This window comes from Bacillus sp. FSL W8-1141 (assembly GCF_038593205.1).
In the GTDB taxonomy this organism is placed as follows: domain Bacteria; phylum Bacillota; class Bacilli; order Bacillales; family Bacillaceae; genus Bacillus; species Bacillus altitudinis.
In genome coordinates, this window is record NZ_CP151973.1 from 907,501 (window position 1) to 1,022,843 (window position 115,343).

Here is a 115,343-nt window from a genome sequence, read left to right on the forward strand (position 1 = left end):
CCGGTGTGGCGGAATTGGCAGACGCGCACGACTCAAAATCGTGTTCCTCACGGAGTGCCGGTTCGACCCCGGCCACCGGTATCTAGTTTTAGATATTCTTTATTATCGTCAATTACAGAAGAATTAAAGAATATTAACGTTTAAAACGTCTTTCTACAGATTGTAGAGAGGCGTTTTTTATTTGTTTTTAGCTAGTTTTTCACATGACAAAATTACTTCAAATGGTGAAAAAACGGTTTTTGCTGAGGGCCATTCTAAGGAGATTAACTTTTACTTTAATGATGGTTACCTTATGATTAAACTAAAGGGGCAGGACAATTGAAGATGGATTGGATCAATCGTACATAGGAGGTGTTGTAATGATTACGGTTAAAAATGCTGAAAGTTATCTTAAAGATAGCATCGGTGAAGAGACCGATGAGATAAAAAAGGTTTGGGAAACATTTAAGGCTTTTTCAAAGGAGACCGTTGAGGGCGAAGAAGATAAAGAAATTTTATTTCAGTGTGGTGTCTATGATTTTACGGGAGAGGAACTATTTCATCTTGATTTTGTACGTCAGTTTACAATTTATGAAGAAGATGATTATTCTCACATGGAACAACTGCACTGTGAATTTTTATTTAAACCAACAAGCGAGTTAAAAAAGTTAAAGGTGGTAGAAGAATGGTCAATGGATTATGACGATATAGATCATTTTTTTAATCATATTGAAAGTATTCATGAGTTTAAAATTCCTTTGACTTTAAAGCCGATAAAATCAGCAATATATCAAGAAGAACTTTAATTCTTATTTCATTAACGGCTGCTTTACTTTCAGAGGGTATACCTTGCCTTTTTGGAATCATTTATCATGGACTGTCGGTTCGACTCCGGCCACCGGTATCTATTAAAAGTTTGGTTTTTACCGTGAACCCAACGTTTCACCCTCGTGGTGAAACGTTTTTTTGTGGTTTAAATGAGTTATTTAGATGAAAATAGAATCCTATTAGAATAGAATGAGCATGTACTACTTTTAACAGAATAAACTTTTGATGATTTGCAACATTTGGTAAGATACATTTAACCATATAAGGAATCAAAATGGAGTAGCGCATTCACATAAAACAGTGAACTACCTTTGTGTAACTAAATGAATATTTGTGGGTACATACACATCTTTAGCTGGCATCATCATTGTGACCTATTTTGGGGGGAGAATTTATGAAAAAACAAAATGATCATGAAGAGTTATTGACAGGTGGAAATGTCTCGAACGTATATCGTTCGGGAGATACGGTTCGCAGAGAGGTAAAGTCAGACAATATGAATATACAAAAGCTGCTAAAGCATTTAGAAAAGAAGAATTTCTCCTATGCTCCAAAGTTTTTAGGGGTTGATGAAAAAGGTAGAGAGATCTTGTCCTTCATTGAAGGTGTAGCCGGTCATGATCCCTTAAAAAAATACATGTGCTCTCACAATGCTTTAAAAGAAATAGCGAGAATGCTTAGACTGTATCATGATGCTGTTAGTGATTTTCCCAATTCAGACGATTGGGAACGAATGGACAATACCCCTAACAACATAGAGGTTGTGTGCCATAATGATTTTGCGATGTACAACATCATTTTCAAAAATAAAAAGCCAGTGGGAATCATTGATTTTGATGTAGCCGCCCCTGGTCCAAGGCTTTGGGATATTGCATATACTCTCTATACTTGTGTCCCTCTCAGTAGGTTTTTTCGTACTGAAACAGGGGAGGTCGTAAATTATCATTCGTTAGAGCATGCAGCCCATATAAAGTATAGAGTCAAACTGTTTTTTGAAGCTTATGGTGAGGAAATACCAGAAGATTATGTGGACATGGTGTTGCTGCGTTTAGAAGGTTTATGTCAATACATGAAGCGAAAAGCGAATGAAGGGGATAGAGCCTTTCAAAAAATGATTCATGACGGGCACCTTGAACATTATCAAAAAGACATACAATTCATTCATGAACACAGAAAAGAATGGATTTGAGGATGCCAAGGGTTTTATAAAAGAAAAAGGACAACTCATCTTTTTACTAGTTTCATGTGGATGTTACAATTGGTTATAATAGTTCAATAGAATGAATGTAAAGAGGCGGAGTTGTTATCTTGCAAATGAAGACGATATTACAGACTATGATTGAAGATGAGCGATCACATGATTATCCGCTTTTTAGACAGTACTGTGTAAGGAAAGAACAGGGTCTGCGTAAAGATGCGTTAAAGGTTCTTCAGTCTTTTGTTGAAGAGATGAATAAGAACGAATTTACAGCACGGCGTTCATTTGTTGCTTGGCTGTTTGATTACATTGAACGTTTTGAGGATGGTCATCATTTGCTTGTGTATCCATTGGTACATGGGGTGATCCATCCTGTTCTTCGAGAGTGGGAAAATATTGATCCAATGGATGTGAGACCGTATCGCTGGCAAGGCTTGTTTGTGCATCAGGGGGAAGAGCTGCCCTATTTATTGAAGGCACTAGAGATGGGAGGCAGCAAAGAGCAGCGAGTGATTGTTCAAATTTGCGAAACCTATTTCTCGGCTTTGTGGTATTCGTTTCATCATATACATGAAGATCTTTATTTAAGCACCTATGAGAAAGATCATGAGCGAATTCAAGGGATTCAAGATGTCATGAAACTGATCGAAGATAAAAATGTTCAAAGCAATGTTGAAAAACTAGCAGTCTACTATAACCAGCTTTTATCGGACTGGAAGGAATTTCAGCAGACGCAGACAAGAGGTTTTGTGAAATGGTGTGCGGATCGTAAGAAGCCCTATGAGTGGGTACAGACATTTTACTATCACCAATAGTTGTTTTTCATAAGAAAAAGGCAGGGATCAACCCTGCCTTTTTTATTTATGCCATATTCTTTCTATTTCTACATGGTCTGGTTTAAAATATTTCAGGATGTAGACATCTGGATTGCTTAGTTGTTCCCACTCCTTGAATCCAATTGCAGGATCGGCGTGTTTTAGAAGCAGGCTCATAATATTGCCATGAGTGGCGAATAAAGTATGATCTCTTCCTAATTTTATTTGTTCATAGAGTGCCTCTACAATACGATTCATCGCTTCTTGGCTCGATTCTCCGCCTTCACAGGTCATATGCAAGTCCGAAAAACTGAGCTTTAGTTTTTCATACCAATCCTTCATTGGTTGACTGCTTAACCTACGTTCAGAGAGACGCTTATCCATTTGTACCTTGATCTGTTTGGCATGAGCAAGGGGCTCAACGGTTTGAATCGCTCGTTTATAAGGACTTGAGATGATGTGGTTGAGCTGAATGCCGGAAAAAAACTGTGCGAGTTCATGCGATTGTGTGATGCCTTGAGGCGTTAAAGACGCATCCTCGGATTGTCCATCTGCTTGACAGTGTCTGACGAAATAATATGTCTTCATAGGGGGACACCTTCCTCTAAGTATAAAAAAATCATCCAATATTGGATGAGGGTTCACGAAAGTTTAGGTTCTATTTGTTCGTGTCTGCTTCTTTGTATGGATCTATCAGTTTTGAGGTTAGGTCTAAGTTGAACAAAAAATCATCTATGGTGTCTGTGCCAAAGGGAAGGGTGGAAAAATTAATTGGGATGCTGTCTTCTTGCGTATCTGAAGTAATCGGCTGTTTGTGCTGCTTTTTTCTCCAGTTCTTAAACAAGTGCATGTGAGGCCCCCTTTTCTAAAAAAAGATGGATTTATACATAATATACGGGGAGAGTTGTCCGAGCGTCAATTGTTTTCTTCAAAAGGATTTATTACATTTGTACGGAAAGAGCCACAGCTAAGTGCGGCTCTTTCCATGTTTTGACATGGCACGGTGTATGGCTTGTTGTACCTTTCGTTCGCATCTGATGTTGTATGGTTTCTTATGGAGTTTACTCGTCTTAAATTGACCAATTACACGGCGGACTTCTTGATCATAAATGATCAGCTCTCTGCTCGTTTGATCACTTAATAACGCTTGAAACCAGCTGTATTTTTTTAGCTGTGCTGCATTCCGTGATATATCATCTTCATCTACCTGTAAAAAAGGGATATACAGAGCAAGATTGAAGATGTCTAAAATGAATCCCATATCACTGGCCCCCTTCATATCGTTTATTACGTTTAGAAAGGGGAATGGTTCCATACAGTTGGTTTTAAAAACAATCCCAGTGCATGAACCATTCTTTATTGTGTTTGTCGTAATAGAAATACATCGTGCCGTTATCACCAATCATGAACCGAGGTTTTTCTTCTGAGGCGATTTGTAGCATGAATTCTCCTGACATCTGGTGGGGAGGAGATTGGATGTAAGCTCCGTATCCACCGATTTTTGTGAACGAGTAGTTTGAGTAATGTTCGAAGAAATGATCTGTCGCTTCTTCACTTTCATTAACCTCTGATAAGTCAACGTATGACCAAGCTTCCTCCCAGCATGGATAATCCGGTTGTTCCCCTTCGAGCCACTCTATCTGAAAAGGTTTAATTCCTTTCACGTCTTCAGGGGTCTCAGCGATTTCTAATCCTTCCATTGATGAATATTCAATGAGTTTCCAGCCATCACCGTTTTTGGCGATATCGATCGGAAGGGTTTTCTTGTTGATGAAAATTTGAATCATCTTACATTCATCAAAGCCGTTCATTCCCCCTGGTACTTCGGGTAAATACATTTGTAAAATGGGAATCATAGCTCCATCTTGATCTGTCGGCCACCCTTTATCACGTTGGATGAAAAAATGACCAGCAAACCAGCTGTACTTAGAAGGATCAGGGCGAAACCCGCCTATTTTGGCTACAATAGGTGTTTTTCCTAGTTGATTTAATTCGTCAAAAGCTTTGATCTTCATTTATCCATCCCCCATTCTTTAGCCAGCAATGTGTGCATCTTGAAATGTTCCATTCATATTGCCAGAGACAATGATGACATGTCCCCAAAATAAATCTCCGTCATGATAGTAGGCTTCGAATTCTCCATTTGGATAAGCATGGAGGCTTTCAAGAGAGATGCGGCTGATAAATTGATCCGGTGTGATCTCTTCTGAATGTTCAGCGGAGTCGTCTTGTTCCTGCCAATCTTTTGCTAGTTCAATCAGCTGATTTGCTGCATATGACTTCATGGAGGCATCCCATGATGTCTGCTCTTCTACGAGTTGTCTAGCCGTTTTCAGAGAGTCATTCATTTCTTCCTCTTCTTCAAGATTGAAGTAAAGAAGGCACTCCTCATTGCCCCACTGGATGGTTGTTTCAAATAAGTCTAGTCCTTTCACTAATTCAAAGGTACCCTGCTTGTCATCGTGGTAAAAGATAGGTTGTTGAGCTTCTTCTAATATTTCTTGAAGTTCCTTATCTTCAGTATCTGTATCAACAAGTGAAACGAGCATGAATTCATCTTCACCTTTACGTACTTGAAGTGTGACGATAGATTCTTTATGTAATTGCGCTTGTTTTTCTCGTAGTCCCTTTTCATCTGTTAACCAGCACAGTCTCACTTTTTCGGTTATGATGCGGTCTTTTTCCTTCCATGCAATGAGCGGGATTGAAGCAGTCCAAAGAGTCTCTTTTCCTGCTTTTCCTGCGCCGACTCCAGAAGGTCCTGTAACAGCCATGATGTCTATCACTTCTTCTGAGAATCTTTGTTCAAATATGTGGATTTGTTTGTTTGATTTCATAGGATGTCCCCCAGCTTGATTTATTTGATGGAGCTATACCTTTATCACACCGTACATTGGCAGGGGAAATCAAGCTTTTTTTACTTAAAACTGTTTTTTAGGTTTGTGGCAGCAGAGAGGATACATGGATTGCTGGAGGTTGAGTCACAATAAAAAAGCAAATCGGTTCGGATTTTGTATAAATTTGGCTAAGTGAGTCGAAAAGCCTAGGTGATTCTTCCTTTTCTTTATAATTACTTTGACACGATTAGATGAAAAAAGTAAAGTAGTACTGAGTGATTTACAAAACCTTCATCATTCTCTGAAACATGAAGCGGCAGTAAATTTAATGTAAATGGATATTTTTCCTTTTATTTACTCGTATTTTTTTTGAAACTTATGATGCTTCTTATTCGTTATATTAAAGGAGCACATGTAACCTGCGGAGAAAAGAGCATCGGAATGCTTGGTGCAGAAGATTTACATTTGCAAAATCAATGTAAATTTTTTATGATTTCATTTATATCAGATCGAAAATAAGAAAGAAGAGGTTTTATGAAAAAAATATTTGCGAACAAATATAGCTTTTTTGTTTTGGCTGTTCTTCTATTTTGGGCAAAATCTTACACAGCCTACAAAATGGACTTTAATTTAGGAGTGAAGGGATCTTTTCAAGAGGGTCTTCTCTTATTAAATCCATTCAGTTCAGCCATCGTGTTTTTAGGACTTGCTCTCTTTTTGAAGGGGCGTAAATCGGCCATTGTTTTAATTGTCATTGATTTTATTATGACCGCACTTTTATATGCGAATGTAGCGTACTATCGTTTCTTTGATGATTTTTTAACATTCCCGACAATGAAACAAGCCGGTAATCTTGGGGGAGGTATGACCGGCGGTGTGTTAGCAAGTATTAAGCCGCATGACCTTTTGTACTTCCTTGATATCATCATTTTAATTGCCATTGTCATTTGGAGACCAGAAGTGAAGAAGTTCCAAATGAAAAAAACTTTCGCACTGCTGATTGTGGCTGCAGGTGTTGGACTGTTCTTCGTTAACCTACACTTAGCTGAAAAAGATCGTCCAGAATTATTGACGAGAACATTTGATCATAAGTATATTGTGAAATATTTAGGTGTTTATAACTATGCGATTTATGACGGCGTGCAAACCGCACAAAATGCAACGCAGGTAGCAAATGCGAGTAGTGATGATTTAACGGATGTCGTGAACTATACGACCTCTCACTATGCGAAACCAAATGCAGAATACTTTGGTCAAGCAAAAGGAAAAAACATCATCAAAATCCATTTAGAAAGCTTCCAGTCATTTTTAATTGACTACAAGTTAAATGGAGAAGAAGTGACGCCGTTTTTAAACAAACTAGCTCATGGAAAAGAAGATTTTACGTATTTTGATAACTTCTTCCACCAGACTGGTCAAGGGAAGACTTCTGATGCTGAGCTCATGATGGATAATAGTATGTTTGGCTTGCCAGAGGGTGCAGCGTTTGTGACAAAAGGTGAAAATACCTTCCAATCACTTCCTGCCATCTTAGATCAAAAAGCAGGCTATACGAGTGCAGTGCTTCACGGGGATTATAAATCTTTCTGGAACCGTGACACGATTTATAAACATATGGGAATTGATCAATTCTTCGATGCATCTTATTACAACATGGATGAAGAAAACCTTGTAAACATGGGTCTGAAGGATAAACCATTCTTTAAAGAATCAATCCCAATGTTAGAATCAATGAAAAAGCCATTTTATGCACACTTAATGACATTGACCAACCATTATCCATTTAATTTAGATGAGAAAGATGCGACAATCGCTAAGGCAACAACTGGCGATAAAACAGTGGATAATTATTTCCAAACAGCGAGATACTTGGATGAGTCATTAGAACAATTCTTTAAGGACTTGAAAAAATCGGGTCTGTATAAAGACTCAGTGATTCTATTATATGGTGACCATAACGGTATTTCTGAGAACCATAACCGTGCAATGAGTGAGATTCAAGGGAAAGAAATTACGCCATATCAAAATGCACAAAATCAGCGTGTACCGCTCATGATTCGTATCCCTGGGAAACAAGGCGGCGTGAATCATACGTATGGCGGTGAAGTAGACGTGATGCCAACGCTTCTTCACTTACAAGGTATTGATTCAAATGAGTACGTGAATTTTGGAACAGATTTATTCTCTAAGAAGCATGATCAAACTGTTGCATTCCGTAACGGAAACTATGTGACACCAAAATATACCCTTGTAGATAATACGGTCTACGATACAAAAACGGGTAAAGTGGTGAAACAAAACAAAAAGACAGAAGCGATTAAAGCCCGTGTTGATAATCAGTTAAGCCTGTCAGATAAAGTACTGTACAGGGATCTTCTTCGATTCCATAAGCTATCTGATTTTAAACCAGTGAATCCATCTGATTATTTCTATGGTAAAACAAACAAAGAGACAGAAGCGGATTCTTCTGCTAACTAACTGAGTTTTGGGCAAGCACAGAAAGGTGCTTGCCTTTTTCTCTCTTACAGCTTGATTTGTTGGCAAAATATGTTTATATTTAGGGAGAAACAAGCGTGGCGTCAGCGGTCAGCTGGCGATAACTCATTTTGTCCTAGGGGATTTCAGGAGGAGCTTATGACAACAAATACAAAAACACAAAAAAAGAAATCAGAATTATGGGGCTGGATCAAAGCCATCTTAATCGCATTTATTGCTGTTTTTATCATTCGTAACTTTTTATTCGCACCGTATATTGTGAAGGGGACTTCTATGGAACCGACACTGCATGATACAGAGCGGGTGTTTGTGAATAAAACAGTCGATTACTTCGGCGATTATAAACGCGGACAGATCATTGTTCTTGATGGGGAAGACCGCAGTACTCACTATGTGAAACGATTGATTGGTTTACCTGGTGATAAAATCGAAATGAAAAATGACCAGCTATATGTGAACGGTCAAAAAGTGGCGGAGCCTTATTTAGCATCAAACAAAAAGAAAGCTGCCGCAGATGGCACCTTGCTGACACCTGATTTTGGTCCTCTTACAGTCCCTAAAGGAAAGTACTTTGTCATGGGTGACAATCGCCAAAACTCAATGGACAGTCGCAATGGTTTAGGTCTTTTTACAAAGAGTGACATTCAAGGGACAACATCATTCGTGTTTTATCCCTTCCAAGATATTCGATTAATCAATCACTAATCAATAAGAAAAAGCACACAGGCGTGTGCTTTTTTTGTTTGGTTAAGACTGACTTTTTGAAATCGCCTGTTCTAGATCTGCCAGAATATCTTCAATCGCTTCTGTTCCAACAGATAAACGAATAAGTTCTGGTGTCACCCCTGTGGCTTTTTGCTCTGCTTCACTTAATTGCTGATGCGTTGTGCTGGCAGGGTGGATGATGAGTGACTTAGAGTCGCCTACGTTTGCAAGATGTGAGAAAAGCTGAACCGAATCAATGAGTTTTTTTCCTGCGTCTTTGCCACCTTTAATGCCGAATGTGAGGATGGCACCTTGTCCTTTTGGTAAATAAGTTTGAGCCAGCTCAAAGGATTCATGGCCTTCAAGACCTGGATAGCTGACCCATTCTACAAGAGGATGATCTTGTAAAAATTGTGCTGTCTTCAATGCATTTTCACTGTGGCGTTCAAGACGTAGATGCAAGGTTTCTAAGCCTTGCAAGAGTAAAAATGAGTTGAATGGTGATAAAGCCGCCCCTAGATCACGTAAGAGCTGTACACGTGCTTTTGTGATATAAGCCGCTTCGCCAATTGCTTCCGTATACGTCAGGCCATGATAGCTTGGGTCTGGTTCAGTCAGGCCTTTGAACTTATCGCTATCACCCCAAGGAAACTTACCGCTGTCGACGATGACTCCGCCAATGGATGTGCCGTGGCCGCCGATGAATTTCGTCGCTGAATGGACGACAATGTCTGCGCCAAATTCAATCGGTCTTAACAAATAAGGGCTGGCAAGTGTATTATCCACAATTAGAGGGATGTGGTGCTTGTGTGCAATGGCTGATACGGCTTCAATATGTAAAATGTCGCCTTTTGGATTTCCGATGCTCTCTGCATACACTGCTTTTGTTTTATCTGTAATGGCTGCTTCAAGTTCTTCAAGGTTTGAGGAATCCACAAACTTTACTGTTATTCCAAGTTTTTTCAAGGTATGAGCAAATAAATTATATGTGCCGCCATACAGACTGCTGGAGGATACGATTTCGTCTCCAGCTCCCGCAATGTTTAAAATGGAGTAAGTGGTCGCTGCTTGTCCTGAGGAGACAGCAAGTGCACCAATTCCACCTTCAAGCTCAGCGATCCGTTTTTCAAACACATCATTTGTCGGGTTCATAATACGTGAATAAATATTACCGGGTTCCTGAAGTCCGAATAAATTCGCCGCATGCTCACTATCTCTAAAACCGAAAGAGCTTGTTTGGTAAATAGGTACAGCTCTTGAATAGGTGGCTGAATCCAGTTCTTGACCTGCGTGTATTGCTTTTGTTTCTAAACGAAATTGAAGTTCTTCTGACATGTGTGTATCCTCCTTTTGTTAGATAAAACCAACTACTTTAATAAGAAATATTTAATAAGACTATAAATCTTGTTTACTGCCCGGTCAATCATTTTTTAGATAAATCTGAAAAAACAATAAATATAGTTGACATGTCGGAATAGTATGTATTAACATAAGCATACTGAAAATACCAACAAGAATCGCTGATCGGTCAACCGAAGGCTCGTTCACTCAGGCATGAGTGAAGGGCCTTTTTTTATTTTAATCAGGAGGGAAGCTGAAGATGGAGAAAAAGAAAAAACGAAAAAAATACAGAAAACATTTGGATATCACGTTAGACATTTTGATTGAGCGGAACAAATATGAGATTTACAGCAATCAAGAACGAATAGAAGAAATTTACGATCGTATTGATGAAAAGCATACAAGGTCGAAATAACCATTTTATAAAATATAGTTGATTTATAGGAATAATATGATTTAGGATGGTGCTAACAACTCAATATGAATAGCTGATCGGACAACACGAAGGCTCTTATCTCTCTTTTGGGATAAGGGCTTTTCTGTGTATTTATCTGATGACAAGAGGAGTGAACTTGCAATGACTATTTCCATTGATATTGTGGATAAGTCTTTTTGGAAAGACAAACAAACCATTCAAGTGCTTGAAGACGTAAGACTCACCATCGTTCCTGGTGAATTCGTGACGGTGATTGGTCCGAGCGGATGCGGGAAAAGTACATTGCTGAAGATGATTGGAGGCCTTGATACAGATTATGATGGGCAGATCGTGATAGGAGAAAGGCGTGTGGTAGAACCAGGAATGAAACAGGGCTTTATCTTTCAAGAGCATCGCTTGTTTCCATGGCTGACGGTCGAAGAAAATATCGCTGCCAATTTCAATTTAAAACAGGCGTCTGTTCGCCGCAAAGTGGATGAATTAATTGAAATTGTTCGGTTAAAAGGTTTTGAACACGCCTATCCACATGAGCTTTCAGGCGGGATGTCACAACGTGTTGCTATTGCAAGAGCACTCCTGCGTGATCCGGAGATTTTATTGCTTGATGAACCTTTTGGTGCGCTAGATGCATTTACACGGAAACACTTACAGGATGTACTGCTGGATATTTGGCAGGAGAAAAGAACAACGATGGTGCTTGTCACTCATGATATTGACGAATCCATTTATTTAGCCAATGAAATTGTGCTGTTACAAGCAAGACCCGGTCGAATTCATAAAATCCTTCCCGTGAACTTACCATTCCCGCGGAATAGAACGTCAACAGCTTTTCAGAGCTTAAGACAAAAGGTGCTTTCAGAATTTGAGAAAACAGATGAGCTGTTACTGACGAATGGCTCAGGAATTTAAGGAGGTCAAATTGAATGAAAAGGCAAAAAAGGATCGTTCTCTTTCTGGGTATCCTCCTTGTATTAGCTGGGTGTGGTCAAGCAGCGAATGGATCAGAAGACAAGCCGAAAGAGATTCGGATTGGGATTCAGCAAAGTCTAAGCCCACTTCTTTTAGCAAAGGAAAAAGGGTGGTTTGAGCAATCATTTGAAAAAGAAGGTGTGAAAGTCAAGTGGGTGGAGTTCCAAAGTGGTCCTCCCCAATTCGAAGGACTCGCCGCCAATCAATTAGATTTTTCACAGGTTGGTAATTCACCTGTTATAGCTGGTCAGGCAGCAGGTATTGATTTTAAGGAAATTGGTTTATCTCAGGATGGGTTAAAGGCGAATGGGATTTTAGTGAATAAGAACAGTGAGATTCAAAAAGTAGAAGATTTAAAAGGAAAAAAAATCGCCGTTGCCAAAGGAAGCAGTGGTTTTGACTTTTTATACAAAGTATTAGATCAGGCTGGTTTATCTGCAAAGGATGTTCAGATCATTCAGCTTCAGCCGGATGAGGCAATATCTGCGTTTGAAAATGGATCAGTTGATGCTTGGTCGATCTGGGAGCCGTTCTTATCACTTGAAACGATAGAAAAGGGAGCAAAGCTACTGGTTAATGGAGAAGCGACCGATTTATATTCACCTGGATTCACACTTGTCAGATCCAAGTTTGCCGATGAGTACCCTGAACTAGTGGTGCAATTTTTAAAAGTATATGACAAAGCGGTGAAATGGCAGAAAGACCATCAACAGGAAGCCATTACACTTTATGCTCGTTTGAAACAATTAGATCAGAAGGTGGTGACACAAGTATTAAACAATACAGAGCCGCTCAATGAGCCCATTTCTAAGAAGATCATAAACGCTCAGCAGCATACAGCTGATTTTCAATATCAAACAAAGGCGATTCAGCGGAAGATTGATGTCAATCAGGTGGTAGATAATTCGTTTATTGAAAAAATGCTGAAAGAGGAGAAGAGTTGATGAAAGCTGCATCTAACCCAGCCCTTGTGACTAAAACTGAGCGAATGAAGAAAAAAAGGAGAAAAGCTTCATCCTTCATCATGTTAAAAGGACTTGTATTACCTGCTTTACTCATTGCGATTTGGCAGGGAGCTGCTGCTTCCCAAATCGTTTCTTCTACTGTACTACCTGCACCCACTGTCATTGCGGAATCTTTTCGTGAGTTGATTCGTTCCGGTGAGCTGTTTGGCCATCTTTACATCAGTCTCTACAGAGCAATATGCGGGTTTTTACTTGGGGGAGGTTTAGGACTTGCGATGGGTCTGTGTGTCGGTTTTTCTAGGAAAACCGAGCAGTATGTAGATCCGACCTTGCAAATGCTGAGAACAGTTCCTCATTTAGCGGTGACTCCTTTATTTATTCTTTGGTTTGGTTTTGATGAATCAGCGAAAATTTTATTGATTGCACTTGGGGCTTTTTTTCCGATCTATATCAATACTTTTCTAGGAATTCGCAGTGTAGATAACAAGCTTTTCGATGTGGCTCGCGCTTTAGAGTTTAATCTGTATCAAAATATCACAAAGCTCATTTTACCTGCTGCCCTTCCTCATATTCTTCTGGGCGTGAGGCTTTCATTAGGCATTGCCTGGCTTGGTTTAGTGGTGGCTGAATTGATGGGGTCGAGTAGTGGAGTTGGCTACATGATTATGGATGCAAGACAATTCTCGCAAACGGATAAAGTGTTTGTAGGGATTATCATCTTTGCGGTAGTTGGTAAGATGACTGATTCATTTGTACGGCTGTTAGAAAAGCGACTGCTCAAATGGCGCACAAGTTATCAAGGTGAAAAATAATAGGAGGCGATATGATGAATATTCTATGGTTTATTCCAACGCATGGGGATGGGCGTTATTTAGGATCTTCGAAAGGGGCAAGACAGGCAGACTATCCGTATTTTAAACAAATTGCTCAAGCTGCCGATCAGCTTGGGTACACAGGGGTCTTGCTGCCTACTGGTAGATCTTGTGAAGATCCATGGCTGACAGCGGCCGCTTTAGCTGCAGAAACAACCCATTTAAAGTTTCTTGTGGCTCTTCGGCCAGGGTTGATGCAGCCATCTGTTGCTGCTAGAATGACCTCCACATTTGATCGGCTTTCAGGCGGGAGACTGCTGATCAATGTTGTAGCGGGAGGAAGTAAAGAAGAACTTGAAGGAGACGGGCTATTCATTTCTCATGATGAACGCTATGAGGCAGCAGAAGAATTTTTGACCATCTGGAAGAGGTTATTGAAAGGAGAGAATGTTCAGTTTCAAGGGAAGCATCTGCAAACACAAAATGGACGGCTGTTATTTCCACCAGCTCAAACACCACATCCACCCGTTTTTTTTGGAGGATCATCAGAAGCAGGCATTCAAGCCGCTGCAAAACATACAGATGTTTATTTAACTTGGGGCGAGCCGCCTGCACAAGTAAAAGAGAAAATCGCACAAGTGAAAAAGCAGGCTGAAAAGGAGGGAAGAACGGTGAGGTTTGGTATTCGACTTCATGTGATCGTGAGGGAAACGGAAGATGAAGCTTGGCAGGCAGCGGAACATCTGATTCGTCATTTAGATCAAGAGACTATTGATGATGCGCAAAAGACTTTACAAGGGATGGACTCAGTAGGGCAAAAACGAATGGTTGAATTACATCAAGGGAATAAAGAGAAGCTTGAAATTAGCCCTAATCTTTGGGCGGGCATTGGCTTAGTTAGAGGCGGGGCAGGAACAGCGCTCGTCGGGGACCCGCATACAGTAGCAGAACGTATAATAGAATATCAGTCTCTAGGTATTGATACATTTATCTTTTCTGGTTATCCGCACTTAGAAGAATCTTATTATTTAGCAGAACTTGTTTTCCCGCTTCTCCCATTTAAAAGAAATGGTGATGCAGGACCACACGTTCCTGCTGGTGAAATTATTGGGAACAATTACTTTCCTGATACAGCCTCTGCTGCAAGTTCCTCATAAATGAAAGCAAAGCAGTCATACTTGTCGGGCTGCTTTGCTTTTTTTATAGAAAGAGAAGCAAGTAAAATGATATGTGCTGTGGAAGAAGGCAAGGGCTTTTTTCCCAACAGTTTTTCTTGTATATACATATTTTAAGAGACAAGAGAAGAAGGAAAATATGCTCACTCTTTTGTCGGAATTATCAGTTAATATGTCGTATTTGATGTGTTAACGACATATAATTAGGACTTTTATATCTGATATATCGGGGGAATTCTTTCTATCTCAAAAAAATGAAAGATTAAATAGAAGAGATGATGAAAATGAACTATTTGAAAAAAGGCAGAAAAAAGATGGATTTATTGACAATATATGGGTTTTGTGGTTCTTATGTTGTGGTGAAAAATAGTAAAAAAGGGAGTATTTATACAGTTGAACATGAATAATTGAATAAAAAGTCACATTTTACACGAAAATATGTTCGGTCAAAAATGGGATCTTCTGTTGATGTTTGGAGTGTGACGCCTATGATACGATCATCATAAGCTGGGAGGTGAAAAGTATGACTTATGCAGCGCCGCAAGTTGACTATTCCACTATGGAACCTGCTATTATGGACCAAGCTTGGTTCTTAGTATTTGTTGCTGTCCTTCTTGGATTGGGAGCAACAGTTGTTCTAGGAGCAGCAGTTTGGTGTTTAGCAAACGGCAAGGGTAGCTTTACAGGAGCCGTTCAGTGGGAAAGTGGCTTAAAAGTCCAAATTGAATGTAAGTAGCTATACTTAGGATTCATCTTTTTACTTCTTAGATAAGACACCAGGGCTAAACCGTCTGTGGCGGGCGGTTTAGCCTGATCTGTTTTTAAAGAATATGCAGACACTTGGAGGTTATATGTTTACGATCGAGAATTTAACCAAGACGTATAAAAATAACGTGACTGCTGTCAATGATTTTCATTTGAAAATTGCCCCTCATCAAATCGTTGCTGTGGCTGGACCAAATGGATCCGGTAAAACAACGATGATTAACTGTGTACTCGGCATCATTAAGCATACAGAAGGAACCATTCATATCAAGGATGTCACAAATGATGATCCATCCTTTAAAAAACAAGTCGCCTATGTTCCAGATGATCTGCTGCTCCCTGAAGCATTGACTGGTGCTGAATATTTAGATTTTGTTTCTTCTATGTATGAATGTAAAACAATTCAAAGAAGAAATCAACTAATTGAATTGTTTGATATGGAAACAGCTTTATCAAGACCGATTGAAACCTATTCCCATGGAATGAAAAAAAAGACACAGCTGATTGCTGCCTTTATGCTTGAGAGTCAATTAGTGATCATGGATGAGCCCTTTAGAGGACTTGATATTGAAGCGGTTATAAACACAAAGAAACTGATGAAACGTTATGCCGAGCACCATGGTGCAATCTTGCTTTCAACGCATGATATGCTTTCAGCGGAAGAGCTGTGCCACAAGATCGCCATTATTTCTAAAGGAAATAAAATGGATGAAGGGACGGTTTCAGCCTTAAAAGAAAAGTATCAATCAAGCACATTGGAACAGGTGTTTCTGAAAGCTTCAATGTTAAGTGATAGGGGTGCACATTTTGATGAAATCATTAATCATTTCTAAAATGATGCTTAAAATGTGGCAGCAGGAGATGTATAAGCTCTTTGATACTCAAACGAAGCGAATCATTGTGGTCTTATTCTTTTTGTTTGCAGTCACAATGGGAGCCATCATCGGATACAGTTTTACGGGTGTCTTTATGAAGGCTTTCTTAAATGGAGATGAACGTTCACTTGGGTTGTTGGTTGTGTCGATGGCAATCAATGCATCCATTTTTACAAGCTTGTTATTTGTGCTGATCAAAGTCAGAACACCTGAACAAGATCGTTTTTCTATGCAGCTCAGCTGGTTTCCGCTGTCTACCTTTCAAAAAAGTCTTGGTTACTTCATTCCGATGGTGACAGTCGTGACAGGGCTTGTTTTATTTTTCATCGGGATCTTGCTTTTACCTAATTTTATTGCACAAGGGATCGGTATTTTCTTTATTCTTACATTCTTTTTGATGGTGCTGCTGCAATCGCTCTTTGTCTTAACGCTGCTTCAGCTCATTTACAACGTGACTTATTTACTCGTACTAAAATTAAAATTACCGTTGCAAAAATTTGCAGCGATATTTGTTTTATTAGCGCTAGTTGTAGCGTATGGAATGACACATTTCGACATCAATCAAATACAGCAATCATATGTACAGTTTGATTATCATTTGATGTATTTTACAGCGCCGTTTTTCTTAGCGGCACAAGGGATGTCTCCTGACGGGGTGAATTATGCGATTTTGATCCTCTTCATCTTATTATCTGCGGGAGGCGCATTTATTTCTCTTGCTTTAATGCCAATTATGGCTGAGAAAAAAGCGTTAACCTTTCTGCACAAACTACCATTTTCATCTTCGAAAAAGTGGTCACTCATTGTAAAGGAAATAAAGTCACAAGTGAGAAATGAAGAAAATATTTTAAACTTTCTCATCCTCCTTATTGTCATTTTATTTGTCCGTTATCAGTTTGCCTTCCGCTTTGAAGGAGAAGCTTTTTTTGTCTTATGTGCGCTAGCTGGGTTAACAGCTTTTAATTCATTTGGCAATGACAAACGTATGCTTGGGATGTATAAAACGTTTGGTCTAAGGCCGTGGGAAGTGGCTCTTTATAAGTTTCTCGGACTTTTGCTCGTTGGTGTGATCCAAATTGTTTTATTTATGATCACAACACTGACGCTCCCGGATCAGATATGGATCGTGTTGATTGGCGCTGCTGTCTTGTGTAATGCAACGGCTCTCTTTTATGTGGTAGGTATTTTATTACCCCTTGATCGAAATAATCCTTACACAGGTATTTTCTCGTTTGGAGCGCTTATTTTAATCATGATTCCGATTGTATTTATTGGAAATTATGTGATGGGGGAATCGAGTCAAATGCTTCAGTGGCTGCTTGTGGCAGGATTTGAATGTCTGCTCATCTTTGCCATATATAAAGGTTTTTCATGGAGGTATTCACATGATTCAACTTCTTAACAATAAGCTAAAGATTGAGCGGGTGCCGGCACTTGGGCCATATGTGACTTTACAAAAAAGGCATTTGACTGATACGCAGTACGGAAGCTCACTTCCAATTAACGAAAGTGCATATCATATGTTAACGAAAGTGGATGGTCAAAGGACAGAGGCGAGTATTACGGCAGAACTCGCCGATTTGTTTCAGGTCGATGAGTCTGTGATTGCCCGCGATTTTTATCAATTGATGATGGGGCTGAATCAGCATCACTTGCTGTCGATTCATTATCAATCGCCATATCGGACTGTCACAGCCTTCTGTCAATTTTTTAAGCAGTATCAAGTAAAGATGAAAGAGCGATTTGACTGCACGGGTCATTCATTTCTTCACATATTGGGTACGGCTCTGCTGATGGTGACGCGCAAAATCATCTTTTTCTGGGTGCTCTTTATGATCATGGCGGGAATCGCCTTTTTATTTATGCCTGATCCATCGATTGCAGCCATTGCGATTTATTTTACGATTATTTATTTTGGATTAATTACTGGAACTGCCTTGCATGAGGCGGCACATGGGTATGCACATCGGAAGTTCGCCGGCCGGGATGGTCCTCAAGGCTTTTTTGCGAGCGATATGATGTCTGTGAAATTTGTGAGGCCTGTTTTAGATCCGTTTCAGAAAAAACAGGTGTGGATTACACTGCTTGGTCCGCTTTTGCCGGGGCTCATTGGCGCAGCCGGAATCATTGTGACTGTTTTATTTCTAAAAGAAAATCCAATTTCGACAGGGTTTTTCATTTTTTCAATCACGTATTTTATTCAATTACTCTACCTTCTTCCGTTTATGGGGGATGGTAAGTCTATTATGAAGCAGTTATTGCTTGGTGGAATGGGAGGACAACGATCATGAACGTTCAGGCAATGAAACAAGGTGCAATTGTTGGTAGTTTCCTAGGTTTCTTAGGCTTTCCGATGCTGACCATTGGTGTTCTGTTCTATCACTTATTTCAATCAAAAACAAATAATGAATTATTATTTAACAGTCTTGCTTTTGAGATGGAAGGTTCGTCTGCATTTACGTTCCAAATCAAACCAAACTTTTTTATTTATATGGTTGTCATTTTTGCTGTCAGTTTTCTCATTGTGGCATTCCTATCAGCCATGAAACAGAAAAAAGCGAAAGATTAGGAGAATACTCCTAATCTTTTTTTGTATAATCAACCAAATTTTAGTATAATAAAGAATAAAAATACTAAAGGGGATATCAATGATTAAGAAATGGAGCATTCTTTTATTTACTGTTTTTCTATTAGCAGGATGCGGCGAGAAGGCTGCAGAAACAACAACGACAGAGAAAACGGTCTCAGAAAAACCTGCAACAGAGAAAAATAAGGAAACAGCAACTCACGATGAAGTAACTGTCGAACCTATGAAACTAACAAAAAATGAAAAAAGTCTTTTGGAAGCATTATCAGATAAGCCGTTTGAAGCGATGACAGTGAAAGGACTAAAAGGCAGTAATAAAAGTGTATCCTTGATCGGTATGCATTACAAAGATGGACAATTATTAAAAGACGATACAAAAAAAATCACCATTGAGCTTCATCAAAATGGCGTCGATAACAGTGTGAATTTTATCTACCAACTAGAAGATGAAAAAGATGATCTGTTAAAAGTAACGTATAGCTTATGGAAAGATAAAGAGCAAAGCGAACTAACGAAACTCTCGACTAGCATGGATTTCAAACAGGACGTGGGAGGAAACACAACGATATCAGCTTCAGATCTTTTTCACATGTCTCCTGGAGAGAAAAAATTAATTTCTACTACCATCACAACTGGATTGAACCATGAGTTTTCTGGTTTAACAGGTTCTGAAAAGAATCTGAAAGAGGAATTAAAAGATGTGAAGCAGGCTTATTTGGTGTATTTGCAGCTAGACAAATAACTATCGTAATATATATGGAGAATATGAAATTTTTTGACGAAAAATCTTCATATTCTCTTGACGAATTGTTAAGAAAGTTGTAACATAATAAAAGTCAACGCAATGATGTTGTCTTTAAAAGATTGATGCGGGTGTAGTTTAGTGGTAAAACCTCAGCCTTCCAAGCTGATGTCGTGAGTTCGATTCTCATCACCCGCTCCAATACATAATTTTGTTTATAACGCAGTATTTCGTTTCATAGATAAACGAAGTGTTGCGTTTTTTATTATGTCAGTATAATGTAAAAAGCACTGTGACCTACAGTGCTTTTTCAATGAGTTCATATTTACTTTCTCCACCATGTATTTGTATAAACATCTTCGTCAAGGATTGTATAAGTGCCTCACTCTTTTCCCGGGAAATAGATGGTGGGAAGAGAATGATTTGAAGAATGCTTTTTGTGTCTTGAGAAATTTGAGCTTTACTTGCTTGAGAAAATAACCCTTTAAGCTCTGCGCCATCCTGCCATTCAATATGACCAGTTTCATTTTTGGATAATGAAAGAGGCCCTTTCAATTGATCGGCATCTAATGTAAGGATAGGCAAGAAATATTTTAATGAAAAAAATATCGACAAATCCTGTACGGAATTGGTCGAGTCAATAAATTGTTCTTTTTGAATATCAGCAAGAAGCGGAAGAAAGGGGACACCTTCTAGAAGATTCGTCCATTCTTTGATCGCTGGTACTTCTTCCAAAGTTTGATCTTCATATTCAAAAAACAAAGATTCTTGAAACAGTCGCAGTCGGCCTTTTAACATTTGAGGGGATTTTCCTATCTCAATATGTGAATATTCAATCTGTCCAACATGGATAGACGGGCTTTGAGGTTGGGAGATTTTCATTTGTATCTTCACAGTGACTCACTCCAATCGGTCATGATACACTCGTATTATACTGAAAACAACTGAAGAAACAAAGAAAGGAGGTTTGCAAGGTGATTCATGTTGGACAATTAAAAGAAGAGTTAATTCAATATGCGAATGAAATTGGTGTCGATAAAATTCGATTTGCAAGTGCTGATACATTTGATTCATTAAAGGACCGCCTCATCTTACATGAATCGTTAGGGTATTTGTCCGGTTTTGAAGAGCCTGATATCGAAAAACGAACAAATCCTGCTTTGCTGCTTCCAAAAGCAAAATCAATTGTCGCCATTGCGCTCGCATACCCTTCCAAAATGAAAGATGCTCCCCGAAGTACAAAGGATGCAAGAAGAGGGATTTTTTGCAGGGCTTCATGGGGAACTGATTATCATGTTGTGCTGAAAAAAAAGCTCGACATGCTTGAAGAATTTTTGCGCAGTAAACACGAAGATATTCGGACAAAATCAATGGTGGACACAGGTGAATTGTCTGACCGTGCTGTAGCCGAACGTGCTGGCATTGGCTTTAGTGCAAAGAACTGTATGATTATCACACCAGAGTTCGGATCTTATGTCTATTTGGCTGAGATGATTACAAATGTTCCATTTGAACCGGATGAGAAAATAGAAGACCAGTGCGGAACTTGTAATAAATGTGTGGATTCATGCCCAACGGGTGCTCTTGTGAATCCAGGCCAGCTCAATTCTCAAAGGTGTATTTCGTTTTTAACACAGACAAAAGGGTTTTTACCTGACGAATTTCGCTCGAAAATAGGGAATCGGTTGTATGGATGTGATACGTGCCAAACGGTCTGCCCAATTAATAAAGGGAAAGACTTTCATCTACATCCTGAAATGGAGCCGGACCCTGAAATTGCAAAGCCGCTCTTAAAGCCACTGCTGACAATCAGCAATCGTGAGTTTAAAGAGAAGTATGGTCATGTTTCTGGATCATGGCGAGGGAAAAAGCCTATTCAGCGGAATGCCATTTTGGCACTTGCTCACTTTAAAGATGCATCTGCTTTGCCAGATTTGGTTGACCTGATGCATAAAGATCCAAGACCGGTCATTCGAGGCACGGCTGCTTGGGCAATCGGTAAAATTGGCGATGGTCAGCAGCTTTCAGAACTGGAAAAAGCCCTTGAGCGGGAAAGTGATGAAGAAGCAAAACAAGAGATCATCAAAGGGATTGAATTGTTACAAACACCTTTAAATACTAAATAACCTCCCATTGAACATAGAATGAACCAAACAGAGATGTTAAAAAAAGTTTGGTGGTGTCTGTGTGAAACAATTATTAGAACAAACGTTAGAAGACAGACTGGCATATTTATTAAATGGCAGTACGATCAAACAACCCCAGCTGATGTCTGATGTGGACGCTGTGGAGCGAAAGAAAGAGCTGTTTGCAAGAAGACAAGTTGAGATTGTCAAGGCGAAAGCAAAAGCAAAACTTCTCGATTCAGCTATTCAAGATGATGGAGCTCAGCAAGTACAATATCTCGCGCACCTCACTTATGTCTGTAAGGATATAGACGATTCTTTTTATTTAGAGGAACAGGTTGAGAAAAGAGAAGCGTTTCTTTATAACGACATGCTTGTGAAAGATCGGATGATGTTAGAAGAACGACAAAAGGAAGGTCAGGTGGATGAGCGCTTCCAAAATGAAGACCAATTTGGAAGAGCTTTTCACTATGACCGGCGTGCAGCTGTTCAATATGCTGAGACGTATTGGAATAAACGGAATCCAGCCTATAAAAATTTTGAAGATAACTGTACGAATTTTATTTCACAATGTCTAAAAGCAGGGAATGCACCAACGAGAGGATATCCGAACCGTGGATCTGGCTGGTGGGTTCGTCCACATACATGGAGCTACAGCTGGACGGTGGCACATTCGATGAAAAATTATTTAACGAATTCCAAAGCGGGGTTGAGAGCGAAGAAGCTCAAGGAGCCGCAGGAGCTTCAAATAGGTGATGTTATTTGCTACGATTTTGAGGGTGACGGTAGGTATAATCATACAACCATTGTCGTTGATCATGATAAAGGCGGAATGCCTCTTGTGAATGCACAAACGTATGACAGTCGTATGCGTTACTGGTCGTATGAAGATTCAACGGCTTATACACCTAGTATTCGTTATACGTTTTTTCACATTTTGGACGATGCTCCGAAGGATAGTTAATGGTATAATGTTGAGCGGAAAAGAAAATTAGAGGTGAACTTTTTTGGGACTTCATGTCGTTTTATATCAACCAGAAATTCCAGCTAATACTGGAAATATTGCGCGAACATGTGCAGCAACAAATACAACACTTCATCTGATTCGTCCGCTTGGTTTTTCGACAGATGATAAAATGCTGAAGCGTGCAGGACTCGATTATTGGAAATATGCCAATGTCGTCTATCATGATTCATTAGATGAATTGTTTGAGGCTCATCCGAAGGGGCAATTTTTCTATATCACAAAGTTTGGGCAAAAGCCGCATACAACGTTCGATTACTCGCAGCTAGATGAAGACTACTTCTTCGTATTTGGCAGAGAAACGAGTGGATTGCCAAAAGATTTGATTGAACGGAATATGGATCGCTGTCTACGTTTACCAATGACAGAGCATGTTCGTTCACTGAATCTATCGAATACGGCAGCGATTCTTGTGTATGAGGCGCTTCGCCAGCAGCAATACCGAGATTTGATATAAGAACATGATAAAAAGCCGAGATCCCATCTCGCTTTCAGTGAATATGTAAGTGCTGAAAATATGAACGAAATGAAAAAGGATGTTCCGCTGATGGAACATCCTTTTTTTCATTTACCAGGCTTGCCTTCGTAGCCAGCTGTGAAAATGGATACTAAAAACGTAATGATGACGCCCATCATAATGACCGTTCTCATATAAGCTCCCCCTTATCCCTTTGTTCCTTCGTTGCCGGTTTCATATGTTGTGAAGTTCGCCTTGAAAAGCAGGAGATGAAGATCATTTTTCTCCTGTTTTTCCTTTATTATGAAGGGTCTTGCGGATGGTTGTCAATTCAGTTTGCCAATTCGTCATTTTGAAGAACGAAAGCATGTAATAGGACGCCTCCGCATAGATTGTAAAACAGTATCTGATTTCTAGCTTCAATCTTGAAAGAGGAGGTTCATATGGATATTTTAAAGAAAATTGAACAGCACAGAGAAGAAGAGCAGCGACTGAAATGGGAAGGCACCTTCAGCGAATATTTAGATATTATTAAAGAAAATCCACTTGTCGCTCAATCTGCTCATTCTCGCGTTTATCATATGATTAAGGACAGCGGGATTGAAGAGGAGAATGGGGTCAGAACCTACAAATTTTTTGATCAGGAGCTTTTTGGTTTAGAGGAATCATTGGAAAGGCTAGTGGAAGAGTATTTTCACCCTGCGGCTAAACGTTTAGATGTCAGAAAGCGTATTTTATTATTAATGGGCCCAGTCAGCGGCGGGAAATCGACGCTTGTCACAAGGCTGAAAAGAGGGCTTGAAGAGTATTCACTAACAGATCATGGCGCAGTCTATGCGATTAAAGGCTGCCCAATGCATGAAGATCCGCTTCATCTCATTCCGCAAAATCTGCGGGAGGATTTCTATAGAGAATATGGCATACGTGTGCAGGGGAATTTATCACCTTTGAACTTGATGAGGCTGGAAGAGGAATATGGCGGCCGCATTGAGGATGTGAGAGTGGAACGAATCTTTTTCTCAGAGGACAAACGGACCGGCATTGGTACTTTCAGTCCGTCGGATCCGAAATCTCAGGACATTGCTGACTTAACAGGAAGTATTGATTTTTCAACGATTGCTGAATTTGGTTCAGAGTCAGACCCGCGTGCGTACCGGTTTGATGGAGAGCTCAATAAAGCGAACCGTGGAATGATGGAATTTCAGGAGATGTTAAAGTGTGATGAGAAATTTCTATGGCATCTTCTTTCATTAACGCAGGAGGGAAATTTTAAGGCGGGGCGTTTTGCGTTGATAAGTGCGGATGAATTGATTGTTGCACATACGAATGAAACGGAGTACCGGTCATTTATTTCAAATAAAAAGAACGAGGCTTTACACTCAAGAATTATTGTGATGCCGATCCCTTATAATTTAAAGGTGACAGAGGAAGAACGCATTTATCATAAGATGATTTCAGAAAGTGATGTCTCAGATGTTCATATTGCACCGCACACGCTAAAGGTAGCTGCGATGTTCTCTATTTTGACAAGGCTGAAAGAGCCGAAGCGGTCTGATATCGATTTGGTGAAAAAAATGCGACTGTATGATGGCGAAAGTGTCGAAGGTTTCCAATCTGTTGATATTGATGAGATGAAAAAGGAATTTCATGACGAAGGAATGAGCGGAATTGACCCGAGATATGTCATTAACCGCATTTCATCCACTATTATTCGAAAGAACATGGAATCCATCAATGCACTGGATGTCCTCCGTTCCTTAAAAGAAGGACTCGATCAGCATCCATCGATCTCAAGTGAAGATCGGGAACGTTATTTGAATTTTATTTCTGTCGCACGAAAAGAGTATGACGATATGGCGAAGAAGGAAGTTCAAAAGGCATTTGTGTATTCCTATGAGGAGTCTGCGAAAACTCTCATGGATAATTACTTAGATAATGTCGAGGCGTACTGCAATAAAAACAAACTGCGTGATCCGTTAACAGGTGAAGAAATGAATCCTGATGAAAAGCTCATGCGTTCAATTGAGGAACAGATCGGCATTTCTGAAAACGCCAAGAAGGCATTCAGAGAAGAAATCCTTATTCGGATTTCTGCTTATGCGAGAAAGGGCAAACGCTTTGATTATAATTCTCATGAGAGATTACGAGAAGCTATTCAGAAGAAGCTCTTTGCCGATTTGAAAGATGTCGTGAAAATTACGACATCGACAAAAACGCCGGATGAGCAACAGTTGAAAAAGGTCAATGAAGTAGTGGCGCGATTGATTGATGAGCATGGCTATAATTCTACAAGTGCAAATGAACTCTTAAAATATGTAGGCAGTCTTCTGAATCGTTAATAAATGAAGGAGGCATTATTGGCGCAAACTAGCACCGGTAATGTCTTTTTTAGAAATCGTCGTCATTTCGCTGACGAGCAGCATACGATAATGGAATCGATGGGTACAAGAATTGTCCAAAAAGGTGAGGAGGGGGATGGATGTCCCGGCAAGAAAAAAGTCAGTTTATTGTGTCTCAGGAAGACTGGTCCCTCCATCGAAAAGGCTTTGATGACCAGCAGCGTCATCAGAAAAAAGTCAAAGAGGCGATTAAAAACAATTTGCCGGATCTTGTCACAGAGGAAAGCATCATCATGTCTAATGGCAAAGATGTGGTCAAAATTCCGATCCGTTCTTTAGATGAATATAAAATTCGGTACAACTATGATAAGAATAAGCATGTAGGTCAGGGGGATGGAGACAGCCAGGTTGGCGATGTGGTCGCTCGGGATGGATCTGACAGTAAGCAAGGGCAGGGAAAGGGGCAAGGTGCTGGAGATCAAGCCGGTGATGATTATTACGAAGCAGAAGTCTCATTAATGGATTTAGAGGAAGCGCTGTTTCGTGAGCTGGAGTTACCAAATCTTAAACAAAAGGAACTTGATGATATCGTTGTCGAGGAAATTGAGTTTAATGATATTCGCAAAACGGGGTTAACCGGTAATATCCATAAAAAACGAACAATGCTGTCAGCATTTAAACGAAATGCCATGACAGGAAGCCCTTCCTTTTATCCCATTTATCCAGAGGATATTAAGTATAAGACGTGGAATGAAGTCACCAAACCAGAATCAAAAGCGGTTGTCCTAGCGATGATGGATACGAGCGGAAGTATGGGGCTTTGGGAAAAATATATGGCGAGAAGCTTTTTCTTTTGGTTGACACGTTTCTTGCGGACAAAGTATGAGACAGTCGAGATCGAATTCATTGCCCACCATACAGAGGCGAAGGTCGTAGACGAGGAGCACTTCTTTTCTCGGGGAGAGAGCGGGGGAACCATTTGTTCTTCTGTCTATCGAAAGGCACTAGAGCTCATAGACGAACGATATCCTCCGTCACGATATAATATTTATCCTTTCCATTTTTCTGATGGTGACAATTTGACCTCAGATAATGCACGGTGCGTGAAGCTCGTTTCTGAAATTATGAAAAAAGCCAATTTATTTTGTTATGGTGAAGTGAATCAATATAATCGGCATTCTACGTTAATGTCAGCATATAAACATATTCAGGATGAGAAATTTAAGCATTATATTTTGAAGCAAAAATCAGACGTTTTTCTCGCATTAAAAAAATTTTTTCAGCAGGAAGAAGTTCTTTCTTAAAGAGAACATTCAAAAAAACCTTTCAGCATAAGGGCTGAAAGGTTTTTTGTGTGGAGAAGGAAGGGATCACCAGAAAAAAAGTAAAACTTTCTCTTTGACATTTCAATTTTCATTTATTAATATTTAATCTTGTTAAATATAAGTTTTTCAAAAAAGATGCCGATTGTCTTTTCTTCTTTTTCTGCTTTTTGCTCATAAGTGAACAATAAGTATAAATGGGCTGCACACCATTTTCAGCGGAGTAGAAAAAGGGGAAACAGGCAGCTCTATGAGCTTGTTTCATAATCTGTCAGATGATGGGCATTCTAAGTTTGCTAAAGCAGATGACACTATATTTTTATACATGAAAGGAGAAACAAAACATGAACAGAGGGCGTTTATTGCTAACGAATATTATTGGCCTTATTGTGATTCTTGCCATTATTGCCGGAGGTGCTTATTACTACTACGAAAGCACAAACTTCGTAAAAACAGATGAAGCAAAAGTGACAGGTGACATGTACCAAATTACAGCGCCAGCAGCTGGACAAATCAAAGGCTGGGACATCAATGAAGGTGACGAAGTGCAAAAAGACAGCACAGTTGCAAAAGTTGAAGGAGAAGCAAAAACAAACATTAAAGCAGTGGCTGATGGCACATTAGTCAAAAAAGAAGTACAAAACAACCAACAAGTGCAGCCTGGGACAGTTCTTGGTGAAACGATTGACCTAAGCAAGCTTTACATTACAGCGAATATTAAAGAAACAGACATTAAGAACATTGAAAAAGGTGACAAAGTGGACATCGTTGTAGACGGCGATCCTGATACAACATTTGAAGGAACAGTTGAACAAATTGGTTATGCAACAAACTCAACATTCAATATGCTGCCAGCAACAAACTCAAGTGGTAACTACACGAAAGTGACACAAAAAGTAGCAGTGAAAATTTCAATTAAAAATCCATCTGACAAAGTACTTCCAGGTATGAATGCTTCTGTCAAAATTTCTTCTTAATGATGACTGATATCAAAAAATGAAAGGAGGTTGTCTGAGATGGCAAATCAACCTGCAGCGACAAAACAGGGAGCAGGCTCCTTGTCTTTACTGATCATTTTAATGGCCGGTTTGTTCGTAGCGATTTTAAACCAAACGCTTTTGAACGTAGCCATGCCCCATTTAATGACTGAATTTAATGTGAGTGCGACGACAATTCAGTGGCTTACAACAGGTTACATGCTTGTCAACGGTGTGCTCATTCCGTTATCTGCGTTTTTAATCACACGTTTTGGCCAGCGCAGCTTATTCCTCGTGGCGATGATTTCATTTACACTAGGGACTTTTATTTGCGGTATTGCGCCAAACTTTTCTACGATGCTGATTGGTCGTTTGATTCAGGCAGTCGGTGGCGGTATCTTACAGCCGCTCGTCATGACAACAATCCTTTTTATTTTCCCTCCAGAAAACAGAGGGAAAGGAATGGGGATTTTTGGTCTTGCGATGATGTTTGCGCCAGCTGTCGGACCAACGTTATCTGGTTATATTATTGAACATTATTCATGGCGTATTATGTTTTATGGACTTGTACCAATCGGTGCGATTGTCATTATCGCGGCTTTCTTTATGTTTAAAAATATTGTAGAGCCTAAAAAAATCAAGCTGGACACTCTTGGCGCGATTCTGTCGATCGTTGGTTTTGCTTCGCTTCTATACGGAGTGAGTGAAGCGGGAAGTGATGGTTGGACAGATCCAATCGTTTTATCTACGATTATCATTGGTGCGATTGCGATCATTCTCTTTATTTTCCAACAGCTAAAAGCGGATAATCCGATGCTTGATTTCCGCGTGTTTAAATACAGCATTTTCTCATTATCAAGTGTTATCAACATTATTATTACCGTTGCCTTATACACTGGGATGTTCTTACTACCGATCTACTTGCAGAACCTCGTTGGGTTTACGGCATTGCAATCTGGGCTATTAATGCTTCCAGGGGCACTTGCGATGCTCATTATGTCCCCGATTTCAGGGATCTTGTTTGATAAATTTGGACCTCGTCCGCTTGCCATTGTGGGGATGCTGATTACAGTTGTCACCACATACGAGTTTACACAGCTGACGATTGATACATCTTATAGTCACATTGTGCTCATGTATGCAGTACGTGCCTTTGGTATGTCACTCTTGATGATGCCAGTCATGACTGCTGGGATGAACCAATTACCGCAGCATTTAAACAGTCATGGTACAGCGATGTCAAACACACTGAGACAAATCAGTGGTTCGATCGGTACGAGTTTGATCACGACGATTTATACAAATCGCACGACATTCCATTATTCCAATATGGCAGATCAAACGAATACAGCTGACCCGTTCTTTATGAATTCATTCCAGGCGGCTGTCTCTAATGTGATGCACCATATGGGCATGACAGCAGAAGCTGCTCAAAAATATGTGTCGACCCAGCTCTTTACGAAAGCACAAGTTGATTCCAATGTGATGGGCATCAATGATGCTTACATGTGGGTGACATTATTCTGTGCAGCGGGTGTGATTCTCAGCTTGTTCCTGCGAGATGTACGTAAGGATAAAAAGCGAAAAGAAAAGCAGGATAAGAAACAAGAAATGACATTGCTTCCAGCACCTAAGGAAGCAAACCAAGATGCAAGATAAGTGTGGAGGGACCGTACATGAAAATTTATGTCGTATACGATAGTGAAGGTGACCATACAAAAGCACTTGCAGAAGCGATTGCAGCTGGCGCAGGTGAAACAGAGCACGCTGAAGTGTTCATTGATCATGTGAAAGATGCGGATATCCGCAAGCTTGATCAAATGGATGCAATTATTTGGGGCTGCCCTGGTCACTTTGGTACCATAAGTTCTGGATTAAAGACATGGATTGACCGTCTTGGGTATTTATGGGCAGAAGGAAAACTCATCGATAAAGTCGGTGCCGTTTTCTGTACCACTGCAACAACACACGGCGGATTAGAAATGACGATGCATAATTTGATTACGCCAATGTTCCATCAAGGGATGCTTGTGGTCGGCCTTCCTGGAAATGTTCCAGAAAATGCGTTATACGGCTCTTATTATGGAGCAGGTGTGACGTGCCCGATTGATTCTGATGAAGTGATTTCTGCAGAAGGCATTGAGCTGGGGAAAGCATTAGGAAGACGTGTAGCATCAGTCACTGCGTCATTTAAGCGATAAGGAGAGGGTTCTTTTGGCGACGATTATTGTAGCGTTAGTAGCTGCTGTTCTAGTCATTATCGGATTAGTAGCGTTCAATGTCAGACACGCTTCGGCCGAGAAGGAAGAGATCAAAGAAGATGTATCGAATCATCCTGACGTGCCGCATAGCGAGCCAGAAGTTGCGGCGAGACCTGTAGAGCCTGAAGTGGAAGAAAAAGCGTCAGAGCCTTCTCAGACAGATGATGCTCCGTCAGGTGATGATTTCTATAGACAGGCGCTTCAAAAGTTTAAGCAGCCAGAACCACCTGTCAAAGAAGAAGAACCAGAGACGAAAATGAATGATGATATGTATCGTTCTGCTTTACAGAAACTAAAGCAGAAGGACAAATAAAAAGAGAACCTTTCGTCAGGTTCTCTTTTTATTGCACAAAAAAACCGCCGGCATAAAAGCCGAGCGGTTTTCCTTCACTCTATAAAGTGCTAAAAGAGCAGATGCTCTTAAATTACGCTTTGTTAACGTTAGCAGCTTGTGGTCCACGGTTACCTTCAACGATTTCGAAAGAAACTGATTGACCTTCTTCTAAAGTTTTGAAGCCTTCGCCTTGGATAGCAGAGAAGTGAACGAATACATCGTCTTGACCTTCTACTTCGATGAATCCGAAACCTTTTTCAGAGTTGAACCATTTTACTTTACCTTCTAACATGAAATTTCCTCCTAAAGCGATCTTAACGCTTAAATTCACTATTCTTGCTCTTACACAAACTTCAAAGACGAAAACTCTTTCAAAACTTTCTTCTTAAAGATGATACGAACAAAAATAATTACCTTTACTTTACCAGTGTTTGCGGGAAAAAACAACTGTTATACGAAAACTTTTTTAAAAATAATTAGCGCTAACAAATTGAGGAAAAAGCCTATATTAAGTGTTCTCTTTTTCGTCCAGAAAAGCTCACTTGGTTTCTGCCTGACTGCTTCGCTTTATAGAGCTCCTGGTCTGCAATAATCGGTAATTGTTTCATGTTTTCACTTGTTCCTGCATCATAAGCACATCCAATTGACACCGTAATGTGAATCGATGTTCCGTTTTGTAAATAAATTGGCTGATCCGCCATTTTTTTTCGTAAACGTTCCGCAATTTGCCATGTTTTTTCAACGGAACAATTCGGTAAAAGCACAGCAAATTCTTCACCGCCGATTCGCCCAATATAATCAGAGCTTCTTGTGTTTTTAATTAGCCTTGTTCCGATTTCTTTTAAAACGATATCTCCCTCATGATGTCCATACTGATCATTGATGGTTTTGAAATAATCGATGTCTAGATAAATCAAGGACATTTGATGGATAGGTTGCTTTAAGTTCAGAGAAAAAGCATCACTTAATATCTCATCGAATTTCCGTTTATTTAAAACACCAGTTAAAAAGTCATAATGAGCTTGGAATTTATACAAATTTAACATCTGATACGCTTTTGTTTGATGCTCAATGACATAAAAGTTAAATAAACCGGCAATATACGAGAACATCCAATAGGCAGCATGCAGTTCAAATGATCTTTCATTGACGATGATGATAAATAAAATCGTCGCTATGACGTTGCTCATGGTAATAGATAACAGCATTTTTACGACGTGATTGATATGACGCTCAGCAATTAAAAAAGAAGCTGTGGCGATAAATATCATGGAAAAAATATTAATGAAAGAAGCGACATTGGCTTCGATTAATAATCGGCCAATAATGATCACACAGGCTGCAATGAACGTTTGTGCAATGCCTCCATAAAATGCCGTTAAAATAAGGGGGATATGTCTTAAATCGATGATGGCTGGTCCTGCTTTAATAGAGAAAAACATTAAGAGGACACCGAGTAACCCAGAAATCATTCCTTTATATATTTGTCTGAGCAGGGTGTCTTCCTTTTTTAAAAAATTCTCTTTAAACACAAGCATCAATAAATAATGGAAAGTGACAAGAATTGTTAAATTAATAAAGAGGTCTCTTAGCAAAATAAAATCACCTTTTTAAAATTACTAAAATTTGTTGCAAAAGAAAAGGGGAAACAAGATAATTAATAAAAATTTCACTTATGAGGGGTTTAAAATGAGGAGAAAACAATTTCCAGATCGAACGGACTGGCTTTCTTTTTTTGAGACGTGGCCTGATGAAGGATTTGAACGAGATATGCCCATTGAATATCAAGATCTAACGTTTCGGTTTGAGAATGAGGTAGAGCGATTTGTGGTGACGATGTCTCTTGGAGTACAAGAATTTTCTTTGAAGGCTGTTCGAAAAAAGGACGCATCCGTTTTAGGAGTATATGCCTTTAAAACTGTGCGACATGTAGAAATAAAAAAGGATCGGCAGCATGAAAAAGAGCTGTTGATACTATTAGATGGTGTGGAACGGTTTGTTATCACGATCGAAATCACCTTCTTGCCTTCCTTCTGCATCATGGTGAAAGAGCATTTTTCAGGAGAATAAACAGGAGCCTTTCTGAAAAAAAGGCTCCTGTTTTAGTTATTTGTGCTCGATGTCATTGAGCACTTGCTGAATAGATTCATCATCCATTACATTCATGACACTTTCATCAATGTGAAGAGACTGGGCGTAAGACTCTCTCGGGGGCTGATGAGTTTGGTATGTTTTTGATGATGTTTGATGCTGGCTTGTTTCATTAGGCTGGACAGCGGTGAATGCTTGCTTGATCATTTGTCCTACTTCAGTTGTGCCTTTTGAGTCTTTACGTGAATGCGAATGGGACTCATGACGAGATGACTCATGATGGTGTTGATCTTTGCCTTTCATCGTTGAGGACAAATTCATTTGAGTCATGCTGCTTAGTCTTCTCCGTAATAGTGGTGAAAATAATGCAATGATGGCTGTTGATGCTGCGATCATTGAACCAGTACTCATACCTTTTCTCTTTTTAAACAAACGAATCCCTCCATTTGATCGTGATGATACTTCTTCATCATGTTTAGGATGACCAATCAAGGCTGATTTATGAATTCATTGCTGAAATAGAGGATGTGTGCATAAAAAGTCTGCTGGATGAAAAACCTATGAGCAAAAGGAGGGAATAAATTGATGAATAAGAAATGGATGCTATCTTTATTACTCGTTCCAACATTGATCACTGCTGGGTGTGGAATGAACAACCAAGGCGATGAACGAAGAGGAACAATGAAACGACAGTACGAAAATGTCACATATAAGAACGACAACATGAGACAGGATCAACCAAATGTGCAAACACCTCAGAAGGTGAAAGTGGCAGATAAGGCATCAGAGCTTGTTGCCAACATGTCTGAAGTGAAAACAGCGAACGTACTTGTCACAGGGAAAAATGCATTTGTTGCTGTCGTGCTTGAAGGCAATAAAAGCGGAGATGTAACAGACGATTTGAAAAAGAAAATTTCTGACAAAGTCAAATCGACGGATCAACAAATTGATAATGTGTATGTATCTGCTAATCCAGACTTTGTCGATCGTATGGCAGGGTACGGAAAACGTATTAGAAGTGGAGAGCCAATTTCAGGATTCTTCGACGAGTTTACTGAAACGGTTCGACGTGTCTTCCCTGAATCAAAATAGCTACGACAAAAGCCGTATGTCATATGCGGCTTTTTTGTTTGGAACCGCACCTTGCGCACCTGACTGCATAAAGTAAAAAATATATCACCTCTTGTTGATCTTTGTTTTTTCATAGAAAGAGAAAGAGGTTGCAGGATGAATTCAGGTGGGGAGTAAATGAAAGCAAAACCGTCATTAATTCATAAAAAACTTGTAAGCGGAATGATTGCAGCAGGTTTGATTTTTTATGCGTTCACTGCGTACTTGATTTATGTAGGATTCCAGCTGGCAGAGCAATATCTAGAGCAGCATTCTTCGCCTAAAACGGTCTTAACGGAAGGACTCAATAAGCAAGTCTATGAACATATTCGAATCTACTATGCAAAGGATGAGGGCACCTTTGTCGATTTGACCATAGAAGCGCTGGAACAGGCAAAGAAGAGAACGATGTCAGTGTTTCAGTATGAAGCTGACAAACCGTTAGATATCATTTATTTTGATGATAAAGAGACGATTGAGCAATTTGCCGGTATCAAGCATATTACAGGTTTTTATTCTGATGTTGATCATATGATTGGATTATACCCAGATAAACGGGAAGAATTGTTGAAGAAAGAGACACTGCCTTTATACTTTTTCAACACGTTATTCATTCATGAGTATGCCCATTTTGTTTTCTATGAAAAGGTGCATGCATACAATGTATCTCCAGTCGTCTTTCCCCTTTGGTTCCATGAAGGAACAGCAGAATGGACGGCCTATGATGTGCTGAACGCCACGTCTGAACGGTTTGACGTCATTCCTTTTAAATCTCTTTATTCTGATCAAGACTGGCAAGAATCTCGCACGACGTATGAGACAGATGTTTATTTACAAAGCTACTATATGATCTATGAGCTTGTGCAGCTTTATGGACGAGATGTCATACATGAGATCATGGAGGAAACGGCGAAAACTAGTCGTTTTGATAGAGGGTTTGAACAAGCGACAGGACAACGTCTCACAGATTTTGAAGAGCAATTTAAACTGAATTATCAAAGAAACAACGGCTGACCTGTAAATAGGTTGGCCGTTGTTTTTGGTTAATGAAGCGGTTTTTGCTGATTGGCTTTGCTTGGCGGCATCTGCACTTGTCCCTGCATAGGGGCAAATGTAGACGTCATCGCCTGCATATCTTGAGCTGTAAGCTGCGGAACTTGATAATAGCTATGTTTGTTTTGATATAAGAAAATTTCATACGCCATTTCAATAAAGTTCGGGATTTGCGCTGCAAGCACACGTCGCACCACAGGGTTTGTGACCTCTAATGCAGTCATTGAGAGTAATCCAGCATGAGATTTCATGAGACCAAGCATATGCCCTGTAATTCCCGCATCTTTTACATCCTGTAATGATTGATTTGGCTTCTTAGGCTGGGATGGTTTTATTCCGTATGTCACCTGTGTCTGTTCTTTCATCATATAAGTAGATGTTTCTTCACTAGGCTTTTGACCAGTAGAAAAGCAATCTACCGTGACGTTGTACTGGGACAATACAAATTGATATTGTCGATCTAACATGTCGGATAATGCGGGATCTTGGATAAATTGCCGAAAGATCATGTATTGATCCAAAATATTAATGGTTCCTGCTAATACCTCATGTAAATCAAATAACTCATGCCCGCCATGATTGAATTGGGGCTGTTGGACATGTCCTTGAACGTTTGGTTGCTGATCGTTTTGCATAAAGAATCCTCCTTCTGTTTATACAGTCTGTTTTAATGTGAGGAAGTTTTCCTCCTTTCATGCAAAAAACATTATTTACAATTAGAGGGTTTTCTTCCTTTTTGTCGAAAAAATGTATCAGACGAATGAACATGGGGGTACCAGATGCAGGACAAAATCATTAATCGTTTGATAGAAGACGAACATGTGCAGGCACCAGTGATTGGCATCGGTGTTTCGCCGTTTGAACAGCATCATCTTGAGGCTTTTTTTCAATCATTTCCGCATGAATTAAATGCCTCTTTTATTGTTGTGCAAAATCATGTGACAGGCGATTGTGTAACTGATTTGGAAGCACTTGTTTTACCGATTGGCTACCGGGCAAAGCCGATTAAGCATGGTGAGAAAGTCATGAAAAATACGATTTATGTTTGTCCGCAGCATGCAGCTGTGACATTGACAGAAGACAAACGGCTACACATAACAGAGCAGCATCCTACGAACAAGGCGTGTGCTGTAAATTCATTGTTTCAGTCACTTGCCAATGTGCAAAAGGAAGAGGCCTATGCGATCTTTTTTCAAAAAGGCTATTGTGTAGGAAGTGGTTTACTTCAAATCGTTGAGCAAGGCGGTACAGCCATATCGTGCAGTGAGATAAATAGTGGGTTTGATCGTATGTATCATCAAACATTTCAAGACCCTTCTGCACTTGCGTCATATATAGCCAACATCATCAACGTTCCGCATACAGATGTTGCAGACCCTGTTTTGATCAGAATCATTGAACGTCTTGAAATGCATAAAGGAATTGCATTTTCAACCTATGAGAAGCGCAGACTGCTCTCTGTCATTCAAAAAAGAATGAGGAGTGCGAACCAATCGATCTCCTTATTGTCCGAGTACGATCGTTTATTAGAGAGAGAACCAGATGAGCTTGATCGTCTGCATGTACAGCTTTTAAGCGGCACGACTTCCTTTTTTAGAGATATGGAAGCCTTTCGAGTATGTGAACATCACATCATTCCGTCGATCATTGATAATACAATGAAAAATGGGAAATCTCGATGCCGCATTTGGATTGCAGGATGTTCTACAGGTGAAGAAGCCTATTCTTTTGCGATGTTATTTTTAGAAGAAATGAAACGAAGACAAGTGTCCATTGAACTTCAAGTGTTTGCAACAGACATCAACCGGAAAGCCATCCAAAGTGCAAGCAAAGGTCTTTATTCGCTTGAGTCTATGGCACGGATGCCAGAAAAATGGAGGGCACGATATTTCGAAAAAAAAGGTGACGCTTTTATTGTGAAGCAGTCGCTTAGAAAACATATAGTCTTTGCTCCTCACAATTTATTGATCGATTCACCTTTTATCCACCTCGATTTTATCAGTTGCCGAAATGTTCTGATGTACTTCCAGCCAGAAGAACAAAAACGAGTCTTATCTCGATTCCAATATGCACTAAAGGATCAAGGGATGTTGATATTAGGACCGAATGAAAAGGTACCCAATATCCCTCGTTTATTTCATTTGTTAAATGAAAAGTGGAACATTTACACCCACTCAAACGTTCCTAAATACAATGCAGGTCATACGGAGTTAAAAGAACGAGCTGTTCAATATATGAAAGAAGTAGAGCAGGAGTATGATGCATGTTTCATCATAGACGATTGCGAGAAAATCCTCGCGATATCAAACGGTGCCTATTCTTTCTTAGCGCATGCAGAAGTCTCAGATGAATTATGTGAATATGTAACCCCTGATTATATGAAAGAGATACTAAGTCAAAGCTTTCAAAAGGTGTGGACTGAAGAGACTGAGGTTGTCTTTCAACATGTCCTCATTTCGGAAAATGGAAGAAAGCAGTATGCAGATTTTACAGTGAAACATTTTGATCGCCGTTTTAAAGGAGTATACGTCATTCTCATTCGGAAGAGTGAGAGAGGAAAAAATCAAAAGAACGGCAGGGACAAAGGGATGTTAGAGCAGAATTCGGTTTATCAACAGCGAATTGTCGATTTAGAAAACGAGCTCAATGAGGTCAAACAAAAGGAGCAAGAAGCAAGGGCTCAATTAAAAGAAAAAAACAAGCAAATAGAAGGGCGCGAGAAAACAAACGAGCATTTTATTAATATTATAAACAATTTAAAGGTGACAAGAGAAGAACTGTACCGGCCGTCTGTGAAGCCAGAACTTGCCACGTTGTTTGTGGACCGGGAAATGAATATTCGCTATCACACTCCTACAGCTACCTCTTTATTCACTTCAGCTCAAACCCGGCACCAGCAAACGTTTCAGTCGATGGTGAAGAAGTTATCGAAGGAAATGCTCTATCATGATATTCAATCTGTCATTTCAGATAGGCGCGTGATCGAACGTGAAATTGAAACGAACGAAGGAGAACAATTCACGGTTCATATGACGCCTTTCTATGATCAAGATCGCGAGGGAGCAGTGATGACCTGGATCAAAATGACCGAAATGACGAAATTGAAGCAGGCTCTTCATCTTGCGGTGACAGCACTTGATAACAGCCATATTCATATTGTGGTTGCAACAGGAGAAGGTGTCATTCAGTGTGTCAACCAGCGCTTTTGTCAGTTTGTACAACAGCATGAATATGACTTGATCGGAAAAGATATTTTTTCTGTCTATTATGCGTTGTGTCAATGTGATGATCTAGCGAAACAATGGGACATGTGTTTAAGAGAGGGCAGCTGGACAGGTGAGCTGTATTTTCAGGACTTATCAGGGCGTGAGCGATGGGAAAGAGTCTCTTTACACCGAATCGATGACCCTGACAAAATGCAGTCTACTGTCATGCGGATTTCAGAGGATATTACAAGTCAAAAACAGTCTGAGAAAATGCTGATGAAGTCTGAAATGCTGTCAGCAGTTGGACAGCTTGCAGCTGGTATTGCCCATGAGATACGTAACCCACTTACGTCGTTAAAAGGCTTTTTACAGCTAATGATTCAAAGTAAAAAGTATCAGAAGGATTATGCCGATGTGATGATGTCAGAGTTTAATCGGCTTGAGTCTATTATTAACGAATTCCTTGTGCTCTCTAGAAGTAAATCTGTTAAATTTGAACCGGTGAATGTGAATCTTCTGCTCGAAGAAGTCATTATGGTCGTTGAATCTCAGGCGGTCTTAAAAGGAGTGTCGATTCAAAAGAATCTGGCGCCCTCACTGCCACATATTCAAGGCATTCCAAATGAATTGAAACAAGTGTTCCTTAACATTCTTAAAAATGGAATTGAAGCGATGGATGGAGTAACAGGTGTGATCCAAGTGACTTCATTATTGAAAAACGACCAAATGATGCTGATATTTGAAGACCAAGGAAAGGGCATACCAGAAGAGGAGATTGGGAAATTAGGTGAACCTTTTTACACAACTAAAGAAAAAGGCACGGGTCTTGGATTAATGATGACCATTAAGATTATTGAAAGCCATGGCGGTACCATTCGTTTTGAGAGCAAAAGCTTTGAAGGGACACGTGTGATTATTACGTTTCCAAGTAATTGAGATCAGTTTTACATGAAATCCATCCAGTCTTAATAATTGCTTTGTACACTAGAAGAGATGAAGTTCAAAGGGGAGAAATCTAATGAAACGTATACAATCGATTCGAATGGTCTGTTGTTTGATTTTGGTGATATTTAGTCTGCAATCTTTACTGCCTAGTATCATGACAGCTGAGGCGTTTTCTTCTTCTGAGAAAAAGGAGACTTTATGGAAACAAACAAAGCCGATGAACATAAAAAAAGCCCGAAAACTGATAGGAGAAACGGTAACGGTGAGCGGAATCGTAACAGCAGATCAATCCGCTATAGGGAATGGGAAACTATCAACATATATTCAAGACAAAACAGCTGGTCTCAATATTTATTCTGCGCAGCCTAAGAATTTTCCAGAACTGAAAGCAGGCATGAAGGTCACGGTGACTGGCAAGGTGACGACTTATAAAGGGCTCGTTGAAATTGTGCCAGATCAAGATCGTCTGAAGATAGATGCTGTGAATCAGCCATTGCCTTCGCCAAAGAAAGTTTCCATTAAACAATTGGAATCGGATCAGGCAAGCAAATATGAAGGAAGATTAGTGAAGGTAAAAGGCTATGTAGAACAGACGCCAGATCAGCCAGCTGGCGGTGGATACAATGTGGTCATCATCGATAAAAAATATCATAGCACAGTCCTTAGAGTCATGGTTGATACGGGTGCCATTGATCAAGTGAAGACCGGAAAATGGTATGAGTTTACTGGCGTTTTAAGCAGATATGATACGCTGCAAGTACTTCCAAGACACAAAACCGATGTCAAATTGCTGAAGTACCAGCCAAAGCCGCCAAAAATCAAAAAAGAATATGAGGCAACGGTAGATCGTGTTGTGGATGGAGATACCATTCATTTGAAGAAGCCTGTGCTCGGCACAACAAAGGTACGCTTCGTGAATATGGACACACCAGAAACCTACCACAAGCCAAAAAATGAATTAGATCAAAACCAGCTGCGCTTTGGACAAAAAGCGACGGATTATTTAAAAACGCTTCTTTCAAGTGGTGATCGAGTCACATTAAAGATTGGCCCGGAAGCAAAGGATGGATATGGACGTCTTTTAGCTCAAGTCAAAACCAAAAAAGGGCTGAATACGAACCTAGAGCTTGTGAAAAAAGGATATGCCCCTACTTATTTCATCTGGCCTGTTGGAGATGAAAAAGAGTATCAGATGTTCCAGCAAGCAGTGAAAGATGCCAAGGAAAAAGGGCTTGGTATTTGGAATGAAGAAGATCCTCTGTTAGAACAGCCGTTTGAATTTAGAGCACGCGAGCAGAAAAAAGGGCTCACACGTTATGTGGGGGATTCATCTGCAAAAACCTACGTATCACCTGACAGCTGGAATGAGATCGATGTAGATAAACGTGTCTTTTTTGCTTCTAAAGAAGAAGCAGAGCAGGCTGGATATCAGGCGTCAGCATCATCCAGTGAAGTCCCATTAACCATTTTAAGCATGAATGATTTGCATGGGAAAATTGATCAGCAATATGAGCTGGATGTAAAAGGTGATGGCAGTAAAGGAACATATGGACGGATGGATTATGTGGCGGCTTATATAAAACAAAAGCAAGCTGCGCAAAAAAATACACTGACAGTTCATGCAGGAGATATGATAGGCGGAAGCTCGCCAATATCGTCTCTTTTACAAGATGAACCAACGGTTGAACTAATGGAGAACATCGGCTTTGATGTTGGGACAGTTGGCAACCATGAGTTTGATGAAGGTGTAGATGAATTATTGCGCATCTTAAAAGGTGGAGATCACCCGAAAGGCACAAAAGGGTACGATGGGCAGAACTTCCCGCTTGTTTGTGCAAACTGTGAATACAAGGATACTGGCAAACCACTTTTACCGGCCTATGAAATTATGGATGTCGAAGGAATTCCTGTGGCTTTTATCGGGGTTGTGACAACATCAGCGGCAGGTATGGTCATGCCAGAAGGAATTAAAGACATTCAATTTACTGATGAAGTCCAAGCTGTCAATGAAGCAGCGAAGGAATTAAAGCAAAAAGGGATTAAAGCGATCGCAGTTCTGGCTCATATGACCGCCTCTCAAAATGGTGATACCATTACTGGAGAAAGTGCAAGGCTTGCCAAAGAAGGCGATGACGAAATTGATGTCATTTTCGCTGGCCATAATCACGAAGTGGTCAATGGAGAGGTGAATGGAAAATTAATTGTCCAAGCCTTTGAATACGGAAAAGCGATTGGAGAAGTCAATGTCACACTTGACCGGAAAACAAAGGATATTGTCAAAAAGAGTGCAAAGATCCAGTATGTAGACCAGGCTGGTATTGAAAAGGATCAGGAAGCAGCGGACATTTTAGCTCATTACGGAAAAGAAGTGGAGCCGATTATTAGTGAGGTGGTTGGAGAAGCAGGGGTCAAGATGGAGGGCGGCTATTCAAATGATGGTGATACACCACTTGGCAATCTCATTGCGGATGGCATGAGATATTCAATGAAAAGTGACTTTGCCATGATGAATGGTGGCGGCATCAGACAAAATCTCGAAAAAGGACCCATTACTTGGGGAGACCTCTTTAATATTCAGCCATTTGGAAATGTATTAGTGAAGCTGGACATCAAGGGGAAAGATTTAGTTGATATCATTGAAGCTCAAATATCTCCTCAATTTGGACCGGATTATAGCATTTCAGGCTTTTCTTATTCGTACAATCCGTTAACATATAAAGTAGTCGACTTAAAACTGCCTGATGGTTCTTCCGTTGATTTCGATAAAACGTATACACTCACAGTGAACAACTTCATGGCGACTGCCACTGGAAGTAAGTATGCACCGATTGGGCGGCTAGGGAAAAATCCGGAAACAGGCCCAGAAGATTTAGAAGCAACGGTCGCTTTTGTAAAAAGCTTCGAGGGAGCTTCTATTGTGTATCAAAAAGAGGGCCGAATTCAACAAGCGAAACAAGAAGAAAAGGCAGCAGCAAGCTAAAGAATCATCAGCAAAGACAAAGGAGTTAACGCATGAAAAAATGGCTTGCAGTGATTGTCATGTCAGCGGGGATTGTGGTGCTTGGCTGGGGAATCTGGCAAATGGCTTCTACTCACTTACAAACAGCACATTCTTTAGAGGAAGCAAAGAAGGTCGTAGAAACTGATCAAGGGATGACAAAGGAAAAATTTTCACCTGAAATGGGGAAAGCCTCTGGCATCCTGACCATTCCGAAATTAAAAGCTGATTTGCCGATTGTTGAAGGGACAGATGCGGACGACCTTGCCAAAGGCGTCGGTCATTACAAAGGCAGTTATTACCCTGATCAAAATGGACAAATCGTTTTGTCGGGACACAGGGATACGGTCTTCCGCCGGACTGGTGAACTGGATATTGGGGATCAGCTGAAAATCACTGTACCGTATGGTGAGTTTGTTTATGAAATTACGCATACGAAAATTGTGGATCAGTATGATACATCCATTATTACCTTACAAAATAAAAAAGAAGAGCTTGTGTTAACCACATGCTATCCATTTCATTTTGTCGGCAACGCACCAGAGCGGTACATTATTTATGCGAAAAGAGCATCTGTCTAACGTCAAAAGAGCCTGTATGATCAGGCTCTTTTTTCTACATATTGTCCATTAATTCAGCCATATCAGGTGGAAGCGGTGCTTCTATCGTCAGCTTTTCACCTGTGAATGGATGGTTCATGTCTACTTGTTTGGCATGAAGGGCGCATCTGTTTATCAGGTCACGCTTCCCGCCATATAATGTATCGCCAGCTAAAGGATGCCCGAGACTGCTAAGATGGACCCGAATTTGATGCGTTCTGCCTGTTTCTAATTGCAGCTTAACGGCCGTCATCTGTAAACGTTTATTGAGATGAAAGACCTCATAATGAGTCTTGGCGCTTTGACCAGTAGGAGAAACCCTCCTTCTGACGGCATGGTGTTTATCACGTCCAATGGCTGCTTGGATCGTTCCTTTCTTTTTCTTAAACAGTCCTTGTGCGATGGCAAGATACGTTCTGTTAATCGCTTTTTTTGAAAGCATTTGATCGAGTACAGCATGTGCCAACCTGTGTTTGGCAAAAATGACGGTGCCACTTGTGTCTTGATCCAGCCTATGTATATGTCTGACCCGCTTTTCTTCTCCATTTGCTTGAAAATGGAAAGCGACTAGGTTCGCCAGCGTACCTGTTTGTCCTTTTTCATTTGGATGCGTCGGCCTTCCAGCAGGCTTTTGGACAACTAATAAATGCTCGTCTTCAAAGAGTACCTCTAATTCACCGTATTCTGGCGTCACATCACTTTCTTCCGTCTCAAATAAATCAATGAGAATCTGATCACCTGTACTCACTTTTGCAGCATGGTGGGCAGGTTTTTGATTGAGACGGACTTTTTGGTGCTCCATCCAAAAATGGATAATCGGTTTAGAGGCAGACACTTCGTCTTTTAAAAATTGACTTAAGGAATTGCCATTTTGCTGCTCACCTACTTTTAGGGAGAGCGTGTGTCCTTTTATGATCATGATATTCGTCCTCTCTTTGGGTATATATAGGAAACACTTACCTTAGCGAATGACTTTTTTTCTGTGCTATTCTGAATGGAGTAATAACGACAGAGAGGTAGATGCCACGTGAGATTAATGAAAGCTGCGACAGACCTTCAAGAGCAGGCAATTGAAGAAGTATCAAAGGAAATTGAAGATCTCTTATCCCATTCTGTCAATGGAGAAGCGCAGGAAAAACAACCCCCGCTTACATTCATTGATGGTGTGTATAACGGGACAATGGATGATGCTTTTCGTATCTTATCAGGTCTTCAGCTATTACATACCATTATTTTAAAGCCGAAGCGACATATCACAAAACGAGATCGTGAGTTATTTGAACTCAACCGTGAACAAGTTAATGCGTGCGGCTTTTCTTTCCCGTTTGATTTAGATGATTTTGCAGGCCGTCACCTTCAAAATGCGTAAAAGTTGGTGTGAACTTCCTTGTTAACTTACAAGGTCGTCGCACATACTATTTTTAAGGGAACGGAGAAACCTTCAAGATCTGTAATACCAATTCCGCTCTTTTTCAACAATGTCTATTCTCCACGAATCGGAGCGCTTGGATCTCTTGCAGAAAGAATCGAACATGACAGGAGCCTGACAAAACGATGCAGGCTCCTTTTATACATAATCATTTTAGCAGACATTCATCTTTGAAAGTCAATTTTATTCACGATATGATAGCAGTATGGAAGATATTTCAGACTTTCGGAAAAAAGGAGTGGCCTCTTTGGTAAAGGCGATTATATTTGATTTTGATGGATTAATTTTAGATACAGAAACACATGAATATGAGGTTCTGCAGGAAATGTTTGCGGAGCATGAATCGGAGTTGCCTCTGTCTGTATGGGGAAATGTGATTGGAACGCAGGCAGGTTTTAAGCCTTTTGAATATTTGGAAGAGCAGTTAGGGAAGACATTAGATCATGAGGCACTCACAGAAGACCGGCGTTCACGTTTTCAAAAGAGAATGAAGGACGAAGCAGCAAGACCTGGTGTAGAAGCTTATTTAGAAGCGGCAAAGGAGCTTGGAATTAAGATTGGACTTGCTTCCAGCTCAGATTATAAATGGGTGTCTGATCACCTGAAACAAATTGGACTTTTCGATTACTTTGAATGTATCCGCACGTCAGACGATGTGGAAGAAGTGAAACCTCACCCAGAACTTTATTTGCAAACCGCACAATGCTTAGGCGTTGAGCCAAAAGATTGCGTGGCATTTGAGGACTCTGTGAATGGGTCAATCGCTGCCAAACGAGCGGGCATGAAATGTGTCATCGTGCCAAATAAAGTGACGAGCACACTGCAGTTTGAAGAATATGATGTTAGATTAGAATCCATGGCTGAAATCGAATTGCTCCAGCTATTCCATCAGCTTGAAAAAGAGGATCAGTAAGGGGGCAATACATCATGGCAGAAAAACTAGATTTAACACGATTTGAAAAAAGAATGGTGATTCGAAATATTAGAGAAGAAGATATCGACCGAATCATCGCATTGCAAGAGGTATGCTTTCCAGGCATGGACCCTTGGAAAAAAGAGCACCTTGAAAGTCACCTTGAACATTTCCCAGAAGGCCAGTTCTGTGCGGAATTCGAGGGAGAAATCATTGGCTCATGTTCAAGTTTATTAATTAACTTTGATGAATACGATGATCGTCACACATGGCAGGACATCACAGATGATGGATATATCACAAACCATAATCCAGATGGGATGAATATGTACGGAATTGAAGTAATGGTCAGTCCTGAGTACCGCCGGATGAAAATCGGTCATCGTTTATACGAAGCAAGAAAAGACTTAGCGAGAAGATTAAATTTAAAAAGCATCATCATTGGCGGACGTATCCCGAATTATCATAAATATCAAGAGGAAATGACGCCTCGCCAATATGTAGAGCAAGTCATGCTGCACCAAATTTATGATCCTGTGCTATCTTTTCAGCTGTTAAATGAATTTAGCCTGATGCGGATCAATCCGAATTACTTGCCGGATGATAAAGCTTCCAGTACGTACGCAACGCTAATGGAATGGAACAATGTCGATTATCGTCCGCAATCGAAAAGATATTATAAATCGGCGTTCCCAGTACGAATTTGTGTCATTCAATATGCAATGAAGCAAATTCATTCCTTTGAGGAGTTTATGAATCAAGTGGAGTATTACGTGGATGTGGCATCAGATGCGTCAGCTGACTTTGCCGTTTTCCCGGAAATTTTTACAACGCAGCTTATGTCATATTTAGAAGAGAGATCACCAAGTCTAGCAGTGCAGCGGATCACAGAATATACCGAGGACTACATCAATTTGTTTACAGATCTCTCGGTCAAGTACAACATTAATATCATCGGTGGTTCTCATTTCGTTGAAGAGGAAGGGAAAATCTATAATATCGCCTATTTATTTAGACGTGATGGAACGATTGAAAAGCAATATAAGCTGCATATCACGCCGAATGAAAGAAAATGGTGGGGGATTTCAGCTGGTGACCAAGTCCGGGTATTTGATACGGACTGCGGGAAAATTGCGATCCAAATTTGCTACGATATTGAATTCCCTGAGCTTGCTCGAATTGCAGCTGACAAAGGAGCGAAAATTATTTTCACTCCATTCTGTACAGAAGACCGTCAAGGCTATTTACGAGTACGTTACTGTGCGCAGGCGAGAGCGGTTGAAAATCAGATATATACGGTCATTTCTGGAACGGTCGGAAACCTTCCGCAAACAGAAAATATGGATGTCCAATATGCACAATCAGCAATCTTTGCACCATCTGATTTTGAATTCGCAAGAGATGGCATTGTAGGGGAATGCAACCCGAATATTGAAATGGTGGTTGTCGGTGATGTCGACTTAGAAATATTAAGAAGGCAGCGTCAAGATGGGACGGTTCGTCAGCTGAAAGACCGAAGAAGAGACGTGTACCATATTGAATATAAGAAATAACCAAAACAAGCGCCCCGCAATTATGCGAGGCGCTTTTCTTTATGTTTACATTTTCTTTAATGCGAGTGTAGCAAAGTGGGCAATGCTTTTGGCAGCTAAAAATGGAACGTCTGATTTGACAAGAGATTGATAAATCGTTTTTTCTACTTGTTTCCATGTAAGAGCAGGCTCTTCTAAAAGATTTTTTAAATCAGGTCCTACATGCTGGTTGAAAAACTGTTCAAATTGTTCACGTTTTTCTTGTCCGGCAATCACTTCTAATTTTTGTAGCCACTTTTCTTGTTTTTGGAAAGATTGTTCGATGTTTTGTTTAATGGTGTCTGTTGTTGAAGGAAGCTGAAAATCACTTTCTGCTGTCACCTGCTTCGTTTGAATAGATGCAGCATCAGCTGTTTGTGTAATAGGTGAAGCGAATAAAAGGACAGAGGTGGAGAGCATCAAAGATTTTGCGATTGTTTTCATTAAGAAAACCTCCTAGTTCATTTAGTATTGTGCACGAGATTTATTATACATTTTTGTTAAAATAAGGTAATGGGGCTTACCGCTTATTTTTTCATGCGACAAAGGGATGCCAAATGAAAAGACGAATATACTGAATGGAAATGATGTTTTACAAAGGGAGAGGGATATGGGGCGAGAATCTAAACATCTGTATATCAATTTGCCGGTTAAGCATGTAAATGAGTCAAAGGATTTCTTTGAACAGCTAGGTTTTGACTTTCAACAAGAACTGACGAATGAACATGCTGCTTGTTTTGTGATGAATGAGACGATCACAGTCATGCTGTTATCACTTAAGCATTTCCAATCCATTTCAGAGAAGGAATTGGTAGATGCCAGAAATGGCGCAGAGGTCATTATCTCTTTACAGGTCGAGACGAGGGAAGAGGTTGATGAGCTTGTAGAGCGTGCGATCGCAGCTGGTGGTTCACCGTTTAAGGAAAAACAAGACCATGATTTCATGTATGGCTGGAGCTTTCAGGATCGTGATGGTCATTTATGGGAAGTGTTTTATATGGATGAGGAGAGAAGCGACCTTTCATAAGGGTGCTTCTTTTTTATTGATGATCAGTGGTATGATAAGAGGGTAAAAAATAAGGAATTCATCTAGAGAAAAGTAGGTGCTGCATGGAGTTTTTACTTGTCTTAATGCCAGTGTTCGGCATATTCCTTATAGGGTATATTGGGCAGAAGACAATTGGTTTTGATATACATACGCTCTCATCAATGTCTTTATATTTAATGTCACCTTTTCTTGCGTTTGAAACCTTTTATCAAAATAAAGTATCGATGGACTATGTGTACTTATCTATATTTGTCGTAGGGCTTTGTCTTTCACTTGTTTTATGTGTCTTCATTTTATCTCGAATTTACGGGTATTCGAATGAAACGTATTGTGCCATGATTTTGTCATCAGCATTTATGAATAATGGAAATTACGGCACGCCTGTTGTCCTTCTTGTTTTTGGAGCAGCTGGTTTAGATATTGCGATTGTGCTAATGGTCCTTCAGCAGCTCGTCATGAGTACGATCGGCATGTATTATGCAGCAAAAGGTGGAGAGGACGCGGGAGACTTGAAGGTCGTTCTAAAAAAAGTGCTGCGTATGCCGGTTGCTTACGGGGCTCTTCTTGGTTTATTATTTCAGCTCATTGACCTTTCATTACCTAAAGAGCTTATGACAGGTGTTCAGCTGGTCGGGGATGCAGCGATACCAACGATTATGCTGATTTTAGGTATGCAGCTCGCAGTGATTTCTTTTAAACAAGTGGATTATCGCAATATTTCCTATGCGGTGCTGCTCAAGCTGTTTATTTCACCTCTCATCGCCTTTGGTTTTACACTTATTTTACCTGTAGATGATTTGGTGAAACAAATTATGATTTTAGTTGCAGCGATGCCGACAGCGGCGAATACAACGCTGATGGCTGTGCAATTTCGAACGAAGCCTGAGTTTGTCTCAAGCACGACGTTTCTCAGTACGATTTTAAGTATTGTGACTTTACCTGTTTTATTATGGATTTTATCCATGCACCCTCTGGGATAGGGGACGGCAAACAAAGGGGGACTTATGAATGAATGTAGATGTTCATTTTCAAGTAAGTGATGTGTTAAAAACGAAGCATTTTACGCATGCGAAAGTGTTAGCTGGGGAAAAGGGATTGTTTCGGCAGGTAAAATGGGTACATGTACTTGAAGTGCCTGCTGTAGAGGATTTGTTAAACGGAGGCGAGCTGATCTTAACGACGGCCGCGGGCTTCCATGATCAATTGGAAGTCTTTCAGGCGTTTTTAAGGCAGTTGATTGACTCAGGTGCGGCTGGACTATGTATTGAATTTGTACCGCTCCGGTTTGATGTACCGGAAGAACTGATTATTTATGCAGAAGAACGTGATTTTCCGCTTATTCTGTTTACAAAAGAAGTGAAGTTCGTCAATATTACACAGCATCTCCATACGATGATGATTGAGCGTCAGTATCAGATGATGGCGGATTTAGAAACACTGTCGTCCAAGTTGAATGAGCTTTTATTGACTCCTCATCCGCAGATGGATATTTTGGATCAAGTGTATCAGCACGTGAGAGGGATACTACTGCTGATCCCTGTTCAAGGTGAGCCGATTATTTTATGTGATTCATCCAAACAAACAGAAGAGCTTGTGATGAATTATTTACAATATGCTTCATTACCAAAAGGATATGAAGTGACGCAAAAACAAGTCCTTGCACTCAAACAAACCTTTGCAGACCTCGTCCTCATTCATCAATCGAACACGCTCTCGGAATTTGAACTGCTTGTGATGGATAAAGGAGCGAATGCCCTTGCCCAGCAAACTTTAAGAGAGATGTATACAGAAGAGCTGAAGAAGACAAAAGAGAATGAATGGCTGCAAAAATGGTTTCATGAAGAGCATACAGAAAGAGAAATCATAGAACACCTTGAGGAAACAGAAGGACTGAAAAAACCGACCGGCTGTGTGGTGATGCTCTTTCAAAAAAACCACCAAATAGAAGAAATCGCAGGGAATCTTTATTTTCTTGTCTCTTGCCGTTCTATTTTTCAGCGTGCTGGTTTCTATTTGATTGTGTACGAGCATCAAGGACAAACCTTATTTATTTTATTGAATACAAGAAAAGTTGAGGACTGGAAAGAGCGTGCAGAAAAAGCGGCAAACGACATCACGCAATTATATGACCGTGAGAAGCCCGGCGAGGCAGTCATCAATTATGGAATCGGTTCATATTGTGAGCAATTTCAGTCTATGAGAAAAAGTTTTCAAGCAGCGAAAGAAGTGCTGCATTTAAAGAAAGTGATGCCGCAACGGATAAAAAGCCCATTTTATCAAGATTTACATATGCTTCGGTTGATGCCTGTCATGAAAGAAAGCGGGTTATTAGAATGCATGGTGAAAGAGTATTTAGAGCCGGTGATTTTATATGATAAACAAAATAGCGGCAGGCTCTATCAGACGCTGAATATCTTTTTACAGACAAACGGTTCTAAAAAAGAAACCGCAAGCCAGCTCTATATTGTGAGGCAGACGCTTTATCACAGATTGGATAAGCTTCATGCTTTACTTGGTGAGGATATGATGCAAGCGCCAAAACGTCAAGCGCTTGAATTTGCGATCCTTGCTTATGAATTTTTACAGGGGAATCGCCATTAATGGTATATGTTAGATTTGCTAAGGGATCAAGTAGAGTGTCTCATGGTTCTTTTCAATCAGTTGACGATCTGTCTAATGTAATGTGTCTGGCCCCTTTTTTATAATGAGAGTAACGACACGGGCGGTCTTGTTTCAGTTTCATATGCCTCACTTTTATCCATATAATGAATGGAGAGGTCATATGCAGGACCGGTTTAAGTTTCTTTTATGATGAAAACGGATACATGGGGGCGTGGGAAGATGAAAACACATAACGCACAAGATCTTCAGGCGAAAGATGATCAGTTCATTTGGCATCATATGAAAGGGACAAACAAAGAAAATGAAAGTATGGTGATTCATGAGGCAGAAGGCGCATGGGTGACAGATATTCATGGAAATCGCTATTTAGACGGAATGTCAGGACTATGGTGTGTAAATGCCGGATATGGACGTAAAGAGCTTGCAGAAGCGGCGTATCAGCAATTAAATACGATGCCTTACTACCCACTGACACAAAGCCATGTGCCAGCGATTCAGCTGGCTGAGAAGCTCAATGAATGGCTAGGCGGGGACTATGTGATCTTCTTTTCTAACAGTGGTTCTGAAGCGAATGAAGCGGCATTTAAGATTGCCAAACAATATCATGCGCAAAAGGGAGAGAGTACACGCACAAAATTTATTTCCCGATATCGATCGTATCATGGCAACACAGCAGCAGCTCTAGCCGCAACGGGTCAAGCGCAGCGTAAGTACAAATATGAACCGTTAGGGCAGGGGTTTATCCATGTCGCACCGCCTGATATGTACCGGCATCCTGAGGATCAAGAGAGCTTGGCAAGTGCTGATGCAATCGATCAAGCGATGACGTGGGAATTAAGTGAGACCATTGCTGGGGTCATCATGGAGCCGATGATTACAGGAGGCGGTATCTTAATGCCGCCAAAAGGATATTTGAAGAAGGTGAAAGAAATCTGTGAAGATCATGGAGCGCTCCTTATTGTGGATGAAGTGATATGCGGCTTTGGCCGGACAGGAAAGCGGTTTGGATTTATGCATGAGGAAGTGAAACCAGATATCATCACCATGGCAAAAGGGATCACAAGTGGATATTTACCGCTATCTGCAACGTGCGTGAAACGAGACATTTATGAAGCGTATGCAGGAGAAGATACGTATGACAGGCTACGGCATGTGAATACATTTGGCGGTCACCCTGCTTCCTGTGCGGTGGCACTTGCTAACCTAGAGATCATGGAAAACGAGCAATTAGTGGAGCGGTCAGGCACGCTTGGCCAAGACATGCTCGAACGTTTGCAAGAGTTAAAAGAGCATCCATTTGTCGGTGATGTGAGAGGAAAAGGCCTGCTGTTTGGGATTGAGCTTGTGCAGGATCAGGCGTCAAAAAAGCCAGCTGATCCAAGTGTAGTCGGTCAATTGATTACAGAATGTAAAAAGCGAGGATTGATCATCGGGAAAAATGGCGATACAGTGGCTGGTTATAATAACGTGGCACAGCTCGCACCACCGCTAAATATCACTGATGAAGACGCCTCATTCATTATTCATACTTTAAAAGAAAGCATGGCGCAATTATAGCAGAGAGGTTTCTCTGCTTTTTTCTATGCTTTTTTCTATGTCCAGAAAGGATCAGGTCTGAATCGATCTGCTAGGCTGAATGGTCAATGTGTACACTAGGTGTATTGAAAAAAACATGCGATTCTATTACTGTAAGGAGAAGATAGAACCAATACACACGAGAAGGAGACGGCATATGAGTTTTCATGATCAACCCATTCTACCTGCTGTTCGCAATATGAAGCAATTTGAGGAATTTTTAAAAAGTCCATTTACATATGGGGTCTTACTAGATGTTCACTTAGGGCGGCTTAAGGGCATCATGAATGAGGCGAATGCGCATCATAAAAAAATGTTTGTCCATGTCGATCTCATTCACGGAATCAAACATGATGAGTACGGAACGGAATTTATTTGTCAGGAAATGAAACCAGCTGGCATTATTTCTACTAGGTCTTCTGTCATAGTAAAAGCCAAGCAGAAAAAGGTATATGCCATCCAGCGAATGTTTTTACTTGATACAAGTGCGATGGAAAAAAGCATGGAGTTTGTCGGGAAACATCGTCCAGATTTTATTGAAGTATTGCCGGGTGTCGTGCCAGATTTAATTACAGAAGTGCGCGAAAGAGCTGGAATACCAATATTTGCAGGAGGATTTATTCGAACAAAAGAAGATGTAGAAAGGGCGCTTGCAGCAGGGGCGACAGCTGTCACCACATCGAATACAGAGCTTTGGAAAGCATTCCAAAAGTGAAAAAGATAAAATGTGAAAATTGATTGACAACGTTTTCATCCTCTGTTACTATAGCACTAAGTTAATATCATGTGATGGAGAAACGGAGATCCACAACGACGCTTTACTAGGTGACAAATGACCCTGATGTAAAGTATGTTTGTTGTGGATCTTTTTTCTTTATCTTTTCTACACATTTATAGGGGATGGCAACTGAACCAGAGGAGGAATTTTTCATGACACCATTTTGGGGTGAAGTCGTTGGTACAATGCTTCTTATTATTTTCGGAGGCGGTGTGTGTGCGGCAGTCAGTTTAAAGAAATCGCTCGCTTATCAGTCCGGCTGGATTGTAATCGCTTTCGGATGGGGATTTGCAGTAGCAATTGCAGCTTATGCCACTGGAGGAATCAGCGGTGCACATTTAAACCCGGCGCTGACAATAGGTCTTGCATTAGAAGGAAGTTTTCCTTGGGCTGATGTTCCAATGTATATTGTCGGTCAAATGCTTGGCGCATTACTCGGAGCTATTATTGTCTTCTTACATTACTTACCGCACTGGAAAGCGACAGACGATCCAGGTGCAAAACTAGGCGTATTCTCAACTGGTCCTGCGATTCCGCATACTTTTGCAAACGTGCTCAGTGAAGTCATTGGTACATTTGTATTGGTGGTAGGAATTTTAGCGATTGGTGCAAATAAATTTGCAGACGGAGTCAATCCGCTGATTGTTGGTTTCTTAATTGTCGCAATTGGTCTTTCATTAGGTGGTACAACTGGTTACGCAATTAACCCTGCACGTGATTTAGGTCCAAGAATCGCACATGCCATTCTGCCGATTCCAGGTAAAGGTCCATCAAATTGGAAATATGCTTGGGTTCCTGTTGTTGGTCCAATTTTGGGCGGTGCATTTGGCGGTGTTTTCTATAATGCAGCCTTTAAAGCGAACGTCACACCAGCCTTTTGGATTGTAAGCGTTATTTTAGTTGTGGTATTGTTAGGACTCTATGTTTCTACGAAAAACCAGACAAATGCTGTCAATGAAAGTATGTAAGGGGAGGAAAACATCATGGCAAAAGAAAAATATATTCTCGCATTAGATCAAGGGACAACAAGCTCAAGAGCGATCTTATTTGATCAAGAAGGTAAAATTGCCCATACAGCTCAGAAGGAATTCAATCAATATTTTCCGAACCCAGGCTGGGTAGAACACAATGCAAATGAAATTTGGAGCTCTGTTCTATCAGTTATTTCAACTGCTTTAATCGAATCAGGAATTGAAGCAGATCAAATCGCCGGTATCGGAATTACGAACCAGCGTGAGACAGCTGTCGTTTGGGATAAACATACAGGCGCACCCGTTTACAATGCAATTGTTTGGCAGTCACGACAAACATCTGGTATATGTGATGAGCTAAAAGCGCAAGGGCACAATGAAACGTTTAGAAATAAAACGGGTCTACTCATTGATGCTTATTTCTCAGGTACTAAAGTGAAATGGATTTTAGACAATGTAGAAGGTGCTCGTGAGAAAGCAGAAAATGGTGACTTGCTTTTTGGCACAATTGATACATGGCTCATTTGGAAAATGACTGGCGGTCAATCACACGTGACAGATTATTCGAATGCATCAAGAACGTTAATGTTCAATATTTACGATCTGAAATGGGATGAAGAACTACTTGATATTTTAGGTGTTCCAGCTTCCATGCTGCCAGACGTCAAACCATCATCACACATTTATGGTGAAACAACAGACTATCACTTCTTCGGTAAAAATATTCCGATTGCAGGAGCGGCAGGAGATCAGCAGTCTGCGTTATTCGGTCAGGCTTGCTTTGAAGAAGGAATGGCGAAGAACACATATGGTACAGGATGTTTCATGTTGATGAATACAGGGGAAAAAGCAATTAAGTCGGATCATGGATTGTTAACGACGATTGCATGGGGCATTGACGGCAAAGTTGAATATGCTTTAGAAGGAAGTATTTTCGTTGCTGGCTCAGCGATCCAGTGGCTGCGTGATGGACTTAGAATGTTTAAAGACTCAAAAGACAGTGAAGCTTATGCTGAGCGTGTTGAGTCAACTGACGGCGTATATGTTGTACCAGCATTCGTTGGTTTAGGCACACCATATTGGGATAGTGATGTCCGAGGCGCTGTATTCGGTTTAACACGCGGTACTTCTAAAGAGCACTTTGTTCGTGCAACGTTAGAATCACTTGCTTATCAAACGAAAGATGTTTTAGATGCGATGGAAAAAGATTCAAACATCTCACTTAAAACATTGCGTGTCGATGGCGGGGCTGTAAAGAATGATTTCTTAATGGGCTTCCAAAGTGATTTGCTCGATGTACCAGTAGAACGTCCAGAAATTAATGAAACGACGGCACTCGGTGCGGCCTATCTTGCGGGAATAGCAGTTGGCTTCTGGAACGACCGTTCAGACATTGCAAAACAATGGAACCTTGACAAGCGCTTTGAACCTAAAATGGAAGAAGACAGCCGTGACTCGTTATACAACGGGTGGAAAAAGGCTGTAAAAGCAGCTCAAGCTTTCAAATAAACAAAAAGTATGGTATACTTCAAGTAAGTTAATAGAACGGTTGGAGAACTGGAGAGACCGCAAGCACCGAAGTGTAGAAATACGCTTTGGGTGTTTGCGGTCTCTTTTTCTTTACCGTACAACATGGGAGGAACAAGAGATGACTTTTTCTAGCTTAGAAAGAGAACAAATGCTTCAGGACATGACAAAAAAACCATATGATGTGTTTATCATTGGTGGGGGTATTACTGGCGCTGGTACAGCACTTGATGCGGCTTCACGCGGAATGCGTGTCGGTCTTGCGGAAATGCAGGACTTCGCAGCAGGTACGTCTAGCCGCTCAACGAAACTTGTACATGGCGGACTTCGTTATTTAAAACAATTTGAAGTGAAAATGGTCGCAGAGGTCGGTAAAGAGCGTGCCATCGTATACGAAAACGGTCCTCATGTGACAACGCCAGAATGGATGCTTCTTCCAATGCATAAAGGCGGGACATTCGGTAAGTTTTCAACTTCAATCGGACTTAGAGTATATGACTTTTTAGCTGGCGTTAAGCATAGTGAACGCAGAAGTATGCTAAGTGCAAAAGAGACACTTGCAAAAGAACCGCTAGTGAAAAAGGATGGCTTAAAAGGCGGGGGCTACTATGTTGAATACCGTACAGATGATGCACGCCTGACAATTGAAGTCATGAAAGAGGCTGTGAAATTCGGGGCAGAAGCGGTCAACTATGCGAAAGTAAAAGAATTTATTTATGATAAAGGCAAAGTTGTCGGTGTTGTCATTGAAGATGTGATGACGCAAAAAACATACGACGTATATGCGAAGAAGATTGTCAATGCGACTGGTCCTTGGGTCGATCAGCTAAGAGACAAGGATCACTCAAAAGAGGGGAAACATTTACAGCATACTAAAGGAATTCACTTAGTATTTGACCAATCTGTTTTCCCATTAAAACAAGCAATCTACTTTGACACACCTGATAAACGAATGGTCTTTGCGATTCCAAGAGAAGGAAAAACGTATGTGGGAACAACAGATACAGTTTACAAAAAACAGCTGGAACATCCGCGTATGACAAAAGCAGATCGTGATTACGTGATCAAAGCCATTCAATATATGTTCCCAGATCTTCATATTACAGAGAAAGACGTTGAATCTAACTGGGCTGGTCTTCGTCCACTCATTCATGAAGAAGGAAAAGATCCTTCAGAAATTTCTCGTAAGGATGAGGTATGGACATCATCTTCAGGCTTAATCACGATTGCTGGCGGTAAATTAACAGGTTACCGTAAAATGGCTGAACACATTGTGAATCTTGTACGTGATGGACTTAAAGAGGAAACTGGAAAAGATTTCGGACCATGTAAAACGAAACATATGCCAATTTCAGGCGGACATGTAGGCGGTTCAAAAAATATGGCATCCTTTGTTCAAGCGAAAACGGCAGAAGGAGCATCCGTTGGTTTGACAGAACCGATTGCACAAAAATTAGCTGAGAAATATGGCTCAAACGTCAGCAATGTCTTCAAGCGTGTGGAGCAGCTTCAAGAGGAAGCAGACAAACGAAACATTCCCGCATATGTGTTGGCTGAACTTGTCTATGCGATCGAAGAAGAATTGGCTGTTACACCTGTCGATTTCTTCTTGAGAAGAACAGGCAGCCTATTATTTAATATCAATTGGGCAAAAACGTATGCTCAGCCTGTTGTTGACTATATGGCAGATCGTTTTGGCTGGGATGAAGCGACAAAACAGAAACATCAAACTGAATTAGACCGACTATTCCATGAAGCAGTCGTACCGCTTGATGCTGAATAAGTAAAAAGCCGATCGTGTATCGGCTTTTTTTATTTTGTTCATCGTTTTTTCATATGTTCATGATATAACATGACATGAAGGATAATTCCATATAAAATAACAGTAGATGTTATTTTATTGATGATAAGAGCTGGGAGGACGACCATGAGTTGGAATACGAATTATGAGCGTTGGATCAATGAGAAGCACCTGGATACTGAACTAAGGGAATGGCTGGAGGCACATCAAGATGATCATCAAGCGCTTGAAGACTGCTTCTACAAAAACCTTGAGTTTGGTACTGGAGGAATGCGCGGAGAAATTGGTGCTGGAACGAACCGAATGAATGTTTACACTGTTCGAAAAGCATCTGCTGGTCTTGCTGCGTATATTGCAGCACATGGAGAGGATGCAAAAAAAAGAGGCGTCGCCATTGCCTATGATTCACGCCATAAATCTCCTGAATTTGCGATGGAAGCAGCCAAAACACTTGCTTCACATGGCATTCAAACATACGTATTTGACGAACTGCGTCCGACACCAGAACTCTCTTTTGCAGTTCGAGAACTGAATGCCTTTGCAGGGATTGTTGTGACAGCAAGTCACAATCCGCCAGAATATAATGGCTATAAAGTTTATGGAGAAGATGGAGGCCAAATGCCCCCATTTGAAGCAGATCAAGTCATTAAAGAAGTAGATGCCATCGAAAATGAATTAGCCATTTCAGTGGAATCAGAAGAAGTATTGAAGCAAAATGGTTTGATCCGCATGATTGGTGAAGAAATCGATCAAGCGTATATGGAAAAATTAAAAACGATTCGTGTGCACCCTGAGCTTGCAAAAGAAGTCGATGTCAAAGTGGTGTTTACCCCGCTTCACGGGACGGCGAATAAACCTGTCCGAAACGGACTTCAGGCATTTGGTTATAAGCATGTGACGGTTGTGCCTGAACAGGAAAAACCAGATCCGCAATTCTCGACGGTCACGTCTCCAAATCCAGAGGAGCATGCCGCTTTTGAATACGCCATCAAGCTTGGCGAAAAGCAAAATGCTGATATTTTGATTGCGACAGATCCAGATGCAGATCGATTAGGTATCGCTGTGAAAAATCATGATGGTGAATTTACCGTTTTGACCGGCAACCAAACAGGCGCCTTACTACTTCATTATTTATTATCTGAAAAACAAAAACTAGGTCAGCTGCCGCCTCGCCCCGTTGTGATGAAAACGATTGTGACAAGTGAGCTTGGGCGTGCTGTTGCCTCAGCATTTGGAGCTGACACGATTGATACGCTCACTGGCTTTAAATTTATCGGAGAAAAAATCAAGCAGTTTGAAGAAAGCGGAGAATACACGTTTCAATTCGGCTATGAAGAAAGCTACGGCTATTTGATCGGTGATTTTGCACGAGATAAAGATGCAGTTCAAGCGGCGCTATTAGCAGTTGAGGTCGCAGCCTTTTATAAGAAACAAGGGAAGTCATTATATGATGCGCTTGTTGATATTTTTAAGGAATTTGGATTTTACAGAGAAGGGTTAAAGTCATTAACCTTAAAGGGGAAAGTAGGAGCAGAGCAGATTTCTGCTATTCTTCATACCTTTAGATCAAACCCGCCAGCTTCTATCGCCGGTCAGCGCATTACGGTCATTGAGGATTATCAATCAAGTCAAAGACACCTTGTGGCTGAAAAGAAAGAAGAAACGATTCATCTGCCGGCATCAAACGTCCTGAAATATTTCCTTGAAGATGGCTCATGGTTTTGTTTACGACCTTCTGGTACGGAGCCTAAAGTCAAATTTTATATTGCAGTCAAAGGCACATCGTTAACAGACAGCGAAGAAAAGCTGAAACACTTATCAGAAGAAGTCATGAAAGTCGTCTATGACATTGTGGAAGAAACAGCTAAATAAAACATCACAAAGCCATCATGTCATGCATGATGGCTTTTTCTCAGTCAAAAGGATGAGAAAAAATCATCCTTTTTGAGAAAGAGCCGCACAGATGCTCATGGTATAATCAACATATTGATAAGAGAGGCAGTAAAAGCCGGGGGTACACACGATGGGAGATTACCAAGAAAAAGTCAAAACATTAAAAACGTTAAAAGAAATTGCTGAAAAGCTAAATGAAGGGATGGAAATGAAGGAAACGCTTCATGAAGTGCTTCATATGCTTATGGAAGTGACAGGCTTTCAAACAGCATGGATTTATTTTATAGAAGAAGACGGATCGTATGAACTAATGGCAGAAGTATGCTTACCTGAAGCGTTGGCAAAGGATCGAAAGCAATTGATGTGTCAAAACGATTGCTATTGCATCAACCGCTACACGAAAGGCTCACTGCAATCAGCTACCAATATCATCAATTGTAAACGGATTGAAACGGCGATTGAGCAAAAGCTTGGAGATACAGAAGGAATTACCCATCATGCAACCGTTCCGCTCCAAGCATGTAAGCGTACGTTTGGCTTATTAAATGTGGCGGCAAAAGGGAAGGTCACATTTACACAGGAGGAGCTGAATCTGCTTGAAAGTATTGCACTGCAAATTGGTACGGCTATTCAGCGCATGAAGCTTGTGCAAAATGAGCAGCAGCATGCACTTTTAGAAGAACGAAACCGGCTTGCGCAGGATTTACACGATTCTGTGAATCAAATGCTGTTTTCCGTGAGTTTGACTGCAAAGGCAGCGCGTCAAATGACAAGTGATCAAAAATTAGGTGAAATGATTGATTTTATTCAGCATTTATCACAAGATGCCCTCATTGAAATGCGATCACTCATCTGGCAGTTAAGACCAAAAGGGCTTGAAAAAGGATTTACAACAGCGATTGAAGAGTATGCACAGCTTTTAGGTCTAAATTGTTCATTGTCTTTATCAGGCTGTATGGAAATAGATCATTCAAAGCACGAAACCTTATTTCGCGTATGCCAAGAAGCTCTAAATAATTGCCAAAAGCATGCGGGCGTTGAGAAAGTAGAGGTCAAACTGGAGCAATCAGGAGATACGTTTGGTATGAAAATCATCGATCAGGGAAAGGGATTTCAGTATGATGAACAAATGAGTCTTCCTTCATTTGGGCTGAAAGGGATGGCTGACCGTATCCGAAGAGCAGGAGGTACATTTTGCATCAATTCTGAGCTAGGGAAGGGAACGACGATTGATGTGAAAGTACCATTTTCTCAAGAAAGGAAGGGATTGTCATGAGGGTAGTCATTGCAGATGATCATCACATTGTCAGAAAAGGGCTGGTCTTTTTCTTGCAAACCCAGCCAGATGTGGACATCGTTGGTGAAGCATCCAATGGAGAAGAGGCACTACAGGTAGTGAGGCAGACAAAGCCTGACATTGTCTTGATGGATCTCTCTATGCCTGTAATGAATGGGATTGAGGCGACAAAGCAAATGACGCTGGATATGCCGGATGTCCGCATTGTCATTCTGACAAGCTATGCAGATAAGGACTATGTGATCCCTGCTATCCAAGCGGGAGCAAAGGCTTATCAGCTCAAAGATGTAGCACCTGAAAAGCTTCTCACGACAATGATTGAGGTGCAAAATGGTACGTACCAGCTAGATGGTCATATTACAGCTTTTCTTGTCCAGCATCTAACTGAACCTAAAGAGCAGAAATGGGCATTGATGAACGAACTGACCAATAGAGAACGTGATGTCTTATTTGAAATCGCAAAAGGGAAAAGTAACAAAGAAATTGCCTCATCGCTGTTTATTTCTGAAAAGACTGTGAAAACTCACGTGTCTCATGTGCTATCAAAGTTAGAGCTGGCAGATCGAACTCAGGCCGCTCTATATGCGGTAGATTATCAAAAAAATCAGCCGAAAGAGCTGTTGTAAACAGTCATGGTGGACATTCCAAAAGACTTCATGAGTATTTCTCATGAAGTCTTTTCTTCTTTATGAAAGGCGGTGAGTAAAAGGCTGAAAACAAAGAGCTAAAATAAAGTTCATTCTAGCCCTATGTCAACAATCTGAAAGAAAATCAGCCTTTTCCTTTATGTGTACATCGGTTCAGCATATGCTTCAGCAACGGCAGCCTCTGAAGCATGGTCGATATACTGCAGGAGTCCATATAAACATTTTTCAACATCTGCATCGTTCCGGTTAAATTGATACGCATGTAAGAAATGCTCAATACGTTTCGAGAGCAAGTCATCTTGCGTACGTACCATAAGAATAAGTAAATTATCCCACTGCGAGCGATGCGTATAATAAAGTGCCTTATCATAATCTGCCACATTCATTAAACCTTCTCCTTTCCCTTGAGAAGTCCTCATTAGTTTGCTCGGATCAGGTCGACTTTTTCAGGGGAAAAGTTGGTGTCTGCATAAACTGGGTACCGGGAATTATAGGCTGAATAAATGCTTGATGTATGAAAAAGAACCAACCAGCAAAACCTAAACAAAATACAAAATAGATATGAAAGTGAGAATATTGATATCATGCACCCGAAATTATGGATGCTTTTTGCAGCAGGAATTGTTTTATTTGGCAGTCTGATGATTCATCCATCTTCACAAGCAGCCGAGCGTCCGGCAGAGAATTGGGAAAGACTTGCGTATACTGCCTTGCAAGATGAATATGAAGGCGCCGCTTTAAACGATTATCATTACATTGGACGTACACAAGTGAATGAAGATCAAACAAAAGATGTGTTTCGCGTGACCGTGAAGGAAGGCTCCACACGATTTGCAGCACATGCAGAAATTTATTTTCATCCGGTGACGGGTCATTTGATTAGTATTAACGTGTTTCGGTTATAAAAAAGCACCTCTTTTAAAAAGAGGTGCTCCAGCTGAAAAGAAGATTTATTTCATGCTTCCTTGAAGATATGAGCGAATATCCACACCGAGTGAATCCGCTAAACGCTGTCCATAATCTTCATCTGCACGATAGAAGTTGCAGATCGCAAGTAATTTCGTTTTTTCATTTACGTCTTTCAAGTCAGCTGTCAAGTTTTTGATCAATGCTTGTTTCTCTTCTTCAGAGTAGCTTCGATATTTTTCTCCAGCTTGTTTGAAATCGTTTGGTTTTTCGATTTTTTGTCTCACCATACGGTCACCGTGAAGAACCGGTTCACTTTCTTTGTAGTGAGGGTTTTCTTTTGGCTGATCGTCATAACGGTTTGGTTCATAGTTAATATGACCGCTTGGACGAGTTGTTGTCATAAAGCCATCCTGTTGGTTATTGTGAACAGGCGCATAAGGACAGTTCACTGGGATGCGCATGTAGTTTGCACCTAGGCGGTGACGCTGCGTGTCAGGATAAGAGAACAGACGACCTTGAAGCAGTTTGTCTTCAGATGCTTCAATTCCTGGTACTAGGGCACTTGGCGTGAAAGCAGCTTGCTCTGTTTCAGCAAAGAAATTTTCTGGATTGCGGTTCAGTGTCATGCGGCCCACTTTTTGCAGCGGATAATCTTCCTCGCTCCACGTTTTCGTCGGATCACATGGATCATAATCTAGTTCATCATAATCACTGAGCGGCATAAGCTGAACGTAAAGATCCCATGCTGGATAATTTCCTTTTTCAATACGATCATACAAGTCTCTTGTCGCATGTTGGAAGTCGTTTGCTTGAATTTCTGCAGCTTCTTCCATCGATAAATTGCGAATGCCTTCTGATGGTCTCCAGTGGTATTTCACATATTTTGTTTCTCCGTATTTGTTTACCCATCTAAACGTATGAACACCAGAACCGCGCATTTCAGCGTAGTTCGCAGGAATACCTTCGTCAGAGAAGAGCCATGTGAGCATGTGAGTGGATTCAGGTGTTAACGTCATAAAATCCCAATAACGGTCAGGATCTTGAATGTTTGTTACAGGATCTGGCTTGAGAGAGTGAACCATATCAGGGAATTTGAGTGCATCACGAATAAAGAAGATCGGCAAGTTGTTCCCAACTAGATCATAGTTGCCTTCTTCTGTATAAAATTTGACAGCGAAGCCGCGAGGGTCACGTAATGTTTCAGGCGAACCTTTAGGATGAATAACCGTTGAGAAACGGACAAAAACGTCTGTTTGTTTGCCTTTTTCACTTAAGAAGGCTGCTCTTGTATGTTTCTCCATGCTATTTTCTACTTCAAATACACCATAAGCGCCGGCGCCTCTTGCATGAACGACGCGCTCTGGAATACGTTCACGGTCAAAGTGTGCAAGTTTTTCAATCAAATGGTAATCATCAAGAAATGAAGGCCCCCTGTGACCAGCAGTTCTTGAGTTTTGATTATCGCCAACTGGCACGCCTTGATTCGTTGTCAAATTTTTATGATTAGAATTTGTCATTCTTTTTCTCCTCCTGTAAACAAAAAATGGTTTCTAGCAATCTATATACCCTAATTATATTGAATCAAACATGATAGTCAATATTTATTTATAATAATTTTAAATAAATTATTATTACAAGAAGGTAAAGAAAAAGACGAAAGAAATAAATTCTTTCGCCTTAGAGCAGAAGCTCTCTTAGAGCATCTTTGTTTTGTGTTAAATCATTTAATGTGTATTGGTCAAGAACGCGTAAATAAGCAGTGAGTGCTTCATGAAGTACGTGCTTTAATGAACAAATCGGGGAGATAATACAGCTGTTTTTCTTCGGATCAAAGCATTCAACCATGACTAAATCATCCTCTGTATAGCGGACAACCTCACCAATATTAATGCTTTCTGGGCTTTTCCCCAGCCTAATCCCACCATTTCTTCCGCGGATCGTTTCTACATAACCACGTTTTCCTAGATGGTAAATTACCTTTGTCAGGTGATTTTTCGAAATGCCATAAATATCGGCAATCTGCTGAATATTTGACAGTTCATTGTTTTCTCTCGAAGCTAAATAAATGAGTACCCTTAATGAGAAATCTGTATAATTCGTAAGTTTCATTTGGACGACCTCTAAACCTAATAGAGTTTTGTATCATCGTAACACATTTTAGACAAAAACTGTTCGAGAAAGTGCTAAATGTGACAACATTTAAAACATGTATTATAAATATTGCTTTTATATGTTGTCTTCCATTACGATAAAGATGTATTTAAAATACATCTTTTTGAAAGAAGGAATAACGATGTTATCCACAGATCAAATGAATGCCATTAAACAATCAGCCCCTCTTCTAAAAGCTGAGGGAACAAAACTTGTGACAGTTTTTTATCAAAATATGATCAGACAGCATCCAGAGCTACTCAATCAGTTTAATAAAACAAATCTCATGAATGGAAGCCAGCCAGAGGCGCTTGCCGCAACACTCTATCAAGCTGCACTGCACATTGACCGCTTGGCAGACTTGCTTCCTGCTGTGAAACAAATTGCCCATAAGCATGTCAGTGTCATGGTGAAAAAAGAGCAGTACCCAATCGTCGGATATCACCTTCTTGAAGCAATGAAAGAGGTATTTGGGTTATCAGAGGAAGATGACACATTGTTGGCTTGGAAGGCTGCATATGACATCATTGCGAATATATTCATCACCATTGAGACAGAAATGATGGCTGAAAATGTGAAACAAACTGGTGGATGGGCAGATGTCAAACCGTTTATTGTGAAGAAAAAGAAACAAGAATCTCCATCACTCATTTCCTTTTATTTAGTACCAGAGGATGAATCTGAGCTACCAATGTATGAAGCTGGTCAATACATTACGGTGCAGGTAGATATGCCGGGTGAAGCCTATGTATGCAGCAGACAATACAGTTTATCAGATCAATATCACCCATCTTACTATCGCATCACAGTGAAACGAGATGGGCATGTCTCCACATTCCTGCATGATGAAATGGAAGAAGGCGATGTTCTTCACGTCAGTATGCCGCAGGGAATGTTCTGCTTGCAAGATGAAACAAAAGAACCCGTTTATTTGATTAGTGCCGGTTCTGGTGTCACACCAATGATTGGTTTAGTGAAAACAGCGTCGCATAACAATCAGCCATTCACGATGATTCATGCAGACAGACTAGAGGATGTAACTGCTTTTGAACAAGAGTTTGAACACGTCCTCACTTCATCTTCAGAGGGGAGTATTATCCTTTGTAACGAACAATTTGAAAAGAGTGTAAAGAGTGAGCTGGTTGAGAAGGTGGCTACGCGGATTGACCGACCTTTTCTTCAATCAGTCATTGGTGAAGGAAAAGGCCAATTTTATGTTTGCGGTTCCCCAGCATTTACTCAAGAGATGATCCTTATTCTAAAAGCGATGGACATTCCGGAAGAGAATATCCATTTTGAAGCGTTCGGCGGGCAGTCCATGAAAGAGATGGAAGTCGTCTAAACAACTGGCTGAACATCATGTTTTTTTAGGTACGATCATATAGTAGGGATAAGTCCGATGAGGAGGGATGGTTTCCTTGAGCGTATCTGAAAAGCGTCTTTTACAACGAGCCATTGATGAAATTACAGAAATTGCAGAAGGATTTGGTCTAGATTTTTATCCGATGAGGTATGAAATCTGTCCCGCGGAGATTATTTATACATTCGGTGCATATGGCATGCCAACACGATTTAGCCACTGGAGCTTTGGAAAGCAATTTCACAAAATGAAGCTTCATTATGATTTAGGATTAAGCAAAATTTATGAGCTGGTGATTAATTCAAATCCTTGCTATGCCTTTCTCCTTGATAACAATTCGCTTGTTCAAAATAAACTAATTGTGGCTCATGTCTTGGCACACTGCGATTTCTTTAAAAACAACTGCCGTTTCCAAAACACTAAACGAGATATGGTGGAAAGTATGTCAGCGGCAGCAGAGCGAATTAAAGAATATGAACATATCCACGGTACAAAAGAAGTCGAGTCCTTTTTAGATGCTGTATTGGCATTGCAGGAGCATATTGATCCGTCGCTTGTTCGTTCAAAATTAAGCTGGAATCTCGACGATGAAGATGAATATGAAGAGGACAAACCAAAACGTCAAACGCCATATGATGATTTGTGGGGAATGGATGAACCGAAAACACGTGAGAAAAAGAAAACGATCAAGCAATTCCCCCCAAAGCCAGAAAAAGATATATTGCTCTTTATCGAGGCACACTCCCGGGAGCTAGAGCCTTGGCAGCGGGATGTGCTGACGATGCTGAGAGAGGAAATGCTCTATTTTTGGCCACAGCTAGAAACGAAAATCATGAATGAAGGCTGGGCATCGTATTGGCACCAGCGGATTATGCGTGAACTTGATTTAGATTCAAGTGAATCGATTGAATTTGCCAAATTAAATGCAGGTGTCGTGCAGCCATCTAAGACAGGAATCAATCCTTACTATTTAGGGCTGAAGATTTTTGAAGATATTGAAGAGCGCTACGATCATCCATGTGAGGAATTAAAAAAAGCAGGAGTGACGGAAGGGTCGGGTCGCAGCAAAATGTTTGAAGTGCGGGAAATTGAATCAGACATTTCTTTTATTCGAAATTACTTAACGAAAGACCTTGTGATGAGGGAAGATTTGTACTTGTTTCAAAAGCAGGGGAGAGACTATAAAGTCATTGATAAAGAATGGAAGGCAGTCCGTGATCAGCTAGTCAGTATGAGGGTCAATGGCGGCTTTCCGTATTTGACAGTCATCGATGGCGACTATTTAAAAAACAATGAACTCTATATTAAACATTGGTATGAAGGCATTGAGCTCGATCTCAAATACTTAGAAAAGGTGCTTCCATATTTGTATCAGCTATGGGGAAGAAGTGTGCACATCGAGTCAGTTCTTGAAGGAAAAGAAGTGATGTTTTCATACGATGGAAAAGGGGTTCATAGGAAGTATCTCACTTAATGATCAAAAAAGATGTCTACGAATAGACATCTTTTTTTGTGATTAGCACTTTATTGGTTCTTCAGCAGTTTGAAAATGTGTTTCGCTTGATCTGTATTTTCCATGAGCCCTTTTAGCTGTTCGCTTGTTGGCCCATAAGCATAAAATGGTACTTCATCCCCTGTATGACCCGATGTGGTCCAGCCTGTATGAGACCTCGTATTGATGACTTTTTCGATGGCATCATCAATTTGAACAGGATCTTTTGTTTCAGCTGCCTTTTGAATAGAGGCGATTTCCTCTTTTGTGAAATCAAGGTCGATGTATTGTTTGAGCGCAGTCTCGACCGTCATACCCCCTACAATTTTGTTTGCAATGAAATCAGGTGTCTTTTTTGCTGCTTTGACAGGCTGATAATCCCAGCTGCCCGAGCCGTCTGCCCCGAAGGAAAGGCCGCCAGTTGAATGATCTGCTGTCGTGATGACTAACGTATTTTTATCCTTTTTTGCGAAACGAATGGCTTCTTCAAATGCTTTTTCAAAATCTTTCATCTCACTCATTGCACTGACAATATCGTGGTCATGTCCAGCCCAGTCAATTTGACTGCCTTCAACCATGAGGAAAAATCCTTTTTTGTTTTTAGACAGCTGTTTGATGGCTGAGGATGTCATGTCTTGCAAGGAAGGGGTCGTTTTATCACGATCAATTGCTTTATCGAGACCACCGTCAGCAAAAATACCTAACAATTTTTGCTGTTTGTTTTTTTGTAATTCAGCTTTATTGGTTACGTAACGATAGCCTGCTTTTTGAAATTCTTTCGTCAAATCACGATCTTTGCGGACAAAATCGATCAGTCCTCCGCCAAGCATGACATCGACTGTATGCTGTTTGCCAATTTTCTCATCGAAGAAATCATCAGCAATGGCTGCTGTGTTTTTTCTAGAAACATCGTGGGCGGCATACGCAGCAGGTGTCGCATTGGTTAATTCAGATGTGACGACGAGACCAGTAGACTTTCCTTTGCGTTTTGCTTCTTCTAATACTGTTTTTAGTTTTTTGCCATTTTTGTTTACACCAATGGCGTTGTTGTATGTCTTTTGACCAGTTGCCATGGCTGTCCCAGCTGCTGCTGAATCAGTAATGTTACTTTTAGAATCATCAGGGTATGTTTTATGCATGCCAGTGAGGTAAGGGTCAAACGCTGTTTGCTTGGAAAGATCACCGTTGTGTTTAAATGAGCGGTAAGTTGAAAGGTAAGGTGTTCCCATGCCATCTCCAATGAGCACGATCACATTTTGTACGTCATTTTTTGGTTTCTTTTTAGCCTCAGCTTTGTCAGCCTGTCCAAATTCAATTCCTGAAAAAATACCAATCGATAACACTGATGCGGCTGCGATTGCAGCTATTTTCGTTTTCGAGCTTTTCAACACACTCATTCATTTTGCCTCCTCATTGTTTATGTATCGCTCTCACGTTTACAATGGTAGAACAGAAGTGTGGATTCCAAATGACAGCACCGTAAAGTTCACTTTAAAATTGTAAAGGTCCACTTTACATAGAATGAACCAAAAAGAGAAATGAATGTATGATTTATCTATGACAAGATGCATTTGTTTTGTCATGATTGTGTAATAAAAATGAAATAAAAAGAACCCTAAAAAAAAATATTTTTTGCCGAATTAATAAGCATAATGTCGTAGGAAGTCAAGACTATTTCTTCTGGTATTCGATCCTTATAATAGAAAGTAGATAAAAATTCGGATCACGATAGATACATACAGGAGGAACAAATGAAAAAACAATTGATCACAGCTGCAAGTGCAGTTCTACTTGGGACGACATTATTTGCCGGAGCTGCCTCAGCACAATCAGTAAAGGTTCAAAAAGGTGACTCTCTTTCTGTTCTAGCGAAAAAATACAAAACAACCGTGAGTAAGATTAAATCAGACAATAAACTGAAATCTAACACTATTTATGTTGGACAAACCTTAAAAGTAAATGGTACTTCTTCAAAAAAGGTAACGAAAACATCAAAAACAACAACAAAAGTAAAAGCGTCTTCAACGACAGCCACTCATAAAGTTGTCAAAGGAGATACTTTATCTAAAATCGGCAAAAAATATGGAATGACAGTGAAAGAGCTGAAATCGTTAAATAAACTCAAAACAGATCTGATTAAAATTGGACAAAAGCTGAAAGTGAAAAAGACGTCCAAAGTGAAACCAACACCTGTCAAAGAAAAAACAGTTGCTACTTCTTCTTTAAATACGTCTAAACTCGTAGCAGATGCGAAAGCACAAAACGGTACACCATATAAATGGGGTGGAACGACACCGAAAGGCTTTGATTGCAGCGGTTTTATGTGGTATATCATTAACAAACAAACAAAGATTTCAAGACAAACGACTGAAGGTTTTTGGGGATCAATGAAAAGCGTCTCAACACCTAAAGTTGGAGATTTTGTCTTCTTTACAACCTATAAATCTGGCCCATCTCACATGGGTGTCTACCTTGGGAACAACAAGTTTATCCACGCTGCTTCTGATGGTGTGACGATCAGCGATATGACTTCAAGCTATTGGAAGCCAATTTACCTTGGCGCAAAGACATTTGTAAATTAATAATGGATCTTAAGAGACTGCTTACTAGGCAGTCTCTTTTTTTGTATATCGTTTGCGCAGCTAAAACAGTCCTTTATCATAGCTCTCTATGAGTCTAAAGGCTTTTAAATAAGCAAAAGTGAAGACAAGTTATCAAAAGAATAATTTTATTTTCACTTTATAAAAATTATATCAAAAAAGTATAATTTTGTATGTTGTATAATAAATAGAAGAGGCAAAGCTATGATTTGAATAAAGATTGAAGAAAATCTACCATGAATATTGACAAGTATTTTGTTGATAAATAAGAATTTTCACTCTGTTTTGAAAAAAAGTGTTTTCATTTTTTAATTTTCATATATAATAATTTTACGCCACCAATTTATTGCGCTAAATCAAATCTAAATATTCAGAAAATAAAGTGAATTATGAAGTGGTGGCGTCTTTAGACGGATACTAAGTTTTGGGAGTGATGGTATGAGCAATTCGTTGTTTAGAAAGAAGAGCATTTCAGAGCTAATTGCGGCAACACAAGGGGAAAAAGCGTTAAGAAAGGAATTAGGTTCATTTGACTTAACGATGCTTGGTATTGGAGCGATTATCGGTACAGGGATATTTGTTCTGACAGGTACAGGAGCCGTTACAGCAGGACCAGGACTTATTTTATCATTTGTGATTGCAGGTCTTGCATGTTTATTTGCGGCATTGTCATATGCGGAATTCGCTTCCACAGTGCCAGTATCAGGATCTGTTTATACATTTACGTACGCATCTATGGGAGAATTTTTAGCGTTTATCATTGGCTGGGATTTGATATTAGAATATATGCTAGCCGCTAGTGCCGTTTCAGCAGGCTGGTCAGGCTACTTTGTGTCGTTTTTAAATGGGATAGGGATTCATATACCGGTTGAATTAACAGCAGCACCAGGTGGTTTAAAGGGTCAAGTGACATATTTTAATCTTCCTGCATTTATTATTTTAATGATCATCACCTTCTTGCTGTACTTCGGTATTAAAGAATCAAAACGAGTCAACAACATCATGGTCATTATGAAAATTGCGGTGATTCTGCTCTTTATTTTAGTCGCTGTGAAATATGTAAAACCTGAAAACTGGACACCATTCGTTCCTTTTGGAACTTCAGGCGTGTTAAGTGCAGCAGCTCTCGTATTCTTTGCATTTATCGGATTTGATGCAGTTGCTTCTGCGGCAGAGGAAACAAAAAATCCATCCCGCAACTTGCCAAGAGGAATCATCACTTCCTTATTGATTTGTACCATGTTGTATGTGGTAGTCAGTGCCATCATGACAGGCATTGTTCCATTTATGAACTTTGAGGGAGTATCCCATCCAGTGTCTCTTGTTTTACAAGTAGCCGGTCAAAATTGGGTGGCGGGTATTGTAGATGTTGGGGCGATTTTAGGGATGACCACGGTCATGCTTGTCATGCTGTACGGCCAAACACGTGTCATGTTTGCCATGTCTCGTGATGGCTTGGTACCAAAGGTTCTTTCAAAGGTTCATCCAAAACATAAAACACCTTATATCAATACTCTTTTCTTTGGGACATTGTCAGCATTAATGGGTGGATTCATTCCGCTTGATGAGTTGGCAAGTCTAGTGAACATCGGAACACTTTCAGCTTTCATTTTGATTTCAGTTGCTGTCATTGTCATGAGAAAAACACAGCCTGATTTACCGAGAGCATTCAGATGCCCCGCAGTGCCGCTCATTCCAATCTTGGCTATTCTATCTTGCGGACTGCTCATTTATAAGCTTGGCACCATCACATTTGTTCGTTTCTTAATCTGGCTTGCCATTGGGCTTGTTGTCTATTTCTTATATTCAAGAAAGCACTCCGAATTAAACAAAAAATAAGAGTGTACAGAAAAAGCCAGTCAAGTATGACTGGCTTTTTAGTATTAAAAACCTAATTGAAGATCGACATCAATCGAGACGATCGCATAGACACAAACGATGACAAAAATATTCAGAACGACGCCTAGGAAACCTGGTCCAGTGCGGCCTTTTTTAATGAACAGTTCAATCACACCGAATGGAACTGCGGCCATTGCAAAAGGAAGCATTTGAAACGAATAAAATGTCACATTGCTAATAATGGCGAGGTTCAGCATGAGCAGCGATAAAATAGCGGTGCCGACCGAAATCCAGCCAAACACATTATGCTCTTTAAAAATTCTTACCAATTCCATAATTCCACCTCGCTCACTTTGGCCGTTTTAATGCGTTTTGTCTTCACAAATTTCTCTATTTCTTTAGAAGGACCTGTGACAACAGAACCGTAAACCTTGACACCATTTTGATTGATGTAGCGTATTCGGTTAGAGAGGTCAAGTTCAGGTCTGCCAGAGATCGTTTTTGCCCAGGTTGGATGCTGGTTGACATAAGCGAGGGCATCTTTGAACTGATCAACCTCTGTTTTTGATGTGTGCTGAAGCTCTTTTAAAAATTCAGAGTCTTTCCCGGGAAAACCGATTGGACGCTGATTTCCACTTAATGAATCTTCTGTTTTTATCGCATTCCAAAGCACTTTCATATCATATTTTTTAGCAAATGAATACACGTCTTTCGGTGTGTATGCTTTGTCATAGGATACATACACTTCACTCACTGTTCCTTCAGGTAGCTTGTCTAGAGTAGTGAGTGTTTGTTTTTTAGATGTATCTGCCTGAGACGAAGGGTGCGTAAAGAAATCCTCCGTATTACGTGCGCTGTCGCCATAATAAGAGATCGTAGGCTGCTTTAATTTATCGAAAAACATTTCGATTTGTTCACTGCCGATGGCTTCTGTTTTATTGCCAATTTGTTTTTGTAGCTTAAGTTCTGTGTTCATACCAAACAGTTTGACTTGCCCTTTTAAATCCTTCATATCAATGGCGACATTCGGTTTTGTTAGGGCGACTGTTACAGCGGCCGTTTCCATAAAATGATTGCCTTTACTGTCTGCTCCGCCAACGCCGTAGTATAGATAACTACCTAGTGTACAAAGCGGTAAAATAATCAGCGTAGATATGACAGCAAGCACAGAAATACGTAAATAGGACTTTCTTTTTCCGTATTGTAAAATGGCTTTTTGTTTTTCAGGACTGATGGAGAAGTCTGTCCAATCTGAGTCATTCAGTTCTTGGCTTAAGCGTTTTTCATTTTCTTCGAGCTCTTCTTCAAACGCCATCATTTCTTCCTCGTTCATCTCGCCATTATTATATTGTTCCCATCGCTTATTAAACTCTTCATTCATCATTAACACCTCTGTTATATAGTGCTTTTAGGCGCTGCCTTGCACGAAATAAAACACTTTTAAAATTTGCTTCAGTAATATTCATGACCTTGGATGCTTCTTTGTAATTCAGCTCTTTTAAATAATACAATGTCAACGCTTCCTTGTAGTTATCTGGAAGCTGCTCCAAATACATGTTGAGGACTTCTTTTATTTCAATCTGTTCAGCGGGACTTTGTACAGACGTTTGTAAAAGGCCGCCAATGAGATCATCCGATATGGTCACTTCTTTTTTATGTTTCCTGACATAATCAATAAAAGCATTTCGTGCCACCTGAAATAACCAAGGTTTCACTTTGCTATGGTCGTAGGAATGAATATGTATATAAGCACGCATAAAGGTTTCCTGCAATAAGTCCTCTGCCAAATGTTTGTCTTTTGTCATGGAGAGCAGAAACCTGTAAACATCGTTCATATACATTTGATAAATTTCATCGATCGTCACTGATTTTTCTCCCCTCTATGTTATACACGCATAAGAAAGGCATAAAGTTGCACGAAACTTCTCATAGGCCGTACATTACTCATCTCTTTCACCGAATCAAAATCATTTCTCCTTATCATAGCGAAATTTGCATCATTTATAAAGTGTTTTCAATAGAACAAATCAGGAAAAAAACTCAAAAAACGACAATTTTGGACACATTTCTTCCTCTATTCTCTCCTAAAAACACATGCTTGAATACAGAAGGAGCGGTCATCTTAAGTGAAAAGATGATTTTAGTGAACCGTCTCTATTTTATCAGCAGGAGAAAATTTTTAGTACCAGGTAATAAAAAATTTGTTATAATAGAAACAAATCCTTCATTCTTCAAACAAAGGAAGTGCACTATGTATAAATTTTCAGGCTATACCGTCAAAGCATTTTTTGCTCTCCGAGGCGGAATCAAAGTATATCAAAAAGAGAATCTGCCAACAGACCGGGGGTTTGTCATTGCTTGTACGCATGAGGGTTTTGTGGATGTTCTTGCATTAGGCGCAGGAATTCTTCCGTTTGAGATCCACTACATGGCGAAAAAAGAATTGTTTGCAAATAAATGGATCGGCGGATTTTTAAAGAGGATTCATGCTTTTCCAGTTGATCGAGAGAATCCTGGGCCAAGCAGTATTAAAACGCCCATTAAATTATTAAAAGAGGGAAAGATCGTTGGGATTTTTCCGAGCGGCACACGTACAACGGAAGATGTTCCTTTAAAAAGAGGGGCCGTTACGATTGCTCAGCTCGGCAAATCACCAATCGTTCCAGCAGCGTACAAAGGACCTTCTAATGCAAAAAGCCTTTTTAAGAAGGGGAAAATGCGCTTAATCATTGGTGAACCGATTGAGCAGTCTGAATTTGATCATCTGCCGCCAAAAGAAAGATTAGGTGCGATGACAGAAGTATTAAACACAAGAATCAAAGAACTTGAAGCTAAGTTAATCGAAAAGGGATAAAGAAAACGACCACTTGCTAAGGCAAGGGTCGTTTTTTTTCTTAAGAAGCGCCTTCTTCAGCTGCTTCTAATAGTTGTTCGTTTAGTTTTTTGACTTCGATGTATGCCACATGGTGTCCATCGACTTCATTAATGATAAATTCATAGCCTTGTTCACGAATCGCGTCATTTTTCTCGACTTCATATTTTTGTGTAAGGAACCAGCCGCCGATTGTGTCGACTTCTTCGTTATCAAGCTGAATACCTAGTAGCAGGTTAACTTGATCTACAAGGACCTTTCCATCAAAGATGTAGTGGTCTTCTCCCAATTTACGCACTTCGTTGATTTCATCAATATCGAATTCATCACGAATCTCACCGACAATTTCTTCAAGGATGTCTTCAACTGTTACAAGTCCTGCTGTACCGCCATATTCATCTGATAAAATGGCCATGTGTACTCGCTCACGCTGCATTTTAAGCAGTAGATCATGAACAGGAACTGTTTCAATTACATGAATAATCGGGTTTACAAAATGTTCGATCGTATCACTTGTGGAACATTCACCACTAATACATGCAGTGAGTACTTCTTTAATATTCACAACACCGATGATGTTGTCTTTATCGCCATCTTCAATTGGATAACGTGTATATTTCTCGACCTTGGTCACTTTCAGCATTTCCTCAATGGTAATATCATGAGGGAAGCTGACAACTTCGGTACGAGGAATCATAATTTCTTTCGCCAGACGGTCATCAAATTCAAAAATTTTATTCACATATTTGAATTCAGACTGGTTAATCTCGCCGCTCTTATAGCTCTCAGATAAAATAATCCGCAATTCTTCTTCAGAGTGCGCCATGTCATGCTCAGAAACTTGCTGAAGACCAAATGCTTTCGTTAACAAACGAGCAGATCCATTTAATACCCAGATAAACGGGAACATCACTTTGTAAAAAATCATAAGTGGTCTAGCAAATAGAAGGGACACTTGCTCAGCCTTTTGAATGGCGAGTGTTTTTGGTGCAAGCTCTCCAACCACGACATGTAAAAACGTCATAATACTAAACGCAATAATAAAAGTGACAATAGAACTAGCTGATTGAGGAATGGACAGCTCTACAAATAGTGGAGCAAGCATATGCGCAATTGTTTCTTCCCCTAACCAACCAATCCCAAGGGCGGTAATGGTGATACCGAGCTGACAGGCCGACAGATACTCATCAAGGTGAGTCGTGACATGCTTGACAGCAACTGCTGTTTTATTACCTTCTGCGATTAACTGATCAATTCTTGAGCTTCTTAAGCGAATGATCGCAAACTCTGATGCAACGAAAAATGCGGTTAAAGCTATAAGCAAAGCAACTATAAGTAAATTAACTATGTCCAATTAAGGCCTTCGTTCTGACTTTGAGAACGAAGGTAACACCTCCTGTTTAGTAAAAATTTTAACTTAACAGCAGTAAAAATGATTGGACAGCCGTCATCTTCTCAGGTGTAAGCTGTTCTTTTAATTTTTCACGTTGTTCTGGCTGAAGCTGCTTACAACGTACCAAAATGCGGTCCATATGCTCATTCATCCGATCGATATCAGAGGTTAAATGGACAAGTTCATCAGGATCTTCCTTTTGAGAAGGGAATTGTTCATCTAATCTGGATTTGATGTCAGAAAGAGCCAATCTCTGCTGTTTGCAAAGAACGATTAATTGTAATCGTTTTAAAGCATGTTCATCGTAATAACGATAATTAGAGCAAGATCTAACAGGCGCAAGCAACCCTAGGTTCGTATAATAATCTACAGTTCGCTTCGTCACCTGTGCAATCTGTGCTAGTTCACCAATACGATACTTTTTCTCAGCCCCATCTGAACATCTCCTCCTAACCGTCACGTTATAGTTTATGAAAATAGTTTAATATAATTCGAGTCTGAAATACAAGATAATTGTTCAGATTTCCTGCCAATATGAAGAAACAAAGGGCATTTCCATCAATTTAGGTTGTCATCTCTAAAATACTGTAGCGATACAGGAATTTTCAGATTATTTATGGTAAGATAAAATGAATACCGTTTCATAAATATGTAGAGAGACGGATTTTACGTGAACCGGAGGTGGTTAAGTGGGGCCCTCAAAGTAGTCTTATTTAATCAGTTAACCGTTTTGCAAAAGACAACATCATCAATCAGGAGGTGACTCCTTGTTCTTCTAAGAAAGAGCAAGGTTAAATGGACGATATTGTTAATCTGAGTATAGTCGGAGTTTTGATTGCTTTAACAGCTTTCTTTGTTGCATCTGAATTTGCCATTGTAAAGGTGAGAAGTTCAAGAATTAATCAGCTTGTTGCCGAAGGGTCCAAAAAGGCTATCATGGCGAAAAAGGTGACATCAAGGCTAGATGAATATTTGTCAGCCTGTCAGCTCGGTATTACAGTGACATCCCTTGGTTTAGGGTGGATCGGTAAACCGGCAGTAAAAGAACTTTTAGTTCGAGGTTTTGGTTTGACAAACATTCCTGATTCAGCAATCAGCCTGATCTCAGCAACACTTGCGTTCTCTATTATTACCTTTTTGCATGTAGTTGTTGGCGAGCTTGCACCAAAAACACTTGCCATACAAAAGGCAGAAAAAATGACGCTTTGGCTGTCAGGACCGCTGCATGCATTTTATATCCTTATGTATCCTTTCATTTATGTGTTGAACGGGTCAGCCCGTGTACTAACGAAAATGATGGGTATCGATATGGGGTCTGAAAAAGAACATTCCCATTCCGAAGAGGAATTAAAGATTTTATTATCTGAAAGCTTAAAAAATGGGGAAATCAACTCATCAGAGTATAATTATATGAACAAGATATTCGATTTTGATAATCGAATCGCAAGAGAAATTATGATACCGCGAAGAGAAATTTGTGCGATTCCAGAAGATATGCCGTTAGACGAAATACTGGCGATCATGACAAAGGAAAAGTACACACGTTTCCCCGTGTTTTCAGGGGATAAAGACCATGTCATTGGCATGCTCAACAAAAAGCAGCTCTTTGCAGATATTGTGTATCTAGGAGAGAAAGATCAACTGAAGCTTCAAGATTATATTTATCCAGTGATTGAAGTGATTGACACGATTCCAATTCAAGAGCTTCTCGTCAAGATGCAGCGCGATCGAATGCATATGGCGATTTTAACGGATGAATATGGCGGGACATCTGGACTTGTTACAACGGAGGATATTTTAGAAGAGATTGTTGGAGACATTCGAGATGAATTCGATGAAGATGAGCAGCCGGTCATTCAAAAGAGAGCGGAGCATCATTATATATTAGATGGAAAAGTGAGATTAGAGGAAGTTCAAGATTTGATCGAAATGTCATATCATGATGAAGAAATTGATACGATAGGCGGGCTAATCTTAAATGAGAACATTGATATCCGAGAAGGACAATCCATTTACCTTGATGATATTCGGATGAAGGTCTTGGAGATGGATGGACGCTATGTGAAAAAGATCGACCTGAAAAAAGGCGTCACATCATCAGAAAAAGAAAATACACGCACAGGGCTTGATATAAAAGAGCCGCTGTTAGTAAATGAAATGACCTTGAGCGAAAAATAAGCTCAAGGTTTTTTTAGGTATTTAGCCTCTTTTTTGAGAATGTATGTTCGTATATAATAAGAACAAACGTTCGTAAAAGGGGGATGGACATGCTCTGGTATGAAACAGCAAGTATCGCGGAGAAAAAAACCTCAATGAAACGTATTGAGTTTCATTTAAAAAATTTCAAGAACTATCAAGCAGCCATTTTAAATATTGAAAGACAGCTTGAAAAGCGAAGTTCTCTCCAACATCATCATATGGCACGTCAAAAATTAGAAGAGCAGAAAAGTCAGTATGAACTGATTGTTGCTTGTATTGAAACGGCTTTAAAAGAATTGGATGAAATAGAGAAGCAGCTCATTGATTATAAGTATTTTCGAGATTGGCGCATGGCAAAATGTGCAATCGAAATCGGCTATAGTGAGAAGACACTATTTTTAATGAAGCGCCAGCTGATGGATCAACTGCTCATCAGCCTAGCTGCCATCACAGATATTTAAAACAGAAGTTGTCCTATTTGATAAAACGCCGCAAAAAGGCATAAAGAGCCGATGATTGTCACAAGTAAATAGGCAGCAAGCTTTCCTATTTGACGCTGCATCAGCATCGTCGCAGATTCTACACTAAACGTAGAGAATGTGGTAAAGCCGCCAAAAAAACCGGTTCCTATGATCACTAGCAGTGGATGATTGGACGTTACAGCGCCTGTGAGAAAACCTAAACCGGCTGCACCTAATAAATTAATGAAAATAATACTGTACGGGAAAAGGGCATGGGAGGGAGTTTTCTGGATTGTTTGGCTGATGAAGAAACGACATGCACTACCGATCCCTCCAGCTACAGCTGTACAAAAAACAATCATTTATCTGCTTCCTTTCTGCTGCTTATTTTGATGAAAGAGCCGTTCAGCAAGGATCAGGCCAGCTAAAGCAGCGGCTACTCCAGCAATGACTGAGAGCAGGATGTACATCATACTTAAATTGAACTGCCCTGCCTGTAACAGAAGAACTGTCTCTTTAGAAAAGGTGGACATGGTCGTAAACCCGCCGCAAAACCCTGTTCCAATCAAAGCTGCAAGATATTTTTTTCCTTTCTGAAATAGAAAGTATCCTGTCGCAAAACCAAGAAGCAGGCTGCCGGAAATATTTTCAATCATCGTTGCATATGGGAATGTCTGGCTGATGACAGTTTGGCTTAGTTCATATCTGCAAAGTGTACCAATCAATCCACCGATAAAAACGGCGAAATAAGTTTTCATGTGCATCATTTCTCCTTTTGAAAAAATAGCGGGTTATCCGTTACCACACCATCAATTGGATATTTTTTGATTCGATCCGCTGTTTTTTGATCTTTTACAGTCCATATAAACACATCCATCCCGAATGTGTGGATGCGGTCTATCCACCATCTATTGATCATCGTTTTCTTCATATTAAGACAATTTGCAAACGAGCTGTATGTCGTTAACTTTCGTTTCGTTAGTTTAAATGCATCAGGCTTTATAATCAAAGCTGTGCGAAGAGAAGGGGCGAATGCTTTAATTCTTTGTAGTGCATGAACATCAAAAGATTGAATGATGATATGACGAGAATAGGCAAACCGATTGATGATGTCGACAACGGCCTTTTCGATTCCTATCTGCCGTTTTGGGTGTTTGATCTCGATCAATATCCCAATCCGCTGACTGTATCTTTCAAGAATTTCTTGTAATGTTGGAATTCGTTCATTCGTATACTGTTGGTCAAACCAGCTTCCTGCGTCCAGTTTTTTCAACTGATCAAGTGTATAGCTTTTGACTAAGCCGTTTCCGTTCGTCGTTCGCTCAACGGTATCATCATGGATGACGACGACGTGCTGATCCATTGTCATTTGTACGTCTAATTCAATATAATCTGCTCCTTGCTCGACAGCTCCATCAAACGCAGCGATTGTATTTTCTGGTGCGGCGCTTGATGACCCTCTATGTGCGATAATATACACTTGCTCCAGCTCCCTGACATAAGTTCTGGTCTTATCATATCAAATGCTTTGGTGGTTTTCCTTCTTTACTATATGGAGAAGAAGAGCGCCGTATTATCATGGAACCTCATGTACCGAAAAAGCTTGATGTATCATTTTGAAAAATTTACAGGAATAGAGCAAGCTTTGATTGAGTAAACCTGAATTACATCAATTTTTCTTCGATCAATTTTGTCCAAATCGTCAGCGTTCGTCAAAATATTAGTGCTTTCGTCATGTTGACTGAAAATTCTGATGTTTTATAATGATGAAAAGGAGGCGAGATGATTGGGTAAAGGGAGAATTAGAGTGGAAGAACGTATTAAGGCCGAAACGGATGCTGAAATGTTTAAAGCGACTCTCCTTGATCAGGCTCAGAAGAAAAAGTAGTTTGCTGCCCGTCGATATGTCTCAAGCCAAAATTTCATAATTGAACATCATGCCTCGGGATAGGTCCCGAGGCTTTTTATATAGAGGTCAGACATTTAGGAGAGGACATAAACGAAGGTTATATTATAAACTAGAGAGGATTGTTTTAAAGGAGAGAGACAGAGATGTTTACACAAAAATGGATGGATACATATTTTACAGTCGATATTGCGATCCAAATAGGCATTAGCCTTTGTATTTTATTGCTTTTTTTATTACTTCGAAAAGTATTTACGAAATACTTGTTTCACCTGCTCTTTAAGCTGACAAACCGGTCTAAAACCGAAGTCATTAACCAAATTGTCGTGGCGTTTGAAAAACCTGCGAGACTGTTTTTTGTGGCACTAGGCTTATATTTTGCGTTAAGACAAGCCCCATACTTTGAGCACCATATGGATGTCATTGTCAAATTGTATAGATCCTCTATTATTTTGATGCTGACGTGGGGACTTTGTAATCTAACCGCAGCTTCTTCCTTCTTATTTCAAAAAGTGAATTCAAAATTTGAATTAGAGATGGATGATATTTTAGCCCCATTTTTATCAAAGGTTCTTCGGTTTATGATTATTGCACTGAGTATTAGCGTCATTGCACAAGAGTTTAACTATGATGTGAACGGACTTGTGGCAGGGCTTGGTCTAGGTGGTCTTGCTTTTGCGCTCGCTGCGCAGGATACAGTGGCGAACTTTTTTGGAGGAATTGTGATTATTACAGAGAAGCCTTTTACAATGGGCGATTTTGTAGAGACTCCAAGTGTACTTGGGACTGTAGAGGACATTACCTTCCGAAGCACAAAATTTAGAACACCTGCTGAAGCGGTGGTGACCGTGCCAAATTCGACCCTTTCAAAGGAGCCGATCACAAATTGGACGAGAATGAATAAACGTCAAATTACGTTCTCCGTTCGCGTATCTTACAATACACCGAAAGAAAACATTGATAAGTGCATCAAACGTCTGAAGCAAATGCTTTATGATCATGATGGGGTTCATAAGGAAACGATTATGGTGAATTTCGATGTGCTGGCAGACAGCTATTTAAACTTATTCTTTAACTTTTATACAAACACAACGGCTTGGTCTGAAAACCTGGATATTAAGCAGGATATTAACTATCGCATTATTGATATTTTCCATGAAGAAGGGGTAGAATTTGCTTTCCCTGGACAGACCATTTATATGAAACAAAAAGGTGAGAAACAGCTCGGTGAATAAAGGAGGAATGGTGGTTGGATCAAACAAAAGTGGCAGCGCTAAGAGAGAGATTATCAAAGGCCTCACATATTACAGTCCTTTCAGGTGCTGGGATGAGCACAGAATCGGGAATTCCCGATTTTAGATCAACGGGTGGACTATGGACAGAAGATACTTCTCGCATGGAGGCAATGAGCCGGTCCTACTTTTTATCACATCCGCATCAATTTTGGCCGAAATTCAAAGAATTGTTTCAAATGAAGATGAGTGGAGAGTACGAGCCAAACGCTGGACATGCTTTTTTAGCCAATTTAGAAAAGCAAGGAAAACGCGTGGATATTTTCACGCAAAATATCGATGGTCTGCATAAAAAAGCGGGAAGCCAGCATGTGTATGAACTGCATGGTTCCATTCAAACAGCTACATGTCCATCATGCGGGTCAACATACGAACTGCCTTATTTATTACAAGAAGAGGTACCGGTTTGTGAGTGGATTTCATCAGACGGCCGTACATGTGGACGAGTACTTAAAACAGATGTTGTCCTTTTTGGGGACATGGTGAAGCACTTTGATCAAGTGGAGAAATCGCTCCTGCAAACGGACATGCTACTCGTCATGGGAACGTCCTTAGAAGTGGCACCAGCCCGATATATTCCAGAAGATGCTGCTCATCATCCTTCCATCTTTAAGGTCATGATGAATTTAAGTGAAACGGAATTCGATCCGCTGTTTGATCTTGTCTTTCACGAACGAATTGGCGAGCTTGTGAATGCTTTATAAATCATAAAAAACCCGCATCCAATAGGTGCGGGTTTGCTTTATTGTTGAAGTGGCTTCATTGTTTCATCAAGGACTTCAAACGTGTAGCCCTTCGCCTTTAATTGTGTGATCAGACTGTTTAAGTATTTTGCAGTAGCTGGCTGATCATGCATTAAGATGATTTTTGGCTCTTTCGGGTACTTGGTTTCAAGTACCTGCAGCTGATTTAATACTTCTGGTACATATTTTGAGCTTTTATATTTCCAGTCAAGACTGTCAATGGTCCAGTCCCAGTATACAAAGCCTTTTTGTTTTAAACGTGTTTTTTGCTGGTCTGTTAAGTTTGGAGAACTGCCATAAGGTGTTCTCACAAGATGTGTATATTCACCAGTAACAGAAGCCAATATACGTTGATCTTCTTTCATTTCATTTACAGGAGAATCACTTTTTTGATAAAAGCGTTTCACATCATGCGTGATGCCATGAAGTCCTAATTGATGACCTTCTTGATGAAGTCTTTTCACAGCTGCTGGGTGTTCTTTGATTTGCGGCCCGAGCATAAAAAATGTGGCCTTCACTTGCTGTGACTTTAGCACATCTAACAGCTGATTTGATGTAGCAGAAGGGCCATCATCAAAGGTCAAAAAGATCGTTTGATCCGTTACATGTTTGTTTGGATTGATCTTAAAATGTGCATCTAATGTTTTTGGCGAATCATCTTTTGCTTTCAGACTTGTACTTGTGTCTCGAAATGGACTGCTCGCAGACACTTCATTCGGTTGATCTGCTGCCTGCATATTGGTTTTAGACATATCCCAAATGAAAAAAAGGATCAATGTCAGGATGACTAGACCAATCGCCTTTGAGAGCAGCATCGTGTTTGAAGGTGTCTGTTTTTTCGTAACCCGTTGCATTACAATCGCTCCAATAAATCAGTAGTTTGTGTCGAATCATGTAGTGGATTCTGTCTTTTTTCGCTGTTTTTTGTCGTGCTCATATGGAGTAAGTATACAGGAAAAAAGAGCCTATGAATATAGAAGATGCTAAAAAATTGGAATCTTTTTGGTTATGAATCTATATTTGTTACAATAGAAGGTTATCCAGTCAAATGGATATGAAATAATTCTGAATAATCATTGAAACGTTTACATTTATCCGCTAAGATAGCATCAGATTCAACCATTAAGCAAAGCGAAGGGGAGATTCCATATGAAAGTATTGTACAATGGGGATTTTATTGAAAAAAAAGATGCACATGTTGATATTGAAGACAGAGGCTATCAATTTGGCGACGGAGTCTATGAGGTCATCCGCGTATATAATGGGACTTTGTTTACATTAAAAGAGCATACTGAGCGTCTATTCAAGAGTGCAAAGGAAATCGGCATTCATCTGCAAGGTACAGTATCCGATATGGAAGAGAATTTGAAGAAGCTAGTCGCAGATAATCAAGTGATTGATGGCGGCGTGTATATTCAAGTCACGCGAGGCGTCGCACCTCGTAAACATCAATATGGTGCACTTACCCCTCAGATTACGGCATATACATTTCAAGTGAAAAAGCCTATTCAAGAGCAGACAGCTGGTGTGAAAGCACTATTGTCTGAAGATCTTCGCTGGTTAAGGTGTGATATTAAAAGCTTAAACCTTTTATATAACGTCATGGAAAAGCAGAAAGCGTCTGAAGCTGGTGCGTTTGAAGCGATTTTAATAAGAGACGGCTTTGTGACAGAGGGGACGTCCTCGAATGTATATGCCATCATTGACGGTGTCATTCGTACACACCCAGCAAATCACCTGATTTTAAACGGCATTACACGTAGAAAGCTGCTAGAGGTTTGTCAGGAAGAAGGATGTCGTGTGGAAGAAACCCGCATGAGTAAAGACGAACTTTTGCATGCACAGGAAATTTTCATCAGTTCAACGACAGCTGAAGTGATTCCAATTGTAGAGATAGATGGTCAGCCAGTTGGGGAAGGTGTTCCAGGAGAGATCACGAAGCGTGTACAGGAAGGGTTCCAGAAAAAAATTAAGCATGAAAGCGAAGCATCTATTTCTTCGTAAGAAGAAAAAGGCTGTAAACCAATGTTTACAGCCTTTCAGCGTGTAGACAAACCCTCGCATTCGGTGTCAGTCCTGCGTGCTGGTGCTCACGAATGTCAAATTCGCTCCGCGCCAGTACTCGTCCTTCCTAGGGCTGCAAAGGTTTTCTATCACGCTGAAAAGAAGACAAAAGGCTAAAATAAAGTTCATTTTAGCCTTTTGTGATGACATTTATTTCACGATCAGTACAGGTATATCTGATTTGGACGATAACTTTTCACTCACACTGCCAAAGAGCATTTTTTTCAATCTGCTTTGGTCACGTGCTCCCATGACGATGAGGTCTGCTGAAATCTTTTCAGCGTATTCGATAATCGCTTCTGCAGGCTCCCCTTCAACAATTTCAATCGCAGCTTCAAACTGCTCTTCATTTAACAGCATTCTTGCTTCTGCAACGACCTCTTCTGTATGATCTTCAAAAATCAAGGGACTTTGCTGTTCATCATGAGGTACATACACAGGGGGTGTTTGAAGGTCTGCCATGCCGCCTCCGATATAAGCGCCGCCAGTCATTGGGCGAGGTGCATCAAACACCTGTCTGCTGGATTTCCCATCATGAGCGTAAGCAACGGTCAGCTTGGCATTCAACGTTTTGGCTAAAGCGATTGCCTTCTTTAATGCTTTCTTACTGTCTTCATGTCCATCAAACGCAACGACCATCCGATCAGCTTGAAACAATGTCCTCATTCCTTTCAAAAGGAGTCTATACGTTCATGGTATACCCGTTATGAGAAAAAGATACACATGAAAGCGATTGTGTTTTTGTTAGAAAATTTCATTTATTGAAAAATATTTATTGACAAAATGGTGACAGCCACTATAAGATAAAAAAAGATTCAAGAGCCAAAAGGAGGAAATGTCATGTGCAACATCATTGGAAGAATGAAATCAAACTGCATGAATGGGTTGATTCACGTGACAATTACACCTTCATTGGTCATTGAAAAGGGACTCGTATGTTCCAATTGATCGGATGAATCAAGGCGTATGTTGCGTATTTGTCAACATGCGCCTTTTTATCATGTATAAAAGAGGCGTACCAGTTAGCTGGTTGCCTCTTTTTTTGTTGTATACATTTCGTATCTCGAAATAATGGAATGCATCAACAACTAAATGAAGAGGAGTGAAAGCATGTGAACATGCCAAAGGCAAGACAAATGACAAAAGTTCAAAAAACGAAACAAGGTGACAATCAGGAAAATATAGAAAGCGGCTAGCTTTAAAAGGAGAGACAAACATGTTTTCAGTATTTGTGAAATTAGGCTGGTTCTTTAAACAAGAGTGGAGGCGCTATACAATCGCCATTACGCTGCTGCTCATTGTGAATGTGCTTGAAATGCTGCCACCGAGGTATCTAGGTCAAGCAGTTGATGACATTCGGTCTGGTCAATTTACAACATCCAGTATCTTATTTTACGTAACCATTTTTTGCTTACTTGGTGTCAGTGTCTATGCGCTCACCTACTTTTGGATGTATCAGTTATTTGGCGGCGCGAATGTCATGGAGCGTGTGATGCGCGGAAAATTAATGCGCCACTTACTGAAGATGACACCCACCTTTTATGAAAAGAAAAAAACCGGAAATCTAATGGCGCTAGGTACAAATGATTTGAATGCTGTGGCTTTAACAACAGGCTTTGGCGTTTTAACATTAGTCGATTCCACTGCTTACATGCTGATGATCTTTTTTACAATGGGGCTGACGATCAGCTGGAAATTAACTTTAATGGCCATTATTCCGATGCCGCTGATGGCGATTTTGATAGCGTTTTATGGCAGTAAAATTCATGAACGCTTTACAGTCGCTCAAGATGCATTTGGTGATATGAATGATCGTGTATTAGAATCAGTTGCCGGCGTTCGGGTGATTCGGTCTTTTGTGCAGGAAAAACAAGATGTGAATCGCTTTCGAGAAATGACAGACGATGTCTTTCAAAAAAATATGAGAGTAGCGATCATTGATTCATTGTTTGAGCCGACGGTGAAATTGCTTGTGGGGATCAGTTATTTAATCGGTATCGGTTATGGCGCATATCTTGTGTTCCAAAGTGATTTAACCATTGGTGAGCTTGTCGCATTTAACGTCTATCTGGGGATGATGATCTGGCCAATGTTTGCCATTGGTGAATTGATTAATATCATGCAAAGAGGAAATGCCTCATTAGACCGGTTGAATCATACACTCAGTTATCAACCGGATGTAACTGACGCAGCAAAGCCAAAAAGATTACAAGAGCCTGGCGATATACAATTTGAACATGTGACATTTAGGTATCCAACTTCCTCTAAAGATAATCTAACAGATGTCTCCTTTACTGTACGAAAAGGGCAAACGATTGGTATTACAGGAAAAACGGGAAGTGGAAAAACAACGATTGTAAAACAGCTTCTTCGTCAGTATCCGACAGGTGATGGGAAGATCTTGCTTTCAGGTGTTCCAATTGAGGACATTGAATTGGATCAACTGTTCCAATGGATTGGCTATGTTCCGCAAGATCATGTCCTTTTCTCAAAAAGTGTAGAAGAGAATATGCGTTTCGGTCATAGAGACGCGAGAGAAGCTGAATTAGCACAAGCGATTAAAGATGCTTACTTTGAAAAGGATTTACGCCTTTTACCAGAAGGCTTGGAAACCATGGTTGGAGAAAAGGGAGTGGCGCTGTCAGGAGGACAGAAGCAGCGGATTTCCATTGCACGTGCTTTATTAATTGACCCAGACATTTTGATTTTGGATGACTCGTTATCTGCAGTTGATGCAAAAACAGAAACGGCTATTTTAGAGAATTTAAGACAAAATCGTCATGGAAAAACGACATTTATTACAACCCACCGTCTATCAGCTGTAGAGCATGCGGATCTCATTCTTGTCATGGAAGAAGGACGTATTGTTCAAAAGGGAACCCATCAAGCGCTTATTCAGCAAGATGGATGGTATAAAGAGCAATTTCTGCGTCAACAGCTGACAAATCAGCTGGAAGGAGGGGATGAGGCATGACAACAGGGAGAAGACTTCTTGCCTATGCACTCCTATATAAAAAAGTATTGTCTGTTGCTTTGATCTTTCTGATCATTGCAGTTGGTGCTGAGTTGACAGGACCTTTCATTGGGAAAAAAATGATTGATGATCATATTTTAGGTGTAGAAAAACCGTATGTTGAGGTAAATGAAAAAACAGATAAAACGGTTTATTACCAGGGAAATAACTATATAAGAAGTGACCGGCTACAGAATCAAAATGAAGCTGGAAAGCAAATCAATGTCGTGCAAGTCGGATTTGGGTACTATTTTGTGAATGAACCGATTCGATTTGACGGGAGCAGGACAATAGAAGGGGATCAGCTCACCATTGAAAATGGGAGCGAACGTGAGACGTATCAGGTACAGCGTTTATCCAAAGAGGAAATCTTTGCTTTTTATCAGCCGGAAATCAGTGGTTTGGTACAGCTTGTTCTATTTTATTTTGGGATACTCGTCATTGCGATTTTCTTTCAATATGGGCAGCACTATTTACTCCAGCGTATTGCAAATCGCATTATTCAAAAAATGCGAGTGGACGTATTTGAACATATTCAAACGCTTCCGATTCGGTATTTTGATAATTTACCGGCTGGAAAGGTTGTCGCCCGGATTACGAATGACACAGAAACCATTCGTGATTTATATGTTACAGTACTAGCGAATTTCGTCACAAGTGCCATTTACATGATTGGTATTTATACCGCCATGTTTTTATTAAATGTGAAGCTGGCGCTCATTTGTTTAGTGGCTGTTCCGATTATTTTCCTATGGTCGATGACTTATCGAAAGTTTGCGTCGGTTTACAATCACCGCATTCGTTCCATCATTAGTGAAATTAATGCCAAGCTAAATGAAGCCATTCAAGGAATGACGATTATTCAAGCATTTCGACATGAACAAGCAACGAAAGAAGAATTTGATGAGCTGAATAACAATCACTTTCGATATCAGCGAAAGATGCTTCATTTAAATTCACTGCTTTCACATAACTTGGTGAATCTGCTTCGGAACTTAGCATATGTCGCACTCATTTGGTATTTTGGCGGCGCGTCCTTAAGTGCGACGGGCATTGTGTCGATTGGGGTGCTCTATGCATTTGTCGATTATTTAAATCGTTTGTTCCAGCCGATTACAGGCATTGTGAATCAATTCTCTAGATTAGAATTAGCCAGGGTTTCATCTGAACGGGTCTTTCGATTATTAGATGAGCCAGGTACTGAAGTGGAAGAACCAATTCAGAAGAAACTAGAGGGACACGTCCAATTTCAGGATGTTACCTTTGCGTATAATGAAGGGAAAAATGTATTAAAGAACATCACCTTTGAGGCGAAAAAAGGTCAGACGGTGGCACTCGTTGGACATACCGGTTCTGGGAAAAGTTCGATCATGAATTTGCTGCTACGTTTTTATGATATTCAGCATGGGGACATCCTCATTGATGGAGAAAGCATCTATGATCAGTCGCGCCAAACGCTGCGTAAACAAATGGGCATTGTACTGCAAGATCCTTATTTATTTTCTGGAACGATTGCGTCCAATGTCAGTTTAGGAAATGAAGACATTAAAAGAGAAACGATTGAAACATCGTTAAAGCAAGTGGGCGCAGCAGAACTATTAAATCATTTGCCTGAAGGTTTTGATGAACCAGTTGTTGAAAAGGGGAGTACTCTTTCCTCTGGGGAGCGTCAATTGATTTCATTTGCCCGTGCACTGGCATACGATCCAGCGATCTTAATTCTAGATGAAGCGACGGCTAACATTGATACAGAAACAGAAGCCATCATTCAGCGGGCACTGGATGTCGTCAAAGAAGGACGAACCACTTTTGTCATTGCGCACCGATTATCTACTATTAAGAAAGCTGACATGATTTTGGTGTTAGAAAAGGGTGAGATTGTCGAGCGCGGCAGCCACGAAGAGCTCATGGAGCAAGGCGGACTGTATGCGCAAATGTACGAATTACAAAAGGGAGCTGTGACGAGCGGCTGATAGGATGAGTAGCAAAAGCCTCTTTCAATTTGAAAGAGGCTTTTTTACGATAATACTGAAGGGATGTAAATAACGACAGTGATATATTAAGAATGAAATTAATTCTAAATACTCATAAAAATGGATTATTAATGTGTTTTTATCCATAAATCCTAGTTTTTTCATCTATATGCATATTGTGTTTTCTTTTTTTTTGATATTGTATTATATGAATAAAAAAGAGGAGGAGGATTGAAAGTGAAGAGTAAACAAGGATTATTTAAAAATGTCATCTTGATTACCGCAACATTATTAATTTTTTCTGGGTTTAGTAGTGGAGTTACATTATCTGCATCAGCAGCTGAACAGAAATCGCCAAAGAAACAAGTGGTTGAGACAAAATCTGATTTATCATCACAAATTCAATCTTATAAGGCTGATGATCAAAATGGACAAATCCATGCTTTAGGTAATATTGATTCGTCAGAGTATGCTGATAGGGTTACTGTAGACTTGGATCAAGTCTTAAATATGCAATCTGCCCAGCGGAATGTTTATAAAAAAGCATTTCAAAAAAAAGATTATAGCAATTTAAAAGATGCACTAGGAGCAAGTTCAACAATACTTGGATTATTGTTTATTGCTAATACACCTACAGGAGTAGTTACTGGAGTGACAGGTTTACTAGCTACAATAGCACCTAGTGCACAAGCAGAATTAGATAAGCTTGTAAAAAATGGTTACTATGAAATGGGCGATTTACAAGAGTTTTTACACGAAAATAAAAAGTATGATTTAATTGATGTACAACTGCCTTTTATTGAATACAAAGTTAATGGGAAAAGAATTAGATTTGTTACAGGAACAGGTGTAATCAAGCGAGTTCATTCAAAATCCGGTTGGATCACTCTCTGATAATTTTTTGTAATACATGGTCAAATTTATATGGTCATAAAAAGTCGAGGGGAAATACCTCGACTTTTTTAAGTCCTAAATATAAAATTTCCAGTTTGCATGATAGTGTTTGTAATGGTCAATAAGCGATACCAACGCGTTGATGCACAAATTCTTTTGAGTTTAACTGCTGATACAAAAAGTGTGCGGTATCTTCAACTGAGATTTTCTGTCCATCTATAGGGAGAAAATTCTTTTCATAGCGATATGACCGTGTCACTTCTCCATCTGGTAAATAGGTTGGGCAAATGATTGTCCAATCTAGTTCAGTTGATTGAAGAATTTCAAATGCTTTGGCATGTTCTTTAGCAGCTCGGGAAGTGGTTCGCCTTGATTCATTTGTTTCAAAGCGGTAAAGCTCAGGCTGCTGCCTTGCTTTCAAAATCCCCGCAGTGCCAATCGTTATAATTCTTGATGTTCCTGTTTGCTTCATGGCTTGTACGATATGCTCCATTGAAACAGATAAAGTATCATCACCATCTGTTGATAGACAGCTCACGACAATATCTGATCCTTTAATTGTTTCAAGCACATCCTCTTGATTTCTGGAATTGCCGGTGACTTGAAACATACCCGCAAGCATTTCTTCCCGGTTTGTCCGAATTAACGAGCGAACCATGTAACGATCATCTTCTTTTACGAAACGAAGAAATGCTTGTCCTACACGTCCATGAGCACCGAAAAGAGCTATTTTCATCTGATCGATCCCTCCACTACATACTATAAGTGAAAAGAACTTAAAATGGTACAGTTTTATGTCATGCTTTTTTTATAAAGATGAAAGGACCGAATACTATGAGCATATTCACATAATAGAGAGAGACCGACAAATTGTAGAAGTTCAAAATTCACACCTGAAATAATGTCCATAAAGATCCGCTCCTTTCTAATACATCATATGAATTCAAAAGGAATCGGTGAGGGATAAAACCAAAAAAAGAAGACACCATAAGAGGTGCCTTCTATGATCCAGATATGAAATTAAGCTTTTGTTCCGCCAAGGTTTTGCTGAGCGTAAGATACAAGACGTTTCGTGATTTCTCCACCAACTGAACCGTTAGCACGAGCTGTTGTTTCTGCTCCAAGGTTTACACCAAACTCAGAAGCGATTTCGTATTTCATTTGATCGATTGCTTGCGCTGCTCCAGGAACTAGTAATTGATTTGAACTATTAGAATTTGCCATGATGTGAATCTCCTTTTTATATAAGATTTTTTTGGTTGGGTTTGCTGGAGTCGCACCAGCGAAATGACCAAGTCATTTGCCACTTGGCGAACCCAATGCGGTAACTGCTTTGTACTAAATATTATGGTTCGCTACGAAAAAAACATACGGAAAAAGAACATGGTAAATGTTGTTTTCATATACAAAAAACCACCACCCAATGGTGATGGTTTGTGGAACGTCTTCTTATTCAGCTGAGCGGATGCGGAGCTCAGTCTCTGTATCAAAGAAGTGCGCTTTATTCATATCAATGGCAAGAGGGATCGTCTGACCTGCCTGAATATCTGTGCGAGAATCAACACGTGCAATAAACGTTTGACCAGCGAGAGAAGAATAAAGCATCGTTTCGGCTCCCATTAATTCAGCCACTTCTACGTTTGCTTCAATTTTTGTTCCTTCAGAAGCCTCTATAAACACAGGCTCATCATGGAAATCTTCTGGTCTGATGCCTAGAATCACATCTTTTCCGATATAGCCCTGACTGCGTAATACTTTCATTTTTCCTTCTGGTACACGAATGTGCGTATTCCCAATGGCAATGGCTCCGTCAGACAGTTTTCCTGTAAAAAAGTTCATCGCTGGAGAGCCAATAAATCCTCCTACAAAGACATTCTCCGGGTTTTCATACACATCCTTTGGTGCGCCAACCTGCTGAATAAAGCCATCTTTCATGACAACAAGCCGAGTAGCCATTGTCATGGCTTCTGTTTGATCGTGTGTGACATAGATGAATGTCGTCTGCAGCCGCTGATGAAGTTTAGAAATTTCGGCACGCATCTGAACACGAAGCTTAGCATCTAAATTAGAGAGAGGTTCATCCAAAAGAAAGACTTTTGCATCGCGTACAATGGCCCTTCCAAGTGCAACACGCTGTCTTTGACCTCCAGACAATGCCTTAGGTTTTCGATCTAAGTATTGTTCAAGCCCTAATATTTTTGCAGCGTTTCGTACCCGCTCATCAATTTCTGCTTTAGGAAATTTTCGAAGCTTTAATCCAAAAGCCATATTATCGTACACATTCATATGAGGATATAAGGCATAGTTTTGGAAAACCATCGCAATATCCCGGTCTTTTGGTGCCACATCATTCATTCGCTTGCCGTCTAATAGAAAATCCCCTTGTGAAATTTCTTCAAGGCCTGCAATCATGCGGAGGGTTGTTGATTTTCCGCACCCAGATGGACCAACAAACACAATAAATTCTTTATCCTCAATATGTAGATTAAAGTTATCTACTGCTGTTACTTTGTTATCGTACACTTTATAAATTTGATTTAGCATCATTTCAGCCATAGGTGGTAGCCTCCCAGTCCTTTTTGAAAGCGCTTTACTTATAAATGAAGTGTATAAAAAGGAAGGGTGTCTGTAAATGGACAACGTGCACAACATCTTATTTTCATTTTTAGGCAAGGTGCTCATGATAGGATCATTTAAGAAAGATCGAGAAGATTCATCATGAAATAAGCAGCTGACGCTTCTTGAAAATGCCGTATATCTAGTCCTGTCCGTTCAATAAATTTATCAATCCGATACTGGAGGCTGTTTCGATGAACATATAACGCTTTTGCTGCCTGCGATGCATTTAAATTACACTGCATATAGGTCGTGAGAGTCCGGTAAACGTCCCGATCAAAGATTGTTTCTATAAATGCATCTGAAATAGCGGCAGAAACCATGTCTGTATCGTGGCGAATGAAAGCAGGTAAACATTGATAAAATGTTGCAACCCCTGACCTAAGTTTTCCTTGCTTCAGATGCCATAAAAAGAGCTGATGTTCATTTAATAATCTCATTTTTAAATTTCCATTCGGCAAATGCAGCTGTCCTTGCATGAAGACAACGTCTGTTAAAAAATCACTTGTGATGGCTTGAGACAAATCATGTAGCTGTTCAAGTTGACCATTTTCTGATGTAGCGTTTGTTTGAATGAGCATAGCTGTTTCAGTGCCTGTCCATATGAAATGAATATGTTCGAGGCTGCTGTTCACAGCCTCTTTTATTTGCTGCCTTTGTTCTGCTTGGTGATCCATTTTGAAAAAATAAACACGGACGGATTGATCGATGGTGATTGATTTGTTTTCAAAGAGATAGCTGTACCATTTCTGTTCTTCTTCCGTTTCCTGCGTATGAGGTACATCAATTGGTGTGAGGAATGAATTGAGAAGAAGCGCTTCCCTTTCTGTTAGCTCCGTTTTGTTTACTCCAAAAATTTCGCCTTCGTCTGTTTGATACCAGAGAATTTGTTTATCATTTGTTGGTGAACTGATGATATGGTGTCCGTAAACAAGTTTTAGTTTTTCTAACATGGCGAGGCTCCTTAAACAGTTTAATCATACACATGGAATAGCATTAATTCGTGGATTTCTTCTTTTAAGGTTGGCTCAACTTCATGAGGCGGAAGCTGAGAGCCCCATTCAATATCACCCGTTTTGTGATAAATGCCTTCATAGTGTGAACCATTATGAAAAAAGGATATTTTCCAGCCAGGTAATTGCGCTTTTTTAAAGAGAGGTTTCCATTGAAAATGAGAAATCATATCATCATTGCCTCCTTGCTTTTATTGATGAAACAATAAATACACACGACAATACGGAAACAACCTTGAACTTGGTTTTATTGTATCTCATCTGATGAAAAGAGCATAGGGAAAGCACAGATTTCAGAGACATGAAAAGAAAACATCAGTAGGCGTTTGCATGGTCTATAGGAGTAAGAGCCATTTGTGTTAGGTAAGATGCGTATTCAACGATTCTTTTCCCAATCAGCCATTCTGAGTTTTTCAATGGTGCATGCAGAAAAATCTCGCGGCCTGGACGAGAATTGGCTTCAAACATCCAGATAGCACCTAAGTGATCAATACCTAAGTCAAAACCAATTTCCCCAATCAGACCGGGCATTTTTTCATCTATCACACGACTAAGTGCGAGGGCAGTATCAGAGAGCTCTTGCAAAACCTTCAAACGTTTCTCTGCATCAGGAAAGATATCATACAGTGTTTTTACTGAACCACCATGCAGTTGATGGGTTGTGACAGTGTGATCTCCTGAAACTTTTCCAGCAGCGGCTGTAACAGTCCAATGACCATACTTATTTTTATTCGTATGAATTCTAAAATCCAGTGGTTGATTGTCTATTTGAAGAAGCTCAATGCCTTGTTGTGCAATCAAGTCTTGAATTGCACAATCTTCCCGCAGTTTTTTCACGAAATGGTCTACGGAATGATATGAAGTGGATTTCCCTTTATTTGAGCAGACAGTGATCCCGTTTTCCGCCTTCTTTAACTGATAAATACCGTCTCCGTGACTGCCGTTTGTTGGTTTTAAATAAATGACATGATGCAGATGAAGGAGTGTTTCTATTTTATTTAAAGCATCAACAGGATCTAATCGTATAGAATGTGGCAAGAAAGAGCTTGTTTTTTCATCTGTTAATAGCTGTTCATGAATGTCCCATTTATTAAAAAAATAAGGATTGAACCAAGGGATATCGTAATCTTGAGTGAGTTTTCGTTTTGTTTCTTGAATGAATGCCGACTGAGCAGCCTTTCTATTAGGCAGCCGGTCATAAACAACGGATGGGAGGGGCATCTGCTTTTTTACCCAGCGCTCCTCTTGGTAAAGCAAACCTTCTACTATTCCTTTATCCCAATCGATAGAATGAGTACCAAAAAGATATGCAAAACCAGCATGCTGCCTGCAAGATTGCAGCAATTTCATAAAATAGGAAGATCTTGCGCCTAAAGGTGCTGTATTTTGTTCGAATCCTGCAGTGAAAATGCCGATGAGAGGTCCTATATAGAGTGTATGTTGAACTAATATGACATCAGCTTTCGTTTTGTATGGAATGAGTAAAGCGCGATAAAGGTCTTCTGATAATAAAATCATTTGAGATTGATGATGATAGGAAATGGCGAAATCATCTACTAAACAAGAACCTAAAGCAATAGATAAAATTGCCTCCTGCTCTTTAAACTGAGCAGGGAGATATACTGTTTTTTCACTTGCTGAATGAGGAGCGATGATGTAGCGTTTTCTCTTCATAAGGAACCTCCTTTTCTTCAGCCATCATCGATTTGGCATGTTCAAGTATGGTCTGAATCAATTGATTCTCCTTCTCAGGATAAGCTTTTAAAAAAGAGGATCGTCCTGGCTTTGATCTTACATTTGAGATGAAAAGTCTGCCTTCATTTGTATGAAGCAAGTCTATAGCGAATTCAATACACGGTGAGAAAGTTTTGTCTATAAACGCTGGAAGAGATGACTGAATGGAGGCAATATCATCTAACAATAGCTCCTTGATGTGTGGCTTTAATGAGTTTAAATAGTGATCAAAGGCTACCACATGAATGGAATTTTGTGTATTGCTTAAAAGGCTGTTTTCTACTGATGGTTTTGTATGAATCCCCATGCTATTCCATTGATTTTGTGAATTTTTTATAAGAAAAATCCTAATTTCATTGAATATAACGTCTTTTTGATCATTCGTGTTAAAAAATTGAAGGAAAGATCGGCCGATATACTTTTTGCACCAACGCTCAACCTCTTCTGAATGTGAAAAGGTGATGATTTGCTGAGCGTTTAGCTGCACAGTAATGAGTGATTTGTCTCTTAAAGAAATGAAGCAAGAGGGTGCTGCGTGCTGTTGAGAAAGCGGCTGTATTTTACAATATCCGCCCTTTCTGACCAAGTTGAGAAGGTCTGAAGGCTTTGTCAATAGAGAGCAGACAGGTAAATATGGTTGTAAAGAAGGGAGGAGACGGAGCTGCTCAAATAGCCGCATTTTATTTGAAATTCCAGTATTCAAAAAAACGGTTTTTGGATACTTTTTTAACCAATTCATGATAGGTTTTGCTTTTTTAGATTGTGCGTCGTGCTGATAAAGACAACGATCATAAATCAAGTCAGGAATCTGAAATTCTGACGCTTCAAATCCTTTGCCAGTCTTAAATTTTTGACCGTGAATGACATTTGAAGCAGGTTTTAAATCTAGAGGTGAAAAACGAACAACTTCTAAATCAAAAGAAGAGGCTGCTTTGGCAAGCTGATGTGTGAATGCTTCTTCATGCTTCGGAGAAAGAGTGACAATGCCGAGCGTTGACGTCATGAAACAACACCTACTTTTCAAATTCTTTTTTTAACATCTGAAAAACACTTTTTGTTGATTTTACATAAACTTGGCGTTCCTATATCATTACGACAGATCGTTGTCTCATATGTCACATTGAATGCTTCATTTGCTTGGACTCTTGACAACAACTATAATACGTATAGATAAAAACAATAAACTTCAGGTGTTGTTTGAAAGGTAGATGACGACTTTGGATATATTCACAACGTTTATCTTTATGATTGTGATAGGTGCAGTGATAGGGGCAGCAACAAACCATCTCGCGATTAAAATGCTTTTTCGTCCGTATAAGCCATATTATTTATTTGGGAAGCAGCTCCCATTTACACCGGGTCTCATTCCTAAAAGAAGAGATGAAGTAGCCAAGCAGGTTGGCGTCATGGTGATGGAGCATTTACTAACGCCAGAGGGCATTAAAAAACGATTTGAATCATCAGAGGCAAAGCAAGAGATATTGCGGACAGTGCACCGATATATTGATAAAGGTGCTGATATGGAAATGACGGTTTTCTCCATGTTAGAAAAATACGGTTTTTCACAGGCTGACGTTAAAGCTGACGCATGGCTTCATCAGTGGACTGATCATAAGCTCCACTCACTGCTTGAAAAGTATGATCAGCAAACATTGTCTGAGCTGTTGCCACAGGATGTAGAAAATAAGCTTGCATCAAAAATTCCAGATGCCGCAGATTATATTTTAAAGAGAGGCATTCATTATTTTGAAAGTGATGAGGGAAAAGCAAGACTCGGTCATATGATAGATGATTTCTTAAAAGAACGAGGAATGCTTGGCAGTATGGTCCAAATGTTTTTAGGGAATTCAAGCTTAATTGATCGCGTGCATCCTGAAATGATGAAGTTCTTAAAGAATGCAGAGACAAAAAGGTTTTTATCAGATTTACTTGTTCAAGAATGGGACAAGGTAAAGCAATTTTCTTTACATGAGCTTGATGAAAAATGGAATGTGAAGGAGCTTCTATTTAGTGTGAAAAAGCAATTGCTTTCACATTTTTCTACAAAGGTGCTGTTAGATAGACCAGTAGGAGTTTACATCAGTGCAGTAGCGGATGATCTTAAGACCAAATTTGCTCCATCTCTCATTGATAAAGGGATTGAAGCCGCATCTAATGCGCTTGAGGGACTGCTCGCAAAGCTCCAATTTGAAGAAATTATTCGTGAACAAATTGAACTTTTCCCGCTTGAAAAAATGGAAGAGCTTGTGATCAGCATATCTAATAAGGAGCTGAAGATGATCACATTTTTAGGCGGTCTTTTAGGTGGATTGATCGGTGCTGTCCAAGCGATTTTTGTCACCTTATTCTAAGGCAAGATCGAGAAATTTCGATGAATTTATTGTATATATGTGAAACGAAAGCCATAGTTTGTTATAGTGGAGTGGTGTCCGCCGATCCATATCGGTGATAACGGATAGAAAGGAGACATAACATGTCTGTAAATCTTTATGATGTTGCATATGACCTTGAAAAAGCACTGCGTCATAGCGAAGAATATTCAGCGTTAAGAAATCTTTATGATGAGGTAAACGGGGATGAATCCTCTAAAAGAATGTTTGAGAACTTCCGTGACATTCAAGTAAACCTTCAACAAAAACAAATGACTGGTCAAGAGATTACACAAGAAGAAGTAGAGCAAGCGCAAAAAACGGTTGCACTTGTGCAGCAGCACGATAAAATCTCTCAGTTGATGGAAGCAGAACAACGCGTAAGTGTTCTCATCGGTGAATTAAATAAAATTATCATGAAGCCTCTTGAAGAGCTTTATGGAAATACTGAAGAAAATTAATTGAAAGGGCGATCATATTCGCCCTTTTTTTCATTCATATCGCCGCTTGTATATCTTTAAAAAAAGGGTTGTCGAAGCTCGTAAATTCTGCGATAATACTTATTGAAAGTGCTTTCAAAAAGCGCTATCGTGATGAATTGGGTGCGTTCCACTTTGGATTGACGGCGATGAGCCAAATGAGAGAGAAGCGCTTCTGGGAGAAAAGCAAAGCATAAGGGGATATGATATAAGCAATGCTTTGGTGTGTGAAAGATGAGGGGATCATGGGGAGCTTCATCACGCCATTGTTACGCATCCAAACCATACATAAAAAAAAGCCTAGGGGTAGGCTTTTTTTATTTGCGATTGAGGCATAAAACAAGGGCTGCTTCAACTGCATGTTCTAAAGCGATAAGCTAGGGCATATCCTCATCGTAAGTACAGTCATCAAGAAGGGGGATGCCTCAGTGTCAAAAAAGCTACTTGCACTCAATATAGATGGAACGTTGCTTCGTTCCAATGGGAAAATCCATTCCGCTACAAAAGAAGCTGTGGAATATGTTAAGAAAAAAGGGGTTTACGTGACGATTGTCACCAACCGTCATTTTCGATCTGCACAAAAAATTGCCAAGGCGTTGAAAATACCAACTTCAACTCTTGTGACGCATAGTGGTGCATTTATCGCTGATAAGCTTGATGAGCCGCTCCATGTGAAGAAATTAACGGAAGAGAAAACATTTAATCTTGTGCAGATCCTTGAAAGCTTTGATTGTAATGTTCGCTTGTTACATGAAAAATTCTCAATCGGCAATCGGAAAAAAACACAGTCTCAACTGATGGGAAAAACGTTGATTCATCCGTCTGATCCCATTTTCTATCCCGTTCAATTTGTTGAATCATTAAGTGATATGCTCATGGATGAACCGGTTAGCACACCTGTCATTGAAGTGTATTCGACGGCAGTACTTCAGCCTGAAATCCACACAACCATTCAACAAGCATTCCCATCTGTTGATCTGATTAAGATCAGTGATGAGAAAATGAACATTGTATGCAAAGGGGTATCGAAAGAAGCAGGACTTTCTCTTTTAACTTCAGCACTAGGTTTTACATTAGAAGATACGGTCGTGATCGGTCACGGGACAGACGACATCCCGATGCTTGAGTTAGCTGGCTTAGGCGTTGCGATGGGGAATGCACCTCATTCGGTCAAACGTAAAGCCGATTGGGTGACACGTTCTCATGATGAACAGGGTGTTGCTTATATGATCAAAGAATACTTTAGAATGCAGCAAAGGGAAGGTTTTTTACATCAATTTGATATTAAACGATAATATAGTGAAGGCCCTGTCTATTAAGAAATGGCAGGGCCTTCGTCTGTTCTCTTCATTGCTTTTCCTAGATGAATTTTGTAAAATGAAACAAGTTTGAAGATAAAGGTGATATGATGCGAATTTTAGTTAAAGGGCTGTCTAATGAACGATTTCATCGACCGCTTGTCAATATAGCCAATTTATTCGAGGAAGATAGTGAAGTGCTGTTTGATTCAGGTGAAGCGAACGATGGCCTGGTCATGGTGTTTGATTGGAAAGAAACTGGCGGTATGGTGGAGGCTTCTGGCCATATTGCTGGATCAGATATGACGAGTCGTTTTACAAGAGAGATGCCGGAGGGCTTGAACGATAAAGAGCGCTGGAAGCAAATCAAAAACACTGTGCTGTCTGTTTATTTACATCTGCTTCAGGAATATACAGGAATGACGCAAAAATGGGGGATTCTTACGGGGATACGTCCTACGAAATTACTTCATAAGATGCTAAGAGAAGGCATGACAAAGGAAGAAGCACATGCAGCGTTAAAGCGCGATTACTTGATTCATGATGAAAAGATCAATTTGATGCAGGAAATTGTTGATCGTCAAATCAAAGCCATTCCAGATCTGTACGATCTGCAGGAGGAAGTGAGTATTTATATCGGTATTCCTTTCTGTCCAACAAAATGTGCTTATTGCACGTTCCCTGCTTATGCCATTCAAGGACAAGCTGGAAGAGTAGGAACGTTTCTTTTTGGGCTGCATTATGAGATGCAAAAAATGGGCGAATGGTTAAAGGAACATGGGATTAAAGTGACGACTGTTTATTTTGGCGGAGGTACTCCAACGAGTATTACAGCAGAAGAAATGGATTTGCTGTATGAGGAGATGTATCGCTCTTTTCCAGATGTGAAACATATTCGGGAAGTCACTGTAGAAGCGGGACGACCTGATACGATTTCACCTGATAAGCTGGAGGTGCTCAACCGTTATCATATTGACCGGATTAGTATCAATCCGCAATCATATGAGAATGAAACATTGAAAGCGATTGGCCGGCACCATAGTGTGGAAGAAACGATTGAAAAGTATCATTTATCAAGGCAGTATGGCATGAATAATATTAACATGGACTTAATCATCGGGCTGCCAGGAGAAGGGCTAAAGGAATTCCAACATTCCTTGCAGCAAACAGAAGAACTGAAGCCTGAATCTTTAACGGTGCATACCCTTTCCTTTAAGAGAGCGTCTGAAATGACCCGCAATAAGGAAAAGTATCAAGTGGCAGACCGTGAAGAGATCACACGTATGATGGATGAAGCGGTTGCTTGGACAAAGGCACATGACTATCATCCGTACTATTTATACAGACAAAAAAACATTTTGGGGAATCTCGAAAATGTCGGGTATTCGTTAGATGGACAGGAAAGTTTGTATAATATTATCATTATGGAAGAGGTGCAGACGATCATTGGCATTGGATGCGGCGCTGCGAGTAAATTCATTGATCCGCGAACCGGAAAAATTACGCAGTATGCCAATCCAAAAGATCCAAAGTCTTATAATGATCGTTATGAGCACTATACGGAAGAGAAGATTCAGTTTCTTGAGTCATTATTTGTTTCTCACATGTAAACACTGCGGTGACGCAGTGTTTTTTTCATTTGTAAAAGGGTATATAGGGGGTAAAAAGATAAAGCAGGTGTACATATGATGGATGTGATCGGAATTGGGATTGGGCCAGCAAATTTAGGATTGGCCGCTTTATTAGAGGAGTATGAAGATGTGACATGCTGTTTTTTTGAACAGGAAACCGAATTTGCTTGGCATCCTGGTATGCTCATCAAAGGAACGGACTTACAAGTTTCCTTTCTAGCGGACCTTGTGACAATGGCTAATCCAAGGAGCAAGTATACATTTTTAAATTATTTACATGAATCAAACAGGCTTCACCGATTTTATACATTTGAACAATTTGATATCCCCCGGAGAGAATTCAATGAGTATTTATCATGGGTTGCAGGTGAATTAGATAGCTGTCAGTTCGGGATGAAGGTGGAAGAAGTGACCGACTGTGAAGACGGGTATCTTGTAAAAGTTCGGCGGTTGAAAGATGGTGCGCTTTCTGAATATCGTGCAAAGCATGTCGTCCTTGGAACTGGAAGCAAGCCGATGGTCCCTGTCGATGTGCCAGAAGCTGCGTTGCCGCATGTGACCCATAGCAGTCGTTATGTAGATCAACAAAAAGAACTTCATGAAGCTGAAACGGTGGCGGTGATTGGTTCAGGTCAGAGTGCAGCTGAAATTTTCTTAGACCTGCTTCAGCATCAGAAGAAAGGACAGCAGCTTTCGTGGTTTACACGTTCAAGTGAATTTAGAGAACTAGAGACAGCGGAGCTTGGTCAGGAGCTATTTACACCTAAGTATGTTGAATATTTTCATTCCCTTCCTTATGAAGAACGGATGAACACATTGCCTAGACTGGCAGGATTAAGGAATGGCATAGATGCATCGACGCTTTCTCGTATTTATCAGGAATTGTACCATCGCTCCGTTTCAGGTGAAGAGCCTTCTGTACTCATTCAGCCAATGACTGAGCTTGAAGCGATACATATGGAGGATGAGCAGCAGTTAGAGCTGCATTTGAAACAATGGCAGCTCAAGAAAGAAAAGAAAATCACAGCCAATCATGTGGTATTGGCTACAGGATATACGCCTAATATTCCGGAATGGTTTAGCGTGTATGAACCATTGATTGAATGGGAAAGCGATGAGCATTTTAAAGTGACAGACGACTTCAGGCTTGTGTTTAAAGACAAACGGTCTCATCATTTCTTTACATTCACGAACCTCGATCACTCTCATGGAACAGCGGCGACCAATTTAAAACTATCGATCTACCGCAATCAGAAAGTCATCCGAACCATTCGCGGGGATACGAAAGAACAAGTGAAGCAAGAAACAGCATTTCAGCAATTTGAATAGATATAAAATAAAAAAAGGGCCCCAGCACAGGGCCCTTTTCAATTAAATGGTTGTTTCTCTTTTTACTTTTGGTTTTTCAGTTTTCCATTTGAAGATTTTGTTTAGGATTTGATAGATACGCTTTGATTCTTTCGTCACTAGCGGTCCTAAAATCGCAAGGATTAATACATATAATGCAGCAAATGGCTTCAATGTAGCGGCAAGCCCGCCTGCAATCCCAAGTTCGGCTACAATGATGGAAAACTCTCCTCTTGATACGATGGTTAATCCAATATTAGAAGAAGCTTTATGAGAGAAACCGGCTCTTCTTCCAGCAAACATCCCGGCGGTGAAGTTCCCAATTAAGGTGAGAATGACAGCGCCGATCGCAAGCCAGAAGGCATCTCCTAATGTAAATGGATCAATACTCAGTCCGAAGCTGAAGAAGAACATGGCGCCAAAGAAATCTCTAAAAGGAACAACGAGATGTTCAATGCGGTCTGAGTGCTCTGTTTCTGAAAACACAAGACCGAGTAAGAGAGCGCCAATGGCCTCTGCGACATGAATCGTCTCTGAAAAACCAGCCACGAAGAATAAAGCGGCAAAAATGACAATGATAAATACTTCATTTGAACGGATATCGAATAGTTTGTTTAATAGTTTTGGTAGCTTACGTGCGATGATAAAGAAAATCATCATGTAACCAAAAGCGATTAAAATAGATAATAAGGCACCGCCAACGGACGTGGCATCTCCAAGGACAAGACCGGATACGACAGATAAATAGACGGCGAGAAAAATATCCTCAAACATAATAATCCCAAGAATTAACTCTGTTTCAGGGTTCGCTGTCCGTTTTAAATCGACAAGGACTTTGGCGACAATGGCGCTGGATGAAATGGTGATAACGCCTGCCATAATGAGAACTTCAAGGAATCCAAAGCCTGTGATAAACCCATAAAGCAATCCTAAGCTAAAGTTGATCAAAATATAAATAGATCCGCCGACTGCAATGGATTTACCTGATTTTATGAGTTTGCCGACAGAGAACTCAAGCCCGAGGTAGAATAGAAGGAACAGGACACCCATTCTACCAAAAAACGAAATAATCTCGGTGCTCTCGATAAACTTCAAATCAATGATCCCGATGGTTGGTGCATGCGGACCAACAATCATCCCGAGGACAATGAGAAAAGGAATGATAGAAAATTTAATTTTATTGGCGATTAAGCTGGCAATGGCGATGAGAATAAGCGCCGTTCCAACTTCAAAGACTAAATGATCCATTCATCACTCTCCCCCTCTAGAAAGAAAATCACGTATCAATCGCTTCAAGTGTTTTCTTTCGCCTGAAATGACCATCGTATCATTTGCTTGAATAATCGAATCGGCACCGGGGTTGAGTAATTTTTCATTTGTATGTTTAATGATCGCAATGACGGTGACTTCATAATTTTGTCTCACATCTAAATCGCCGAGTGTATGTCCAACCGCTTTTGCGTCTTTTTCTACCTTAAACCATTCAATGATCAAATCATTGAACGCCATTTCAATCGTTTCAAGTGCTTGCGGCTTATATACCATACCGCCAATAATGGCAGCAATTTGCCGGGCTTCAGCATCATCGAGAGAAATGGTGGACAGTACTTCATCTGGATCTTCATCGTCGAAACGATAAATCTCCCGTCTGCCATCATCATGAATCACAATCGTCATCTTTTCTCTATTTCTCGTTTCAATTTCAAATTTCTTTCCAATCCCAGGAAGATCATTTTCTTTAATGTTCATTTTATCCCTCCGAATATGATAGGTTTTGTTTTTCATATAGTGAGTACGGATGAAATAAAATGAATCAGTCGAGGTAATTTGATTGGTACATAATGGGGATTGCACACTTCATTTCTAAAAAACATATATCAATAGATAACGCTGTGGCTGGTGCAAGCTTTACAAGAAAAGCTTTTGAAGCGCCCATTGATAACCTCTGTTTTAACAGAAGAGATGATGCATGTTTTTTTGAAAATGGAGGTGTCTTCACAGCGTTGATTTCTTCATCATAAATCGATGGAGAAATCAGGCTCGGTGTGCTCGCTTCTGCTTGCGAAGCAAAAACGACATTTGAAAAGGGAGAAAACATGACGATGCAGCTAATCAATATACATATGGAACTTCTTATCAATCATCCTCCCCCTTTCAAATGATGTTTTATTTCTTATTTTACTATATAAAAATATATTTCTCGTTTCAACAATTATGCTTATTTTAGTATCAGTTGATCTTGAAATTTTTTATGTAGAGGAAAAGGAATTACTTGATGGAAATTGAAGTAAGTTATGAGTTTGAAAAGAAAGAGGGGGAATGGATGATGACATATATCAATTGTCAGGTAGACGGGGATATTTTTGAAATCGTTTTCAATAGGCCTGAAGCGTATAATTCGTTTCATGTTGACATGTTTGCTGAATTGAAGGAAGCGTGTGATACAGCGAGTGAGAGCAGTGCGAAAATTGTTGTTCTTAAGGGGATGGGCAAAGGGTTTTCAGCAGGCGGAGATATTGGCATGATGCTAAAGCAAGATCGTGAAGAAGATTTTCATCGCGTGATGGATTTGATCGAGGGAATTACACTTTCTTTAGCCAGTATGAAAAAAGTGACGATTGCACTTGTCCACGGGGCAGCGGCTGGTCTTGCTTTTAGCTTTGCCCTTAGCTGTGACTATTTGTTTATGCATCAAGATGCTAAACTTGCCATGAACTTTAATGGAATCGGGTTAATCCCAGATGGCGGAGGGCATTTTTTCCTCACCAAAAGAGTTAGTGAACAAACCGCTAAACAATTGATTTGGAGCGGACAAAAGCTGCCGGCTGAAGAAGCGCTCAAGCTTCGCCTTGCAGACGGTGTGTTTCAAGATGAGGTGGATACGTATCAAAAAGCGTGCGTCAAGCCATTTTTGAATATGCCACTTCAAGCCTTTGTTGAAACAAAGATGATTTATTTTCAGCAGTCAGAATCACAGCTGTTAGCCGTTCTTCAAAAAGAGCGTGCTGCACAAGCTAGACTGAGACAAAGCCGTGATCATCAGGAGGGTGTTCAAGCGTTTTTGGAAAAAAGACGTCCTGTGTTTCATTAAATAGAAGATTGAATGGCCGGCGGATGCCGGCTTTTTTAACGTTCAAATAAAAGAAGTTTACCTGCATCATTTACGAGCCGGTGAGAATGCTTTGTGTATTGTTGTTCGATTAAACGATGACGTCCTAATTCTTTTGCTTTTTCATCACTATCTGTGGTGATTTTTTCGTTTAATAAGGTTTCACCTGACGAATCAAATACAGTCAAATAGTAGGTTTTCTCCATCTCTGATCTTCCCTTCCTTCTTGTTTTTTAATGAATTATACAAGGAGGAAGTTAAAACCTCTTTTTTCACCCCTAAAAATGTGTTTTTTAGAATGAGAGCGATAGAACGTGCATTCGTAAAAACGGCGTGATAAAATATGGACAACTACAGTAACGTACAAGGAGATAGACGTTTGACGAAGCTCACTTTTATTCATGCCGCAGATCTTCATTTAGATAGTCCGTTTGCGGGAATGTCCAATATACCGAACCGAATTTTTAAGAGGTTGAAAGAAAGTACATTTCAAAGTGCCAAGAACATGTTTGAACTTGCGATTGATCGAGAAGTAGACTTTATGCTGCTGAGCGGAGATATATTTGACGAATCGAATCGCAGCCTAAAAGCACAGCTTTTTTTAAGAAATCAGTTTCTTCAGCTACAATCACACGGGATTGAAGTGTTTATTATTTATGGTAATCATGATCATTTAGGTGGTGAATGGACACCAATTGAGTGGCCAGAGAATGTTCACGTTTTTTTGAGCAGTACGCCAAGTGAGCAAGCCTTTTATAGAGAAGGTCAGCTTGTGGCAAGTATTTACGGGTTCAGCTACAAAGAGCGAGCTGTCCATGAAAATATGACACCTTATTATGAAAAAACAACAAATGCCCCCTATCATATTGCAATGCTTCACGGCACTTTAGCAGGTCAAGAAGGGCATGATGCGTATGCACCATTTCAGCTACAGCAGCTTCTAGCGCGGGATTTTGATTATTGGGCGCTTGGACATATTCATAAGCGGGCTCTTCTGCATGAAGACCCAATGGTGATCTATCCTGGAAACGTGCAAGGAAGACATATAAAAGAAACAGGAGAGAAAGGCTGTTATGTCGTTTACCTATCTGAAGATGCTCAAAGAGCGGAGTTTATGAGCTGTTCAGATGTCATCTTTGAGACATTGACAATAGATATCACACATACCGCTCATATGACCGATCTTGTGATACTTGTGGACAAAAAGATGAGTGGACTGAAAGAGAGAGGTGTTCCTCATTTTGTGAAAATCGAACTAACTGGCGATGCTCCTGCTTATATGGAGCTCACGCAGCTTGAAGTGCTTGAGGAGCTGATGGCTGTTCTTCATGAACAGGAGGAAGATGAAGACTTGTTCGTTTGGGTGATGTCGATTGACTGCCGGACACATGAAGATGCCGTCTATCCAGAAGATTCTTTTTTGACAGAACTAACAACAGAAATTGCCGAGTTTGATGCGTATGATGAGCTGCTTTCACCGATCAAGCGTCATCCAACCTATAGAAAGGCAGGAAGAGCTTTTACAAAAGAGGACGAGATCGATATTAAAGAAGAGGCACAAAGGCTGCTGGCAGAACAGCTGAAGCATTTATGAGAGAAGGAGAGGCATGATGAAAATACGTTCACTCCATATTGCGAATTTCGGGAAATTTTCCAATCAAACCTTCCACTTTTCTGATGACGGTTTTCAGTTAGTTTATGGCCTGAATGAATCGGGGAAAACGACATTGAAGGCGTTTATCGAATCGATGTTATTTGGTTTTTCTAAAAGCCATATGTATAAGCCAAAGCATGGCTCATTTTATGGCGGGTCTCTTACATGTTTAGATGAGGAATTAGGTGTGATTCATATTGAAAGAACATCTGATCATGGCGGCCAAGCTCAGGTGTTGCTGCCAAATGGTGAAGTGAAAGATGAAGCGTTTCTACATGTGATGTTAAAGGGAACAGATCGCAGATTATACCAATCGATCTATTCTTTTGACGTGTTTGGTCTGCAAAATGTACAAGCATTAAATCAAGATCAAATAGGGGAATTTCTACTCTTTTCAAGTTTGTTTGGCTCAGATGCGGCATCCAAAATGGACAGCAGGCTGCTAAAACAGCAAGAGCAGCTTTTTAAACCGAATGGACGTAAGCCTGAATTAAATCAGCAGCTTGATCATGTAAAAGAGCTGTCAGGTAAGTTGAAACAGGCCAAATTGGTAGAAAGTCGTTATACCGCAAAGAAAAAAGAACAAGCTGAATTAACCGAGAAGGTAGAAATGCTTCAGCATGAAATGAGACAGACTGAAGAAGAGATTCAGCTTTTGACGGAACATATTCGACTTTATCCTATGATAGAAAACAAGATAAAGTTAAAAAAAGATTTGGCTAGTGATCCAGAACGAGTCAAACGGTTTAGACCGGAAACCGCACATGAACTTGATAAATTAGAATCACACCTTCACCCAAAAAAGGCGCAAGTGACGGCACTGAAACAAAAATTAGATCATTTGCAAACGTCGCTCACGCAAGTTCAGCCACTCTATGACAAGGATACGGTATTGGAGATGAAGCGAGTCATAGCTGAATCATCTGATGCTGAACTTGTGAAGAAACGCTTAGCAGAAGGGAAAACAGAGCAGAATTCTTTGAAACAAAAAATAGAAGAAGCATCAGCGAAGCTGAAGTGGCAGCGTCCAATCAAGCTTGACCAGCTGGATGATTCACTTGACTTTGAGTGGGAATTAAAAGAGGCTGTGAGCCAATACGTTCGTTTAATGGATAGGAAAACACAGCTCGATGACCGGTTTGATCATGCAAGACATGAGCTGGAAGAAGCGGAAACCGCTCTAAAAGGATTAAAGGAACAGCCCGTTAAACAGCAAGATGCAGAAGATGTCAGGGGCACAAGGGCTACAGTGAAACAGAATCATTCCAGAGTGTGGTTATTCCCGCTGATGTTCGTGCTATGTGCTGTCATTCTCACGGTCTTATTCGTTTTAGCAGAGAGCTGGGTGACGTTACTGTTTGCAGGATTTTCCGTTTTTGTCTTGATCGCTATTTATCCAGTGCTTAAACAGACTCAGCTGAAGGAAGCAAACGACAGTAACGCCTATCATTCCTTTCAAGTTCAAACAGCTTCAGCTGAAACGCTAGTGAAGCAAAAGGAGCTTTTATACGAAAGAATGATACAGCAATATGAAGACTGGGAGCGGGAACTGGAACCTGTACAGCAACAAGTAGAAGATATGAGAAGGCAGCTGGGTTTGTCCTCAGAGCTCTCATTCCTTGTGGAAGCTTTCCATATCTTGAAACAATTAAAAGCGAATACAGCGGCATATGAGGCGCTTAACAAGGAAATAAAGATGCTCACACAGCAGCAATCGACCTACGAGAAAAGAGTTTCAGCGCTCATGAGTCTTCTTCAAAGAAAAGAAGGGACCATTCAAGAGAATATCTCAGCCTTTCAAGAGATATTGAAAGATGAGGAAAAAAGAGAAAAAGAACGTCAGACATTGCACGTATCCATTCAACATGTAGAGCAGCAGCTGACAACATTAGAAGGAGAAGTTCAATATTATGAAAAACAAACGGACGAGCTTTTTCGAAAAGTAGAAGCAGCGTCAAAAGAAGATTATCATGTCCTATCTCATCTATCCAAAGAATACCGGGAGCGGCTGTACAATTTGCAGCAGCTGAACCAAGAGCTGCACAAAAGCGGTTATATAGATGAGGAAGAGGTCATTGTCCGTAAAGGTTTACGCACCCTTGAGGAGCAGTGTGCACAAGCAAAAAGACATCTGAATGACTTGCAAGAGAATGTGACGAATATGAAAAAACGCTTGGCAGAATTAGCAGTTGAAATACGCCAAATAGAAGCATCAGGTACAGTGTCTGATTTGACTCATCAGCTTGCTGTAGAGCAGGAGCAGGCAAAGCATCTAGCGAAAAAATGGGCGGCTATTCAGCTCGTTCGTTCCGTCATTCGAGAGAAACTCAATGAGCATAAAGAAACGAGGCTACCAGCACTCCTCCAAACAGCTTCCCGATTTATTCAGCCGTTAACGAATGATCGATATGAAGTGATTTTATTTTCTGCCGAAGATGACCGGCTGATTGTGAAACGGAGGGATGGACGCCTATTCCGCCCGGAGGAGCTTTCACAAGCAACATGTGAGCAAATTTATCTCTCGATTCGTTTTGCACTTGCTTTGTCCCACCAGCAAGATTGTCAGCTCCCATTTATGATGGATGACAGTTTCGTTCACTTTGATCATGTCCGTCTAGACAGGGTGCTGGAGCTGATGAGTGAACTCACTCGTTTTGAAACACAGCTGTTTTATTTCACTTGTCATCATTATATGAAACAAGCAGCGGAAGACGGGCAGATTACGAGCTTAGCAGTGGAATGATTGACAAATTATGACTTATGTTATACTTATATGAGCAGAAACATGGAAGGAGCATTTATTGAATGGCTAAAGGGATCATGACCTATGACGTCGGCGAACAAGTTGACCTGCATTTATTAATTAAATCATCTACTAAAGGGATTGCGAGTAATGGCAAACCATTTTTAACGTTAATTCTTCAAGATCAAAGTGGAGATATTGAGGCGAAGCTATGGGATGCAAAGCAGAATGATGAACTCACATATGCTGCGCAAACCATTGTGAAGGTAGTAGGTGATATTCATCATTATCGCGGAAGGAATCAGCTGAAGCTTAGGAATATACGTCCTGTTGCTGAAAACGAGCAAATCCGCATTGATGATTTTCTAGAAACAGCTCCTATTCCAAAGCACGATATGATGGATACCATCATGCAATATATTTTTGATATGAAAAACCCTAATATTCAGCGTGTCACAAGACATTTGCTGAAGAAATATGGACAGGAATTCGCTGATTACCCAGCAGCTACGAAAAACCATCACGAGTTTGTTTCGGGTCTTGCCTATCATGTGGTATCGATGCTTCATTTAGCGAAATCCATTGTTGATCTATACCCATCACTAGATCGAGATCTTTTATATTCAGGGATCATTCTACATGATTTAGGGAAAGTCAAAGAGCTTTCGGGTCCTGTCTCCACCACATATACAGTAGAAGGGAACTTAATTGGCCACATTTCTATTATGGTGACAGAAATTGCGAAAGCCGCAGAGGAGCTTGGCATTGATTCTGAGGAAATTCTGATTCTGCAGCATTTAGTGCTGAGTCATCATGGAAAAGGGGAGTGGGGCAGTCCTAAACCACCAATGGTGAAGGAAGCCGAAATTCTCCACTATATAGATAATTTAGATGCAAAAATGAACATGATGGATCGTGCGCTTGAGCATGTGAAGCCAGGAGAATATACAGAGCGTATTTTTGCACTAGAGAATCGTTCGTTTTATAAACCAACCTTTCACAATGAATCCTCATGATAAAACGCCCGTTTGATGCGGGCGTTTTTTTTCATAACTTGTCTTCTTTTCGCATAAGCATGTAACACAAAGGAAGAGAGATTAGTCCTGAAAAAGGAGGCGAAGACAATGTTATTTTTTCCATGGTGGGTATATGCATGTATCATTGGTATTATCTTTTGTGCCTATAAATTAATGACGACAGCCAAAGAGGAGCAAGAGATTGATCAATCCTTTATTGAAAAAGAGGGAGAAATCTTTATCGAACGAATGGAGCAGGAGAGAGAGCGTAGACGTCAAGGACAGCAAATGAAACGATCCCAGGAAACGGCGAAGCATGAGGACCATTCGATTGCATAATCAATAAGAATAAAAAAACCCCTCTACAAGTTCATGTAGAGGGGTTTTTCGTTCATTATTGGTTTGGTGTTTGTTGTGTGGTTTGCTCAGATTTTTCTTTGAATGTATTTTCAAGTTCTTTATCTTTTACTTTCACATCAGCATCTTTCACCAATTTGTTTAAGATCGTTTGAATTTCATTGTTGTCTGCTTGTTTTTGATCAAGCAGTTCTTTTTTCAAGTCTGCTTTCATGTCATCGTATTTACCGCGTTCTTCGGTCTTTTTAATGATATGGTAACCAAATTGAGATTTTACTGGTTTGCTGATTTCATTTACTTTTAGTTTGAAGGCAGCTTTACTGAAGTTCTCATCCATTTGGCCTTCTTTTGCGAACCAGCCTACATCGCCGCCTTGTGCTGCTGAAGCAGTGTCAGTTGAATATTCAGATACAAGGTCATCCCACTTTTCGCCTTTATCTAATTTCTTTTCTACTTCATCTGCTGTTTTCTTGTCAGCAACTAAAATGTGGCTTGCGCGGATTTTTCCTTTTAGGTCATCGTAATACGCTTTTACTTCTTTGTCAGTGATTTTGATGTTAGCTTTGGCAGCCTTTTGAGTCAGCAGCTCATATTTTACTTGATCTTTGATGTAATCTTTTCCGAATTCATCTTGAAGTTGTTTTAAACGATCTTCACCAAGTGTCTTTTTATATTCTTCCAATTTCTTATCAATTTCTTTATCTGATACTTTGTATTTGTCAGCAAGAACCTTTTGTTGAACAAGTAGGTTTAAAGCATCTCCACCTGCTTGTTTCTTAAGTGTTGTGTAAAGCTCTTCTTTTGTGACATCTCCTGATTTTGTTGTTGCGATCACTTCTTTGTCACCGCTACTGCATGCGCCAAGAGTTAAAACACTTACTGCTGTTACAGCTGCTAAAGCCATTTTTTTCATTCAAAAAACACTCCTAATCTTTCCAATTTATTTATCATTGCTTGTATCATAACATATTGTGACATGCTGTAAAAAGAAATGCAAATGGGAGGGCATTCGTCTAGTCAAATTTTTGCGACCAACATACACATATATTGATCACAAAAAGGAGGCTGAATTATATGGGAGCAGGATATTCTAATGGGTTTGCTTTATTGGTCGTGCTATTCATTTTGCTGATCATCGTTGGTGCAGCATATCTTTATTAATTAAATCGCTGTGACAGAAAGGAGCCGTCCTGCCATGCGTGCGGGCGGTTCTTTTTTAAAACGATGACAAGTGCCTAAACGTTTTAAAATTTTCTGCATACACTGAGCTTAGAACAGAGGAAGAACTGGCAGGAGGTGTTTTCACATGGGAGGAGAAGTCTTTGCTGGCGGTTTTGCACTAGTCGTCGTGTTATTCATCTTATTGATCATTATCGGTGCATCTTGGATTTACTAATAGATCATCATACACAAAAAGCTGCCATCAAACAGGCAGCTTTTGCTTTGATCTTAAATAGATATGGTAATTTCAACAAATGATGAGATCAGTAAGATCAGTATCGATACATTGATAAAGCGAAACACCTTATCTTGCCGTTCTTCAGGAATCTCTCTGACAAGGCATAATGTATTAGTAAGCCTGTTTATTGAATACACAATAAACGCGGCAAAGACGATGAAGTAAAATAAAACTATCGGAGATCCCCCCTCTCTATGCTATTCCCATACTACATTACCAAATTTTTTATGAAAAAGATAGAAGTTGGCTTTAAAAACCTCATGATGAGGAAGTTGGGTCAACTAAAATATCAAACTCGTCTTGGGCTTGATCAATGATGCATGATTTTGGCGCTTTTAGCAGTTTCCAAGCAAATAAAAAGTCAGGCAAACAATAGCCTGCATGAATACTTGCGATCATGATAAAATAGTGTGCGTACATTGGAAATGCCATTCCTAAAACAAAGTAAACAGGTGAGATGACACAAAACGGGCTGAGCAGTGAGAAAAGCATCACTCTCTTAGGCACGCGCTGCCAGCAATTTCGTTTAAATAACGTCATTTTTTTCTTATGTTTCATGACTGGGATCAAGTGAACCAAGCGGTGGACAAGCAATGTCGCAAGTAAAAGCACGATAAAAAGCGGTGCATTGTGACTGCTGAGTCTCGTTTCAGGATGAGTCAGTTGAAAACATAAAAATGCCATAATGAAAAAAAATACAGTCAGACATATGGCTGAAATCATCATTCTCGTATAACCATAATCCTTTTCAAGATTAATGGTCTTCCAACAATTCATTTTTCATCCTTCCAATCTCAAAAAAACTAATTGAATATCTCAAGATAATTTACTCTTCCTGAGGATAAAAATCAATGGTTTTCAAGAAAAAAAATAAATTGTTACATTCATATGGAATAAAGAGAGGAAACTTTGGGTTTTTCAAGAAAAAAAGACATAAGAGGGAGGTTCGTCTCTTTCGTCAATGAGTAATTTCGGCTAAAATAGAGTGACTAAGAGAAAGAGGGAACGTACATGAGTATTGAGGAACGAATGAGCCAGCTCGAATATTATATGGAACTGTTACTGACGGCGACAGATATGAGCCGTTATCCATATTATGCGCTATTGATCCGTCAGCGTGTATCGAAAGAAGAGGCAAAGGACATTGAGCGTATTTGTGCTGAGCTCTCAGATGAAATGGACAAGCAAAAAGCACAAGGCTACGTCATGTTCGACGATCTCCTTGCGCTGTTTGCGGGACAGTTAATTGAAAAGCTGGATGTTCATGAAACGATTTTTGCTTTGCATGATCAAGGGCTGTTTCAGCCGTTAATGAATGAATTTATAAAGATCATTAAACAATTTGATTTGCTTTAGCCGCTTTTTCCTCTGCTGAGTCTTCAAGTTCTTCAGGCTTTTTCGTGACTTTCCCACGCTCATTCAAAAAGTCCTTCTCAATGTTTGAAAACGATTTCTCAAAAATCTCCATGAAATCCTCACCATAAATGTTTCGGATAATACACATCATTTCTAAAATTTCAGGGAACTTTCCGTAAATGTCATGAAGCGGCTGTGCGCCTTTGACAATACCAGTTCGGGCCGGGTCGTAATCTTCGAGTAGTTTATGGAATGTCTCTTCGCCTTTTGGCGTTAGTTCAATATACGTATTGCGTTTATCGTTTAACTTTTTAGAAAATTTTAAAAATCCTCTTTCCTCTAATTTTTTAGAGAAGTTAAACGCCGTTGATACATGCATGACGCCAAACTTTGCAATTTCTGATATTGAAGCTCCTTTTAATTGATACGCAATCCACAAAATATGATGTTCATTGATATTTAGGTTATACGGTTTGATCCACTGCTGCCAGTCCTTTTCAATGGATTTCCAAAGAGCTTTGCTCAATTGGGCCATTCTTTGACTGAATAAAAGTGCTTCTTTTACATCGAAAGGCTGTTCCGAATGATTCATCCATTTCACCTACTTCTCTTTTTCTTGTAATTCTATTATGCCAATAAAATAAAGATTAATAAAGCTGAAAATTCAAGAATTTTTAAAAGTCATGAAAAACATTGACAAAATAACCTTTTTTCAACAAAAAAAGTGCGGGATACGCACCCCGCACACTTTTGTAAACGAATATTTTTTTGTGAGTATATTAGTTTTGTAAGGTTTTCTCCAGTTGTTTGAGCTTTTCCTCAATTTCCTGAATTTCCTTTTGTAAGTCCTGCTGATGAGGTTTGATTTCCTCGCGCCATTGCTGAATGGATGTTTGCAATTCAGTTCCGACCTCTTTAATGACCTCAGCACTTTCTTTTGCGGTTTCAACAATCTGCTCTTTTAAAGCTTGTCCATCTCTTTTTAATCTTGTCAGCGTATCTTCGAATTTGTCATAGCCGTCTTTCATCTTTCCGCGTACATCTCTGCCAGAAGAGGGAGTCGTCAGGAGCACTGCCGCACCTCCGAGGAGACCGCCTACAAATAATCCTGTTAATAAAGAACGTCCACTAGCCATTCCAATCACCTCTAGTCAAATTTTACACATTCGCATGTTCTCTCTGAGCTGACGATCAGCTTCATTGAACTTCCATACATAGCTTGCTTTATTTTAGCATACTTTTGAAGAAAAGGGAGGGGAGAAGGTTGTCTGTCTTTCTGTTCGTTTTTACGTGTATGTGTGTGATTTTCGCAGGTGGTTCTATTCATTATGTAAGGCAGCTTGGGTATGCAGGGTCTTATCCGCCAAAACATGTATTAAGACAAAAAGCAATTGTGTGTGCGGCAGGTGCAGGGATTTCGCTCTCCATTTTGCTGCTTACCCTTTTTCTTTTATAGAAGCATGAAAAAAACCTCTTCATCTAATGAAGAGGTTCCAGCATGTAGACAAACCCTCGCATTCTTTGTCAGTCCTGCGTGCTGGTGCTCACGAATGTCAAATTCG

116 protein-coding genes, 2 tRNA genes and 1 pseudogene (1 of these 119 running past the window's edge) are annotated in these 115,343 nt (G+C 40.1%); 76 read left to right on the top strand and 43 right to left on the bottom strand.

Annotated features, from left to right (window positions below):
- From NSQ52_RS04545 to NSQ52_RS04560, 4 genes are all read left to right on the top strand, one after another.
- A tRNA-Leu gene (locus NSQ52_RS04545) sits at nucleotides 1-81 on the top strand; it begins 1 nt to the left of the window's first position.
- 278 nt (nucleotides 82-359) lie between these two features.
- Nucleotides 360-785 (top strand): hypothetical protein, encoded by a 426-nt coding sequence (locus tag NSQ52_RS04550; protein ID WP_048001794.1) that lies wholly within the window; start codon nucleotides 360-362, stop codon nucleotides 783-785.
- 416 nt (nucleotides 786-1,201) lie between these two features.
- Nucleotides 1,202-1,996: a phosphotransferase gene (locus NSQ52_RS04555; RefSeq protein ID WP_342473951.1), complete on the top strand. Its 795-nt coding sequence runs from the start codon at nucleotides 1,202-1,204 to the stop codon at nucleotides 1,994-1,996.
- A 119-nt stretch (nucleotides 1,997-2,115) separates the two neighbouring features.
- A complete protein-coding gene (locus tag NSQ52_RS04560) occupies nucleotides 2,116-2,820 on the top strand; it encodes a hypothetical protein (protein WP_058337552.1) in 705 nt (234 codons plus the stop codon).
- A 42-nt stretch (nucleotides 2,821-2,862) separates the two neighbouring features.
- On the opposite strand, the gene NSQ52_RS04565 is transcribed toward NSQ52_RS04560, so the two are convergent.
- The 5 genes from NSQ52_RS04565 to NSQ52_RS04585 form a co-directional block, all read right to left on the bottom strand.
- The gene (locus tag NSQ52_RS04565; RefSeq protein ID WP_039170147.1) at nucleotides 2,863-3,408 is read right to left on the bottom strand and encodes a histidine phosphatase family protein; all 546 of its coding nucleotides are present in this window, start codon (nucleotides 3,406-3,408) and stop codon (nucleotides 2,863-2,865) included.
- A gap of 70 nt (nucleotides 3,409-3,478) precedes the next feature.
- A complete protein-coding gene (locus NSQ52_RS04570) occupies nucleotides 3,479-3,670 on the bottom strand; it encodes a hypothetical protein (RefSeq protein ID WP_039170149.1) in 192 nt (63 codons plus the stop codon).
- A 117-nt stretch (nucleotides 3,671-3,787) separates the two neighbouring features.
- Entirely contained in the window at nucleotides 3,788-4,081 is a 294-nt protein-coding gene (locus tag NSQ52_RS04575) for a hypothetical protein (RefSeq protein WP_039170151.1), read from the bottom strand.
- 64 nt (nucleotides 4,082-4,145) lie between these two features.
- Nucleotides 4,146-4,835 (bottom strand): DUF1963 domain-containing protein, encoded by a 690-nt coding sequence (locus NSQ52_RS04580; RefSeq protein WP_144667013.1) that lies wholly within the window; start codon nucleotides 4,833-4,835, stop codon nucleotides 4,146-4,148.
- A gap of 18 nt (nucleotides 4,836-4,853) precedes the next feature.
- On the bottom strand, nucleotides 4,854-5,657 hold the full coding sequence (locus NSQ52_RS04585) for a DUF2262 domain-containing protein (protein WP_342473952.1): 804 nt from the start codon (nucleotides 5,655-5,657) through the stop codon (nucleotides 4,854-4,856).
- A 534-nt stretch (nucleotides 5,658-6,191) separates the two neighbouring features.
- Between NSQ52_RS04585 and NSQ52_RS04590 the strand changes: the two genes are divergently transcribed.
- Complete coding sequence (locus NSQ52_RS04590; protein WP_007497007.1) at nucleotides 6,192-8,135, top strand: LTA synthase family protein; 1,944 nt, start codon at nucleotides 6,192-6,194, stop codon at nucleotides 8,133-8,135.
- A gap of 156 nt (nucleotides 8,136-8,291) precedes the next feature.
- Complete coding sequence (gene lepB, locus NSQ52_RS04595; protein ID WP_039170157.1) at nucleotides 8,292-8,858, top strand: signal peptidase I; 567 nt, start codon at nucleotides 8,292-8,294, stop codon at nucleotides 8,856-8,858.
- Between the two features lie 42 nt (nucleotides 8,859-8,900).
- Here lepB and NSQ52_RS04600 read toward each other — a convergent pair whose 3' ends face one another.
- Nucleotides 8,901-10,193, bottom strand: coding sequence for a homocysteine synthase (locus NSQ52_RS04600; protein ID WP_019743963.1), 1,293 nt, complete (start codon nucleotides 10,191-10,193; stop codon nucleotides 8,901-8,903).
- Between the two features lie 265 nt (nucleotides 10,194-10,458).
- Between NSQ52_RS04600 and NSQ52_RS04605 the strand changes: the two genes are divergently transcribed.
- The 12 genes from NSQ52_RS04605 (at nucleotide 10,459) to NSQ52_RS04660 (ending at nucleotide 19,726) form a co-directional block, all read left to right on the top strand.
- Nucleotides 10,459-10,614, top strand: a complete 156-nt coding sequence (locus tag NSQ52_RS04605; RefSeq protein ID WP_034647783.1) for an FbpB family small basic protein — start codon at nucleotides 10,459-10,461, stop codon at nucleotides 10,612-10,614.
- A 162-nt stretch (nucleotides 10,615-10,776) separates the two neighbouring features.
- Nucleotides 10,777-11,544, top strand: a complete 768-nt coding sequence (locus NSQ52_RS04610) for an ABC transporter ATP-binding protein (RefSeq protein WP_096881168.1) — start codon at nucleotides 10,777-10,779, stop codon at nucleotides 11,542-11,544.
- Nucleotides 11,545-11,558: 14 nt separating this feature from the next.
- Nucleotides 11,559-12,548, top strand: a complete 990-nt coding sequence (locus NSQ52_RS04615; RefSeq protein ID WP_041093314.1) for an aliphatic sulfonate ABC transporter substrate-binding protein — start codon at nucleotides 11,559-11,561, stop codon at nucleotides 12,546-12,548.
- 44 nt (nucleotides 12,549-12,592) lie between these two features.
- Nucleotides 12,593-13,381: an ABC transporter permease gene (locus NSQ52_RS04620; RefSeq protein WP_225310416.1), complete on the top strand. Its 789-nt coding sequence runs from the start codon at nucleotides 12,593-12,595 to the stop codon at nucleotides 13,379-13,381.
- Nucleotides 13,382-13,395: 14 nt separating this feature from the next.
- Nucleotides 13,396-14,538, top strand: a complete 1,143-nt coding sequence (gene ssuD / locus NSQ52_RS04625) for an FMNH2-dependent alkanesulfonate monooxygenase (RefSeq protein ID WP_047947124.1) — start codon at nucleotides 13,396-13,398, stop codon at nucleotides 14,536-14,538.
- A 541-nt stretch (nucleotides 14,539-15,079) separates the two neighbouring features.
- Nucleotides 15,080-15,292, top strand: a complete 213-nt coding sequence (locus tag NSQ52_RS04630; RefSeq protein ID WP_003211695.1) for a hypothetical protein — start codon at nucleotides 15,080-15,082, stop codon at nucleotides 15,290-15,292.
- 115 nt (nucleotides 15,293-15,407) lie between these two features.
- Nucleotides 15,408-16,154: an ABC transporter ATP-binding protein gene (locus NSQ52_RS04635; RefSeq protein ID WP_041507552.1), complete on the top strand. Its 747-nt coding sequence runs from the start codon at nucleotides 15,408-15,410 to the stop codon at nucleotides 16,152-16,154.
- Nucleotides 16,132-17,598 carry a hypothetical protein gene (locus tag NSQ52_RS04640; RefSeq protein ID WP_342473953.1) on the top strand — a complete coding sequence of 489 codons (1,467 nt, stop codon included), beginning with the start codon at nucleotides 16,132-16,134 and terminating at the stop codon, nucleotides 17,596-17,598. The genes NSQ52_RS04635 and NSQ52_RS04640 overlap by 23 nt, the downstream gene beginning before the upstream one ends.
- Nucleotides 17,582-18,487: a PqqD family protein gene (locus tag NSQ52_RS04645; protein ID WP_138278312.1), complete on the top strand. Its 906-nt coding sequence runs from the start codon at nucleotides 17,582-17,584 to the stop codon at nucleotides 18,485-18,487. The genes NSQ52_RS04640 and NSQ52_RS04645 overlap by 17 nt, the downstream gene beginning before the upstream one ends.
- Nucleotides 18,484-18,765 carry a hypothetical protein gene (locus NSQ52_RS04650; protein ID WP_008349089.1) on the top strand — a complete coding sequence of 94 codons (282 nt, stop codon included), beginning with the start codon at nucleotides 18,484-18,486 and terminating at the stop codon, nucleotides 18,763-18,765. Before NSQ52_RS04645 ends, NSQ52_RS04650 begins: the two co-directional genes overlap by 4 nt.
- Nucleotides 18,766-18,844: 79 nt before the next feature.
- Nucleotides 18,845-19,525: a hypothetical protein gene (locus NSQ52_RS04655; protein ID WP_047947127.1), complete on the top strand. Its 681-nt coding sequence runs from the start codon at nucleotides 18,845-18,847 to the stop codon at nucleotides 19,523-19,525.
- Between the two features lie 127 nt (nucleotides 19,526-19,652).
- Nucleotides 19,653-19,726, top strand: a tRNA-Gly gene (locus tag NSQ52_RS04660).
- A 96-nt stretch (nucleotides 19,727-19,822) separates the two neighbouring features.
- Here the strand turns inward: NSQ52_RS04660 and NSQ52_RS04665 are convergent.
- A complete protein-coding gene (locus NSQ52_RS04665) occupies nucleotides 19,823-20,419 on the bottom strand; it encodes a hypothetical protein (protein ID WP_327872153.1) in 597 nt (198 codons plus the stop codon).
- An 83-nt stretch (nucleotides 20,420-20,502) separates the two neighbouring features.
- On the opposite strand from NSQ52_RS04665, the gene queG reads away from it, so the two are divergent.
- From queG to NSQ52_RS04710, 9 genes are all read left to right on the top strand, one after another.
- Entirely contained in the window at nucleotides 20,503-21,651 is a 1,149-nt protein-coding gene (gene queG, locus NSQ52_RS04670) for a tRNA epoxyqueuosine(34) reductase QueG (protein WP_041093435.1), read from the top strand.
- Nucleotides 21,652-21,712: 61 nt separating this feature from the next.
- On the top strand, nucleotides 21,713-22,615 hold the full coding sequence (locus NSQ52_RS04675) for an amidase domain-containing protein (protein WP_056705061.1): 903 nt from the start codon (nucleotides 21,713-21,715) through the stop codon (nucleotides 22,613-22,615).
- Nucleotides 22,616-22,658: 43 nt separating this feature from the next.
- On the top strand, nucleotides 22,659-23,132 hold the full coding sequence (gene trmL / locus NSQ52_RS04680) for a tRNA (uridine(34)/cytosine(34)/5-carboxymethylaminomethyluridine(34)-2'-O)-methyltransferase TrmL (RefSeq protein WP_003211950.1): 474 nt from the start codon (nucleotides 22,659-22,661) through the stop codon (nucleotides 23,130-23,132).
- Between the two features lie 443 nt (nucleotides 23,133-23,575).
- Nucleotides 23,576-25,471, top strand: coding sequence for a PrkA family serine protein kinase (locus tag NSQ52_RS04685; RefSeq protein ID WP_017360374.1), 1,896 nt, complete (start codon nucleotides 23,576-23,578; stop codon nucleotides 25,469-25,471).
- Nucleotides 25,472-25,611: 140 nt separating this feature from the next.
- Nucleotides 25,612-26,775, top strand: coding sequence for a sporulation protein YhbH (gene yhbH / locus NSQ52_RS04690; protein ID WP_056705062.1), 1,164 nt, complete (start codon nucleotides 25,612-25,614; stop codon nucleotides 26,773-26,775).
- Between the two features lie 362 nt (nucleotides 26,776-27,137).
- A complete protein-coding gene (locus tag NSQ52_RS04695; RefSeq protein WP_007497037.1) occupies nucleotides 27,138-27,770 on the top strand; it encodes an HlyD family efflux transporter periplasmic adaptor subunit in 633 nt (210 codons plus the stop codon).
- Between the two features lie 39 nt (nucleotides 27,771-27,809).
- Nucleotides 27,810-29,429, top strand: a complete 1,620-nt coding sequence (locus NSQ52_RS04700; protein WP_024719937.1) for a DHA2 family efflux MFS transporter permease subunit — start codon at nucleotides 27,810-27,812, stop codon at nucleotides 29,427-29,429.
- Between the two features lie 17 nt (nucleotides 29,430-29,446).
- Nucleotides 29,447-29,971: an NAD(P)H-dependent oxidoreductase gene (locus NSQ52_RS04705; protein ID WP_135009116.1), complete on the top strand. Its 525-nt coding sequence runs from the start codon at nucleotides 29,447-29,449 to the stop codon at nucleotides 29,969-29,971.
- 13 nt (nucleotides 29,972-29,984) lie between these two features.
- The gene (locus NSQ52_RS04710; protein WP_017360371.1) at nucleotides 29,985-30,344 is read left to right on the top strand and encodes a hypothetical protein; all 360 of its coding nucleotides are present in this window, start codon (nucleotides 29,985-29,987) and stop codon (nucleotides 30,342-30,344) included.
- A 112-nt stretch (nucleotides 30,345-30,456) separates the two neighbouring features.
- On the opposite strand, the gene cspB is transcribed toward NSQ52_RS04710, so the two are convergent.
- Nucleotides 30,457-30,657, bottom strand: a complete 201-nt coding sequence (gene cspB, locus NSQ52_RS04715) for a cold shock-like protein CspB (RefSeq protein WP_008349061.1) — start codon at nucleotides 30,655-30,657, stop codon at nucleotides 30,457-30,459.
- A 211-nt stretch (nucleotides 30,658-30,868) separates the two neighbouring features.
- Entirely contained in the window at nucleotides 30,869-31,960 is a 1,092-nt protein-coding gene (locus NSQ52_RS04720; protein WP_058337544.1) for a diguanylate cyclase, read from the bottom strand.
- Between the two features lie 94 nt (nucleotides 31,961-32,054).
- Between NSQ52_RS04720 and NSQ52_RS04725 the strand changes: the two genes are divergently transcribed.
- Complete coding sequence (locus tag NSQ52_RS04725; protein ID WP_024719939.1) at nucleotides 32,055-32,435, top strand: hypothetical protein; 381 nt, start codon at nucleotides 32,055-32,057, stop codon at nucleotides 32,433-32,435.
- A 36-nt stretch (nucleotides 32,436-32,471) separates the two neighbouring features.
- Here the strand turns inward: NSQ52_RS04725 and NSQ52_RS04730 are convergent, their stop codons facing one another.
- Nucleotides 32,472-32,888 (bottom strand): spore coat protein, encoded by a 417-nt coding sequence (locus NSQ52_RS04730; RefSeq protein ID WP_342473954.1) that lies wholly within the window; start codon nucleotides 32,886-32,888, stop codon nucleotides 32,472-32,474.
- A gap of 153 nt (nucleotides 32,889-33,041) precedes the next feature.
- Here NSQ52_RS04730 and NSQ52_RS04735 point away from each other — a divergent pair, with 153 nt between their 5' ends.
- Both NSQ52_RS04735 and NSQ52_RS04740 read left to right on the top strand, forming a co-directional pair.
- Nucleotides 33,042-33,548 (top strand): YhcN/YlaJ family sporulation lipoprotein, encoded by a 507-nt coding sequence (locus tag NSQ52_RS04735; protein ID WP_008349054.1) that lies wholly within the window; start codon nucleotides 33,042-33,044, stop codon nucleotides 33,546-33,548.
- A 156-nt stretch (nucleotides 33,549-33,704) separates the two neighbouring features.
- Nucleotides 33,705-34,580, top strand: a complete 876-nt coding sequence (locus tag NSQ52_RS04740; RefSeq protein ID WP_342473955.1) for a hypothetical protein — start codon at nucleotides 33,705-33,707, stop codon at nucleotides 34,578-34,580.
- A 29-nt stretch (nucleotides 34,581-34,609) separates the two neighbouring features.
- Here the strand turns inward: NSQ52_RS04740 and NSQ52_RS04745 are convergent, their stop codons facing one another.
- Nucleotides 34,610-35,254, bottom strand: coding sequence for a spore coat protein (locus NSQ52_RS04745; RefSeq protein ID WP_160758334.1), 645 nt, complete (start codon nucleotides 35,252-35,254; stop codon nucleotides 34,610-34,612).
- 144 nt (nucleotides 35,255-35,398) lie between these two features.
- On the opposite strand from NSQ52_RS04745, the gene NSQ52_RS04750 reads away from it, so the two are divergent.
- The 3 genes from NSQ52_RS04750 to NSQ52_RS04760 all read left to right on the top strand — a co-directional run bounded on the left by NSQ52_RS04750 (nucleotide 35,399) and on the right by NSQ52_RS04760 (nucleotide 42,349).
- On the top strand, nucleotides 35,399-38,761 hold the full coding sequence (locus tag NSQ52_RS04750) for a CheR family methyltransferase (RefSeq protein ID WP_342473956.1): 3,363 nt from the start codon (nucleotides 35,399-35,401) through the stop codon (nucleotides 38,759-38,761).
- A gap of 82 nt (nucleotides 38,762-38,843) precedes the next feature.
- Complete coding sequence (locus tag NSQ52_RS04755; protein WP_058337540.1) at nucleotides 38,844-41,750, top strand: 5'-nucleotidase C-terminal domain-containing protein; 2,907 nt, start codon at nucleotides 38,844-38,846, stop codon at nucleotides 41,748-41,750.
- A 32-nt stretch (nucleotides 41,751-41,782) separates the two neighbouring features.
- Entirely contained in the window at nucleotides 41,783-42,349 is a 567-nt protein-coding gene (locus NSQ52_RS04760) for a class D sortase (RefSeq protein ID WP_039169246.1), read from the top strand.
- 34 nt (nucleotides 42,350-42,383) lie between these two features.
- Here the strand turns inward: NSQ52_RS04760 and NSQ52_RS04765 are convergent, their stop codons facing one another.
- Nucleotides 42,384-43,286, bottom strand: coding sequence for an RluA family pseudouridine synthase (locus NSQ52_RS04765; protein WP_058337539.1), 903 nt, complete (start codon nucleotides 43,284-43,286; stop codon nucleotides 42,384-42,386).
- A gap of 108 nt (nucleotides 43,287-43,394) precedes the next feature.
- Here NSQ52_RS04765 and NSQ52_RS04770 point away from each other — a divergent pair, with 108 nt between their 5' ends.
- The 3 genes from NSQ52_RS04770 (at nucleotide 43,395) to NSQ52_RS04780 (ending at nucleotide 46,262) form a co-directional block, all read left to right on the top strand.
- Nucleotides 43,395-43,736: a DUF5365 family protein gene (locus NSQ52_RS04770; RefSeq protein ID WP_024719947.1), complete on the top strand. Its 342-nt coding sequence runs from the start codon at nucleotides 43,395-43,397 to the stop codon at nucleotides 43,734-43,736.
- 307 nt (nucleotides 43,737-44,043) lie between these two features.
- Nucleotides 44,044-44,709, top strand: coding sequence for an HAD family hydrolase (locus NSQ52_RS04775; RefSeq protein ID WP_024719948.1), 666 nt, complete (start codon nucleotides 44,044-44,046; stop codon nucleotides 44,707-44,709).
- A 14-nt stretch (nucleotides 44,710-44,723) separates the two neighbouring features.
- Nucleotides 44,724-46,262 carry a bifunctional GNAT family N-acetyltransferase/carbon-nitrogen hydrolase family protein gene (locus tag NSQ52_RS04780; RefSeq protein ID WP_007497061.1) on the top strand — a complete coding sequence of 513 codons (1,539 nt, stop codon included), beginning with the start codon at nucleotides 44,724-44,726 and terminating at the stop codon, nucleotides 46,260-46,262.
- 45 nt (nucleotides 46,263-46,307) lie between these two features.
- Here NSQ52_RS04780 and NSQ52_RS04785 read toward each other — a convergent pair whose 3' ends face one another.
- Nucleotides 46,308-46,724 carry a hypothetical protein gene (locus NSQ52_RS04785; RefSeq protein ID WP_024719949.1) on the bottom strand — a complete coding sequence of 139 codons (417 nt, stop codon included), beginning with the start codon at nucleotides 46,722-46,724 and terminating at the stop codon, nucleotides 46,308-46,310.
- 166 nt (nucleotides 46,725-46,890) lie between these two features.
- Here NSQ52_RS04785 and NSQ52_RS04790 point away from each other — a divergent pair, with 166 nt between their 5' ends.
- The 11 genes from NSQ52_RS04790 (at nucleotide 46,891) to NSQ52_RS04840 (ending at nucleotide 60,418) form a co-directional block, all read left to right on the top strand.
- Nucleotides 46,891-47,307 carry a VOC family protein gene (locus NSQ52_RS04790; protein WP_024719950.1) on the top strand — a complete coding sequence of 139 codons (417 nt, stop codon included), beginning with the start codon at nucleotides 46,891-46,893 and terminating at the stop codon, nucleotides 47,305-47,307.
- Nucleotides 47,308-47,390: 83 nt separating this feature from the next.
- Nucleotides 47,391-48,308, top strand: coding sequence for an AEC family transporter (locus NSQ52_RS04795; RefSeq protein ID WP_007497064.1), 918 nt, complete (start codon nucleotides 47,391-47,393; stop codon nucleotides 48,306-48,308).
- A 28-nt stretch (nucleotides 48,309-48,336) separates the two neighbouring features.
- Nucleotides 48,337-49,929 carry a PucR family transcriptional regulator gene (locus NSQ52_RS04800; RefSeq protein WP_144678974.1) on the top strand — a complete coding sequence of 531 codons (1,593 nt, stop codon included), beginning with the start codon at nucleotides 48,337-48,339 and terminating at the stop codon, nucleotides 49,927-49,929.
- 240 nt (nucleotides 49,930-50,169) lie between these two features.
- Nucleotides 50,170-51,507, top strand: coding sequence for an aspartate aminotransferase family protein (locus NSQ52_RS04805; RefSeq protein ID WP_342473957.1), 1,338 nt, complete (start codon nucleotides 50,170-50,172; stop codon nucleotides 51,505-51,507).
- Between the two features lie 175 nt (nucleotides 51,508-51,682).
- Nucleotides 51,683-52,240 carry a glycerol-3-phosphate responsive antiterminator gene (locus NSQ52_RS04810; protein ID WP_017360356.1) on the top strand — a complete coding sequence of 186 codons (558 nt, stop codon included), beginning with the start codon at nucleotides 51,683-51,685 and terminating at the stop codon, nucleotides 52,238-52,240.
- Between the two features lie 215 nt (nucleotides 52,241-52,455).
- Nucleotides 52,456-53,271, top strand: a complete 816-nt coding sequence (locus tag NSQ52_RS04815) for an MIP/aquaporin family protein (protein ID WP_008349011.1) — start codon at nucleotides 52,456-52,458, stop codon at nucleotides 53,269-53,271.
- Between the two features lie 15 nt (nucleotides 53,272-53,286).
- Entirely contained in the window at nucleotides 53,287-54,783 is a 1,497-nt protein-coding gene (gene glpK, locus NSQ52_RS04820; protein ID WP_342473958.1) for a glycerol kinase GlpK, read from the top strand.
- Between the two features lie 139 nt (nucleotides 54,784-54,922).
- Complete coding sequence (gene glpD, locus NSQ52_RS04825) at nucleotides 54,923-56,584, top strand: glycerol-3-phosphate dehydrogenase (protein ID WP_327878707.1); 1,662 nt, start codon at nucleotides 54,923-54,925, stop codon at nucleotides 56,582-56,584.
- A 144-nt stretch (nucleotides 56,585-56,728) separates the two neighbouring features.
- Nucleotides 56,729-58,474 carry a phospho-sugar mutase gene (locus NSQ52_RS04830; protein ID WP_024719954.1) on the top strand — a complete coding sequence of 582 codons (1,746 nt, stop codon included), beginning with the start codon at nucleotides 56,729-56,731 and terminating at the stop codon, nucleotides 58,472-58,474.
- Nucleotides 58,475-58,625: 151 nt separating this feature from the next.
- Nucleotides 58,626-59,771 (top strand): GAF domain-containing sensor histidine kinase, encoded by a 1,146-nt coding sequence (locus NSQ52_RS04835; protein WP_041507534.1) that lies wholly within the window; start codon nucleotides 58,626-58,628, stop codon nucleotides 59,769-59,771.
- The gene (locus NSQ52_RS04840; protein WP_007497084.1) at nucleotides 59,768-60,418 is read left to right on the top strand and encodes a response regulator transcription factor; all 651 of its coding nucleotides are present in this window, start codon (nucleotides 59,768-59,770) and stop codon (nucleotides 60,416-60,418) included. The genes NSQ52_RS04835 and NSQ52_RS04840 overlap by 4 nt, the downstream gene beginning before the upstream one ends.
- Before the next feature lie 158 nt (nucleotides 60,419-60,576).
- Here NSQ52_RS04840 and NSQ52_RS04845 read toward each other — a convergent pair whose 3' ends face one another.
- Nucleotides 60,577-60,825: a YhdB family protein gene (locus NSQ52_RS04845; protein ID WP_008349000.1), complete on the bottom strand. Its 249-nt coding sequence runs from the start codon at nucleotides 60,823-60,825 to the stop codon at nucleotides 60,577-60,579.
- A gap of 255 nt (nucleotides 60,826-61,080) precedes the next feature.
- On the opposite strand from NSQ52_RS04845, the gene NSQ52_RS04850 reads away from it, so the two are divergent.
- Nucleotides 61,081-61,344 carry a YqzG/YhdC family protein gene (locus NSQ52_RS04850; RefSeq protein ID WP_268381654.1) on the top strand — a complete coding sequence of 88 codons (264 nt, stop codon included), beginning with the start codon at nucleotides 61,081-61,083 and terminating at the stop codon, nucleotides 61,342-61,344.
- A gap of 45 nt (nucleotides 61,345-61,389) precedes the next feature.
- On the opposite strand, the gene NSQ52_RS04855 is transcribed toward NSQ52_RS04850, so the two are convergent.
- Complete coding sequence (locus tag NSQ52_RS04855; protein ID WP_024719958.1) at nucleotides 61,390-62,865, bottom strand: catalase; 1,476 nt, start codon at nucleotides 62,863-62,865, stop codon at nucleotides 61,390-61,392.
- Between the two features lie 160 nt (nucleotides 62,866-63,025).
- Nucleotides 63,026-63,457: an Rrf2 family transcriptional regulator gene (locus NSQ52_RS04860; protein WP_041507532.1), complete on the bottom strand. Its 432-nt coding sequence runs from the start codon at nucleotides 63,455-63,457 to the stop codon at nucleotides 63,026-63,028.
- A 184-nt stretch (nucleotides 63,458-63,641) separates the two neighbouring features.
- Between NSQ52_RS04860 and NSQ52_RS04865 the strand changes: the two genes are divergently transcribed.
- On the top strand, nucleotides 63,642-64,841 hold the full coding sequence (locus NSQ52_RS04865) for a globin domain-containing protein (protein ID WP_342473959.1): 1,200 nt from the start codon (nucleotides 63,642-63,644) through the stop codon (nucleotides 64,839-64,841).
- A 76-nt stretch (nucleotides 64,842-64,917) separates the two neighbouring features.
- On the top strand, nucleotides 64,918-66,333 hold the full coding sequence (locus NSQ52_RS04870; protein WP_024719961.1) for a SpoVR family protein: 1,416 nt from the start codon (nucleotides 64,918-64,920) through the stop codon (nucleotides 66,331-66,333).
- Between the two features lie 50 nt (nucleotides 66,334-66,383).
- Here the strand turns inward: NSQ52_RS04870 and NSQ52_RS04875 are convergent, their stop codons facing one another.
- The gene (locus NSQ52_RS04875) at nucleotides 66,384-67,748 is read right to left on the bottom strand and encodes an alkaline phosphatase (protein WP_096881187.1); all 1,365 of its coding nucleotides are present in this window, start codon (nucleotides 67,746-67,748) and stop codon (nucleotides 66,384-66,386) included.
- 354 nt (nucleotides 67,749-68,102) lie between these two features.
- Here NSQ52_RS04875 and NSQ52_RS04880 point away from each other — a divergent pair, with 354 nt between their 5' ends.
- Nucleotides 68,103-68,933 carry a C40 family peptidase gene (locus NSQ52_RS04880; RefSeq protein ID WP_007497097.1) on the top strand — a complete coding sequence of 277 codons (831 nt, stop codon included), beginning with the start codon at nucleotides 68,103-68,105 and terminating at the stop codon, nucleotides 68,931-68,933.
- A 456-nt stretch (nucleotides 68,934-69,389) separates the two neighbouring features.
- A complete protein-coding gene (locus NSQ52_RS04885; RefSeq protein WP_041507527.1) occupies nucleotides 69,390-70,790 on the top strand; it encodes an amino acid permease in 1,401 nt (466 codons plus the stop codon).
- 44 nt (nucleotides 70,791-70,834) lie between these two features.
- Here NSQ52_RS04885 and NSQ52_RS04890 read toward each other — a convergent pair whose 3' ends face one another.
- The 3 genes from NSQ52_RS04890 to NSQ52_RS04900 are packed head-to-tail and all read right to left on the bottom strand — an operon-like array spanning nucleotide 70,835 to nucleotide 72,655.
- Nucleotides 70,835-71,125: a hypothetical protein gene (locus tag NSQ52_RS04890; protein WP_008348984.1), complete on the bottom strand. Its 291-nt coding sequence runs from the start codon at nucleotides 71,123-71,125 to the stop codon at nucleotides 70,835-70,837.
- Nucleotides 71,113-72,171 carry an anti-sigma factor gene (locus NSQ52_RS04895; RefSeq protein WP_008348982.1) on the bottom strand — a complete coding sequence of 353 codons (1,059 nt, stop codon included), beginning with the start codon at nucleotides 72,169-72,171 and terminating at the stop codon, nucleotides 71,113-71,115. The genes NSQ52_RS04890 and NSQ52_RS04895 overlap by 13 nt, the downstream gene beginning before the upstream one ends.
- Nucleotides 72,164-72,655 (bottom strand): sigma-70 family RNA polymerase sigma factor, encoded by a 492-nt coding sequence (locus NSQ52_RS04900; protein WP_008348979.1) that lies wholly within the window; start codon nucleotides 72,653-72,655, stop codon nucleotides 72,164-72,166. The genes NSQ52_RS04895 and NSQ52_RS04900 overlap by 8 nt, the downstream gene beginning before the upstream one ends.
- A 386-nt stretch (nucleotides 72,656-73,041) precedes the next feature.
- Here NSQ52_RS04900 and NSQ52_RS04905 point away from each other — a divergent pair, with 386 nt between their 5' ends.
- A complete protein-coding gene (locus NSQ52_RS04905) occupies nucleotides 73,042-73,644 on the top strand; it encodes a 1-acyl-sn-glycerol-3-phosphate acyltransferase (protein ID WP_024719965.1) in 603 nt (200 codons plus the stop codon).
- 40 nt (nucleotides 73,645-73,684) lie between these two features.
- Here the strand turns inward: NSQ52_RS04905 and NSQ52_RS04910 are convergent, their stop codons facing one another.
- Both NSQ52_RS04910 and NSQ52_RS04915 read right to left on the bottom strand, forming a co-directional pair.
- Nucleotides 73,685-75,016, bottom strand: coding sequence for a hemolysin family protein (locus NSQ52_RS04910; RefSeq protein ID WP_008348975.1), 1,332 nt, complete (start codon nucleotides 75,014-75,016; stop codon nucleotides 73,685-73,687).
- A gap of 58 nt (nucleotides 75,017-75,074) precedes the next feature.
- Nucleotides 75,075-75,515, bottom strand: coding sequence for a MerR family transcriptional regulator (locus NSQ52_RS04915; protein ID WP_034620022.1), 441 nt, complete (start codon nucleotides 75,513-75,515; stop codon nucleotides 75,075-75,077).
- 335 nt (nucleotides 75,516-75,850) lie between these two features.
- Here NSQ52_RS04915 and NSQ52_RS04920 point away from each other — a divergent pair, with 335 nt between their 5' ends.
- Entirely contained in the window at nucleotides 75,851-77,233 is a 1,383-nt protein-coding gene (locus tag NSQ52_RS04920; protein WP_025207018.1) for a hemolysin family protein, read from the top strand.
- A gap of 89 nt (nucleotides 77,234-77,322) precedes the next feature.
- Nucleotides 77,323-77,715 carry a hypothetical protein gene (locus NSQ52_RS04925; RefSeq protein WP_061418534.1) on the top strand — a complete coding sequence of 131 codons (393 nt, stop codon included), beginning with the start codon at nucleotides 77,323-77,325 and terminating at the stop codon, nucleotides 77,713-77,715.
- Here NSQ52_RS04925 and NSQ52_RS04930 read toward each other — a convergent pair.
- The 3 genes and pseudogenes from NSQ52_RS04930 to NSQ52_RS04940 form a co-directional block, all read right to left on the bottom strand.
- Nucleotides 77,712-78,077 carry a CrcB family protein gene (locus tag NSQ52_RS04930; protein WP_007497111.1) on the bottom strand — a complete coding sequence of 122 codons (366 nt, stop codon included), beginning with the start codon at nucleotides 78,075-78,077 and terminating at the stop codon, nucleotides 77,712-77,714. The two genes, NSQ52_RS04925 and NSQ52_RS04930, sit on opposite strands and share 4 nt — an antisense overlap.
- Nucleotides 78,078-78,479, bottom strand: a complete 402-nt coding sequence (gene crcB / locus NSQ52_RS04935) for a fluoride efflux transporter CrcB (protein WP_045034844.1) — start codon at nucleotides 78,477-78,479, stop codon at nucleotides 78,078-78,080.
- A pseudogene (locus NSQ52_RS04940) lies at nucleotides 78,415-79,195 on the bottom strand (glycerophosphodiester phosphodiesterase family protein). The gene crcB and the pseudogene NSQ52_RS04940 overlap by 65 nt, the downstream one beginning before the upstream one ends.
- 306 nt (nucleotides 79,196-79,501) lie before the next feature.
- On the opposite strand from NSQ52_RS04940, the gene NSQ52_RS04945 reads away from it, so the two are divergent.
- From NSQ52_RS04945 to NSQ52_RS04955, 3 genes are all read left to right on the top strand, one after another.
- A complete protein-coding gene (locus NSQ52_RS04945; protein ID WP_017360338.1) occupies nucleotides 79,502-79,603 on the top strand; it encodes a YhdX family protein in 102 nt (33 codons plus the stop codon).
- A gap of 164 nt (nucleotides 79,604-79,767) precedes the next feature.
- Nucleotides 79,768-80,856, top strand: coding sequence for a mechanosensitive ion channel family protein (locus tag NSQ52_RS04950; RefSeq protein ID WP_047946622.1), 1,089 nt, complete (start codon nucleotides 79,768-79,770; stop codon nucleotides 80,854-80,856).
- A 14-nt stretch (nucleotides 80,857-80,870) separates the two neighbouring features.
- Nucleotides 80,871-81,617 carry an NAD-dependent protein deacylase gene (locus tag NSQ52_RS04955; RefSeq protein ID WP_342473960.1) on the top strand — a complete coding sequence of 249 codons (747 nt, stop codon included), beginning with the start codon at nucleotides 80,871-80,873 and terminating at the stop codon, nucleotides 81,615-81,617.
- A gap of 38 nt (nucleotides 81,618-81,655) precedes the next feature.
- Here NSQ52_RS04955 and NSQ52_RS04960 read toward each other — a convergent pair whose 3' ends face one another.
- Nucleotides 81,656-82,510 carry a polysaccharide deacetylase family protein gene (locus NSQ52_RS04960; protein WP_024719972.1) on the bottom strand — a complete coding sequence of 285 codons (855 nt, stop codon included), beginning with the start codon at nucleotides 82,508-82,510 and terminating at the stop codon, nucleotides 81,656-81,658.
- Between the two features lie 295 nt (nucleotides 82,511-82,805).
- Here NSQ52_RS04960 and dat point away from each other — a divergent pair, with 295 nt between their 5' ends.
- Nucleotides 82,806-83,660 carry a D-amino-acid transaminase gene (gene dat / locus NSQ52_RS04965; protein WP_342473961.1) on the top strand — a complete coding sequence of 285 codons (855 nt, stop codon included), beginning with the start codon at nucleotides 82,806-82,808 and terminating at the stop codon, nucleotides 83,658-83,660.
- Nucleotides 83,661-83,870: 210 nt separating this feature from the next.
- Here dat and NSQ52_RS04970 read toward each other — a convergent pair whose 3' ends face one another.
- Nucleotides 83,871-84,377 (bottom strand): universal stress protein, encoded by a 507-nt coding sequence (locus NSQ52_RS04970; RefSeq protein WP_017360333.1) that lies wholly within the window; start codon nucleotides 84,375-84,377, stop codon nucleotides 83,871-83,873.
- A 559-nt stretch (nucleotides 84,378-84,936) separates the two neighbouring features.
- Here NSQ52_RS04970 and NSQ52_RS04975 point away from each other — a divergent pair.
- From NSQ52_RS04975 to NSQ52_RS04985, 3 genes are all read left to right on the top strand, one after another.
- A complete protein-coding gene (locus NSQ52_RS04975) occupies nucleotides 84,937-86,694 on the top strand; it encodes an ABC transporter transmembrane domain-containing protein (RefSeq protein WP_024719974.1) in 1,758 nt (585 codons plus the stop codon).
- Nucleotides 86,691-88,706: an ABC transporter ATP-binding protein gene (locus NSQ52_RS04980; protein ID WP_342473962.1), complete on the top strand. Its 2,016-nt coding sequence runs from the start codon at nucleotides 86,691-86,693 to the stop codon at nucleotides 88,704-88,706. Before NSQ52_RS04975 ends, NSQ52_RS04980 begins: the two co-directional genes overlap by 4 nt.
- 237 nt (nucleotides 88,707-88,943) lie before the next feature.
- Nucleotides 88,944-89,600: a hypothetical protein gene (locus NSQ52_RS04985; protein WP_135009095.1), complete on the top strand. Its 657-nt coding sequence runs from the start codon at nucleotides 88,944-88,946 to the stop codon at nucleotides 89,598-89,600.
- 118 nt (nucleotides 89,601-89,718) lie between these two features.
- On the opposite strand, the gene NSQ52_RS04990 is transcribed toward NSQ52_RS04985, so the two are convergent.
- The 7 genes from NSQ52_RS04990 to NSQ52_RS05020 form a co-directional block, all read right to left on the bottom strand.
- Entirely contained in the window at nucleotides 89,719-90,336 is a 618-nt protein-coding gene (locus tag NSQ52_RS04990; protein WP_008348943.1) for an NAD(P)H-binding protein, read from the bottom strand.
- A gap of 284 nt (nucleotides 90,337-90,620) precedes the next feature.
- A complete protein-coding gene (locus NSQ52_RS04995) occupies nucleotides 90,621-90,824 on the bottom strand; it encodes an alpha/beta-type small acid-soluble spore protein (protein ID WP_008348940.1) in 204 nt (67 codons plus the stop codon).
- 225 nt (nucleotides 90,825-91,049) lie between these two features.
- Nucleotides 91,050-92,156 carry a sn-glycerol-3-phosphate ABC transporter ATP-binding protein UgpC gene (gene ugpC / locus NSQ52_RS05000; RefSeq protein WP_024719977.1) on the bottom strand — a complete coding sequence of 369 codons (1,107 nt, stop codon included), beginning with the start codon at nucleotides 92,154-92,156 and terminating at the stop codon, nucleotides 91,050-91,052.
- Nucleotides 92,157-92,293: 137 nt separating this feature from the next.
- Nucleotides 92,294-93,169 carry a helix-turn-helix domain-containing protein gene (locus NSQ52_RS05005; protein ID WP_025207024.1) on the bottom strand — a complete coding sequence of 292 codons (876 nt, stop codon included), beginning with the start codon at nucleotides 93,167-93,169 and terminating at the stop codon, nucleotides 92,294-92,296.
- A gap of 20 nt (nucleotides 93,170-93,189) precedes the next feature.
- Complete coding sequence (locus tag NSQ52_RS05010; RefSeq protein WP_008348933.1) at nucleotides 93,190-93,399, bottom strand: YheE family protein; 210 nt, start codon at nucleotides 93,397-93,399, stop codon at nucleotides 93,190-93,192.
- 145 nt (nucleotides 93,400-93,544) lie between these two features.
- On the bottom strand, nucleotides 93,545-94,903 hold the full coding sequence (locus NSQ52_RS05015; RefSeq protein ID WP_342473963.1) for a YheC/YheD family protein: 1,359 nt from the start codon (nucleotides 94,901-94,903) through the stop codon (nucleotides 93,545-93,547).
- Entirely contained in the window at nucleotides 94,860-95,966 is a 1,107-nt protein-coding gene (locus NSQ52_RS05020) for a YheC/YheD family protein (protein ID WP_342473964.1), read from the bottom strand. Before NSQ52_RS05020 ends, NSQ52_RS05015 begins: the two co-directional genes overlap by 44 nt.
- A gap of 214 nt (nucleotides 95,967-96,180) precedes the next feature.
- Between NSQ52_RS05020 and NSQ52_RS05025 the strand changes: the two genes are divergently transcribed.
- The 5 genes from NSQ52_RS05025 (at nucleotide 96,181) to NSQ52_RS05045 (ending at nucleotide 102,069) form a co-directional block, all read left to right on the top strand.
- A complete protein-coding gene (locus NSQ52_RS05025; protein WP_024719981.1) occupies nucleotides 96,181-97,314 on the top strand; it encodes a DUF445 family protein in 1,134 nt (377 codons plus the stop codon).
- Between the two features lie 122 nt (nucleotides 97,315-97,436).
- Nucleotides 97,437-97,793, top strand: a complete 357-nt coding sequence (locus NSQ52_RS05030; RefSeq protein WP_008348927.1) for a YlbF family regulator — start codon at nucleotides 97,437-97,439, stop codon at nucleotides 97,791-97,793.
- Nucleotides 97,794-98,239: 446 nt separating this feature from the next.
- Entirely contained in the window at nucleotides 98,240-99,106 is an 867-nt protein-coding gene (locus NSQ52_RS05035; protein WP_335352535.1) for a Cof-type HAD-IIB family hydrolase, read from the top strand.
- Between the two features lie 113 nt (nucleotides 99,107-99,219).
- Nucleotides 99,220-100,719 (top strand): coproporphyrinogen III oxidase, encoded by a 1,500-nt coding sequence (locus NSQ52_RS05040; protein WP_249855784.1) that lies wholly within the window; start codon nucleotides 99,220-99,222, stop codon nucleotides 100,717-100,719.
- Between the two features lie 75 nt (nucleotides 100,720-100,794).
- A complete protein-coding gene (locus tag NSQ52_RS05045; protein WP_342473965.1) occupies nucleotides 100,795-102,069 on the top strand; it encodes a SidA/IucD/PvdA family monooxygenase in 1,275 nt (424 codons plus the stop codon).
- 42 nt (nucleotides 102,070-102,111) lie between these two features.
- Here the strand turns inward: NSQ52_RS05045 and NSQ52_RS05050 are convergent, their stop codons facing one another.
- The 3 genes from NSQ52_RS05050 to NSQ52_RS05060 form a co-directional block, all read right to left on the bottom strand.
- Nucleotides 102,112-103,335 carry a cation:proton antiporter gene (locus NSQ52_RS05050; protein WP_007497140.1) on the bottom strand — a complete coding sequence of 408 codons (1,224 nt, stop codon included), beginning with the start codon at nucleotides 103,333-103,335 and terminating at the stop codon, nucleotides 102,112-102,114.
- Between the two features lie 3 nt (nucleotides 103,336-103,338).
- Complete coding sequence (locus NSQ52_RS05055) at nucleotides 103,339-103,836, bottom strand: cation:proton antiporter regulatory subunit (protein ID WP_017366937.1); 498 nt, start codon at nucleotides 103,834-103,836, stop codon at nucleotides 103,339-103,341.
- A 64-nt stretch (nucleotides 103,837-103,900) separates the two neighbouring features.
- Nucleotides 103,901-104,227 carry a potassium:proton antiporter gene (locus NSQ52_RS05060; protein ID WP_342473966.1) on the bottom strand — a complete coding sequence of 109 codons (327 nt, stop codon included), beginning with the start codon at nucleotides 104,225-104,227 and terminating at the stop codon, nucleotides 103,901-103,903.
- 135 nt (nucleotides 104,228-104,362) lie between these two features.
- Between NSQ52_RS05060 and NSQ52_RS05065 the strand changes: the two genes are divergently transcribed.
- Nucleotides 104,363-105,178, top strand: a complete 816-nt coding sequence (locus tag NSQ52_RS05065) for an enoyl-CoA hydratase (RefSeq protein WP_342473967.1) — start codon at nucleotides 104,363-104,365, stop codon at nucleotides 105,176-105,178.
- Nucleotides 105,179-105,213: 35 nt separating this feature from the next.
- Here the strand turns inward: NSQ52_RS05065 and NSQ52_RS05070 are convergent, their stop codons facing one another.
- The gene (locus tag NSQ52_RS05070) at nucleotides 105,214-105,402 is read right to left on the bottom strand and encodes a YhzD family protein (protein ID WP_024719988.1); all 189 of its coding nucleotides are present in this window, start codon (nucleotides 105,400-105,402) and stop codon (nucleotides 105,214-105,216) included.
- 173 nt (nucleotides 105,403-105,575) lie between these two features.
- Here NSQ52_RS05070 and NSQ52_RS05075 point away from each other — a divergent pair, with 173 nt between their 5' ends.
- The 4 genes from NSQ52_RS05075 to NSQ52_RS05090 all read left to right on the top strand — a co-directional run bounded on the left by NSQ52_RS05075 (nucleotide 105,576) and on the right by NSQ52_RS05090 (nucleotide 110,948).
- Nucleotides 105,576-106,790: a DNA repair exonuclease gene (locus tag NSQ52_RS05075; protein WP_342473968.1), complete on the top strand. Its 1,215-nt coding sequence runs from the start codon at nucleotides 105,576-105,578 to the stop codon at nucleotides 106,788-106,790.
- Between the two features lie 16 nt (nucleotides 106,791-106,806).
- Nucleotides 106,807-109,593, top strand: coding sequence for an AAA family ATPase (locus NSQ52_RS05080; protein WP_342473969.1), 2,787 nt, complete (start codon nucleotides 106,807-106,809; stop codon nucleotides 109,591-109,593).
- A gap of 62 nt (nucleotides 109,594-109,655) precedes the next feature.
- Nucleotides 109,656-110,609, top strand: a complete 954-nt coding sequence (gene yhaM, locus NSQ52_RS05085; RefSeq protein ID WP_007497151.1) for a 3'-5' exoribonuclease YhaM — start codon at nucleotides 109,656-109,658, stop codon at nucleotides 110,607-110,609.
- A 108-nt stretch (nucleotides 110,610-110,717) separates the two neighbouring features.
- Nucleotides 110,718-110,948, top strand: coding sequence for a sporulation YhaL family protein (locus NSQ52_RS05090; RefSeq protein ID WP_017360318.1), 231 nt, complete (start codon nucleotides 110,718-110,720; stop codon nucleotides 110,946-110,948).
- 55 nt (nucleotides 110,949-111,003) lie between these two features.
- On the opposite strand, the gene NSQ52_RS05095 is transcribed toward NSQ52_RS05090, so the two are convergent.
- Nucleotides 111,004-111,879, bottom strand: a complete 876-nt coding sequence (locus NSQ52_RS05095; protein ID WP_024719991.1) for a peptidylprolyl isomerase — start codon at nucleotides 111,877-111,879, stop codon at nucleotides 111,004-111,006.
- A 161-nt stretch (nucleotides 111,880-112,040) separates the two neighbouring features.
- Between NSQ52_RS05095 and NSQ52_RS05100 the strand changes: the two genes are divergently transcribed.
- Both NSQ52_RS05100 and NSQ52_RS05105 read left to right on the top strand, forming a co-directional pair.
- Entirely contained in the window at nucleotides 112,041-112,127 is an 87-nt protein-coding gene (locus NSQ52_RS05100; protein ID WP_008361129.1) for a YjcZ family sporulation protein, read from the top strand.
- 145 nt (nucleotides 112,128-112,272) lie between these two features.
- On the top strand, nucleotides 112,273-112,362 hold the full coding sequence (locus tag NSQ52_RS05105) for a YjcZ family sporulation protein (RefSeq protein WP_034647786.1): 90 nt from the start codon (nucleotides 112,273-112,275) through the stop codon (nucleotides 112,360-112,362).
- 53 nt (nucleotides 112,363-112,415) lie between these two features.
- Here the strand turns inward: NSQ52_RS05105 and NSQ52_RS05110 are convergent, their stop codons facing one another.
- The gene (locus tag NSQ52_RS05110; protein ID WP_072368131.1) at nucleotides 112,416-112,601 is read right to left on the bottom strand and encodes a hypothetical protein; all 186 of its coding nucleotides are present in this window, start codon (nucleotides 112,599-112,601) and stop codon (nucleotides 112,416-112,418) included.
- 82 nt (nucleotides 112,602-112,683) lie between these two features.
- Nucleotides 112,684-113,202 carry a DUF3267 domain-containing protein gene (locus tag NSQ52_RS05115; protein ID WP_024719992.1) on the bottom strand — a complete coding sequence of 173 codons (519 nt, stop codon included), beginning with the start codon at nucleotides 113,200-113,202 and terminating at the stop codon, nucleotides 112,684-112,686.
- Nucleotides 113,203-113,436: 234 nt separating this feature from the next.
- Here NSQ52_RS05115 and NSQ52_RS05120 point away from each other — a divergent pair, with 234 nt between their 5' ends.
- On the top strand, nucleotides 113,437-113,781 hold the full coding sequence (locus NSQ52_RS05120; RefSeq protein ID WP_007497157.1) for a YhaI family protein: 345 nt from the start codon (nucleotides 113,437-113,439) through the stop codon (nucleotides 113,779-113,781).
- Here NSQ52_RS05120 and NSQ52_RS05125 read toward each other — a convergent pair.
- Together NSQ52_RS05125 and NSQ52_RS05130 are read right to left on the bottom strand one after the other, a co-directional pair.
- Nucleotides 113,759-114,373 carry an HTH-type transcriptional regulator Hpr gene (locus tag NSQ52_RS05125; RefSeq protein ID WP_008348891.1) on the bottom strand — a complete coding sequence of 205 codons (615 nt, stop codon included), beginning with the start codon at nucleotides 114,371-114,373 and terminating at the stop codon, nucleotides 113,759-113,761. The two genes, NSQ52_RS05120 and NSQ52_RS05125, sit on opposite strands and share 23 nt — an antisense overlap.
- Before the next feature lie 187 nt (nucleotides 114,374-114,560).
- Complete coding sequence (locus NSQ52_RS05130; RefSeq protein WP_007497160.1) at nucleotides 114,561-114,917, bottom strand: YtxH domain-containing protein; 357 nt, start codon at nucleotides 114,915-114,917, stop codon at nucleotides 114,561-114,563.
- Nucleotides 114,918-115,045: 128 nt separating this feature from the next.
- Between NSQ52_RS05130 and NSQ52_RS05135 the strand changes: the two genes are divergently transcribed.
- Nucleotides 115,046-115,237, top strand: a complete 192-nt coding sequence (locus NSQ52_RS05135) for a hypothetical protein (RefSeq protein ID WP_008348888.1) — start codon at nucleotides 115,046-115,048, stop codon at nucleotides 115,235-115,237.
- Nucleotides 115,238-115,343: the final 106 nt, after the last annotated feature.

Excerpts from the sequence above, each read along its gene's own strand:
- NSQ52_RS04550 (WP_048001794.1), top strand. The coding sequence starts at position 360 with ATGATTACGGTTAAAAATGCTGAAAGTTATCTTAAAGATAGCATCGGT.
- NSQ52_RS04555 (WP_342473951.1), top strand. The coding sequence starts at position 1,202 with ATGAAAAAACAAAATGATCATGAAGAGTTATTGACAGGTGGAAATGTC.
- NSQ52_RS04565 (WP_039170147.1), bottom strand. The coding sequence starts at position 3,408 with ATGAAGACATATTATTTCGTCAGACACTGTCAAGCAGATGGACAATCC.
- NSQ52_RS04570 (WP_039170149.1), bottom strand. The coding sequence starts at position 3,670 with ATGCACTTGTTTAAGAACTGGAGAAAAAAGCAGCACAAACAGCCGATT.
- NSQ52_RS04575 (WP_039170151.1), bottom strand. The coding sequence starts at position 4,081 with ATGGGATTCATTTTAGACATCTTCAATCTTGCTCTGTATATCCCTTTT.
- NSQ52_RS04580 (WP_144667013.1), bottom strand. The coding sequence starts at position 4,835 with ATGAAGATCAAAGCTTTTGACGAATTAAATCAACTAGGAAAAACACCT.
- NSQ52_RS04585 (WP_342473952.1), bottom strand. The coding sequence starts at position 5,657 with ATGAAATCAAACAAACAAATCCACATATTTGAACAAAGATTCTCAGAA.
- NSQ52_RS04590 (WP_007497007.1), top strand. The coding sequence starts at position 6,192 with ATGAAAAAAATATTTGCGAACAAATATAGCTTTTTTGTTTTGGCTGTT.
- lepB (WP_039170157.1), top strand. The coding sequence starts at position 8,292 with ATGACAACAAATACAAAAACACAAAAAAAGAAATCAGAATTATGGGGC.
- NSQ52_RS04600 (WP_019743963.1), bottom strand. The coding sequence starts at position 10,193 with ATGTCAGAAGAACTTCAATTTCGTTTAGAAACAAAAGCAATACACGCA.
- NSQ52_RS04605 (WP_034647783.1), top strand. The coding sequence starts at position 10,459 with ATGGAGAAAAAGAAAAAACGAAAAAAATACAGAAAACATTTGGATATC.
- NSQ52_RS04610 (WP_096881168.1), top strand. The coding sequence starts at position 10,777 with ATGACTATTTCCATTGATATTGTGGATAAGTCTTTTTGGAAAGACAAA.
- NSQ52_RS04615 (WP_041093314.1), top strand. The coding sequence starts at position 11,559 with ATGAAAAGGCAAAAAAGGATCGTTCTCTTTCTGGGTATCCTCCTTGTA.
- NSQ52_RS04620 (WP_225310416.1), top strand. The coding sequence starts at position 12,593 with ATGAAGAAAAAAAGGAGAAAAGCTTCATCCTTCATCATGTTAAAAGGA.
- ssuD (WP_047947124.1), top strand. The coding sequence starts at position 13,396 with ATGAATATTCTATGGTTTATTCCAACGCATGGGGATGGGCGTTATTTA.
- NSQ52_RS04630 (WP_003211695.1), top strand. The coding sequence starts at position 15,080 with ATGACTTATGCAGCGCCGCAAGTTGACTATTCCACTATGGAACCTGCT.
- NSQ52_RS04635 (WP_041507552.1), top strand. The coding sequence starts at position 15,408 with ATGTTTACGATCGAGAATTTAACCAAGACGTATAAAAATAACGTGACT.
- NSQ52_RS04640 (WP_342473953.1), top strand. The coding sequence starts at position 16,132 with ATGAAATCATTAATCATTTCTAAAATGATGCTTAAAATGTGGCAGCAG.
- NSQ52_RS04645 (WP_138278312.1), top strand. The coding sequence starts at position 17,582 with ATGATTCAACTTCTTAACAATAAGCTAAAGATTGAGCGGGTGCCGGCA.
- NSQ52_RS04650 (WP_008349089.1), top strand. The coding sequence starts at position 18,484 with ATGAACGTTCAGGCAATGAAACAAGGTGCAATTGTTGGTAGTTTCCTA.
- NSQ52_RS04655 (WP_047947127.1), top strand. The coding sequence starts at position 18,845 with ATGATTAAGAAATGGAGCATTCTTTTATTTACTGTTTTTCTATTAGCA.
- NSQ52_RS04685 (WP_017360374.1), top strand. The coding sequence starts at position 23,576 with ATGGATATTTTAAAGAAAATTGAACAGCACAGAGAAGAAGAGCAGCGA.
- yhbH (WP_056705062.1), top strand. The coding sequence starts at position 25,612 with ATGTCCCGGCAAGAAAAAAGTCAGTTTATTGTGTCTCAGGAAGACTGG.
- NSQ52_RS04695 (WP_007497037.1), top strand. The coding sequence starts at position 27,138 with ATGAACAGAGGGCGTTTATTGCTAACGAATATTATTGGCCTTATTGTG.
- NSQ52_RS04700 (WP_024719937.1), top strand. The coding sequence starts at position 27,810 with ATGGCAAATCAACCTGCAGCGACAAAACAGGGAGCAGGCTCCTTGTCT.
- NSQ52_RS04705 (WP_135009116.1), top strand. The coding sequence starts at position 29,447 with ATGAAAATTTATGTCGTATACGATAGTGAAGGTGACCATACAAAAGCA.
- cspB (WP_008349061.1), bottom strand. The coding sequence starts at position 30,657 with ATGTTAGAAGGTAAAGTAAAATGGTTCAACTCTGAAAAAGGTTTCGGA.
- NSQ52_RS04725 (WP_024719939.1), top strand. The coding sequence starts at position 32,055 with ATGAGGAGAAAACAATTTCCAGATCGAACGGACTGGCTTTCTTTTTTT.
- NSQ52_RS04735 (WP_008349054.1), top strand. The coding sequence starts at position 33,042 with ATGAATAAGAAATGGATGCTATCTTTATTACTCGTTCCAACATTGATC.
- NSQ52_RS04740 (WP_342473955.1), top strand. The coding sequence starts at position 33,705 with ATGAAAGCAAAACCGTCATTAATTCATAAAAAACTTGTAAGCGGAATG.
- NSQ52_RS04745 (WP_160758334.1), bottom strand. The coding sequence starts at position 35,254 with ATGCAAAACGATCAGCAACCAAACGTTCAAGGACATGTCCAACAGCCC.
- NSQ52_RS04750 (WP_342473956.1), top strand. The coding sequence starts at position 35,399 with ATGCAGGACAAAATCATTAATCGTTTGATAGAAGACGAACATGTGCAG.
- NSQ52_RS04755 (WP_058337540.1), top strand. The coding sequence starts at position 38,844 with ATGAAACGTATACAATCGATTCGAATGGTCTGTTGTTTGATTTTGGTG.
- NSQ52_RS04760 (WP_039169246.1), top strand. The coding sequence starts at position 41,783 with ATGAAAAAATGGCTTGCAGTGATTGTCATGTCAGCGGGGATTGTGGTG.
- NSQ52_RS04765 (WP_058337539.1), bottom strand. The coding sequence starts at position 43,286 with ATGATCATAAAAGGACACACGCTCTCCCTAAAAGTAGGTGAGCAGCAA.
- NSQ52_RS04780 (WP_007497061.1), top strand. The coding sequence starts at position 44,724 with ATGGCAGAAAAACTAGATTTAACACGATTTGAAAAAAGAATGGTGATT.
- NSQ52_RS04785 (WP_024719949.1), bottom strand. The coding sequence starts at position 46,724 with ATGAAAACAATCGCAAAATCTTTGATGCTCTCCACCTCTGTCCTTTTA.
- NSQ52_RS04790 (WP_024719950.1), top strand. The coding sequence starts at position 46,891 with ATGGGGCGAGAATCTAAACATCTGTATATCAATTTGCCGGTTAAGCAT.
- NSQ52_RS04795 (WP_007497064.1), top strand. The coding sequence starts at position 47,391 with ATGGAGTTTTTACTTGTCTTAATGCCAGTGTTCGGCATATTCCTTATA.
- NSQ52_RS04800 (WP_144678974.1), top strand. The coding sequence starts at position 48,337 with ATGAATGTAGATGTTCATTTTCAAGTAAGTGATGTGTTAAAAACGAAG.
- NSQ52_RS04805 (WP_342473957.1), top strand. The coding sequence starts at position 50,170 with ATGAAAACACATAACGCACAAGATCTTCAGGCGAAAGATGATCAGTTC.
- NSQ52_RS04810 (WP_017360356.1), top strand. The coding sequence starts at position 51,683 with ATGAGTTTTCATGATCAACCCATTCTACCTGCTGTTCGCAATATGAAG.
- NSQ52_RS04815 (WP_008349011.1), top strand. The coding sequence starts at position 52,456 with ATGACACCATTTTGGGGTGAAGTCGTTGGTACAATGCTTCTTATTATT.
- glpK (WP_342473958.1), top strand. The coding sequence starts at position 53,287 with ATGGCAAAAGAAAAATATATTCTCGCATTAGATCAAGGGACAACAAGC.
- glpD (WP_327878707.1), top strand. The coding sequence starts at position 54,923 with ATGACTTTTTCTAGCTTAGAAAGAGAACAAATGCTTCAGGACATGACA.
- NSQ52_RS04830 (WP_024719954.1), top strand. The coding sequence starts at position 56,729 with ATGAGTTGGAATACGAATTATGAGCGTTGGATCAATGAGAAGCACCTG.
- NSQ52_RS04835 (WP_041507534.1), top strand. The coding sequence starts at position 58,626 with ATGGGAGATTACCAAGAAAAAGTCAAAACATTAAAAACGTTAAAAGAA.
- NSQ52_RS04840 (WP_007497084.1), top strand. The coding sequence starts at position 59,768 with ATGAGGGTAGTCATTGCAGATGATCATCACATTGTCAGAAAAGGGCTG.
- NSQ52_RS04845 (WP_008349000.1), bottom strand. The coding sequence starts at position 60,825 with ATGAATGTGGCAGATTATGATAAGGCACTTTATTATACGCATCGCTCG.
- NSQ52_RS04850 (WP_268381654.1), top strand. The coding sequence starts at position 61,081 with ATGATTCATCCATCTTCACAAGCAGCCGAGCGTCCGGCAGAGAATTGG.
- NSQ52_RS04855 (WP_024719958.1), bottom strand. The coding sequence starts at position 62,865 with ATGACAAATTCTAATCATAAAAATTTGACAACGAATCAAGGCGTGCCA.
- NSQ52_RS04860 (WP_041507532.1), bottom strand. The coding sequence starts at position 63,457 with ATGAAACTTACGAATTATACAGATTTCTCATTAAGGGTACTCATTTAT.
- NSQ52_RS04865 (WP_342473959.1), top strand. The coding sequence starts at position 63,642 with ATGTTATCCACAGATCAAATGAATGCCATTAAACAATCAGCCCCTCTT.
- NSQ52_RS04875 (WP_096881187.1), bottom strand. The coding sequence starts at position 67,748 with ATGAGTGTGTTGAAAAGCTCGAAAACGAAAATAGCTGCAATCGCAGCC.
- NSQ52_RS04880 (WP_007497097.1), top strand. The coding sequence starts at position 68,103 with ATGAAAAAACAATTGATCACAGCTGCAAGTGCAGTTCTACTTGGGACG.
- NSQ52_RS04885 (WP_041507527.1), top strand. The coding sequence starts at position 69,390 with ATGAGCAATTCGTTGTTTAGAAAGAAGAGCATTTCAGAGCTAATTGCG.
- NSQ52_RS04890 (WP_008348984.1), bottom strand. The coding sequence starts at position 71,125 with ATGGAATTGGTAAGAATTTTTAAAGAGCATAATGTGTTTGGCTGGATT.
- NSQ52_RS04895 (WP_008348982.1), bottom strand. The coding sequence starts at position 72,171 with ATGAATGAAGAGTTTAATAAGCGATGGGAACAATATAATAATGGCGAG.
- NSQ52_RS04905 (WP_024719965.1), top strand. The coding sequence starts at position 73,042 with ATGTATAAATTTTCAGGCTATACCGTCAAAGCATTTTTTGCTCTCCGA.
- NSQ52_RS04920 (WP_025207018.1), top strand. The coding sequence starts at position 75,851 with ATGGACGATATTGTTAATCTGAGTATAGTCGGAGTTTTGATTGCTTTA.
- NSQ52_RS04925 (WP_061418534.1), top strand. The coding sequence starts at position 77,323 with ATGCTCTGGTATGAAACAGCAAGTATCGCGGAGAAAAAAACCTCAATG.
- NSQ52_RS04930 (WP_007497111.1), bottom strand. The coding sequence starts at position 78,077 with ATGATTGTTTTTTGTACAGCTGTAGCTGGAGGGATCGGTAGTGCATGT.
- crcB (WP_045034844.1), bottom strand. The coding sequence starts at position 78,479 with ATGCACATGAAAACTTATTTCGCCGTTTTTATCGGTGGATTGATTGGT.
- NSQ52_RS04950 (WP_047946622.1), top strand. The coding sequence starts at position 79,768 with ATGTTTACACAAAAATGGATGGATACATATTTTACAGTCGATATTGCG.
- NSQ52_RS04960 (WP_024719972.1), bottom strand. The coding sequence starts at position 82,510 with ATGCAACGGGTTACGAAAAAACAGACACCTTCAAACACGATGCTGCTC.
- dat (WP_342473961.1), top strand. The coding sequence starts at position 82,806 with ATGAAAGTATTGTACAATGGGGATTTTATTGAAAAAAAAGATGCACAT.
- NSQ52_RS04975 (WP_024719974.1), top strand. The coding sequence starts at position 84,937 with ATGTTTTCAGTATTTGTGAAATTAGGCTGGTTCTTTAAACAAGAGTGG.
- NSQ52_RS04980 (WP_342473962.1), top strand. The coding sequence starts at position 86,691 with ATGACAACAGGGAGAAGACTTCTTGCCTATGCACTCCTATATAAAAAA.
- NSQ52_RS04990 (WP_008348943.1), bottom strand. The coding sequence starts at position 90,336 with ATGAAAATAGCTCTTTTCGGTGCTCATGGACGTGTAGGACAAGCATTT.
- NSQ52_RS04995 (WP_008348940.1), bottom strand. The coding sequence starts at position 90,824 with ATGGCAAATTCTAATAGTTCAAATCAATTACTAGTTCCTGGAGCAGCG.
- ugpC (WP_024719977.1), bottom strand. The coding sequence starts at position 92,156 with ATGGCTGAAATGATGCTAAATCAAATTTATAAAGTGTACGATAACAAA.
- NSQ52_RS05005 (WP_025207024.1), bottom strand. The coding sequence starts at position 93,169 with ATGTTAGAAAAACTAAAACTTGTTTACGGACACCATATCATCAGTTCA.
- NSQ52_RS05010 (WP_008348933.1), bottom strand. The coding sequence starts at position 93,399 with ATGATTTCTCATTTTCAATGGAAACCTCTCTTTAAAAAAGCGCAATTA.
- NSQ52_RS05015 (WP_342473963.1), bottom strand. The coding sequence starts at position 94,903 with ATGAAGAGAAAACGCTACATCATCGCTCCTCATTCAGCAAGTGAAAAA.
- NSQ52_RS05020 (WP_342473964.1), bottom strand. The coding sequence starts at position 95,966 with ATGACGTCAACGCTCGGCATTGTCACTCTTTCTCCGAAGCATGAAGAA.
- NSQ52_RS05030 (WP_008348927.1), top strand. The coding sequence starts at position 97,437 with ATGTCTGTAAATCTTTATGATGTTGCATATGACCTTGAAAAAGCACTG.
- NSQ52_RS05040 (WP_249855784.1), top strand. The coding sequence starts at position 99,220 with ATGCGAATTTTAGTTAAAGGGCTGTCTAATGAACGATTTCATCGACCG.
- NSQ52_RS05045 (WP_342473965.1), top strand. The coding sequence starts at position 100,795 with ATGATGGATGTGATCGGAATTGGGATTGGGCCAGCAAATTTAGGATTG.
- NSQ52_RS05050 (WP_007497140.1), bottom strand. The coding sequence starts at position 103,335 with ATGGATCATTTAGTCTTTGAAGTTGGAACGGCGCTTATTCTCATCGCC.
- NSQ52_RS05055 (WP_017366937.1), bottom strand. The coding sequence starts at position 103,836 with ATGAACATTAAAGAAAATGATCTTCCTGGGATTGGAAAGAAATTTGAA.
- NSQ52_RS05065 (WP_342473967.1), top strand. The coding sequence starts at position 104,363 with ATGGAAATTGAAGTAAGTTATGAGTTTGAAAAGAAAGAGGGGGAATGG.
- NSQ52_RS05070 (WP_024719988.1), bottom strand. The coding sequence starts at position 105,402 with ATGGAGAAAACCTACTATTTGACTGTATTTGATTCGTCAGGTGAAACC.
- NSQ52_RS05080 (WP_342473969.1), top strand. The coding sequence starts at position 106,807 with ATGAAAATACGTTCACTCCATATTGCGAATTTCGGGAAATTTTCCAAT.
- yhaM (WP_007497151.1), top strand. The coding sequence starts at position 109,656 with ATGGCTAAAGGGATCATGACCTATGACGTCGGCGAACAAGTTGACCTG.
- NSQ52_RS05090 (WP_017360318.1), top strand. The coding sequence starts at position 110,718 with ATGTTATTTTTTCCATGGTGGGTATATGCATGTATCATTGGTATTATC.
- NSQ52_RS05095 (WP_024719991.1), bottom strand. The coding sequence starts at position 111,879 with ATGAAAAAAATGGCTTTAGCAGCTGTAACAGCAGTAAGTGTTTTAACT.
- NSQ52_RS05100 (WP_008361129.1), top strand. The coding sequence starts at position 112,041 with ATGGGAGCAGGATATTCTAATGGGTTTGCTTTATTGGTCGTGCTATTC.
- NSQ52_RS05105 (WP_034647786.1), top strand. The coding sequence starts at position 112,273 with ATGGGAGGAGAAGTCTTTGCTGGCGGTTTTGCACTAGTCGTCGTGTTA.
- NSQ52_RS05115 (WP_024719992.1), bottom strand. The coding sequence starts at position 113,202 with ATGAATTGTTGGAAGACCATTAATCTTGAAAAGGATTATGGTTATACG.
- NSQ52_RS05120 (WP_007497157.1), top strand. The coding sequence starts at position 113,437 with ATGAGTATTGAGGAACGAATGAGCCAGCTCGAATATTATATGGAACTG.
- NSQ52_RS05125 (WP_008348891.1), bottom strand. The coding sequence starts at position 114,373 with ATGAATCATTCGGAACAGCCTTTCGATGTAAAAGAAGCACTTTTATTC.
- NSQ52_RS05130 (WP_007497160.1), bottom strand. The coding sequence starts at position 114,917 with ATGGCTAGTGGACGTTCTTTATTAACAGGATTATTTGTAGGCGGTCTC.